The following is a 115,343-nucleotide window of genomic DNA, read 5'->3' as shown; positions in this document are numbered from 1 at the left end:
TTACAATGCCTTTTACCATCCCAGCAACATGCTGTTGTTCGTTGTAGGAGGCGTTCAGCCAGAGGATGTATTCGCCTTGGTTCGTCGTAATCAAGCTGAGAAGAAATATGAGCCGCAGGGTGCCATCGATCGTTTGTTCGATGATGAGCCTGGCGGAGTTTCGGAGAAACGCCGGGAATCACGTCTGCCGGTCTCACAACCTAAATGCTTGTTCGGGTTCAAAGAGACTCGGTTAGGATTAAGTGGTGAGGAATTGTTACGCCGCGATTTGACGACCAAGCTGGCATTGGATTTATTGTTTGGAGCCAGTACAAAGCTGTATCAAAAGCTGTATGATCTGGACCTGATCTCCGATAGCTTCGGTCATGAATACAACAGCAATCCGAATTATGCGTTCTCCGCTATTGGTGGGGATACAAAGGACCCGGACCAATTACTTGCCGTCATTCGTGAGGAGGCAGATGCCTTGTTATCGTCGGGCTTTAAGCAAGAGGACTTCGAGCGGGCGCGCAAGAAGAAGATTGGTGGTTACTTGCGTATGTTAAACTCCCCAGAGAACATTGCCCATGAATTTACCCGCTATCGGTTCAGAGGTGGGGACTTGTTCGCCATATTGCCACTGTATGAATCGTTGACGCTGGGTGAGGTGAACGCTCGGCTGCGCGAGCACATGGATTGGGAGCAATTAGCGGTGTCCATCGTGGTGAGTCCTTAAATGGAGCAGTTGCATGGGGGAGGAAAAAAGTTTAGCGATATGACCGTGCTGATTACTGGTGCAAGCCGGGGAATTGGAGCTGAGGTGGCTCTAAGGTTTGCTTCGGTCGGCATGAATGTGGTCATTCATTACATGAATTCTCACGAGGCGGCCAATGAGGTCGCCCGTAAATGTCTGGAGCTTGGGGCCAAGGCTTACACCATGGCGGCGGACCTGAGAAGCAAGGAAGAGATCGTCAGAATGAAGGAACGACTGGATCATTATGGGCTATATCCTGATATTCTGGTCAATAATGCCGGGATATCCCATTATGGCATGCTCTCGGATGTAACCGAAGAGGAATGGGACGATATAATGAACGTAAATCTAAAGAGCGTCTTCCTCTGCACGCAATTATTCATGCCATATATGATCGGTCAACGTTTTGGTCGAGTTGTTAATGTCTCCTCCATTTGGGGAATCTCGGGCGGATCTTGCGAGGTGGCCTATTCGGCGGCCAAAGGTGGGGTTAATGCCTTCACGAAAGCGTTGGCCAAGGAACTTGCACCTTCGGGTGTCACCGTCAATGCTATTGCCCCAGGTGCGGTAAAAACCGATATGATGGGACGATTTGACCCAGACGAACTGAGACAACTGGAGGAAGAAATTCCAGCCGGACGCCTGGGGTCGCCGGAAGAGATATCGTCGCTCGTTTATTTCCTGGCCTTGCCGGAATCGGGTTATATTACGGGGCAGATCATAAGCCCCAACGGCGGTTGGCTCACTTAAAGAGGTAATTCAAAAAGTCGTCTTCCCGAACTAAAATTTTGAGAAGTCCGCACGAGACTTAATAATATGGTGGTTTTGGTAATTCTTCATCGCATAAAACCACCGGCATTTTCGCATATTACAACTGTTGATCTTAAATCGTCAACCAAAGGAGGATTTATCATGTCAACAGTACTCAAAAATTTTGATAACTGGAAGAAATTCCTTGGAGAGCGTGTGGAGGATGCCGAGAAGGTGGGCTTTAGCGATGAGACCATCACTAATTTGGCCTACGAGATCGGTAGCTTCTTGGATCACAAGGTGGATCCACAGAATGAATCCAACCGCGCCATCAAGGAAATTTGGGATGTGGGTACCGAAGAAGAGCGGAAAACCATTGCTCGTCTGATGGTCAAGCTGGCTAAGAAAAACGCATAGTTGGACCCTTGAAAAGCTCCCGAACTGGGAGCTTTTCACCCATTTATCCCATTGGCTTGCCTTTCATTTTCATTTTATATATCATAAAACACATATGCACATGTCCGTTAAGTACACCTGTTAAAAATCAATTCTCCAACTTTTGGAGATTTTTTGACAAACAAGCAGGAATTAAGACCTAATTTGTCGAATGGTGCATGAGGAACTGAAGAAGGTGTTTGTCTATGGCGCAGAAACAATGGTATCTGGAGTATACAATACATAAAAATCGCCCGGGACTTTTGGGGGATATTGCTTCTATGCTGGGGATGCTGGAAATCAATATTTTGACGATCAACGGGGTAGAAGGCAAAACGCGGGGTCTGTTATTGGAAAGTGATGATGATGGAAAAATCGAGCAAGTCAGCAAAATTCTGAGCAAGGTGGACAGCATTACGGTGACTGCCCTTCGCAATCCGCGGCTCGTTGATTTGCTGGCCGTTCGGCATGGCCGCTATATCGACCGTGATTCCGATGACCGCAAAACGTTTCGCTTTACAAGGGACGAGCTTGGTATTCTAGTCGATTTTCTTGGGGAATTGTTCAAGAGGGAAGGACATCAGGTAATCGGGCTTCGGGGAATGCCGCGCGTCGGCAAGACGGAATCGATCATAGCCGGTAGTGTTTGCGCCATGAAGCGATGGACCTTTGTATCCTCGACATTGCTACGGCAAACGGTGCGAAGTCAGCTATCCGAGGATGAGGTTAATCCGCATAACGTATTTATCATCGATGGGATTATCAGTACCTTGCGGTCCAACGAGAAGCACTATCAACTGCTTCAGGATTTAATGGCTATGCCATCCACCAAAGTGATTGAACATCCTGATGTTTTTGTGAAAGAATCGGAGTACAGTTATGACAACTTTGATATAATTATTGAATTGCGTAACAATCCGGAGGAGCAAATCGTATACGATACGTTTACGACAATTTATACAGACGATGTGTAATGACTAACAAACATAACTATGATTGCAGGAGGTGATGGCCGTGTCGGATTTGGGACAACAGTTGCGGGAAGCCCGTCTTGCCCGGGGTTTGTCGCTTGATGATGTACAGGAAATGACGAAAATTCGCAAACGCTATTTGGAAGCCATCGAATCGGGTGATTATAAAGTGCTGCCGGGGAGCTTCTATGTCCGGGCCTTTATTAAAACATATGCGGAAACGGTTGGAGTAGATGCGGATGAGCTGCTGGCCGAACACCGTCAGCATGTCCCCGCTGCGACTCCCGAGGCGACCATGGAGCCGGTGATGCAGAAGCGCCGGAGCCGTCAGCATTCGGAGCGCAATTCGAAGTGGCTGTCTACGACGCTGATGTGGTCGTTCGCCATTTTAATTCTTGTCGTTATTTATATGTATTTTACCGTATGGGGCAATCCGAGCCGGAATGCGGACGGACATGAGCCGGACCCTACGCCAGTAACGCAAGATAGCAATATTGATGGCAATAAGGGGAATACAGGCAATTCGCAGGCCGACGGGGATGCCGTGGGTGGCAACAACGGTACGGACAACGGAAGCGGGAACGATTCGGATACGAATGCCGGAAATAATCAGGGCAATCAAGGGACCGAAACGGGCGAGCCTGGGGATGAAGCAACAGGTGAGTTGACGCTTGTGCCGGATGGTAAGCAGGGAAGTACAACTAAATATAAGGTGCAAAATGCCGGGAATACGCCCGTCATGGTAACTATAACGGCAAGCGGCGAAAGCTGGGTAGAAGTGAGAAAAGGCAGCCGGAATGGCGATAAGCTGTATTTTGGAGGAACCAAGGACGGTGATGTGCTGACCTACGAAATTGGTCCAGAGGGCTTGTTTGTCATCTCCGGGGCTTCCAAGAATACGACGATTACGGTGGCAGGAGAAACACTGGAGGATGGTAAAGCGACCTCAAGATTCTTGCTTAATCTCGATAACGGCGAGTCTGCTGGCGGCGACTCCGCAACCGGGGAAGAAGAAAGCACAAATAGCGGCGGCGAATAGTCAACGGCATGAACAGAAATATGCCGCTGGGATGCAATTAGAAAAGGATGTGTGAATGATGGCTTCAGAGAGTGCTTTTGATATTGTCTCTAAAATGGATATGCAAGAATTAACTAACGCTATTGATCAAACGGAACGGGAAATTGCTACCCGCTTCGATTTTAAGGGAAGTAAGAGTGAACTTAAGGTGGAAAAGGATGTGCTTGTTGTTGTCTCGGATGACGATTACAAGCGGAGCGCCGTCATTGATATTTTGCAATCAAAGATGATTAAGCGAGGACTGCCTATCAAGAACTTGGACTACGGCAAGGTAGAGCCTGCCTCTCTTGGCACCGTGCGTCAGCGTATCAACTTGAAGCAAGGTATCGATCAGGAGAATGCCAAGAAGATTAACATTTTGATCCGCGACTCCAAGCTGAAGGTGAAGAGCCAAATCCAGGGCGATCAAATTCGTGTGACAGGCAAGAGTAAGGATGATTTGCAGCAAGTCATGCAAATGTTGCGCAAGGCGGATTTGACGGTGGATTTACAATTTACAAACTTCAAATAATCAATATGAATGGTCTCTTGCAGGTCCCTGACGGGCTGCGTGAGGCCCTTTTCATATTTTTGACAGCCTATGCAGTGGAATATTATACTTGTATAGGTTGTTTAAATCCTTGCTAGAGTAGGATGAATGGGGTTAGAAATATGATGGAGGATAGGACGGATGACTGAAAAAGTAAAAATTTGCAAGGCTTCAATTGGCGAGTTGACTAGAATGCGAATTACACATGCTTATGATTATGCTTTGTCCGGGGAGGCCGTTTTGTGAATTTGCCCAATCGTATTACATTAACACGTATTTTTATGATTCCAGTGATGCTGGTGTTTCTGCTGGTGGATGTTGGCTGGCTCTCTTACGAGCTTGTGCTGGGCAGCTATTCGTTGCCGGTACACCAGTTGATTGCAGCTATCTTGTTCATTATAGCCGCCAGTACCGATGGCATCGATGGCTATATCGCCCGTAAATATAATCTGGTGACCAATCTGGGCAAGCTGCTTGATCCGTTAGCGGATAAGTTGCTGGTAGCTACGGTATTGATTGGACTTGTTGCCATGGGCAAATGTGATGCCTGGATTGCGGCCATCATTATCAGCCGTGAATTTGCTGTTACCGGACTACGCGAGGTTGCGCTTCTGGCTGGTTCGGTCATTGCGGCAAGCAAATGGGGGAAGGCAAAGACCGTTACGCAGATTATTGCTATCTCCGCGTTGTTGTTGAACAACTTCCCGTTCGAGTGGTTATCCATTCCGTTTGCTGACATTGCGATGTGGTTGGCGGCTGTCATTACGCTCTATTCGGGCATTGACTACTTTGTGAAGAACAAAAGCGTGCTTTCTTTTTCCAAAGTGTAATCCGGGTATAAGCCGGAAGCTATTAGAGGGGGCTTATTGAAAATGAAAGCAGAAATTATTGCAGTGGGTACAGAACTGCTGCTGGGTCAGATTCTTAATTCCAATGCGCAGTATCTATCACAGGAACTGGCCGCTCTAGGTATTGATGTGTATTTTCAAACTGTGGTAGGCGATAATATGAGCCGGCTTGCTCATGCCGTAGAGACGGCAGCGGACCGGGCGGATATATTAATATTTACCGGAGGAATCGGACCTACCCAGGATGATCTGACCAAGGAAGCGTTAGCGGGCGTACTTGGGCGTTCATTATATGAGGATGCCGAGGCCATGGAGAACGTGGATCGTTTCTTTCAAGGACGGGGTGTCCCGATGACGGAAAATAACCGGCGTCAAGCCCTCGCGATTGAAGGGGGCACGCCGCTACCTAATGAGACAGGCCTCGCCGTAGGGAATGCTATTGAACAGGATGGCAAGTTCTACATTGTGCTCCCGGGTCCGCCGAAGGAAATGAAGCCGATGTTCGAGCGTCAGGCCAAGCCCTGGATTTTGGAGCGGGCATTGAGTGGAGAGCAGCCCATCTATTCAAAGATGCTGAAATTTGCCGGGATTGGTGAATCAGCCCTGGAGACCAAACTACTTGACTTAATTCAGGCGCAAAGCGATCCAACGGTGGCCCCCTATGCCAAAGAAGGCGAGGTTACAATTCGCGTATCGACAAAAGCGCCGGATGAACGGGCGGCCATGCTGAAGCTGGATACGGTAGAACGAGAAATTGCTTCGCGTTTGCCGGAGTATTTGTATGCTAACGTTGATGTGCCTATTGAGCAGGTAATTCTAGACATCATGAAGGAGCGTGGCTTGAGCTTGAGTGCAGCAGAGAGCTGCACCGGGGGCCTGCTTATGGAAATGTTCACGGCCTTGCCTGGTAGCTCTGCTGTCTTCCAGGGGGGCATCGTCTGCTACTCCAATGCGCTCAAGGAGAAGTTGCTGAACGTTCCTCATGAGCTGCTGGAGGGAGAAAATGCGCCCGGCGCAGTAAGTGCGGAAACGGCCAAAGTGCTGGCAGAGCAGGTTCGTCTGACAACAGGCACCGACTTGGGGCTATCCATTACGGGTGTGGCTGGTCCAGGTCAATCGGAGCGCAAGCCTGCTGGCCTTGTCTATATTGCCATTGCAAGAGAAGATGCTGACACCGCCGTATTCGAGCTTAATATTAAAGGAAACCGTGATACGGTGCGTATACGTTCCGCAAAGACGCTCTTATATCGGTTGTGGCGTGCTCTTCAAGACTAGGAGCATTCCAAGTCCTTGACGTTATTACGGATACTCACATATAATCAGGGTACGGAAGAACCGTGGCAAACTGACTCAGTTGTGCTGCGGTTCTTTTTTTGTTGTCTGACAAAAAGTAAATGACCATCAATGCTAATGAAGAAAGGGGGAAGGGAGGGATTAGGGTGCAACTAAAAAATGCGAATATATGTTCGAAAAAAGTGCTTGGCAAACCTACCAAAACAAGGTACAATTATAAACGAAAAGATGAAATAAGCGGTTATTAATCATGTATTTTATATAAGGATGTGAGCTGATTGTCAGATCGTAAAGCAGCGCTGGAGATGGCGCTTCGCCAGATAGAAAAGCAATTCGGTAAAGGATCGATTATGAAGCTGGGCGAATCGACACATATGCAAGTAGAGATCGTTCCGAGCGGTTCAATTGCTCTTGATATTGCGCTGGGCACAGGTGGACTTCCACGTGGACGGATTATTGAGGTCTACGGACCGGAATCGTCTGGTAAGACGACAGTAGCGTTACATGCGATCGCAGAAGTACAGAAGATTGGTGGACAAGCTGCCTTTATCGATGCCGAACATGCGCTGGACCCGTCCTATGCAAGTAAGTTGGGCGTTAATATTGATGAATTGCTCTTATCCCAGCCAGATACGGGAGAACAGGCGCTGGAAATTGCGGAAGCACTCGTACGCAGTGGTGCAGTGGATGTTATCGTCATCGACTCTGTAGCTGCTCTCGTCCCTAAGGCTGAAATTGAGGGAGAAATGGGCGATTCTCACGTGGGCTTGCAAGCACGTTTGATGTCGCAGGCTTTGCGGAAGCTTTCCGGGGCAATCAGCAAATCCAAGACGATTGCGATCTTTATTAACCAATTGCGCGAGAAGGTTGGCGTTATGTTTGGTAATCCGGAGACAACGCCGGGTGGCCGGGCCTTGAAGTTCTATTCGACAGTGCGTTTGGATGTGCGTCGAATTGAGACAATCAAGATGGGCAACGATATGGTCGGGAACCGTACGAGAATCAAGGTAGTCAAGAACAAGGTGGCTCCGCCATTTAAGCAAGCTGAAATTGATATTATGTATGGTGAAGGGATTTCCAAGGAAGGCAGCATCATTGATATCGGGGTAGAACTGGATATTGTCGACAAGAGCGGCGCGTGGTATTCCTATGCCGGTGAGCGTTTGGGTCAAGGCCGTGAGAATGCCAAGCAATATTTGAAGGAGCATAGCGATATTGCTGATGTAATTGAACAACAGATTCGGCAGGCCAGCAATCTGACCACCTCGGTAGCTCCTGCTTCTCCGGAAGATGTGGAAGCTGAGCTTCAGGAAGAACAAGCGCTTCTTGAAGATAAATAGTCTCTTAGAGTAGACGCTAATGAGCGCTCTGATCCTTGGCTGTTGCCAGGGCAGAGCGCTTTTTATTGAAATCAATCGGCGGGAGGTATCTGGTTTGGATAACGGGATGAATAATCACGGTAGCTCGCGGCATGGTGCAGACAAGGCCAGTCGTAGAGGGCAGGGAGAGGAACGGGAAATTGTTGATATCTCGGATGAATCCTTTTGGCAACCTCTCCCCAAATCAGCGGACCAGAGGCGGCCTCAGGAGATTGAAGAGGATGTTCAAGGATTCGACTCTCTCCCGGAAGACATGGAGTTGACGATTACCTCTGTACTGATGCTGAAACGCCCCAAGCATAGGTATCAAATTCGTTTTGGTAGCTACAGCCTGGAGGTTCATGAAGATGTAATGATTAAATACCGGATGATCAAAGGCGCGGTATTTACCAAAGCTGAACTGGAAGACATTGTGGCTGCGGATGAGCGTCAGCAGAGCTATGCGGATGCCCTGAAATATTTGAGCTTGAAGCCGAGAACCGCCTATGAAATTTTCCAACGTTTAGGAGAAAAAGGATGGGGTCAAACCACGATAGAGGATGTTTTGGCACGTTTGCAGAGCGAGGGGTATATCGACGATGCTGTATACGCTCAGGAATGGGTCTCCCAGCGAGTGAGAAACCGTGGCAAGGGGAAGTTATGGGTAAGACATGAACTTCGCCAGAAGGGCGTCTCTAAGCCTCACATCGAGGAGGCGCTGGGCCGCTTAAGCGAAGATGATGAATATGATAGTGCCCTGCAGCTCGGAAGCAAGAAGTGGAGAAGTATATCTGGGGAGATGTCTGACAAGAAGCGGAAGACAGGAGCATTCTTGCAACGACGAGGATTTAGCGGTAGTGTTGTCTCCCGGGTGATGCGCGAGCTAAGCGGGCGGGACGATATGAATGGAATGGACGATTGGGAAGAAGAATAGGAAAAGGGAGGTAACTCCTGTCATGGCTTGACAATATCTTTTGTCAAATAATAAAATGAAATATGAACCTATATCGCATCATCCCTTTTTTCCTTCCAAAATAACGGGTGGCGATGGATTCTGTTCTTCAATCATGAAGGCAAGGCACGGCCTTAAGCGGTGCGTTGCTACATGAAACCGCCGAACTAAATGGGCAAGTCATGTACGTTTTTAAATGATGATGAACTAAGAAACGAAAGTAACTAAAAACTGCAAACATCCCAAGGAATGCCTTGGAGGAAACAACGGGGAGGTGAACAGATGAATTCTGTAACCTGGAGCATTCTCGTTGCAGCCGCATTATTCTTTGGGTTCGTGATCGGATATTTTATTCGCAAGTCTCTTGCAGAAGCTAAAATTTCCAGTGCCGAGCAAGCTGCCATTCAGATTGTAGAAAATAGCAAGAAAGAGGCAGAAGCACTGAAAAAGGAAACGGTTCTGGAAGCTAAGGATGAAGTCCATAAGCTAAGAGCCGAAGCTGATAAAGACATTCGTGAACGTCGGAATGAAATACAACGACAAGAAAGACGATTGTTGCAAAAAGAAGAGTCGCTGGATAAAAAATTGGATTCGCTAGAACGTAAAGAAGAACAAGTGGTCAGCAAAGAGAAACGCATTGAAGAGACACAACAGCAGATTGACTTGATTTACAAAAATCAAGTGCAGGAGCTTGAACGTATTTCCAATCTCTCGATGGAAGATGCTCGTACGATCATCTTGAACAACGTGGAGCAGGAAGTTCGCCATGAGACTGCACAGATGATTAAAGACATTGAACAGCAGGCAAAAGAAGAAGCGGATAAGAAATCCCGCGAAATTATTACGCTCGCTATTCAACGTTGCGCAGCAGATCATGTTGCGGAGACTACGGTATCCGTTGTAACGCTGCCTAACGAGGAAATGAAAGGCCGGATTATCGGTCGGGAAGGCCGGAATATTCGGGCTCTCGAGACGCTTACCGGGATTGATCTTATTATCGATGATACGCCGGAAGCGGTTATCCTGTCAGGCTTTGACCCGATTCGCCGCGAAATTGCCCGTACGGCACTGGAGAAACTGGTCGCAGACGGACGAATTCACCCGGCAAGAATCGAAGAGATGGTCGAGAAATCGCGTCGGGAAGTGGACGAACGTATCCGCGAATACGGCGAGCAGGCAACCTTCGAGGTGGGCGTGCACGCACTGCATCCTGATTTGATCAAAATTTTGGGACGTCTCAAGTTCCGGACAAGCTACGGTCAAAATGTATTGAAGCACTCGATGGAGGTTGCTTACCTGGCGGGCTTGATGGCCGGGGAGCTTGGCGAAGACATTACACTCGCCAAACGCGCAGGCTTGCTGCATGATATCGGTAAAGCGCTGGATCATGAAGTGGAAGGATCTCATGTCGAAATCGGCGTAGAGCTGGCTAAGAAATACAAAGAGCATCCGGTAGTCATCAACAGTATTGCCTCGCACCATGGCGATTGTGAAGCAACATCTGTCATTGCCATGCTGGTCGGCGCAGCCGATGCATTGTCGGCGGCAAGACCAGGAGCACGTCGTGAAACGCTGGAAACGTATATTCGTCGTCTTGAGAAGCTCGAAGAAATTTCCGAGTCTTTCGAAGGAGTCGAGAAGTCGTTTGCCATTCAGGCGGGCCGTGAAGTTCGCGTAATGGTACAACCGGACAAGATTGATGACGCAGAAGCGTTCCGGTTAGCCAGAGATATTACGAAGACCATTGAAAGTGAACTGGATTATCCGGGTCATATCAAAGTTACCGTGATCCGCGAGACGCGGGCGGTTGAATACGCCAAGTAAAGGTAATGCTGAAGAAGTGGCCCCTCGCGGGCCGCTTTTTCATTGCCCGGCAGGGCCAAGCAATCTGCTGTGTCTAAGCGGCTGGTTGGTAAGTGAAGGAGGTAACATCATCAAAGTTCTATTTATCGGAGACATTGTCGGGAATACAGGACGTAAGGCACTTAAGGCAACATTACCCCATTTGAAGTCCAAATATAATCCTCACATTATTGTAGCCAACGGGGAGAATGCAGCGGCAGGCCGGGGAATCAACGCCAATATCGCCAAGGAGTTCTTTGAGCAGGGCATTCATGGCTTGACGATGGGCAATCATACCTGGGACAATAAAGAAATTTTTGATTTCATTGACGATGAGCCTCGTATGGTTCGTCCGGCGAACTTTCCACCAGGTACTCCCGGTCTGGGTTTTACCGTGGTCAAAGGAAATGGAAAAGAGCTGGCGATTGTCAACCTGATGGGTCGGACCTTCTTGCCGGCAATCGATGATCCTTTTCGAGCAGCGGATGAAATCGTGGCTAAATTGGCCAAGAAGCATAAATGCATTTTAGTGGATTTCCACGCCGAAGCGACCTCGGAGAAAATTGCTATGGGCTGGCATTTGGATGGCAGAGCCTCTATGGTAGTAGGTACGCATACTCATGTGCAAAGCAATGATGACACGATCCTTCCGCAAGGAACGGCCTACTTGACGGACACTGGCATGGTAGGCTCACGTGAAGGGATTCTCGGCATGGAGCGTACGGCGGTGTTGCGCAAATTTACGACTCAGCTTCCGGTTCGCTTCCAGGTCTGTGAAGGCAAATGGCATTTTCATGCGGTCCTTGTTGATATCGATGAAGCAACAGGCAAAGCGCAGAAAATTCAAAAGATTCGTCTGTTAGAAGACGAATGGTTGATGGACTAAGAAGGCGAGATAGGGAGGCCACCCCGGGAAAAAGAAGGAATTATTTGAGTTCTCACGAATATCTTCTAAGTAGTGGAATTCAACCAATTTCCCAGGGAGGTACGAACGATGGAAGTATTAAAGGTTTCAGCAAAATCCAACCCCAATTCCGTTGCTGGCGCGCTTGCTGGAGTTCTTAGAGAACGCGGCAATGCTGAGTTGCAAGCCATTGGGGCAGGTGCTCTCAACCAAGCCATTAAAGCTGTAGCGATCGCCCGGGGATTTGTTGCTCCAAGCGGTGTGGACCTGATTTGTATTCCGGCGTTCACGGATATCGTCATTGACGGTGAGGATCGTACGGCCATTAAATTGATTGTAGAACCACGATAATTATTTGAATAGAAAGACTGCCTGTTTACAACCGTAAACAGGTTTTTTTGTGTTTATTTTTCATAACCTAAGGTATAAGCGCGTGTTTTGAAGGAGGAAGTCCTATGAGGCTAACGGTAAGTGATTTTCACTGTGATGCTTTATCCAAGCTGCAATTGAACCCCAAGTTGAATTTTGCCAGCTCCCGGAAGCTGGATGTGAACTTGCGAAGGATGAAGCAGGGTGGCGTTAGGCTGCAATGTTTTGCTATTTATTTATCTGAAAAGCTAGGTACGCCCCGTTATGGATACGTCCAGGAACAAATAGACCTGTTCTATAATCATATTATTCGCTTGGGAGTTCGTCCTATAGGCTTCATTGAGGATTTGGAGGAATTGGAACAGTCTCAGGGAACGGGCGGATTATTATCGATTGAAGGAGCGGATGGCCTGGAAGGAAATCTCGATAATGTTCGCGAGTGTTATGAACGGGGCGTGCGCATCCTCGGACTAACCTGGAATTATGCCAACTGGGCGGCTGATGGTATTCTTGAGCCGAGAAATGGAGGGCTGACACCGGCAGGGAGAAATCTTGTGAAATTGTGTCATGAGCTTGGCATGATTCTCGATGTGTCGCATTTGTCGGTAAAGGGCTTCTGGGAGTTGCAGGAATTGGCGGCTGCGGCGCGCCGTCCATTTATAGCTTCGCACTCCAATGCTTTCAGTGTATGCGATCACACCCGCAACTTGCGGGATGATCAGATTGAAGCCTTGATCAGTCTAGGTGGACGCATCGGCTTGACCTTTGTTCCATGGTTTGTGAAGAAGGGGCGAAACCCATCGAGCGAGGATCTTCTACCTCATATTGAACATGTATGCGCACTCGGCGGCGCTGATCATATCATGTTTGGCTCTGATTTTGATGGAATTGAGTCACATCTTAGGCATCTAAGGCATGCAGGCGATTATGCCAAGTTCCAAGAAATGCTGCTCAAGCACTATCCAGAGGGGCTTGTTCGCGGGTGGTTGTCCGGCCATGCAGCCGCATTCCTACGCGATTGGTTACCCTTTCGAAAGAAAGCGCTTTAATTGATCCAATTACGAGATAGGAATGATCGAAAACTACTATATGAAAAAAGGCGCGAAAACGCTTGCTTTTTACGTAGATGCGACATAAAATTGACATGAATCCGAAACACAATGTTCACAAATGTTCATGTTTATATTATATTTTTCCATTGCGATACGATTAAAGGGGTGGGCGATCTTGATTAATCAATTGTCTTGGAAGATCGGTGGTCAGCAAGGTGAAGGAGTTGAAAGTACGGATCGTATTTTCTCGACAGCCTTAAACCGGTTAGGGTACTATCTGTATGGATATCGGCATTTCTCCTCTCGGATCAAAGGGGGGCATACCAACAATAAAATACGGATCAGTACTCAGCCGATTCGTGCGATTTCCGACGATTTGGACATCTTAGTCGCTTTTGACCAGGAAAGTATCGATTTGAATGCGCACGAGCTTCGTAGTGGTGGGGTGATCGTGGCGGACGCCAAGTTCAACCCGACGGTTCCGGAAGGCCAGAAGGCCCGTTTGTTCCCGGTTCCAATTACGCAACTAGCTGAAGAACTGGGTACATCATTAATGAAGAACATGGTTGCTTCTGGAGCCTCTTGGGCTTTGCTCGGACTTCCACTGGAAGTGTTCAATCAAGCCGTGGAAGAAGAGTTCGGCCGCAAAGGTCAAGCTATCGTGGATAAAAATATTGAAGCGGTAAAGCAAGGTGCAGAGTATGTGCTTGAGCTGGCAGGAGGGCCACTGGAGGAATTCCGGCTTGGGCCTGCGGACGGCAAGCAGAAGTTGTTCATGATCGGTAATGACGCGATTGGCTTGGGGGCCGTTGCGGCAGGCTGCCGAATTATGAGTGCTTATCCTATCACGCCAGCTTCGGAAATTATGGAATACCTGATTAAGAAGCTGCCTAAATATGGCGGAACTGTGGTACAGACGGAGGATGAGATTGCGGCCATCACGATGGCCATCGGCTCCAGCTATGCAGGTGTGAGAACCATGACCGCCTCGGCTGGCCCGGGTCTATCTCTGATGATGGAGGCTATTGGTCTGGCTGGTATGACGGAGACTCCGGTTGTCATTGTGGATACGCAACGTGGGGGACCAAGTACAGGCCTTCCAACCAAGCAGGAGCAAAGTGACATTAATGCACTGATCTACGGGACTCACGGGGAAATTCCGAAAATCGTCATTGCACCAAGTTCCATTGAGGAATGCTTCTACGATACGGTGCAGGCATTTAACCTGGCAGACAAATATCAGGTACCAGTCATTGTGGCTACGGACCTGCAATTGTCCCTCGGTAAGCAATCCTGTGAACCGTTGGATTACAATCAAGTCACAATCGATCGGGGTTATTTGGTGAAGGATATTCCGGACCGCGACGATTCCAGCATATTCAATCGTTATGCGTTTACTGAAAACGGTATATCACCGCGAGTCTTGCCAGGTGAGAAGAATGGTATTCATCATGTCACCGGGGTAGAGCATGATGAGTCGGGGCGTCCGTCGGAGAGTCCGGTCAACCGGAAGAAAATGATGGATAAACGCTTGCGGAAGTTGGCTCAACTGGAAGTGAATGATCCCACTCATTTGCAGGCCCCTCATAGTGAGCCGGATTTGCTCATCATCGGTATGGGCTCAACAGGAGGAACCATCGATCAGGCGCGTTTGCGTTTGGCGGAGGCTGGAGTCGCTACGAACCATATGACGGTACGGTTGATGCATCCATTCCCGACCGAGCAGGTGCTACCGCAAATCCTCAAGGCGAAGAAGGTCGCGATTCTGGAGAATAACGCCACCGGCCAGTTAGCCAATCTGATTAAGCAAAATGTTGGGTATCATGATAAATTAGTTAATATCCTTAAGTATGATGGGAATCCCTTCCTTCCTTCGGAAGTTTATGAAGAGTGCCTGAAGGCCGTCTCGGATCAAGCCAAAACGCAGGAGGAGCTGGTGAGAAATGGCAACCTTTAAAGAGTTCCGCAATAATGTAAAACCGAACTGGTGCCCAGGCTGCGGCGATTTCTCCATCCAGGCTGCTATCCAGCGGGGAGCGGCAAATGTTGGCCTGGAGCCAACAAATTTAGCCGTCATTTCCGGGATTGGTTGTTCCGGCCGAATATCCGGTTATATTAATGCTTACGGTCTGCATGGTATTCATGGACGTGCGCTTCCCATTGCTCAAGGGGTGAAGCTGGCTAACCGGGACCTGACCGTCATTGCCTCCGGGGGCGATGGAGATGGCTTCGCCATTGGAATGGGGCATACTATCCATGCTATACGCCGTAATATTAACATCACTTATATCGTGATGGATAATCAGATCTATGGACTAACCAAAGGGCAAACTTCTCCGCGTAGCGGAGAGGGGTTCAAGACCAAAAGTACGCCGGAAGGCTCGATAGAATCTACGTTGTCACCGCTGGAAATTGCGCTGGCTTCGGGCGCAACGTTTGTAGCCCAGTCGTTCTCCAGTGACATTAAGCAATTAACCTCATTAATTGAACAAGGCATTCAACATGAGGGCTTCTCCTTGATCAACGTATTCAGCCCATGTGTCACATTCAACAAGGTGAACACCTATGATTGGTTCAAGGAGAATATCGTTAATCTGGATACGATCCCGGATTATGACGCCAGTAACCGTACGTTGGCAATGACGAAGCTGATGGAGACGGGGAGCATGATTACCGGCCTGATCTATCAGAATAAGCAGAGAAAGAGCTACGAGGATTTGGTACATGGCTTTAAGAAGGAGCCGCTTGCTCATCAATCCTTGGCTTTGCCTGAAGAGGAGTTTGACAATCTTGTAGCAGAATTCAGATAATCGGTCAAAAAGGCGTCCATTTCTCATGGACGTCTTTTCCTTTTTTGCGGCAATAGGTGTATAATGAAGGACGATGTCAGTTGTTAACGATATAGAGAATATACGAGGAGTGTTAGTAGACATGAGCAAAAATGTACCTGTCGGCGTATCTGCACGTCATATCCATCTGACCCAGGAGCATATCGAAATTTTGTTTGGACAAGGATATCAGCTTACTGAATTCAAGCCTTTGTCGCAACCTGGCCAATTTGCTGCCAATGAGCAAGTAGCCGTCATCGGAACGAAAGGGCAATTTGATAAGGTTCGTATTTTGGGCCCGGCTCGCCCGGCTTCCCAATTGGAAATTTCCCGTACAGATTCCTTCGCGATCGGTGTGAAAGCTCCGGTTCGTGAATCCGGGAACATTGATGGAACACCTGGAATTACGGTTAAAGGTCCAGCAGGTGAAATTGAATTGAAGGAAGGCGTCATCGTTGCTGCCCGTCACATTCACTTCCACACCTCGGATGCCGAGAAGTGGGGTATTAAGGACAAGCAAATGTTGAAAGTTCGTTTGGGCGGAGAACGTGGTCTCGTATTGGAGAATGTCGTTGCTCGCGTGTCGGACAACTTTGCCTTGGATATGCACATTGATACGGATGAAGCGAATGCTTCGGGTGCCAAAACGGGCGATACGGCTGAAATCATCGACTAATCCAGCCGAGCATTACTTTAAAATAAACATAGGGCTAGCCTTGGCGTAAAATTCGCCGAAGCCAGCCCTTTTTCATTTATCCATCTGAGGGTATTCGGGTTTAACTTTAATGTTGTGGCATTTGCTTGGCCAATCCCTTCATCTGATCAATCACTTGTTCCAGCGTGGATGAGCAATTCCCGTAAAGCTGCTTGGTCTTATCATCGGCGGCTGAGTGGGCCAGTGATTGCAGCACCTCTTCGCATTTCTTGAGTTGGGCTAACAGAACGGCTTCCTCTTGCGGCTGTGGAATATGGATCCGGTCATCGTACAGGTCGACGTAAAATTGACCGTAAGCGTCAACTTGGCCCAGATTGACCTGTTCGAGCGTCACACCCAGCTTGTTGAGTTCGTTATGCAACCAGCGGTGGCTAAGCCCTAGATTGGCCAGTGGCTCGTTTATGATGCTACCATCGAGAATAATGGTCTGCGGCTCAGACTCCGGGGCAACCTCAAGTCCAAGCTGCGCGGGGGTGAGGGGCTGGTGCTCTGTTTTCAACAAGGCATTGATTTGACCATCTGGCTCCATCACAGCAAATTCCACCTCGGCTGTCTTGAAGATACTCTTCTTTCTTAGTTGCTCCAGCAGTTCCTCATTGGTGAGTCGCTCTTTTTTTAGATTACCCTCCAAAATCTTTCCGTCCTTGATCAACACGGTACTTGTGCTGTCAATCCAGCTTCGAAATCGTTTGCTCTTAAGTTGCACATATTCTACGCCAATGGAAATGAGAAACCAGACGCCTACCGCCACCAGCCCAATGTACCACTTGACATCCACATCCAGTGAGATGTAGGCAGCAAGACTGCCTATGGTGATGCCGGTTGTGTATTCAAAGAAGCTAAGCTGGGAGATTTGCCTTTTGCCGAGCAAACGGGTGATGATAAACAGCACCACCGCGGCTACCAGCGTACGCAGAATGACTTCCACCCATGTAGGCATAAATAAGCTCCTTTCAGCAGAGAAGAGATTGGAAATATATGCTGATTATTTGCAAAAAAAGGAGTTTTTAATAAATCCAATATATGGATATTATTCATTCTCGCATTCCAGGAACGATGGATGCAGCGCCCATAACCCCGGCTTGTTCACCTAATCCAGCAGGATAGAGGTGAATTCCATCGCCTTGGTAAACAGGCATGACCATCCGGTGTAACGGCTCCCGAATGTTTTTCAGCAGAAACTCGCCTTGCCCAGTAATCGCTCCGGCGAGCAGAAAATGGCGGGAATTAAGCGTATGTGTCAGGTTAGCCAGGCCTATGGCGATCCGCTCCCCGTACTGGGCTACGATCTGTTGAGCTAGTGGGTCGCTACTTCGAGCCTTGACGAACAGTTCTCTCGGATTTTCGATCCAGAGTCCGGGAGCGCCTTGCTCACGCATCAGAAGCTTCAGTCCACTCACAGAAGCATAATTCTCCCAGCAGCCGCGATTGCCGCAACTGCAAGGGAGTCCACCCATGGCGACAATATGGTGTCCGAAACCACCGGCATAACCGTCGTCTCCAGCAAATATGGTGCCATTTCGGATGATACAGCCACCGATTCCGGTTCCGAGAGCAACACAGATTAAATGAGCCATGCCTCGGGCCGCACCTTGCCATTGCTCGCCGAGCGCAATCGCGTGGACATCGTTCACAACGACGCAAGGCAGCCCGAATTCCTGATCCAGCAGCTTGCGCAGAGGGGTACCAGTCCACCCGGGCAGATGCTCGGTCGCGTAGGCTACGGTTCCGGACGAATCCACCGTTCCTGCGGTTCCTACACCTATGCCTAGCAACGGCAAGCCTTCTTGTTCAGCAGTCCGGCGATGATCTGCAATTAGCCGGAACAGCTTGGACAGCAAGGCCTCCCGGCCTTGACCCGCTTCTGTGGGTACGGTGTGAAAGTGTTCTACACTGCCATCTGCACTTACCAGCGCTGATTTGATGCCGGTGCCGCCCAGATCGATGGCGATAGCGTAGCGTTGGCGGCTCATCGGCCTTCCTCGATTTTACTAGCTACAGCATGCAGAGCTTGAGCAAATTCCCCAGTAATCGTATGCGGACGAGTGATGACTGTCCCAACGACCACAGCGTATGCTCCGGCCTGAAGTGCCGCTGCTGCTTGCTCCGGCGTGCGGATTCGACCTTCGGCAATGACCGGAACCTGTACGGAGCTGGACAGCTCCTCCAACAGCTTGAAGTCCGGGTCCTTACTTTGTCTACTGTAAGGAGTGTATCCGGACAAGGTGGTAGAGATGAGGTCAAAGCCAAGTTCTGCTGCTGCCAATCCTTCTTCCAAGGTAGACACATCAGCCATCAGCAAACGTCCCGGCTGCCGTTTGACACCGGCTACCAAGGCTTCCAAGCTTTCACCCCCAGGCCTTACCCGTGCTGTCGCATCCACAGCTACAATGTCGGCACCAGCGTCGAAGAGCAGTTCTATATCAGATAGGCAGGGCGTAATATATACCTCCGAATCAGCATAACTTTTCTTCCAGATTCCGATGACAGGAAGCCCGCAGCCTTCTTTAATAGCAGCAACATCCTGCGGGGAATTGGCGCGAATAGCGGCGGCTCCGCCATCTTTCGCGGCATTCGCCATGGCGGTCATGATATGGCTACCGTATAATGACTCTCCTGCGTAAGCCTGACAGGATACGATAAGTTGCCCCTTTAATTGCTCCAATACTTGCTTCATACTTGATTCCAACTCCTTAGACTCTATAAATTTTGTAAAATAAAACGCATACATTAATCTATTACACAGTATAAAAATTAGAGATCAATAAGTAAAGAAAATAATTTTCTAAATAAACGGAAATAAAGAAAAAAATAAACATAATCATTTACAAAGCCGATTTGATCTGTTAATTTAATACTCATGAAACAGCTAAACCGCAAATAAGGAGGAGTTAAACAGATGGAAGCATTGGACGTCATTGTGGTAGGAGGCGGCATATCCGGCGTGATGGCTGCTGTAGCCGCCGCCAAGTCGGGAGCGAAGACACTGATCGTAGAATCTCAGGGCTACCTGGGAGGGACGCTGACCGCTAACGGCGTAGGTCCCATGATGACCTTTCACGCTGGAGAGAAGCTGGCTATTCAAGGCTTGACCAACGAACTGATTGAGAGATTGAAAGGAATAGGCAAATCACCAGGACATATTTTCGACACCGTAGGGTTCACGTATTCGGTCACCCCGTTTGATGCTGAAGCGCTCAAAGTGGAACTGGAATCAATGATTCTGGAAAATGGGGGACAAATTCTGTATCACACTATGCTGGCCGAGGTGCATACCGAAGACCAGCGAATCACAGAGATTACCGTATGCAACAAGTCTGGCTTAAGCAAGCTCGCAGCCAAAGTCTTTATTGATGCGACTGGCGACGGAGATCTGTCCGTCCGTGCAGGTGCAGCCTTCACCAAAGGACGCGAAAGCGATGGAGCTATGCAGCCGATGACGTTGAAAATGAAGATGATCAATGTGGATATCGCCAAGGTAAAGGCCTATATCCATGCGCATCCCGAGGATTTCCCGCTGTACAAGGGGGATACCTCCATTATTGAGGATGCTCCAAGATTGTCAACCGCTGGCTTCGTCAGCCTGTTCAAGCAAGCCAAAGAGCGCGGCGAAATCTCCATTCCGCGTGAGGATATTCTTTTCTTTGAGACCAATACCCCCGGCGAGGTGATCCTGAATACAACGCGGATTCTTGGACATGACGGGACAGATGCCTGGAGCTTGAGCCGCGCAGAGACCGTGGGACGGAAGCAGTGCAGAGAATTGGAGCTGTTCGTCAAAAAGTATATACCGGGTTTTGAAAACGCTATCGTAGAATCAACCGGTCCTTCGATCGGTGTACGAGGTTCCCGTCAAATCGTTGGCCTATACACGCTGACTGCGGCGGATATCCTCTCCCAGACCCCATTTGAGGATACGATTGCCCATTCGGGATATCCCATTGACATTCATAACCCTGACGGAGAAGGGACGAAGCATGAGAAGCTGGAATGGGGCGGGATGTATAGCATTCCGTACCGTTGTCTTGTGACCCCCTCCCTTAATAACGTCATCGTGATTGGACGTTGTCTATCTGCTACCTTTGAAGCACAGGCTGCGGTGAGAACGACGCCAACCACCGGGGCAATTGGACATGCGGGCGGGGTGGCTGCTGCCCAGGCCGCTTTGCAGGGCTTGAACGTTCAGGAGGTGGACGTTACCAAGGTGCAGCAAGTATTGAAGGAACAGGGAGCTTATCTGGAGGTATAAGAGGCTGATGGAGAACTCCAATTTGAACATTAAAAGGAGATTTGAACGATGAGTTCGATAATGTGGATACAGGCGATTGGCATATTACTCGTATTTATTCTGTTTGCAGCATTAATGATGACCCGGAAGCTGCCTACCATCCTGGCGCTGCCAAGTATGGCGATATTGTTTGCACTGATTGCGGGCGTGCCATGGTCTTCAGGTACTCCTGATACAGCTACGATTAGCGGGACGATCCTGGCTCAAGGCTCTATGCGATTGTCAACTGCGATAGCAGGCTTGATCTTTGGTGCCTGGTTCGGTCAAATTCTGAACAAAGTAGGCGTAACTAAAGCGATCATTCGTAAGGCTGCAGAATTGGCGGGGGATAAGCCGATTCTGATTGCGCTGCTGTTCTTTGTAACCGCTTCGGTCATTTTCTCCGCCGCAAGCGGTCTGGGAATGGTTATCCTCGTAGGTACCATTATTATCCCGATTATGCTGACCGCAGGAATTAGCCAATTCTTGTCCTCGGTTGTATTACTGACCTCCGTTGGCGTTGGTGTCCTGTTTAATGTATCGAACTGGGCGGTGTATGTAGATGTGATGGGACTACCGGTAGCTACTATCGCGAACTACACGCTCATTGCAGCTCTTCCGCTGATTGTGATTAGCATGATTATGATCGTATTTTATGCCCGCCGGGATGGTAAGGGCCGCAAAGCATGGGCGATGCCGGCGAACTCCCCGTCTTCCGATGGTCGCAAGGTGCCTACGATCGCGCTGATCAGTCCGGTAGTTCCTGTAATTATGGTCTTCGTATTTAAAATGGATATCGTGCCTGCTGTTATTATTGGCGCGGTGGCTACGTTGTTATTGTCCTGGCCGAAGCGTCCTGTGCACGTGCTGTCCAGTTCGCTGGTCGAAGGTATTCAGGATGTAGCCGGGGCTTTGGGATTGATGATCGGCATCGGTATTCTGGTAAATGCCGTTATGGCACCACAGGTGACGGCTATCATTTCGCCACTGATCGAGGCAGTTCTGCCGGGAAGTCCACTCATGTACATCCTGTTCTTTACCATCTTGTCGCCGCTGGCTATCTACCGTGGTCCGTTGAACGTATGGGGACTAGGGAGCGGCATTGCAGCCTTATTTGTTGGCGCAGGGATGACTCCGATTGCAGCCATGCTGGCACTTCGGGTAGTCAGTAATGTGCAGGCGGTATCCGACCCGACCAACTCCCATAACGTTTGGGTAGCTGACTTCACCAAGAGCGATATTAATGACATTCTGAAGCGGACTTTACCCTGGATGGTGACCGCTGTACTGATCTCGATGATCTGGGGTGCGTTTGTTGTTTTTTAAGGGTACGAGAGTACTTGTGGGAGCCTGGTGAACAAGTTGCCGAGCTTATAGAGAGATAGGAGGGAGCAATGAAATGGGTAGAAAAGTAAGGGTGGGTATCGATGTCGGCGGGACATTTACAGACGCGGTCGTGCTGGACAATGAAACATTCGAAATTATTGAAAAGATGAAAATTCCGACCACCCATCATGATGAAGATGGTGTGGCCAAGGGGATCGTCCAGATCTTGCAGACCATTCTGCAAAGCAAGGGTATTGCCCCGGAGGACGTAGCTTTTATCGCTCACGGAACCACGCAGGCAACGAATGCGCTTTTGGAGGGGGATGTAGCAAAGGTAGGCATCCTCGGCATGGGGGCAGGCCTTGACGGCCTCAGTGCGCGTAGTGAATCCAATCCGGGGCAAATTGAACTGGCGCCGGGTAAGTATCTACACAGCTACCATACGTATCTGGATTCCAAGCATCTGAAGGATGAAGCGGTGGAGCAAGCTCTGGACGAATTGCTGAGCCAAGGGGCGGAAGTCATTGTGGCATCGGAAGCCTATAGTGTGGATGACCCGGCCAATGAGCTGGCTATCGCCCAGGCGGCTGCGAGTCGCAATGTGTTTGCAACAGGTGGACATGAAATTTCGCAATTATATGGTCTGCGCACAAGAACAAGAACGGCGGTCATTAATGCCAGCTTGATTCCGAAAATGATGGAAACTGCGAATATGACCGAAAAATCCGTCATTAATGCCAACATCACTTCTCAATTAATGATCATGCGTTGTGATGGGGGGGTGATGAGCATTGAGGAGGTGCGGAAGCGCCCTATCCTGACGATGCTCTCCGGACTTGCGGCAGGCGTTGCAGGCGCGTTGATGTACGAGAAAATATCCGATGGTATTTTCTTTGAGGTCGGCGGCACCAGCGTAGATATTTCCGTCATCAAGAACGGGAAAGTCATGATTCAAAATGCGCAAGTCGGCGGACACCGGACATACCTGCAATCGCTGGATGTTCGTACTCTGGGGATTGCGGGTGGCAGCATGATCCGCGTTGCCGGTGGCCGAATTGCCGATGTAGGTCCACGAAGCGCCCATATTGCCGGGAAGGCTTATGAGTGCTTCGCTTCCCCGGAGCAACTGCAGGACGCTAGCGTTGTGTTTATCAGCCCGCGTGAAGGAGACGCCCAGGAATATGCTATTATCCGAAGCGGCTCCGGCGAGGAATTCTCGCTGACATTGGCGGGAGCGGCCAATCTGCTTGGCTACGTTCCTGAGGGGGACTATGCTTATGCCGGGAAAGAAAGTGCCCGCTTGGCCTGGGATGCGCTCGGGGCACACCTTGGCATTTCCGGCGAGGCGGCGGCGCGGCAGGCTCTGGATCTCGCCATCGAGAAAACGATGAAGACCGTGAATGAGATGATCGCAGATTATGAACTGGACCGCTCCTTCGTCACTTTGGTTGGCGGAGGTGGCAGCGGAGCCGTCTTGATCCCGGCCATGGCTGAGAAGGAGAACATGAAGTGGCAAATCGCCAAGAATGCTCCTTACATTTCTACGATTGGCGTAGCACTAGCAATGGTGAAGGAACAGATCGAACGCACGGTTATCAACCCCACCGAGGGGGATATCAAGCGAATTCGCAGTGATATTATGGAGAAGATTGTGCAGTCCGGAGCAAGTGAGGATACGGTAGAAGTCACGATTGAAATTGATAATCAGAAGAATATCTTGCGTGCCATCGCTACCGGATCAACGGAACTTCGGTCCAAGGATTTAGGGCAAGCCGCTATGACGGAGGCGGAGATGCGTGCCATCGCTGCAAGCTCTGTAGATGCCGCGGTCGAGGCTATGTTCCTGGCGGCTCAAACGGGTCGTTGGCATCTGTTTGTCAGTGAAGAGGTGCGCAAAGCGTTCTTTGGCTTGATCAAGAAGAAGCGGACCGCGGTCAGTGTGGTGGACAGGGAAGGGGTTGTTCGCTTTAAGCAGGCCGGGGTACATTACGGGGAATTCAGCAAGAAGCAGCGGGATGAGGGGTTTGTTGGTTTTCTTGATGAGCATACGATATATTCAGACGCCAACGCGACGATTCCGAAGGTTTTCTTGTTCTTCCGTGAGAAGATGCTGGATCTGACGGGTATGCAGACCAAGGAGCAATTGTTATCGATTGTGGATATGGAGACGGAAATGCTGAGTGAAGAGGAAGCGTGGCTGGCGGTAGCCTATCAGTAGACGGGGTAAAGGTTAAGCAAAGAGAGGTGAGGTAGAGATGGCGGGCGGGCAAAATGAAGTGCAGGCGTTCGATCTTTGCGCCTTGGGGCTTGATGATGACATATTGGCTTTGGCCGAATTGGAGCGAGACCCGGTATTCCATAAGCTGAACTCTGGTAGCTATGGTTATTATCTTGAGCAGTCTTTGGGGGCGGGGAGACGGGCTGCCCGGCCGCTTCAGGGTCAGGATATCCGGGTGCTTCTGGAGGAAGCGGGTATTGAGTTCAGGCTGGCTGAGTCTGCCGGAACGGGCACGATGAAGGTGGCGCTGCGGGCTCAATTGGATTGGAGCGGGAAGGTGCCGCATATTACGGTATATCGTGAGTCGCTGCGTCAACTGCAGATTGCGGCTGAGACTAGAGGTGCCCTCGGTCCGGTTACCTTTGATAGAATTGTGGACATTCATTTGGCTCATGAATATTATCACTGGCTGGAGTATCGCAGCGGACAATTTACTAATGAGCTTCTGGAGCCGGTAGAGTGCTTCAGAATCGGCCCGTTCCGCAGGAAGGCAACAGTCTTGCAGACCAGCGAGATTGCGGCGCACGCCTTCTGTAAGGAAATGCTCGGACTTCCCTATTTGCCAAGCCTGCTGGACCATATGTACCTGATACAAACGGGTGAAACAAAGATGGAGCAATTCGCAGAAAATGTGAAAAAGTGGAAGGTAATTTTAGCTAGTATGGACTCCGTATGCTATAATAGGTAAATCGTTATTGCGCGAGACCGTATTCGAAAGAATCGGTACTCGCACAAGCAGGAGGACATGTCATGGCTTCGCAAGTACCCGCGGTAATTGCAAAAATTATTTCGCTGAACAAGAAGTTCACTTATGGTGAAAATCAGATTGCCCAGTTCGTCATTCATCAACCCGAATTCATTACCCAACATACGATTACGGCGCTGGCCAATGAGATTGGCGTCTCGGAGACCAGTATTAACCGTTTTTGCAAAAAAATTGGCTTCAAAGGCTTTAACGACTTCAAGATTGCCATCGCTCAGGATACCTTCTACCGGGAAATGCAAACACGGAAGAAGGAACGTCGGGAGATCACCCCGATCGATGGGCTGGCACTTGATTACAATGAGCTTGTAATTAATACCTCCGCGATGATCACCGAGGATGCGCTGCGTTATGTAGCGGAGGCGCTCAAGCAGGCCAGACGCATCCATATCTTCGGCATCTTTGATTCCTTTCTCTCGGCTATGGCTCTTAAGAATCGACTGTCCTTGATCGGAATTAGTGCGGAAGCCAGCAGTGACAGCCGCGCGATGAAGATTGCTGCGTCGCAGGCTACCCCGGAGGACGTAGTGATTGCCTTTTCCCGTTCGGGGGCAACGCAGGAGATCATTGCTGCGGTGTCAACGGCCCAGATGAATCAGGCCAAGACGGTGGCGATTACCTGTTATGACTCCTCTCCCATCACGGAAGCAGCGGAGATGAACATCATCGTACCGGACAAGATGTCCGTCAACAACAGCGCGATGATGTCGAACCATATTACCTTTTTATTCGTCGTGGATGCGGTCATGAGTCTGCTGATTTCTTCGGACAAATCTTATTTGAAGAAGAAGCTGGACAGTGAGGGAATTATCTCTAGCCGTCCCTCGGTCACAGAATACTATTAACTCTATTTAAATGAAGCGGTTTGCCGTCATGGCGGGCCGCTTCTTTGTTATAAGCAGAAACAGGAGTTGCATACGGGTGCTCGAACAATTTTAACACCAGGAGTTGTGGAATCGCCAATAAGCCTATGGTATAATTTTTTATTGATGCTTATAGAAGTTTTGAAGCGCACGCATGAATAGCAAACTCAAGAATTAATGATGGTTTGATATGAAATATAGAGCGATATCGAAACGAGGAAGTGAAGCAAACGATGAAGGACCCCAAACCGCAAAACAAACCTCTTGATAAGGACTATTCCCAATATTTCAACTTCAGCGATGCCAAGCTCATCAGTGAAGAAGAGGGGAAGACGACTTACCGTATCCGTGGGCGCAATATTCAGATTAATTCCAACCCTGACTATAAGGAAGGCAAACGCCGGGGCAAGGAAGACGTCCAGGTGCATTATGACTTCAGTATTCCCGATGAGATGAAGAGCTTCGGGGAAGGCAAGCTTTACAATATTACGACCTATGGTTGTCAAATGAACGAGCATGATACGGAAACCATCAAGGGCTTGCTGGAGCAGATGGGCTACCGCTCCACCGAGGATCGCAAGCAGGCTGATATTATCCTGCTCAATACGTGCGCTATTCGTGAGAACGCCGAGGATAAGGTGTTTGGCGAACTAGGGCATCTGAAGGGGCTGAAGACAGAGAAGCCTAACCTATTGCTGGGCGTCTGCGGCTGCATGTCGCAGGAAGAAGGTGTGGTCAAGCGGATCATGCAGAGACATGGATTTGTCGATATGATCTTCGGAACCCATAATATCCATCGGCTGCCGCATCTGATTCAGGAAGCGATCTTCAGCAAGGAGATGGTCGTCGAGGTCTGGTCCAAGGAAGGCGACATTATCGAGAACCTGCCGAAGAAGCGGGAAGGGATGCGGGCCTGGGTCAACATTATGTACGGCTGCGATAAGTTCTGTACGTATTGCATCGTACCGTTTACGCGGGGGAAGGAACGCAGTCGGCGTCCTGATGATGTCATTGCCGAGGTTCGGGAGCTGGCTAGGCAGGGCTATAAGGAAGTTACCTTGCTGGGACAGAACGTGAACGCTTACGGCAAGGATTTTACCGATATCAGTTACACTTTTGCTAATTTAATGGATGATATTCGTCAAATTGATATTCCGCGAGTGCGGTTTACTACTTCGCATCCACGAGATTTTGATGATGCGCTTATTGAGGTGTTGGCTAAGGGTGGCAACCTGGTGGAGCACATCCATCTACCCGTGCAATCGGGTAGCAGCGAGGTACTGAAGAAAATGAGCCGCAAGTATACGCGCGAGCACTACGTGGAACTGGCGCGAAAGATCAAAGCGAATATTCCCGGCGCCGTCCTGACAACGGATATTATTGTAGGATTCCCCGGGGAAACGGAAGCCCAATTTGAGGAAACTCTATCATTAGTCCGTGAGATCGGCTATGATTCGGCATATACCTTTGTTTACTCTCCACGGGAGGGAACGCCGGCAGCGGTCATGGAAGACAACGTTCCGTTAGAAGAGAAGAAGGCTCGGCTAGCTCGCTTGAACGATGCGATCATGGAGTATAGCCGGCGCAGCAATGACGGGACAAAGGGCCAGGTCGTGGAAGTGCTGGTTGAAGGGGAGAGCAAGAACAACGCCCAGGTGCTGGCGGGACGTACCCGCAGCAACAAACTGGTTCATTTCGAGGGAGACAAGGATTTAATTGGCACCTTTGTACATGTGGAAATAACGGACCCGATGACTTGGTACATTAAAGGCAATTTAGTGAAAGAGACTGCCAATTTAGCATAGTCCCAAGGAGGTTATAATGTTGGAACATAAAGACCAAAGCGATTGTGGGATTCCCAAGTTTGATTCACGGGATTTGGTGATTCGCGACGATATTATGTCTAAGGCCAGAGAACTGGCCGAACTGATCGGCACAAGCGAGGAAGTACAGCAGTTTCAGAAGGCGGAGAAGCTGATTCAGCAGCACGAACGGGTGCAAGGGCTGATCAGTATGATCAAGAAGAAGCAGAAAGAAATTGTCGCCTTTGAAAGCTTCCAGAACCAGACGATGGTCCAGAAGATCGAACGGGAAATCGAGGAACTGCAAGACGAATTGGATGGCATTCCAGTGGTTACCGAGTTCCAGCAAAGCCAAAGCGATATCAATTATTTGCTGCAACTGGTCGTTTCGGTGATTCGGGATACCGTGTCGAACAAGGTTAATGTAGAATCCGGCAGCGAACCGGCGGTGACGTCCGGTTACGGGGAATAAGCTGAATTCGTCGGTGCGAAAGGCATGTTCAGGCATGTTCTTCCGCACCTTTTTGAATAGAGATTACCTAGAGACAGAGATAGGACAGGATAGGAGGACCATGCATGGACTGGAATGAAGAAGTGAGCCGCCGTAATGAGCAGTCCTTCTGGGGATTGCTGGGGCTCAGAATGATTTCCGCTGATTCAAGCCGGGTAGAGCTAGGACTTACGGCGGGGGATTCACACTTAAATGCGATGGGCATAGTTCATGGGGGTGTATTGTCGTCCATGATGGATCAAGCCATGGGAACGATGGTGGCTACGCTGAAGGGCAAGTTTGGGGTGACTACGCATCTTAACGTCAACTTCCTGAGCCCGATGCGAGCTGGAGAGCTAGTGGCTACGGCCTTCCCTCTACACGAGACATATCGTACCCTCACGCTTCGCTCGGAGGTGCGGGATGGAGAGGGAACGCTGGGCTGTATTTCCACTGCCACTTTCCGGCTTCTGAAACAAGAGTAAACCCGAAATGCCAGACCGGGCTATGTAATTAGTTCAACTTACATAAGACATGGTCGGCGTTATCATATGACTGATGTGGTGATACGTGATGAACAATGAACAAGAGCATGGCGAGTCAATTAATGAGGTTAAGAAATATCGCACTCCTGACGGGATACCGGCAGATATTGTGATGTTTACGTTAACCCGGCAGGAGCGCAAAGCCTCTACCAAGTCTTTGCCTCACTTCGACTTGAAGGTCATGCTGATCCGCCGACGCAGTTGGCCGTTTGCCGGGGCTTGGGCCCTGCCCGGAGGTTTCTCTCAAGAGGATGAATCCCTGTATGAAACAGCTCGCCGGGAGCTCAAGGAGGAGACGGGGGTTGACGGCTCCCATCTGGAGTATCTGGGGGTATACAGCACACCGGGGCGTGATCCACGCGGCTGGATCATTTCTCATGCCTTCTTTGCGCTAGTGGAAGAATGGGTACTGGAGAAACGTCAATTTGCGGATGATGCACAGGAAGTAGGCTTGTTTACCGTGCGCGAAGCCCTGGAGGAACTACAGCTTGCCTTCGATCACCGGGAGATTCTTCAGGATGCTTATAAGCGTATTCAGCAGCAAATGCTTCATACCACGATTGCCAAGCAATTCTTGCCACCACATTTCACATTGGGTGAATTGTATCAAGTGATTCAAACCGTTGTTCCAGATTTTGCCGAACTTAATTTTATTCGAAAAATAACGTCCACACGCAGCCGCCAAGGCATACTGGAAGAGGTGCGCGACGAGAATGACAAGCCGATGCTGTCCAATCAGTATTCGCAGCGGCCGGCACAATTGTACCGGTTTACCGACTTTACTCCTCAGTTATCGATCTATACATAGCAGGGTACAGAAAGGGATGAACTTCCATGCCAGCCACAGGGTTAGCATTGCATACCGATAAATATCAGATCAACATGATTTATGCCCATTGGGTGAATGGCACGCATCAGCGGGAGACGGTGTTCGAAGCCTACTTCCGTAAGCTTCCGTTTGGTAATGGCTATGCCGTATTTGCAGGCCTTGAACGAATCGTCAACTATATTCGCGGACTGCGCTTCACGGAAGAGGACTTGGACTATCTGGCCAGGCAGGAAGAGAATTACAAGCCTGAATTTCTTGAGCTCCTGCGTGGTTTCAAGTTTCAGGGAACGTTGTCTTCGCTGCAAGAGGGGGATATTTGCTTCCCCAATGAGCCGTTAATTCGGGTACAGGGCACCATCATGGAGACTCAATTGATCGAAACGGCAATGCTGAACTTTATGAACTTTCAAACCTTGATCGCGACCAAGGCTTCTCGCGTCAAGCAAGTGGCTGAACACGATGTGCTGCTGGAATTTGGTACACGCCGCGCCCAAGAAGCCGATGCCGCGATTTGGGGAGCGAGGGCCGCCTATATCTCGGGCTTCGATGCCACGTCCAATCTACTCGCAGGAGAGCGTTTTGGTATTCCTACCAAGGGCACGCACGCCCATTCCTGGGTACAGATCTTCGATTCGGAGCAGGAGGCCTTTGAACTTTACGCCAAGGCATTGCCTGATCAGGTATCGCTGTTAGTGGATACATTTGATACGTTAAAGAGTGGAGTACCCAATGCGATACGGACGGCACGGATCCTGGAGGCGGCGGGCAAGCGACTCAGCAGCATCCGTCTGGACAGCGGCGACTTGGCTTACCTGTCGATTCAGGCTCGTAAAATGCTGGATGAGGCGGGTTTGAGTTACGTTAAAATCGTGGCCTCCAATGATTTGGACGAGAATACGATCTTCAACTTGAAGGCACAGGGAGCACGAATTGACATTTGGGGTGTGGGCACCCAATTAATCACTGCTGCCGACCAGCCGGCGCTGGGCGGGGTCTACAAGCTGGTGGAAAGGGAGAACAATGGTCAGATGGAGCCGACCATCAAGATCTCCGGCAATCCTGAGAAGGTGACGACACCGGGCAGGAAGGACGTTTGGCGCATTGTGAACAAGGAGAGCAGTCGGGCGATTGCCGATTACGTCTGCTTCCCGCATGAGGAGCAAGCCCGTACCGGGAATAACCTTCGCTTGTTTGATCCGGTGCATCCTTATATTAAGAAGACGGTCAAGAATTTCGAAGCGGTAGCTATGCTCCAGACGATATTCGAGAACGGTGAACTGGTCTATGAGCTTCCAAGCCTGGAGCAAATTCGGCAACATCATCGCGAGCAATTAAACTTGTTCTGGCCCGAGTATCTGCGCAAGATGAACCCGGAAATCTACCGGATTAGTCTAAGCCAGGAGGCCTGGGAGCTGAAACAGAAAATGATCGAGGAATATGTCCAACAGCACGACGAATAGTAAACCATATAGCATAATCCAAGTACAGCAGCAACAACTAAGGACTTGCCTGACCGCCAGAGCGGAGGCAGTCCTTTTTTTGCTTATCAATTATTTCTCGGGAAAGCGCAAAAAACGCTATAAATCGGCTGTCCGCAGGTTCATTCGACAAAGCGCTTAACTGGTGATCATGGCTCCGCCGTTGACATGGATGACTTGGCCGGTGACATAGCTGGAATCATGGGAGGCGAGGAAGACGTATACAGGGGCCAGTTCGAACGGCTGACCAGCCCGTCTCATCGGCGTATCCAGTCCAAACGTCGAGACGTATTCAGCGGAGTAACTGGAAGGGATGAGCGGTGTCCAAATGGGTCCCGGTGCGACAGCATTCACCCGAATGCCCCGATCTACAAGTGACAACGAGAGGGAGCGGGTAAAAGAAACGACGGCCCCTTTGGTAGACGAATAGTCGATCAGCAGCGGGGCTCCCTGGTAAGCTGTCACGGAAGCGGTGCTAATAATGGTGCTGCCAGGCTTCAGGCAGGGCAGGGCGGCTTGAGTGAGATAGAACATCGGATAAATATTGGTAGCATAGGTCTGATGGAGTTGTTCGGCGGAAATATGCTCAATGCTATGCTGTGGATATTGCACGGCCTGATTCAGCACCAGGATATCAATTGTGCCGAAATAGTGAAGCGTGTGTTCCACAATCGACTTCGAGAAGGTCTCTTGCCGCAGGTCTCCGCAGATCAGCAGGCAGCGTTGACCTAGCTCCTCCACCCGGTCTTTAGTTGCCTTGGCGTCCTCATGTTCGTACAAATACACGATGACGAGATCTGCGCCTTCCTTGGCAAAAGCAATGGCTACCGCCCGGCCGATACCGCTGTCGCCTCCCGTAAGAATGGCCACCTTACCCTTGAGCTTACCGCTGCCCACATAATCAGGATTCTCTGAGATGGGACGGGGAACCATCAGCGTTTCCAGTCCAGGCTGCTGTGGCTGATGCTGTGGCGGAAATGAAATCGGCTGGACGTGGCACTTCACTTGTGAGCCGTAGTAGGGATACATCGGGATCATCAATTTTTTCCTCCTAAAATATCGGTATTAACCTATCTTATTCCTATAGCCCAGGGGCTGTGCATTCGCCTAAGACGAGAATGTCTTTATGACATTAGTTACATAAGTCACAACACATTTATGATAAATTTTAAAATTAAGAAAGAAATATTTTTCTGCATTTATTTGACACTTATAAAAACGTCGTTATGAACTCGCCATGTGCGAAGAAGGGAGTCAAACGCGTGGTACAACTACCCAAATTAAATGATCTAGGTTTTTTTGAAATCCGTTTGGAATCCATTGGTGGGCTAGGTGCAAACCTGGCGGGGAAAATGCTGGCTGAGGCCGGAGTAGAAGGGGCTGGGCTGAATGGAGTAAGCTTCTCTTCCTACGGCTCGGAGAAGAAAGGTTCGCCGGTCAAGGCGCATATTCGCTTCTGTGATCTGAACACGCCAATTCGTGATACATCACCGGTGGAACGCCCGCATATCGTAGGTATTTTTCAGGAGGCGCTAGCCAAGACGGTGAACGTCATCAGCGGCATTTATGAAGACAGCACGGTGCTCGTAAACTCACGCAACACGCCGGAAGAACTAAAGGAACGGATGAAGTTAGTGGGTGGAACCATTGCGGTTATCGACGCTACAGGTATTGCTTTGGAAGAGAAGAACCGTGTCAATATGGCGATGCTGGGCGCGATGTTCCGTCTGTGTTCATTCCTGGACCCGGAGACGATGAAGGATGTTATCCGCAAATCGCTGGAGAAGAAATATCCGCAGACTGTGGCACCGGCTTTGGCTACGTTTGATCGGGGCTACAACGAGGTCGTATTTGAGACGTTTGCCTTGCCGGAAGGGGTTAGCATGCCTGCCTTTGTCCGTGCCGATACACCGGTGTTGGGTTATGAAACCCAGCCAATCGGCGGGATTGTGGTTAATCCGGGCAACAGCATCCTGAAGGACCTCAGTATCTCGCGTTCCGGGATGATGCCTCACTTCAAGGAAGAGACCTGTATTAACTGTGCCCAGTGCGATAACGTATGTCCGGATAATTGCTTTGTGTGGGAGGAACGTCCCGACAAGAAAGGTCGCCCGCAAATGTTCCTCAAGGGGATTGACTATCAATATTGCAAGGGTTGCCTGAAATGTATCCATGCCTGTCCAACCGATGCTTTGTCTGGAGAACGGGAAGAGGAAGGATACTCGGCTGAGCACAGGGTTCCACATTTATTCGATTTAGCGGCTCGCTGATAGAGGTAGTTCAAAAAGTCGTTCCCAGAACGAAGCTGTTCGAGGAGTGAATTCGACTTTTTGAACTTGTATTAATAAAGTAGAAAGGTGGCAGAACAATGGCGATCGATTTAGAACAAGAACGCCGCGCGGGTACTGTGGAGCAACGCGTGGTTTATGAGTCAGGCAATGAAATGGCAGCCTACGCGGCTAGCCAAATCAATTATCATATAATGGGGTATTTTCCGATCTCCCCATCTACTGAGGTAGCCCAATACCTCGATCTGATGAAAGCAAGCGGCCAACATGACATCAAGTTGATTCCATCGGATGGTGAGCATAGCTCTGCAGGGATTTGCTATGGTGCATCCACAGGCGGGGGCCGGGTATTCAATGCAACCAGTGCGCAGGGATACCTTTATATGCTGGAGCAGATGCCGGTTCAATCGGGTACACGGTTCCCGATGGTCATGAACCTGGTTTGTCGTTCGATTTCAGGACCGCTGAATATTCACGGTGACCACTCTGATTTGTACTTCTCGCTCAATACAGGATGGCCGATTCTGATGTGTCGCGATCCACAAGCCGTTTATGACATGAACCTGATTGCGCTGAAGCTGGCGGAAGATCCTGAAGTCAGACTTCCCGTGCTGGTGGCATCGGACGGTTATTTCACCTCTCACCAGAAGCGCCGGGTACACACCTTCGCCAAGCAGGAGGATGTGTGGAAGTTCGTAGGCAAACACGCACCAGAGGGCTTCGCACATACCTTGGATCGCAATAATCCGATCACCGTTGGACCATACATGAACGAACCGGATTATATCAACAACTGCTATCAACAGTCGGAAGCCATGTATAATGCGGAGCATGTATTCGAACGGATTTCCGATGAATATGCGATGCTGACCGGACGCGAATACAAGATGCTGGACCTGTACCGGATGGAAGATGCAGAAGTGGCTGTCTTCCTGATGAACTCGGCCTCCGAGATTATCAAGGACGTTGTTGATGATCTGCGTCGTCAAGGGATCAAGGCCGGATCGATTGCGCCGAACATGATTCGCCCGTTCCCGCAGAAGCAAATTGCTGAGGCATTGAAGAACGTCAAGGCGATTACGGTAGGTGACCGTGGCGATTCCTATGGCGCTTACGGTGGCAATATGGTTAACGAGATTAAAGCGGCGTTGTTCACACATGGTAATCATACTACTCAAGTCATTAGCCGGATTTATGGATTGGGCGGCAAGGAATTCTATGCCGAGGATGGACATCATTTGTTCGAGCTGGCTATTGATGCCGTGAAGAAGAACCGTGTTGAGGTTCCATTTGACTACTATGGTCATACTGCTGGCGATAAGGAAAAGCTACCCAAGCGTGTTCTGAATCCATTGAAATTTGAGGATTTGAAGACCGGACTTATTACAGTCACCAGAAATGAAGAAACGGGTAAGCTGGGCGTACGTATTCCACCGCTGCGTTCTTTGACGAAGAAGCCGAAGCGGATTGCTCCAGGACATGGTGCATGTCCTGGTTGTGGCATATTCTCGGGACTGGAACTATTCTTCAAGGGGATTGAGGGGGATATAGTCGCTCTGTTCCATACGGGCTGCGCGATGGTGGTAACCACGGGTTATCCATATTCCAGTCATAAAGCGACGTACATTCACAACCTGTTCCAAAATGGTGCAGCTACCTTGTCTGGCGTGGTCGAAATGTTCTGGGAACGCAAACGCAGAGGCGAACTAGATGATTTGGGCTTGCAGGATGACTTTACCTTTGTCATGGTAACCGGCGACGGCGGAATGGATATCGGTATGGGACCAGCTATTGGTGCTGCACTACGTAATCATAAGATGATTATCATCGAGTATGATAATGAAGGTTATATGAATACAGGGGCGCAATTGTCCTATTCCACACCGCTAGGACACCGCACTTCTACGTCCAATATCGGCAAGGTACAGAAGGGGAAGACATTCCAGCATAAGGATACAGCGCAAATTATGGCCGCAACGAACATTCCGTATGTCTTTACCGGTAGTGAAGCTTATCCGCAGGACTTGGTGAAGAAGGCGGCGAAGGCCCAATGGTATGCACAAAATGAAGGCCTGGTTTACGGTAAAATTCTGATTGCCTGTCCGCTCAACTGGATCTCTCCGGATGATCAAGGGACGAACATCGTAGATGCTGCGGTTAACTCGTGTTTCTTCCCGCTTTACGAAGTGGAGAAAGGGCAAACCGCGATTACGTACAATCCGGAAGAGAAGAGCAAGCGTGTACCTCTTACGGACTGGTTGAAGACCATGGGCAAGACGCGCCATTTAACGAAGCCGGAAAATGCCGAGGCTTTGGCAGAATTCGAGCAAGAGGTCGAGCGGCGCTGGAAAGTGCTGCAAGCCAAACACGAAAATCCTTATTTGTAAGGTGGTTTTTGGAGATGGACCAACAATTTCGCGCTTTCCGTATACATCAGGATCCGGAAGGATTTCAATCAGGCGTAGAACTCGTGGATGCTTCTGTGCTTCCCGATGCCGATGTCACCATCGCAGTGCGTTATTCCAGCGTGAACTATAAGGACGGCTTGGCCAGTCTGGAGGATGGCAAGATTGTTCAGCGCTATCCCTTCATCCCCGGCATTGATTTGGCCGGAGAGGTCATAGCTTCCCGCGACGAACGGTTCCGCCCCGGAGACGCGGTGCTCTGTACTGGCTACGGACTGGGCGTAGCCCATGAGGGTGGCTTTGCAGAGGTGGCTCGGGTGCCCGGTGATTGGCTGCTGCCGCTGCCTCAAGGTCTGACGAATCTGGAAGCGATGGCGATAGGAACCGCTGGTTTTACCGCGGCAATGTCCATAGAAAGGTTGCTTCATAATGGCCTGGCGGCTGAGCAAGGACCTGTTCTGGTCACAGGGGCCACGGGCGGTGTCGGCAGCATGGCTGTCTCGATACTAGCCAAACTGGGCTTTGAAGTGGTGGCCTCCACGGGGAAAGTGGAAGCCGGCGACCGGCTCAAGGCCTTGGGTGCTTCGGCAGTCATTAGTAGAGAAGAAGCCTCGCAGAGCAAACGCGGCGTATTGTCCAAAGAACTGTGGGCAGGAGTCGTTGATCCGGTGGGCGGGGCAGCTACTGGAGAGATTGCCAAATCGGTCAAATACGGCGGGAGTATTGCGTTATCGGGATTGACCGGAGGCGGTAGATTTGAAACATCGGTGCATCCTTATATTTTGCGTGGGGTAAGCTTGCTGGGCATTGATTCGGTGTATTGTCCCGCAGAAATGCGGGCTGATCTCTGGACCAAGCTTGGCGGAGTATGGAAGCCGGAGACGGCGCTGGAGCATTTGATTACCACGATCTCTCTTGAGGATTTGCCTAAAGCTTTAGCTACGATTTTGCAAGGTCAGATGCTTGGCCGACAGGTTGTAGCCTTATCCATATAAATCAGATAGCTATAAACATTGGGTGGCACTCATGAAATCATATGAGATGTCGCCTTTTTTATTTCCCCTCTTTTTATTCCTATGAATGTTTAATTTCTACAAAGACGAGAGCAAAAAAATATGCCATACTATCCATAAACAAGGACTTATTCAGCAGATAACCTGATGATTATGACGGAAAAAGAGGGTGAAGCCGTGTTTAGAAATTTAAAGTATCTGTTTAACGAGGGGTGGGAATTTGCCAAGAGTGATTTGGATAACGTAGCGTGGTCGAAGTTAACCTTTGAGCCCGTTGACCTTCCGCATGATTGGTTAATTTATAATACGTCTGACTTATATGAGCCTAGTATTGGCTGGTATCGAAAGCGTTTCCAATACGAACTTGACCAGCGAGAGGTCCTGCTGGCTTTTGATGGTGTATATATGGACTCTACCGTGTATGTCAACGGGCAGTACGTCGGAGAGTGGAAATATGGTTATTCTTCCTTTGAGCATGACTTCACCTCGTTACTTGTCCATGGAGAAAATGAAATTGTGGTCAAGGTGGTCCATCAAAGCCCTAACAGCCGGTGGTACTCAGGAGCGGGCATCTACCGCAATGTATGGCTCAAGCTGAGAGATCGCAGCCACCTGACCACCGATGGAATTTATGTATCGATAAAGAAAGAGGCACAAGGAGTGTGGAGGCTGGAGGTGGAGACGGAGGTAATCGCATATGAGCCACTCAAGCTGACCCATGAGCTGTATGATGGCGAGGACCGCCTTAGTGCCACCCTGAGCGAAAGGCTGGAACCAGGCTTGAGTTCTGTTCTGCTTAGCCAACTGGATGCTCAGGTGTCATCGCCTCACTTATGGAGCGTAGACCACCCGTATCTATATACCTTGATTACCCGTCTTGAGTCGATGACCTCCGGGGAAGTGGTGCTGGAGGAAAGAAAGCAGTGTCTAGGTTTTCGACATATTGAGATGGACCCGAAACAGGGGCTTCAACTTAATGGACAGAAGCTCAAGCTGAACGGTGTGTGTGAGCATCATGATTTAGGTTCGTTGGGTGCTGCGTTTAACATCACAGCCTTGCGAAGAAGGATGATTCTCCTCCAGGAGATGGGCGTCAATGCCATCCGGACTGCCCATAACATGCCTGCCCCGGAGCTGATGGATTTGGCCGATGAGCTCGGGTTCCTGGTCGTTTCAGAAGCCTTTGATATGTGGGAGCGCCCGAAAACGCCTTATGATTACGCGAGATTCTTCCCAGAGTGGATGCCTCGGGACGTAAGAAGCTGGATAAGAAGAGATCGTAATCATCCCAGCTTGCTGATGTGGAGTATTGGTAATGAAATCTACGATACGCATGCTGATGAGCGAGGTCAGGAACTGACAAGGTTGCTTATAGATGAGGTGAAGAAGCATGATCCCAAGGGAAATGCCAGAGTTACGATCGGCTCTAACTTTATGCCTTGGGAGAATGCCCGGAAATGCGCTGATATCGTGAAGCTGGCTGGCTATAACTACGGAGAGAAGTATTATGATGAGCAGCATGAAGCGCACCCGGACTGGATTATTTATGGCAGTGAGACGGGCTCGGTGGTGCAAAGCCGGGGTGTCTACCATTTCCCGTTCTCCAAATCGATATTGGCCGATGACGATGAGCAATGTTCTTCACTGGGGAACAGCACGACGAGTTGGGGAGCCAAATCACCGGAATTTTGCATTATAACGGAGCGCGACAAGACGTATTCCCTGGGGCAGTTCATCTGGACCGGGTTTGATTATTTGGGTGAACCCACGCCTTATCATACTAAGAATGCCTATTTTGGCCAGTTAGACACGGCCACCTTCAAGAAGGACGCTTATTACATCTATCAGTCGGCCTGGACGGATTATCGGACTTCCCCTATGGTCCATCTATTTCCCTATTGGGACTTTAATGAAGGACAGTTGATCGATGTTCGGGTAGCCTCGAACGCGCCACGTGTAGAGTTGCTTCTTAATGGGGAATCGTTGGGTTCCCACGTGTCCCAGCATAAGCAGGGCACGCAGCTATTGGGCTGGTGGCAAGTTCCATACCGTGAAGGCGAACTGAAGGCGGTGGCTTACGACGAAGAGGGCCGGGTGATCGCTACGGATATTCAGAAATCCTTCGGTGATGCCAGCCGAATTCGGCTTGAGGCGGATAAGCTTACAGTGTTGGCTGACGGTACGGACCTTATTTTTGTGGAAATTCAGATGGAGGATGAGGCGGGACAGATCGTTGAGAATGCCAATAACCGGGTGCAAGTTGAGGTGGAGGGAGCCGGGCGACTTATCGGACTCGATAACGGAGATAGCACGGACTACGACCCTTACAAAGGATTGAGTCGCAGATTGTTCAGCGGCAAGCTCATGGCGATTATTGGAGCTACGTTTTTTTCGGGAGATATTACTATTAATGTATCCTCTATAGGGTTGCCAACAACTAGCTTGAATCTGAAGGCCTTGCCCATAGCTCCTGAAGAAATTCAGGGCAAGTCGGCCCACACCTCCAATCAAGAAATGCCCTGCCTGACAGGTAAGCTGGATGAAATACCGGTCCGCAAGCTGGCCATTTCGAGCCCTCAGGGACAAAGCTTCCATGCCGAGCGGCAAACGATGACGCTGGAGGTACAACTGTATCCGCCAACTACGTCTTATACGGAGGTGGAGTGGAGTGCTGTGGATGATGCCGGGATTGAGTCTAATCTGGCCAAGGTACAAGCGCAAGGGCATCGGGCAATCGTGACGGCCTTGGGTGATGGAACGTTTCGCATTCGCTGCACCAGCCGCAATGGAACCGATAGAACCAAGCTCATCTCTCAACTGGAATTTGTAGCTTCGGGTCTGGGGACAGCTTATTTGGACCCTTATTGTTTGGTTTCGGCGGGGTTGTATCATGACAGCAAGGGTGAAGTCGGAAATGGTAATGAACGTGGTATTGCGACCAGCCGGGATGGAGAAACACAAGTTAGCTACCGCAACCTGGACTTTGGGGACGACGGCTCCGATCTGATTACGATTCCTATCTTTGCCCTTAGCGACCAGCCGCATGCCCTGCAGATTTGGGAAGGGATGCCGGGGGAGGAAGGCAGCGTTCTGCTGATGGACGGTGTATACCAGAAGCCCAGCAGATGGAATGTCTACCAAGAAGAGACGTATAAGCTATCCAAGCGGTTGAAGGGTATCACTTCAATTTGCTTCGTATTGTGGGAGAAGGTTCATATCAAGGGCTTTTATTTTATTCCAATGAGCAGAGCTTTTACGCAAAATGCTGCCGCTGAATGCGACCGGATCTATGGAGACAGCTACCAGCGTGTTGATAGCCGCATTGAGGGTATTGGGAATAACGTCTCTCTCGTGTTTGATCGTATGGATTTTGGTTATCCGGGGGCTGCCCAACTCACGGTGTTTGGTAACTCTCCCATTGACCGGAATACCCTGCATATTCAGTTTGAGGGTAACGATGGGGAAAGCAGACAACTTGTCGAGTTTACACAAACGGCTGGTTATGAGGAACGCATCTTCCAGCTTGAGCCGGTGGAAGGCGTGCAGAAGGTGACATTTCTGTTTTTGCCGGGGTCTCAATTTGATTTTGGCTGGTTCAAATTCAGCTAAATGTTTCATGGGGAGGAAGAAGAGAATGAACGAGGCTCCTAAGGCGCCAAAAGATCCTACCTTCCGGCGCAGCAGCTTTTACGTTATGTATGAGAATAGGGTGGAGGGTACGGCCAGGCCAGATGGGACATTCTCTCATGAGATTTATCTGGATGGGAGATTAGTAGATAAAGCGAGATATATGGGTGGGGTCATGGACGAGGATATCCTCCGCCTGCTTCAAGACTGTAAGGGTGTGCGCCGCTTGGTGCATAGTATTGGGGTTACGGTGAAAGCGGACCAGGCTCAGGCCAGCCCGGTACAATTCGTGTATCAGAATTTGGGTCATACAAGCAAATATGATTCAGGCACCCGAATACAGCTAAGCTGTCCCGTAGACGGATCTGAGACGCTGATCAGGATGGAAGAGGTGGAGTGGAGCGCAGATGATGACGTTCCTGGCAGCTTTGCCTTTCTATTCGATCAGCCAGGGGAAAGGGCTACGGTCAGCGTTATTTTTTATCTAAATGAAGGCTTTCATATTCCTGACGCTTTTCCGGAGGGGGCGGTCGCTTTCGACTCAGAGGCTTATCGTCAAATGATCGGCAACTCTCTTCTCAACCCTGGGCACAACCGACGACTCAAGGCCGCCATTGAAAAAGCAAAACGAGGCGAAAAGGTCACGATGGCGTTCATTGGCGGTTCCATTACACAAGGAGCGGGTGCTGTACCGATTCACGAACAATGTTACGCGTATCAAGCCTGCGAGCGATTCAAGCAAAGATTCAGCCCCGGTGGGGAGACCGGAATTAAACTCATTAAGGCAGGGGTAGGCGGGACGTCTTCGGAACTGGGTGTGGTTCGTTACGAACGGGATGTACTCCGAGACGGGCAAGTAGCCCCGGATATTGTAGTCATTGAATTTGCCGTCAACGATGCGGGGGATGAGACGGAGGGCAATTGCTTCGAGAGCCTGGCGTTAAAAGCATGGCAGGGTCCGGGCAAGCCGGCGGTCCTATTATTGTTCAGTGTGTTTGCCGATGATTGGAATTTGCAGGAGCGCCTGGCGCCTGTGGGTTGGCATTATGATTTTCCAATGGTAAGTGTTAAGGATGCCCTCGTCCCGCAGTTTTGGCTCACCAAAGCAGAAGGGAATATTATCTCCAAACGGCAATTTTTCTATGATATCTACCATCCGACCAATGACGGTCATCGTGTAATGGCGGATTGCCTGGATGAATTGTTTCGCGCAACGGACGCTGCACCGTGGGATGAGAGGGAGGCAGTTATGAGCAAGCTGCCGATGATTGGTCATGACTTTGTTCATATCAAGCTGCTGGACCGTCATGAGGCCAACCAAGTTGCCGTTGTTGAACCGGGTGGTTTTACACGGGTGGATACAGATCTGCAGATGGTAGAAATGGATGCTCACCCATACCGCAGCGCTCAATTCCCGGATAATTGGATGTATGAACCGACGCTAGGAAGGCCAGAATTTTGTCTCAACATCTCTAGCAAGCGTCTTATCCTGATCTTTAAGGATTCGGCTTCGGCCGAGTTTGGTTGTGCGGAGTTATGGGTGGATGGGCAATATGTCAGAAGGCTGGACCCCCACGCAAATGGCTGGACCCACTGCAATCCCGTGTTATTGTACAACGAACAGGAGAGCCGGGAGCATACGGTGATGATCCGTATGGTCAAGGGGGAAGAGCATAAGCATTTTACTGTGTTGGGCTTCGGGTATGAGTGAGCTATATAAGTTGAACTTATGTTTAACGCAAAGAAGCAGACGAGAAAATGTTCTTACGATCGCTGTTGCTCATGGATTTCTTTTATTCAATAAATTCTTATAAGGTAGAAATCCATTCACAAAGGCGAACGCTCCGCTTCTTCAGAATCATTTTTCTCTCTTGCTTGTTATGCCTTTTCTTTAGTTCAACTGATATAGCTTGGATTTAGTATATATGGGCTGAGGAAGGGGAATAGCCTTTCATTTTCTTAAAGAGGTTGCTGAAGTAGGAGATATCATGGAAGCCGCAGCGTTCTGCGGTCTCGGAAACATTAAAATCACCGGAGGATAACATCATTTCGGCGTTGTTGATGCGGATGCGATTCAGATACTCCTTACAGGTGGAGCCGGTTGTTGCCTTGAACAGCTTGCCGAAATACACCGGGTTCAGGTTGGCTTGCCTTGCTAACGCTTGAACGGTGATATCCTCGGCATAATGTTCTGTAATGTAGTAGGTGGCTCTCTGAATTCTTGGATCGATTGGGCTAGCTGACAGCTTGTGAGTATTGGACAGCAGGCGATGCAAAATCAATTCAAATAAAGCACGGGACTGAAAAGCGTAATAAGGCTGACGGTTCATCCATACCTGCTGAAATTCGCGAATATGGTCCAACACTTCTTTGGTGATCATCTTCTTCATGACGGTAGGAAACGGAAGATGGACATGGTTGTACGGACCCGCCCAATGGAAGTTGAAGGGATAGCAATGCATAGGCGATTCTTCGTAGGTATGAGCTTCTCGGGTACAGCCTTCCGGGATGTATAGTAAATCTCCGGCTTCGACGATGGTTTTTACGCCATTAATGTAATAACAGGCTTTGCCGCTGATGACGAAGGTAAGGTCGTGAAAGTCAATCTTCGCAAGGCCAATCGACCAGTCTGCAAAGCATTTACGATCGACAAACAGGAAGACCTGTGGGATTAGACGGTCATCATATTCCAGATTCAAGGCATGGCCTCCTTTATTCAAATTGAAAGCGCTATCTAAAAAGAATTGAAAAATATAAAATTTATATCATGAACCACAAAGGAGCAATGAGGATGAACAATGTTACTACGAATATGGCAAAAGCTGTTGTCCTTGTTCAGCAAGGTCAGGCGGTCCCTATTTATATGGATGAGCAGGGTCAGGATTATGCCGGAATCAGGCGTGTTTCCTCCTCACTGGCACAAGATATTCAGCTTGTTACGGAGGTCTTGCCGCAGCTTATTACCGACAGAGTACACCTGAGCAAGACCGCGGTCATAGCAGGAACCATCGGACATAATGATATCATTGATTCCTTGATCGCGGAAGGTCGGCTTGAAGTAACTGCATTACGAAGCCGCCGGGAAAGCTTCATCATCTCCGTTGTAGAGAAGCCATGCCCCGAGCTTGATCAGGGAATTGTGATTGCAGGCAGTGAGAAGCGGGGAACACTGTATGGCTTGTATCATATCTCCAGACTGATCGGCGTCAGCCCCTGGGTTTATTGGGCAGATGTATACCCGAAGAAGCAGTCTGAGCTGATCTTTACGAAGGAACAACTGGAATTTGTCTCGAAGGAGCCTTCGATTCGTTACAGAGGTTTCTTCCTGAATGATGAATGGCCATCGTTAGGCTCCTGGTCCAGAGACCATTGCGGCGGATTTAGTGAGCGGATGTATGAACAGGTATTTGAGCTGCTGCTGCGACTGAAGGGCAATTATTTATGGCCAGCCATGTGGAGTGCGGTATTTAGTGAAGACGGTTTGAGTCATCCGCTAGCTAACGCCGAACTGGCCGAGGAATATGGGATTATCATGGGGACCTCGCATCATGAGCCCATGTGCAGGGCAGGAGAGGAATGGAAGAAGACGCATCATTTATATGGTGAACAGGGCTTATGGGATTATTGGGACAACCAAGAAGCCATAACAAATTTCTGGGAGGATGGCGTGGTTCGTAATAAGCCCTTCGCCAATGTCATTACGCTGGGCATGCGTGGGGAGCAGGACTCCGCTCTGGGAGGTACTTTAGAGGAGAATATTCAACGCTTGAAGGAAATTATCCTGACACAGAAGGAATTGCTGCGGAGGCATGGGCTGGAGTGTGCGCCACAGGCGTTGACGATCTATAAGGAAGTAGAGGCGTTCTGGTACGGAACAGAAGAGGTGCAGGGGTTACAGGATTGGGACGTGCTGGATGATGTCACCATCATCATGTCAGATGATAATTTCGGAAATATGAGGAAGCTGCCTGAGGAAGTCCAGCGAAATCGCAAGGCTGGCTGGGGGATTTATTATCATTTTGACTATCATGGGGCTCCGAATTCCTATGAATGGGTGAACACGGTTCCTCTTGAGAAGGTATGGGAGCAGATGTCGCTAGCTTATGATTATGGCGTCAGAGATCTTTGGATCGTCAATGTGGGTGATCTGAAGCCGATGGAGCTGCCGCTCTCCTATTTTATGGAGTTAGCCTATGATTTTGAAGCATGGGGAACGACCAGGCCCAATCGTACGGGTGAATTCCTTCGGGGATGGGTGGAGCAGCAGTTCAGTCATACTGTGGCAGCGGAAGCGTTAGGCGGCATTGCGCAGGTGCTGGAGAAGTATACTAGAATGAACGGTCAGCGCAAGCCGGAGGTTACTTACCCAGACACCTATAGCGTGTCTCACTATGATGAGGGACAGCAAGTGCTTGCTGAGGCATTGGAGTTGGAGCAACAGGCCGGGGCCTACTATAACATGATGAGCGAACCTCACAGGGATGCCTATTATCAGTTGGTGTACTATCCTGCGGTGGCTAGCGCCAATGTCAAAAAAATGCAAATTTATGCCGGACTTCATCAGAAATACAGCAGCTTCACGCCGCCCAGCCTACTATCCAATCACTATGCTGACTTGGTAGAGGCAGCGATATTCCGAGATCAGCAGCTCCAGCAGCAATACAACCATGAGTTATCTGCTGGAAAATGGAGTGGAATGATGTCCTCCGCTCATATCGGCTATGTACATTGGAACGATGAAGGCTGGCAGTATCCGGCTTACAGCTATGTTGAGCCCCGGGAGGAAGCGTGGATGATCGTTGACGTGGAAGGAACGAATGGTGGATTCAGCTCGGGAACGCTGGCGCTACCTTCCTTCACTAATGTACAGAAGGAACGATATCGTGTGACGATTAGCCATACGGGGAGACAGGTGCTGGATTACCACGTCAAGCCAAGCGCAGATTGGATCAGGCTGGAGAGAGCACAGGGAAGCCCCATGCAGGGAGAGGACCTCTATGTGTCCCTGGATTGGGAGCAGGTGAAGGCTCCATTGGCTGGAGAGATCGTGATTACTTATGGTCAGCAGTCCAAGTCCAACCCTCAGACGGTAACTATTACCGTTGAAGCCGAGATTATATCTACTGATGCGCTTCCTTCTATGACCTTTGTTGAGACGAACGGTGTGGTTGTCATGGAAGCTGAGCATACCTGTGATCGGAAGGGCAGGCAAGGTGCTCATTTTGAAGTGATTGAGAAATATGGGCGTTCCTTATCTGCTGTGAAGCTGTTTCCGACAACGTTACGATATGAGCGGTATCAGGAGGCTCCTTATTTGGAATATCGCCTGTGGGTGGCGGAAGAGGGCATGCATACAGTGATTGTTCATACCGCTCCTACAAACCCGCTAACGAAGCAGGAGCAGCTTCCCTATGCCGTAGGAATGGATGATAACGAGCCGGTCGTCGCCCAACTGCTGCCTGCGGAATTTGCCGCTGGTGAATCGTATCATTGGGAGCAAGCAGTACTAAACAATGTTCATACCCATGGAACGCAGCATGTGCTTACGTCTGGATTGCATACCCTGCGCGTTTATGTACTGGATGCGGGAATGGTGCTGCAGAAGCTGATAGTATCAAGAGATTCTCTTCCCTCCTCCTATTTTGGCCCGCCGGAAAGCTACTATATTATTGAACAACCTCTATAAGTGAAGGAGGGATCACCATGATGAACGTATTGCTTGTGGACGATGAACCATGGGTTCTGGAAGGATTGCGCACCATTGTTAACTGGAGCAAGCATGGGTTCCAGGTTTGCGGGGAGGCATCTAATGGCCATTTGGCCTGGTCACTGATGGAGCGCTTGCAGCCTGATTTAGTATTCACCGATCTCCATATGCCCTCTATCGGGGGGCTTGAATTGATTGATCGCTCCCATCAGGAGCTGAGCAAGCCGCCCCGGTTTGTCATCCTGAGCGGCTACGATAATTTTGAATATGCGAAGACAGCACTTGAGCAACGGGTAGAGGATTATCTCCTCAAACCGATTGACGAAGATGAGATTGAACGGGTATTAGAGCAAGTGAAAAGAACAATTCTTGATGAGCAGGTTGCTACGGAACGTTTAGTTCTAGAACGCTCCTTGTATGGAAAGGGACTCATCCACCGCTTGCTGCAAGGAGAAAACCACCAGGAGCTCGCTTCTGAAGCCGCAAGGTGGTTCCAGATCGGGAGCCAAGAGAAGGTTGCTTGCCTGCTGATAGATACCAAGATTGAAGAGAGACGCTGGCATCGTCTGGTTAAGGAGCAAATGAGGTCATTTTTACCGCAGAGATGTACTCACTTTGAAGGAAGAGCAGTTCTGATCGCCGGCGAGAATTCTTATGCGCTGAATCAGCTTGAAGCCTTAGGCAGACGTATGGTTAAGGAGGGCTCTGAAGACCCTGCTATGATGATGGCAGTGGGGTATGCAGAGGGAGGTGTGCTCGCCTTGAGGAATGCTTATCAACAAGCACTATTCACGCTGGAACAGAAATTTGACGGGAAGCGTGAAGGTAAGGCGAAGCGGGATGTTGCCAGGGAGAATGACGAGGTGAGAAGCGTAAATAAGCGCGCTTTGACTAGCTTGATGAACATTCTGTGTTCGGATGACCATACCGGTCTTGAACTGGCCATGGATGCCTTGCTGGCGGAGCCATCTTCCAGACGACCTGCCAGGGACATGGAGTATATCCGCATTCAACTGCTTGCACTGGAGATGGAGATTCTTAAGCAACTGAAGGTATGGGGAGGGAATGCTGATCATTTTGCTGAAAGTCTGCAGACAGAGCCTGGCGTGCTTACTGAAGGGCTTGGATATAAAGAAATACGCAGGTATGCTTCCGCATTATGTATGAAGAGCATGGAACTCCTTGGAGAACAACGCAAACGTAGTGAGGCAAACACCATCTTCCAAGTGGTACGGTATGTGGACCAGGAGTTTCGCACAAGGCTTCAGTTGCAAGATCTGGCTCGTAAATTCCATATGAACCCTAATTATATGGGGCAGGCCTTCAAGCAGCAGACAGGTCGAACCTTCCGCGAATATTTAAATGACAAGCGAGTGGAAGAAGCCAAGAGATTGCTGCGGCAGACCCGTATGAGCATCTCCGAGGTTGCCGCTCATTCCGGTTATCCTAATGCCGACTATTTTGTGAGTCAGTTCAAACGGATGACAGGTGCGGCTCCTTCTGTTTACAGGAAGCAGGAGTGACCGTGAACAAGGCTTAATCACAACTAGACATGAACTGCAGGGAAGGGTGGGGGAGCGACATGAGAAGAATCCGGTTCCGCAGTATCGTTAATGATATTCCACTCAACTACAAGCTGATGTTGATTTATATCATCGGCATTTTGCTGCCTCTAATGGTCATCAGTTATCTGTTCATGGACCGGATGTCCGAATTAATTCGGGAGCGGGAGGAACAGAATCTGCAAATTTCACTAGAGCGGGCAAGAAAGGATATCCATAGCATGATTGATGGAGGAATGTCAGTCAGCCATGCCCTGATTACCGATAAATTGTTGTCCGAAGCGATGGACCGTGTGTATGAAAGCCCGTTAGATTTCTATAATACCTTCGACGAGCAATTACGGCACCGGGTAACCTCCTATATCCCCGTGAACAATCAAATTCAGCGGATTGGCATTTATACCGACAATCCCAGCATCGTGTCAGGCGGAGATTATTATCTATTAGATGGATCCGTACGATCGAGTAGCTGGTATCAGCAGTGGCAAGCCTTCAAAGGCTCTGTGAAAGTGTCTGCTTACCGGGCCAGGTCCGTGAACAATTCAGCAGCTACCTCCTCTTACCTTAGCATTATTGAGCGAATGGATGATTATCAAGGAGATCATTCCTTTCAGAAGCTGGTGCGGATCGATTTCTACTTAAGTCGCTTCTATGATGTCATTGCGAGGGAGCGTCACTATCTTGATCTATATCTAGTAAATGAGTTGGGACAGGTTATTGTATCCACGGATGATCGCTATCAAGGAGAAGGCGATGCGGATTATGCCTTGTTTGATAGTACCGGGGCAGCGGATAAGGATTTACATATGGTTCCTATCGGCAATGCCAGCTATGTGAAGGGCTGGAAGCTCATCGGCGTACCGCAAGGAACACGAGTGAAGCAAGCGATGCTGGATATGCGCCTTTATTTCGGTATGCTGGCCGGCATCATCACCTTGTTGACCTCTCTGTTTATGTATGTGATGCTGCGCTCCTACAATGATAGGGTGAAGCGTCTGTCCAGACAGATGCAGAAGGTAAGGAACGAGAAGTTTGATCTGCTTGAAATGGATGGAGGCCGCGATGAGATTGGTCAGTTGATTGGCAACTTCAATATGATGACAACGCAAATTCATTCGTTGATCAACAACGTCTATAAGCTGGAAATTCAGCAGAGAAGTCAGGAAACGGAGCGTATTCGGGCGGAGCTTAATTTGCTACAAAGCCAAATGAATCCGCATTTCTTGTTCAATACACTGAACGCCCTGCTAGTAGTGAGTACCAAGAAGAATTATGTCGACGTCAAGGACATTATTAAGGATTTGTCCAAGTTGCTGCGTCGTTTGCTCAATTGGAAGGACGATTTGGTTCCGCTAGAGGAAGAGATGAGTTTTACTGTGATGTATCTGGGGATTGAGAAGTTTCGTTTCCGGGACAAATTTGAATATCACATCAACATCGGCGAGGAAGCTCGCCATTATAAAATACCAAAGCTGAGCATTCAGCAACTTGCTGAAAATGCCTGCAAGCATGGTATACAAGCGATTGAAGGTTTGGGGATCGTGACCATCCGTGCCGAAGTGATCGGCGAATATTTGAGCGTAGCTATTGCGGATAACGGTAAGGGGATGGAGAAGGAGCAGTTACAAGAGGTGTTATACCATATGCGTAGTACAGAGGACCCTGGTGGAAGCAGTATTGGCATCCGTAATGTCTACCGCCGTCTGGAGCTGTATTATGACGACAAGGTTCAATTTGATGTAGCAAGTCAGGCGGGGCAAGGGACACAGATATCATTTAAAATTCCTCTACATCTGCTTGAACGGCAGGGGACGGAAGGAGGGCATGACCATGGCGTTTAAGGTGCTGTTGATTGACGATGAGCCATGGGCACTGGAGGGGCTACAGTTGTGGATTGACTGGGAAGGCCTTGGCTTTGATGTATGTGGCACCTGTGGCAATGGGATGCAGGGCTTGAAGCTGATGGAGGAGTTGGGGCCTGATCTTGTCATGGTGGACATTCATATGCCGGTTATGGACGGTCTGGAGATGATTCAAGCCTGGCGGAAGGCCGGAAGGCAAGATACCAAATTTGTTATTCTGACAGGGTATAGTGACTTTGAATATGCACGCAAAGCGCTGAAGTGCAAAGTGTCCCGATACTTGTTAAAGCCACTTGATGAAGAGCAGACCTACCTGGAGATTCGAGCCATTCAGCAGGAGCTAAAGGAGGAGCAGGCGCAGCTCCACATCTCCAAGGCGGCTCAGCGGGAAAAGCAAACATGGCTAATAAAGGAATTGCTAACAACAAGCGTATTGTCCCAGCCTGACAGAGAGGAGCTGGACTCCTTATCATGGCTCGCTACGTATTGGAATGTGTGTCTGGCTCAGGGGCAGGAAAGGGAACTTATCCGCTTCAGATCGATGGCTGCGGAATTTGCAAGTGAAGGTGAACATACACCCATGTATCTGATTCAACTGCACCCCCATATTTTTTGCCTTGTATTCGGCGGCTACGAACACCAGCAAGGGCAGGCAGAGGAGAGGATTGAAGCTGTGGCCCGCCGTCTGGCGGGTTATCGTGCATGGATATCCATAGGAATAGGCCAACCGGTAACTTCACTAATGGAGATCGAAAGCTCCTACAGAACGGCAGCAGATGCTTTGATGCATACCTTCTATGAGTCTGGAGGGAACAAAATCATCTATTATGCTGATGTGAAGAAACGTGAATTTCAAAGCTTTTACCAGCAAGCAGACCTTCTGGAGCGTGTGCTCGAGTCACTTCAGGTGCTTGATGCTGCCGATTATGAGCAAGTTGTGGACTCTATTGATTATTCATTTCGTGAAGCAAGCATTGATCCAGGTGAGGCTCGAAAAATTGTAATTTATCTCCTTCATGAGATCAGCATGTATATGAGTGGGCAAATGGAACAGGGCGCAGGACCTTCACAACGCTTATTTGATATACCGAATTTGAATGAGGGATTGAATTTCGACGAATTGATCGGATTGCTGCACTCCTGCGGCCGTGTCTGCTTCGATTGGTTGCTGCAAGAGACGGCAGCGGGGACACAAGGTATCATTCAGGACATTAACGAATATATTGAAGCGCATTTCCACGAGAGGCTGACGATTAAAATGCTGGCAGAGCGATTTTTCCTTCATCCGGCCTACCTTGGGCAGTTACTGATGAGGAAGAACGGAGTGAACTTCCACGAGTTCCTTCATAATTTGCGAATAGAAGAGGCTAGTCGTCTGCTTCGGAGCCATCGGTATAAAAATAGTGAGATTGCGGAGTTGGTCGGCTACACCAGCTATCAATATTTTTTGCAGCAATTTGAGAAGCGTCTGGGTATGTCGCCTAACGAATACAAGAAAACCTAAGATTTGCAAGGATATAGCTATAATTCGCATGTAGTTCCTGCCCCTATAACAATCTTATAATGAAATCAGCTTAATGAAAGGGCTTTCATTTTTAGAAAATAATTATTCTGGAGGTGCTTTATGGGGGACAGAAAAAGAGTGCTGCTTCGGTTCGGAGCTGTGCTGTTGCTGGCCTTGAGCGTTACTGTTGCTGGCTGCTCGGGCGGCAATACGAAGGGGACAGATGCGGGTACGACCAACAATGCTGGAGGCAGCGAGGTTGGACCGGAACAACCGTTTGAAATCTCTGTGTTTTTGGGAGAAGCGGGGCAACAGCCGACCGCAGATAACAAAATTTACAAGAAAATCAAGGATGAGCTTGGCGTTACTTTCAAATTTGAATTTCTCGCAGGGGACAAGAACCAGAAGCTTGGCGTCATGATTGCTGGTGCGGATTATCCGGATATGATTACCGCAGATACAAAGCTGACAGCAGCCGGAGCGGTAATTCCATTAGAGGATATTATTGAACAACATGCTCCCAATCTCAAGAAGCATTTCGAGAAATACTGGAACCAGATGAAGGACCCTAATGATGGGCATATCTACTACTTGCCAAACTATGGCGCTTATAACAGTGAGGTGTCCGACACTTACTACAGCGGCCCGGCATTCTGGATTCAGAAGGCGGTGCTTAAGGAATTTAACTACCCAACGCCAAAGACGTTGGATGAATATTTCGAGCTGATTGCCAAGTACAAGGAGAAGTATCCGACCATTGACGGGCAGCCAACGATCGGATTTGAGATATTGAACTATGATTGGAAGAACTGGGGATTGCTGAATCCTCCGCAGCATTTAATTGGTCATCCGAATGATGGCGGTGTAGTGGTGAATGATGGCGTAGGCGAAATTTTTGCCGACAAGGATTATGCCAAGGACTATTACCAGAAGTTGAATGAAGTCAACGCTCAGGGCCTCTTGGATAAGGAAGCGTTCACTCAGAACTATGACCAGTACATGGCGAAGCTCTCAAGTGGTGCGGTCCTGGGGATGTTCGACCAACATTGGAACTTTGGCAGTGCAGTAGACTCGCTGAAGACACAGGATAAGCTGGAGCGGACTTATGTAGGCTTACCACTGGTGTATGATCTGAGCACCAAGGATTATTACCGGGATCGTCCATCCCTCAACCTCAATAACGGGTTTGGCATCACGGTAAATGCCAAGGACCCGGTCAAAATTATCAAGGTACTTGATAAGCTGATTGAGGAAGACTGGCAGAAGCTGTTGACTTGGGGAGTTGAAGGAGAAGATTACCAGGTCAATGAAGAAGGCCGATTCATCAAAACGCAAGAACAACGCGACAATGCTTCCGATGCGACATGGAAGCTGGCTAATAAAGCCGATGCTTATTATGGAACCGCTCCTAAAATTGAAGGGTATTTCAGTGACGGCAATGCCACGGCAGCGAGCAACCAGCCTGAGGAATATCAAGCCAGCCTGAAACCTTTTGATAAGGAAGTGTTGGACGCCTACGGATTCAATAGCTATGTTGATTTCTTCAGTCCTCCACCAGAGAACCCGATTTACTATCCTGCCTGGTCTGTCGATTTGGTCGAAGGCTCTCCAGCCAAGATAGCCAACACCAAGTTAAATGAACTATCTACAAAATACTTGCCTAAAGCGATATTGGCCACACCAGCAGAGTTTGAAGCGACATGGAAGGAATATGTTACGGAAATTCAGAAGCTGGATATCAAAGCCTATGAGGACCGGATTAATGAAGTATTGAAGTGGAGAATCGACAACTGGACCGTGAAATAAAAAGCGCTTGGCCGGGGGAAGGGAGAAGGAAACTCCCTTCCCCTCAATCTAAGGATGGATAGGGAGATCGATATCATGGAGGAGATTGTGACAGAAGCAAGGCCCCTGAAGCCGCCGGTCAAGCGCCAGAGACGACGGTGGTCCTGGAATACCGTGAAGGAGCAGAGACAGCTTATCTATATGTCCGTGCCGCTGCTCGCTTATATTATTCTGTTTGCCTATGTACCGGTCTGGGGCTGGACCATGGCTTTTCAGGATTACAAGCCTGCAAGAAGCTTCGGTGAGCAGACCTGGGTGGGATTCAAGCATTTTCAATTTCTCTTTACAGACGATAATTTTATGCGGGTGCTACGTAATACGCTGGCTATGAGCATCATTAATCTGGTCTTGGGTTTTGCCACGGCCATTATTTTGGCTTTGCTGCTTAATGAAATCAAGAAAACGTTCTGGAAGAGAACCGTCCAGACAATCTCTTATCTGCCGCATTTTCTGTCATGGATTATTGTCACAGGCATTGTGGCTACTTCACTTGCTTCCGACGGCATTATTAATGATTTGTTAATGAAGCTGAACCTGATTGATAAGCCGATTATATGGCTGAGCGAAGGCAAGTATTTCTGGGGGGTGGTGGGGGCCTCTCATGTATGGAAAGAGGTCGGTTGGAATACGATTATTTACCTGGCCGCGATGTCCTCCATTGACCCCGCCTTATACGAAGCTGCTGATATTGACGGGGCGAACCGCTATCACAAAATGTGGAGCATCACGTTACCTGGAATTCGGCCGACGATTGTTATTCTATTAATCATGTCCATTGGTCATATTCTGGAAGCCGGCTTTGAAGTTCAGTACTTACTGGGCAACGGATTGATTGTCGACTGGTCAGAAACAATTGATATTTTTGTCCTCAAATATGGTATTGCGCAGGGTAACTATTCTCTGGCTACCGCAGGGGGCATCTTCAAAACCTTTGTCAGTATCACCATGCTGCTGCTCGCCAACTGGACCGCCAAGCGGTTAGGGGAGGAGAGGTTGTTATGAGGAGAAGACAAGGAGGCGTGGAGCCGCTCGTTTTTCACACATTTAATACGGTATTCATGATTATGCTGGTCATTGTGACCCTGTATCCTTTTCTTAATACGATTGTCGTTTCGTTTAATGCTGGAAATGACACCATCCGCGGTGGACTATATTTATGGCCAAGGCAGTTCACGCTACAAAATTATAAAGCGGTATTTGCCTCCGGCACAATTTATGATGCCTTTCTAATCTCTGTGGCCCGTACGGTGCTGTCAACGATATTAAATATCTTCCTCACGACCATGTTGGCTTATGCGATTAGCCGCAGGGAATACATCTTCCGCAAGCCAATTACAGCGATATTCGTGCTTACCATGTATTTTAATGCGGGACTGATTCCGGGCTACTTCTTGATGAAAGACCTGCATTTGCTTAATAATTTTCTGGTTTATGTATTGCCATCTATGATCAGTGCCTTTAACCTGATAGTAATTCGGACCTATATCGGCACGATTTCCGAAAGCTTGGTGGAGTCGGCGAGAATTGATGGGGCAGGGGATTTTAAAATTTTCTGGAGACTTATTTTCCCGCTCTGCAAGCCTGTACTCGCTACGATTGCTTTATTTGTGGCCGTAGGTGCATGGAACTCCTGGTTTGATGCCTTTCTCTATACCTCCTCCAGACAGGAACTGAGCACGCTGCAATATGAATTAATGAAGCTGCTGTCGTCAAGCATGAATGCGAATAGCAATCCAGCGGTAGCTAACGGTGTAGGAATGGAGCATATGACCCAGGTAACGCCGATTTCCATTCGAGCGGCCATTACGATTGTTGCTTCTGTTCCGATTCTGATGGTGTATCCGTTCATGCAAAAATATTTTGTTGTTGGACTAAATGTAGGGAGTGTCAAAGAATAAATGAACGAGCCGAGAGTGCCTGAAATGATTCATTACTCCAATCCCATTCTCCCGGGGTTCTATCCTGATCCCAGTGTGACCAGGGCGGGAGAAGATTTCTATCTGGTGTGCAGTTCTTTTGAATATTTCCCTGCAGTGCCGACATTTCGGAGCAGGGATCTGATTCATTGGGAGCAAATCGGGCATGTGCTTGATCGGGTCGGCCAGCTTGATTTAACCTCCAGAAGAAGCTCAGCGGGCATTTATGCGCCTACGTTGCGTTATTATGACGGTATATTTTATATGATTACAACCGATGTGGGGGGAATCGGGAATTTCTATGTGACAGCCACAGATCCAGCGGGGCCTTGGTCGGACCCCATTCTCGTACCCTATGGGGGGATTGATCCTTCACTTTTTTTTGATGATGACGGCACCGCTTACGTAACGGTTCAGCAAGGAGCTGATTTAGAATCTCACATTATCCAATATGAGATTGACATCGTTACCGGAGAGGCGAAATGCGAACCACAGGTGGTGTGGAGGGGAGATGGAGGTCCTTGGATTGAAGGACCACATTTATATCATATCAACGGCATGTATTACATGATGTCTGCCTCTGGAGGGACGGGGAAGGAGCATCGCGAAATTATTGGACGCAGTCATTCTCCATACGGCCCCTTTGAGCTGAATCCGAGTCCGATATTAACACATAATCGCCTTGAGCACCCCATGCAATGTTTGGGGCACGCCGATTTAATTGAAGACCTGGACGGTATATGGTGGGCTGTGTTTCTTGGAGTGCGGTGGCTAGAGGGTAACTATAGCGTGCTGGGCAGGGAGACTTTTCTGTCCCCTGTCATCTGGCAGGACGGGTGGCCCCAGATCGATAATAATGAGGGAACGGCAACCCTGAATATGGCTGTGTCACACAAGCGGGTGGAACCGTTTTATCGTACCTTGCCGCATGAGGCCATCGGTCGAGACCACTTCAATGAGGAGCGCCTCGGTCCAGCGTGGACATTCCTGCGTAATCCTCCTGCCGGCAGTTATTCCCTCCATGCAGAGCAGAAGGGATTGACGCTCTACGGACAGGCTGGCACGCTTGGGAATTTGGGACCCATCATCTTTGCAGGTCGTAGACAACAGCATGTAAAGGCAAGCTTTACTACATCCATGTCCTTCATGCCAGTTACAGAAGGGGAGGAGGCCGGATTATGTATACGCAGGGATGAGGATGCTCATTATGAGATTGGAATTCTCCATTCCGGAAGCCGTCGCTTGCTTATAGCTCGACTTACCGTGCGTGGTCAATCACAGATCGTGTATGAAGCGGAACTGCAATCTACATCGCTTCTCCTGCGAATTGAGGCGTGTGGGCAAGAATACGCCTTGCTGTATTCGGAGGGGCAGGAGGATAGCTGGAACCGCATAGCGACTGGTGAAGCAAGAGCTTTGTCCCCTGAGGACTTTGTGCGGCATATGTGCTTCACAGGCGTAGTCGTTGGATTATATGCAACGGGAAATGGTCGTTCAAGCCGTTCGCCGGCATGCTTCGATTGGTTTGATTATCAGATGAAGTGAAGAGGAGGTACTATTAAATGTCAAATCAACCCAAGCCCCATCAGCCTTTAGTAACTCATATCTATACCGCCGATCCTTCGGCTCATGTGTTTGAGAATCGGATTTATATTTATCCTTCACATGATTTGGATCATGAGGGGGAGACGAACGACAACGGAGATCAATATAAGATGGAGGATTATCATGTATTGTCCCTGTCTGATTTCGACTCCCCGGTCTTTGATCACGGCGAGGTATTGCACGTCAGGGACGTAGCCTGGGCATCCCGCCAAATGTGGGCACCGGATGCGGCGTATAAGGATGGACAATATTATCTGTTCTTCCCGGCAAGAGATCATGATGGGATTTTTCGAATCGGGGTGGCTACTTCAAAGTCGCCGGCGGGTCCCTTCAAGGCGGAGGAGAGCTATATGGAGGGTACCTTCAGTATCGATCCGGCTGTCTTCATCGATGATGATGAGCAAGCCTACATGGTGTTCGGTGGACTGTGGGGAGGGCAGTTGGAGAAATGGCAGACTGGCCATTTTGTTGAAGATGCAGAAGGCCCGCTACCAGATAAGCCCGCTCTTGGACCCAGAATAGCCAAGCTAAGCGAGGATATGCTTACCTTAAATTCACCGGCTCATGAGATTGTTATTTTAGATGAGGCAGGCAATCCGCTGACAGCGGGCGATGAGGAACGGCGATATTTTGAAGGACCCTGGATTCATAAATATGAGGGTAAGTACTATTTGTCTTACTCGACCGGAACGACCCACAAACTGGTGTATGCGATTGGAGATCGGCCGGAGGGACCGTATACCTTTCAAGGAACGTTATTACCACCTGTGCTCGGGTGGACAACGCATCATTCGATCGTCGAATTTCGTGGTAGTTGGTATTTGTTCTATCATGATTGCTCCTTATCCGGTGGCGTTGATTACAAACGTTGTATTAAATATGCCGAATTAACCTACCGTTCCGACGGGACTCTTCATACAGTTAATCCGACTCCTGAGCGTTAAGGGCTGATGACGGTTAAGAGGACTTCTGGAGCAGAGGAGGTCAAACGGAGCTAACGAAGCGAACTAGGGTTGCGCGCCTTGTCCACTTGGTGTAAACTCGCATTCATATGCTATTTCCATGAAGGGGATGAGACAGGATGAGCGTGACACCCGTTTACATATTATCCGGATTTCTAGGCAGCGGCAAAACCACGCTGTTACAGCGTCTAATTACGCATTGGCAGGGGCAAGGTTTACGCCCGGCTATCGTCATGAACGAGATTGGGGATGTGAACCTGGATGGATTGTTGGTATCCACCGAGGTGCCTATGGCTGAAATGCTGGGAGGCTGCATCTGCTGCACGATTCGTGGAGACTTAAGCGTACAACTCTCCGAATTGATTGAACAAGAGCATCCGGACTTAATCGTGATTGAAGCGACTGGCGCGGGTAATCCATTGGAGATCTTCGATGCGGTGACCGAGGTATCCTTATATATGAAGCTCGATCTTAAACCGATGATTACGGTGGTTGATGCCTTGCATTTAGCTGATCTTCATGCTTCCCAGCAAGGTAAGACTTATCGGCTAATGATAGAGCAAATTCGCTGTGGCTCGGTATTGGTCATGAACAAGGTGGATCTAATCGAGGCAGAGCGGCAGCAGGAAATGACAGAATTTCTACAGCATACGAATCCTTTTGCCCGCATCATTCCCGCGGTAAAGTGCGAGGTTGATGTGGCAGATTTGCTTGAAGCAGACAAAGCGGAACCGTCTTTGATAGGGGAAACAGCAGGGGAGCCTCATGTTTGCAACTCTGATTGCCACAATCATGAACATCATCACCATCATAGCGGTGGGCATCATGAGCATAGCCATAGTCATGATCACGCTCATACTTCGCATGAGCATGTGACAGTGTATACTCATTATTTTCATGGCCCGATAGACAGCACTGAGTTCGAACGTTTTATCGCTGAATTGCCACGTGAGGTCTATCGTGGAAAGGGTATTTTACGCTTCTCTGATACCAGCAGTCGATTCCTCTTCCAATATGCTTACCGGGAATCGGATTTTCTCAAGGTTACACCACAGAAGGACGTGCCTGATGTAGCTGTATTCATCGGTGAACATTTTGATCGGAACTGGATCGCCCAGCGTCTGGAGGAAATGGAGCAGAAGCAACGCGATTTGGTCTAACCAAGTAACAAAGGCCGCTCTCGGGAATCTTCCCGGAGCGGCTTTTGCATACCTGTAGGTCGTTAAATTAGCTTGGGTTAACAGCGACCGAAGCCGTTGAAGGAGCTTGAATGGCTGGTGCATCAACAGCACCGGCTTGCAGCTTATACATTTGATAATAACGTCCACCTAGGGCGAGCAGTTCCTCGTGGCTGCCACGCTCCACAATTTCCCCACGATGCAAGACCAGAATTTGATCGGCGTTACGAATGGTGGAGAGACGGTGAGCAATGATAAATGTGGTCCGTCCCCGTTTTAACACTTCAAGTGCCGACTGAATCAAGCTCTCCGTCTCCGTATCAATATTGGCGGTCGCCTCGTCCAGAATAAGGATGGCAGGGTCGAAGGCCAGTGCCCGGGCGAAAGAGATAAGCTGACGTTCGCCAGCAGATAAGGTACTGCCTTTCTCCACCACGGGTTCATCAACACCCTTTGGCAAGTGAGCCAGAATCCGGTCAGCGCCAACATCAATCAATGCTTGCTTGGCAGTCTCCCTTGAGATTCGCTCATCACCCAAGGTCACGTTGGATAGGATTGTGCCGGTGAACAGGTAAGGGTCTTGAAGCACGATGCCCATATGTTCACGAATCCATTGCTTCGGCAAGTCCCTGACAGGTTGACCATCAATGGTAATTGAGCCTTCTTGTGGATCATAGAAGCGGAACAGCAGGTTAATGATCGAACTCTTGCCCGAGCCGGTATGCCCGACCAGGGCAACGGTCTGTCCCTGCTTGGCCTCGAAGGAGATATTCTTGAGTACATAATCTCTTTTGTAGGCGAAGGATACGTCCTTAAACTCTACATCTCCCTTATAGCGCGGCATTGAGCCGTCTACCACAGGTTCTCCAGGCTCATCCATAAGCTTGAATACCCGTCCGGCAGATACCATGGATGAATCGAGCGCTGCCAACTGATTGACCATTCCCGTAATCGGCTGGAATAACCGTCCCAATACGTCGACGAAGGCATAAAGCACACCAAGCGAGATAATGCCGGTACCACTAAGCTGAGCGGAGCCAAAATACCATAGTACCGTGGCAAAGGCCAGATTACGGATTACGTTCACCAGGTTATGCGAGGTGAAGGCGTTGAGGTTGAGCATCTTGTTCTGATGCTTCATATAATCCTGATTCAAATTCTCGAACTCTTCCTTGGTTTGCGCTTCGCGGCGGAAGATGCGGATAATCGACATGCCCTGGATGGATTCGTTGATGATGGCATTAATCTCACTGAGGCGCGAGCGAATGATCGTATTGTATTTTGTGGCGAATTTGCGGTAAAGCACGACCCACAAATAAATCACGGGTACAACGAACAAGCAGATCAGGCCTAATCGAAAATCTAAAATAAACAAAGCGACATAAACGCCCAGCATATTGATGATGCCGGAGAAGAAGTTGGCGAGCACGGCGATGAACAAATCCTTGACCGCTTCGGTATCATTTGTGACACGAGAGACGACCTTACCCGCTGGCAGGTTATCAAAGAAATGCACCGGCAGACGCTGAATATGGGCATAGACGTCCATGCGCAGCTTCTGAATAACTTTGTTGGCCGAGGATTGCAGCCAATAGGTTTTACCAAATTCCATCACGATCGAGATGGCCAGGAACACCAAATACCATACGACCAACGAAATAATTCCGGGGATCTCCGGCTTGTAAAAGGAAAACAGCTCAGTGGACCCCAGCTTTTGCGCTGGATAGTCGATACTTGTGCCGTCTTGCTTCGTCAGGGTGAGAACGCCGTCCTGGTAGCTTCGGTTCCCGGAGACATCCGGTACAGCAGTCCCCACAAAGACAAAGCTCTTGCCAACCTGGAGCACGCGTGCCTCGCTGCCCTTGGCTTCATTCTCTGCAAAACGGTCGCCCCTCTTGAAGGTTCTTCCGTCATAATTCACTGTGCTGGCATCTTGGGCGGACGTTTCGAAGAACGGCCGTTCAATCGCCAGCATATGGTCATCAATCATGGCGCGGGCCAGGAAGGGACCAGCTAGCTCTGCGGCTACGCCGATCGCTAGCATGACGAGGGCCAGAATAAATGTGTTTTTTGCCGTTAAGGCATATTTGAATAATGCTTTTCCCGTATGGGCGTGCATAGCTTATGACACCTCCCCGTCCGTCAGGTGGGATTCCACCTGCTGACGTTCGTATTGTTCCCGATACCAGCCGCCTTGTGCCAGCAGCGCCTCATGGATACCTTGCTCGATAATACGGCCTTGCTCAAGCACGATAATCCAGTCGGCGTGCTCGATGGCAGACAGCCGGTGGGTGGAGATCAGCGTGGTTTTGCCTGAACGCTGGTCTCGAATATTCTGAATGATTCTGGCCTCGGTGCGGGCGTCAACTGCGGACAGTGCATCGTCGAGGATCAGAATGTCTGGATCGGCGATAAAAGCGCGGGCCAAGGATACACGTTGCTTCTGTCCACCAGAAAGGGCGACGCCTTTCTCACCGACGAGCGTATCAAGTCCATCCGATAGCGTACCGAGATCCTGATCAAAGGCCGCCGTGCGTATCGCTTCAAGGATGACCTCGTCCGAAGCATCCTTGAGGCCAAACTGAATGTTCTGGCGTACCGTCTTGGAGAACAAGATTTGCTCTTGTGGCACGTAGCCCACCCAGCTATGCAATCGTTCCAGCGAAATCTTCTGAATCGGCACACCGGAGATGGATAGCTTACCGCTGCCAAGAGGATATTCATGTAGCAGTTGCTTAAGCAGCGTAGACTTTCCGCTTCCTGTTCGGCCAACAATACCTAGTGTTTGACCGCGATGAATTGTCAGGTCGATATGCTCCAGATTGTTGATGGTCGATGTCGGGTAGCGGAACGTCACGTCGGAGAAGGTGATGGACTCCGGTATGGAGACAGCTACGGGGTGAGCATCGTCCGCGACGTCTGGCTTGACGTTCAGCGTCTCGTTCACCCGGTCCAACGAAGCGCCACCACGCTGCATGATATTGATTAGCTCACCGATGGCGAACATCGGCCAGATCATCATCCCCAGGTACATATTAAAAGATACGAGATCACCCAAGGTTAATTCATTATGGAAGACGAGATAGATACCGTAGGTTAATCCAATGGCATAACTCATACCCACGCAAAGCCGAATGGTGGGCTCAAAGTAGGCATCCACCTTGGCTACCGCCAGGTTCTTCTGATAGACATCATCGGTAATATCTCCGAAGCGGCGTTCATCATGGCGTTCTTGTACATAGGCGCGGATGACGCGGATTCCGGCCACGGATTCAAGAACCTGATCGTTCATATCTCCAAAGGCATCCTGGGCCAAAGTATAACGCTCGTGGATAATCTTCCCGTAGATCTTCATCGCCAGTGCGATAAAGGGAAGGGGGATGATGGCAGCCAGTGTCAGCTTCCAACTGATCAGCGTGCTCATCGCAATGAAGATGACGGACAGATAAGCGGTGGAGTCGGTCAGCGTCAGCATCCCGAAGCCAGCCGTCTGGGCTACGGAACGCAGATCGTTTGTCGCCCGGGCCATCAGGTCACCCGTCCGGCTTCGTTCGAAGAACGGTGGCGTCATCCGTAGCAAATGGCTCATAAAGCGGGTGCGAAGCAGCCGCTCGACCAGATTAGACCCTCCAAATAAGGAATGCATCCATATGTACGTAATGTAGTAAATAAACATCAGTACGATGATAATGAGTAGAATATAACGGGTCAACGAAGCCCAGGTTACCGTGCCGGCGACGATCTCGTCAATCGCGCTGCCCAGCAGTCGTGGTGGAGCCAGTTCAGCAACGCCAGCGACGATGAGTAGAAACAGGCCGATGACGTAGCGCCTTTTCTCTTGCCGGAAAAACCAGCCTAAATTTTTTAGTACCGAGAACATGGAGTCCCCTCCTTTGAATCCTTCAATTAGGTTACCGAAAAAACCGCTGTAGCTTACATAACCGAACAAAAAGTCGCAAAAAAGGCATATCGTTTCGAAAACGATATGCCTTAAAGCCTTCACATAGATCGCGTCCGTTACTTACTAAAGAAGCAACGCCGCAAATTGTTATTCCCCAAGCCTGATGAACACGCAAGGGAGGGCTAGCGCTAAATGCGATTCAAGCCTACAGGGGTTGCTCCGGTATTTAGTTGTGTGTTTTGCTTACGATTTCGATTAGCAATCAACTTAAAATTAAACACCTTTGCTCACCCTTTCTTGGAATTTTAGATTCTGGTAATTACTTGAAATGAAATCTCGTATGCTCCCGATTTTAGCACCGCTCTGCGGAAGGTGTCAACGGTATTTTTTAGAATTAGGCGAGTTTTGAATGCTGGAGCACATAATCATTTGGCAATCGCTGCCGGTTTGGTCTACAATAGAGGGTAAACGAGGAGGTGGAGAATCTGATGATCAATGTGACACATGAAGCTGCCGAATGGTTTAAGCAGGAACTCAGTCTTCAAGCAGGGCAAGCAGTACGTTTCTTTGCACGCTATAGTGCAGGAGGCAAGCTGCATCCGGGATTCTCACTGGGGATCGACGTAGATCAGCCGATATCGCCAGGCATCGCTTCTAAGGTGGAAGGAATTACCTTCTACATGGAAGATCAGGATATGTGGTATCTGGATGGCTACCATTTGAACGTTTTGTATGACCAAGGTCTGGGCGATATTGAATACCAATATGAGGCAGCGAATTCTCCTCAAGCATAACTAGAGCAGGATGAAGTGCAACGAAGAAAAGAACCTGAGCCCCCACTTTTTTCTAGTGGAACCCAGGTTCTTTTCTTTGCGTTTAGTTTATTAGATAATACTGTCTTCCATGGCATATTCAAAATCAGCGATATCAAATACCTGTACCGGTACTTCCGCTTCAATAATCCGCCGAATGAGTTCAAGCTGGTCAGTCAGAATCGGTACGTGTTCCCGCTGAGCGGTCAATACGACTTCAGTCTCGATGGGATCAAGAAATTCCCCGTATTGCTCAGTATCTACGGAATTAATGACAGTCCAGGATATGAGATCACCAAACAGGATAGAAGGGCTCTTGGACCAAGGCACCGCTAAAGACCGCTCAAGCTTCTTGCGATTCAGCGGCTCTTCCAGGTAGGCGATCAGTTCGGAAATCTTCTGCTTCACATGCATATCGTCGACAGGGTCGCTCATCAGCGGCTCTGGACTATTCTTGAATTCATAAAGCTCCATCACGGTGGTGTAGGGGACAATATATTCAACCGGCACCTGGGGCACCAGTAATTCTCCATATATCGCTACCATCACCGCTTCAATAACAAATCGGCGTGACATGGCCATCCTCCTAAACGACGTGCAACTCGGGCTGTCCATGGGACAGCGACAATTGATTTACTAAGGAGTATAACACAACTGGAGGTTGAATTCAGCCAGAAGCCACGAAAATCCGCGTTTATGCAGAAATCAGCTATAGCTTCCCCACCATGAGGGACAGGATTCCCGCAGCAATGAGCGGTCCGACCGGAACGCCGCGGAAGAAGGCCACTCCCAGCACGGTTCCAATCAAGAGTCCGGCCACGATGGTCGGTTGATTACTCATTAAAGTAGCCCCGCGTCCACCCAGCCAAGCCACCAGCATGCCGACGGCAATAGCTGCCAGTGACTGCCAATGGAAAAAGGAGCCCCACAGCGTTTGAAGGGAAATGCGTCCGCTGGCAACCGGCGTCATGACGCCGATGGTCAGAATGATGATCCCCAGGGTGAGACCGTATTTCTCCAGCCAGGGGAAGGCATAGTTCAGATGCAGCACTCTCAGTAGCAACAATACAATCATGGCGATGGTAATAGGCATATTGCTGCTGAATATACCAAGTGCCGCAAGAAGTAGCAGCAATAACGATGTAACATCAACTTGATTCATGAATTTCTACCTCCCGTGCCAACTTGGGCACTAACTCTTGGATGGGAATGCCGTGGTTAAATGTTCGGCAATCAAACGTCCATGGCCCCGGCCAGTCTCAATAAATACTTCGTTGGCATTGCGGCCTGAGGCGATAACTCCGGCAACGTACAATCCAGGTACATTGGTCTCCATCGTGTCCGGGTTAAATACGGGCTTCTCCATATCGCCCGCCATCTCGACACCCGCCGAGAAGAGCAGCTTGCGATCGGGACGGAACCCGGTTAATGCCAGAACAAAATCATTGGCGTGCTCAGTAAGCTCACCGTCTATACCAGACTCCACTACGACGTGGCCCGGATGAATCTCGATGACCCGTGCATTGAGGCGCAAAGCAATTTTCCCTTTACTTACGGCGCTTTCAAACAGTGGACGCACCCAGGGCTTGATATTAGCCGAAAGGTCATCCCCGCGATAAACGACGGTTACCTTGGCATCTACGCGAATTAGCTCCAGCGCAGCGTCCACTGCGGAGTTGCTGCCTCCGATAATCGTGACCTTCATTCCCGTATAAGGGTGAGCCTCCTGGAAATAATGCGAAACCTTATCTGTATCTTCTCCCGGAATGCCTAAAATATTGGGATGATCAAAGTATCCTGTTGAGAGAATAACATGGCGTCCGGCATATTCTGCTTGCTCGCCGTTGCGCTTGAGCGAATGAACGATGAAGCTTCCATCTGGTTGCTGGTCAATGGTGGTTGCTTCCTCGTAAGCAGATATAGGCAACTGATAATGTTCGCTTACTCTCCGGTAATAAGACAAAGCTTCATGACGGAAAGGCTTGTCATTAGGTGAGGCAAAGGGAACATCACCAATCTCGAGCAGTTCAGCGGTACTGAAAAATTGCATATAAGTAGGGTAAGAGTAGATGGAGTGAACAAGGCAATGCTTCTCCAGTACGAGCACTTCCAGTCCGCGTCTGCGGCATTCAATCGCCGCTGATAATCCGCAGGGACCGGCACCAATAACAATAACATCCAGCATAGGGACCTCCTGATTTACATAGGTTTCAAACCTTTTTCAAAACAATTACATCCTACCGCAAATGCCTTGGAATAGCCAGATGTCGAGCTGAATTGCCTAGATGTGAAAGTTGTGTCAATCCTATGACATCTATGCTTTTCAGGGTTCAAATTCAGATTTTTTGAGTAAACTATACTGTAAGCGTATACTTTAAAATTGAAGTAACTGATTTAGGAGGTGCCGAACATGTTGTCATGGTTTAAAAGACAAAAACCTGCTCGTGCGAGGGTCCCTGTTGCGATTGAAGTATCCTTGGATGAAGTCAGACGGGCTGTGCTTCGTTATGAAACAGAGATGCCCGAAGGCATAAACCGGTTATCCTTGCTGCTTCCGGACGGTAGTCTGGACATGAAGCGGCTGTCACGATATTTAGGCGGGATAACAGATCAAAGCTTTTATTTGTCGAGAGAAACCTATGAAATCTTTACGGAAGAGGAACGGGAAATTCCTTATTATCTGGATATGGTTCAGGAAGCCGTGGACAGTTATGTCGAAGAGAAAGGCAAGCTACCTGTGCTGGAGCAGTCCCCCGACTATGAAGTGGATGTCAAGATGCTCATGAGAGAACATTATCTAAAAGAGCTTCCGCCATTCGCCTTGTATGTTACGGAACAGGAATTAATGCTCACCCATCGTCCCAAGCAAGTGATATAAAGCCAGGCGCAAACCGAAGAACCTTCGCGTTTGCGCTTTTTTATTTGACAGGCTGATTTACAATAGAGAGAGACATCTTGGGAAAGTGGGGAAGAAGGTTGCAGTTGAAAGCTGTTTTATTTGATCTTGATAATACGTTGATGGACCGGGATAATACGTTCCTTAGTTTCACCTGGCAATTGGTGCGGGAATGTCTGGTACCTATGGAGAAGGCCGATGCGGACAAGCTTGTTGCGGAGATTATCGTACGTGACGCGGATGGCTATAGAGTGAAGGAAGAATTTTTCCTTGAACTAATTGATTTTTTACCCTGGCGTCAAAAGCCTTCCTTGGAGCAGCTCCAGTCTTATTATGACCAGCATTATATGACACATGCCATCGATACTCTGCAAGCCTGCCGTAATATGGGGCTGCGACTGGGGATTATTACGAATGGGCACAGCCATTTGCAACATCGCAAGATTGATCTGCTTGGCTTAAGAGAATATTTTGATACGATCGTAATCTCGGGAGAAGTTGGCTTGAGTAAGCCTGATCCCCAAATCTACAGATTGGCTTTGGAACGCCTTGGCGTCGCGACGGATCAATGTGTCCTCGTTGGGGATCATCCCCGTAACGACATTTGGGGAGCGGCCCAGGTAGGATTGCAAGCGATCTGGCTGAGGAGGAAGCATGAATGGAATGAGGAGCTCACCGTGGGGAAGCCCTGGAGAACCGTCATGGAATTAGACGAGGTTCCGGGATTGCTTCCCCAGTTTGAGCCAGGGAGTATCAATAAGGCCTAAGTGGAAGCCATTTCAATACATCCTGGATGCGTGCATCCCAGTAACTCCATTCGTGGGCCCCAGGTCCTTCCTCGTAAGTTAGCGGAATATTCAGGCGGTTACAGGCCGCTCGGAACGTCTGGTTATCCTCGTACAGAAAATCTTCTGTGCCGCAGCATTGATAAAGGGCGGGGAGGGGTAGACCATGGTGTGCTTTTTCAGCAAAGGGTTCAAGTAACGTCATCAGGTCGTTGTCGGTACCTCTGGGCCCGGATTCGCCAAACACGCTGATCAATAGGGAAGACAGCTCTTGGGAGTGCTCGGCTCTGCTCACAATATCTAGTGCGCCGGATAAGCTGGCTGCGGCGGCAAACATCTCTGGCTTACGCAAAGCTAGCTTGAAGGCACCATAGCCGCCCATGGACAGCCCGGCGACAAACGTATCTTCGCGTCTAGGAGACAGCGGGAAGAAGGAGCGGCACAATCGCGGGAGCTCCTCGCTAATAAACGTCCAGTAACGGTTACCATAAGCCATATCGGTGTAGAAGCTGCGATCTACCTGTGGCATCACGACAGCCAGCCCAAGTTCTGCCACGTAACGTTCAATAGAGGTGCGACGCAACCAAATCGAGTCATCGTCCGACAGGCCATGCAGTAAATATAAGGTAGGGTAAGGACCGGGAATTTCCGGGGTTGCCATGCCGATTTGCGATTTGGCTGGCTGCGGAAGGATGACCGTCATGGATGTGCTGAGTCCTAGGGATTCTGAGAAAAAACGAGTTTGAAATAATGCCATGTTTTATACTCCTCTTCAATGTATTCGCTTTCAATATTGTCATAGCTTAATTATACCTCGGGATAGTTGGAAATTCTAAATATTTCAGATCGTTCCGCGGTAATTCGTGCTAGAATTAGGGTATCGGGTTTATTCCAGGGTATCGAAGTGACAACGCTGGGGGTGGATCGAATGGATGATTTCCCCTGGAAAAGAAATCTGTACGTGCTTTGGGTTGGTGTCTTTTTTTGCAGCACCGCGTATTCCATGGTTATACCGTTCATGTCTTTATTTATTGCTCATGATCTTGGGGTTACAGAGCATTTGACTCTGTTGTCGGGCTTTGCTTTCGGCATTACTTTTTTGGCAGGAGCTTTAATCTCTCCGTATTGGGGTTCGCTTTCGGACAAGTACGGCCGCAAACCGATGCTGCTGCGCTCTGGCTTTGCCTTATGCGGGGTGTATATTCTGAATTCCTTTGTACAGGACCCTTACCAGTTGATTGCTGTGCGTATCCTATCAGGATTGCTGGCGGGATACGTTCCCTCGGCAATTGCACTCGTGGCGACGAATACACCGGAGAAGCATGTTGGCTACTCACTTGGAATTATGTCCACTGCAGGTGCGGCTGGAGGTATTATCGGACCCCTGATCGGCGGATCACTCACCAAATTCATCGGTTTTCGCGAGTCATTTCTGGTAGCGGGAGGGGTGGTGCTGTTTTCAGCGCTCATCGCTCTGTTGTTTGTGAAGGAACAGAATTTTGACCGCAATCGCGAACGCTCACATGTGCTTGATGATCTCAAGGAAGCCAAGGCTAATCGTCCTTTGATGGGCAACCTATCGATCGTACTACTTGTCACGGCCTCCGTAATGGTGCTGGAACCGTTGCTCTCGCTGTATGTACTGGATCTTGGTTCTACGGTCGCGGATGCTTCCTTCAGCTCGGGGATTATCTTCTCGGCCGTTGGTATTTCCACCGTCATTGCGGCTCCATTCTGGGGCAAAATTGGTCAGCGCATCGGCTATCGCAATACGCTCATGATCGGTCTTATAGGAGGCGGAGTGGGCAATATTATGCAGCATTTTATCCATGACCTGGTGGCATTCGGGGTGCTGCGATTTGTATATGGCTTATTCTTTGCCGCTGTTTTTCCAGCGCTTAACGCACTCATCGTCCAGTCGACTCGTTCCGAGTTTCGGGGTCGGGCATTTAGCTTGAACCAATCCGCCAGTCAGCTTGGCAACATGGTTGGTCCCATTGCTGGGGGGACGCTGGGAGGTTGGATTTCCATTCCTGTTGTGTTCGTATTAAACGGCATGTTGCTTGTAATTACGGCCTTAACCATGAAGTTCAAACCTATGGTTGGAGCGGGTAACGAGAGCAAGCAGCAGGATCGGGGACAAACCGTAAACGGTCCTAAAGCTTAAAAGGAAATAGAAGGCTCCCTTCCTGAACATAGCCGGGAAGGGAGCCTTCTATATGTTTACCTCGGGACCAGCAAATTAATAGAGTGAGAGAGCCACGGAGTCAAATTCGCTCTTGCTATGCAAGATTGCCTCGGAGCCTTCAATTTCGATACTGATCAGCGAATTCAAGCATCTTTTTAAGGCTTGTTTGCCGTTGTAATACTTGTATTCGAGCGCGCTGGTCAGCAATCTCAAAGTGCGCTGTACAGGTTGCTTGCTGTCAACATCAAAATAAACGGGAACCATATTGTCTTGAAAGTTAATTAGAATTCTCATAAATAATCACCTCTATACAGTGGTTTCATAGTACTGATCATAAAATAGAAATCTTAAAAAAAGCTTAAGAAAACCTTATGTTTAGATAAATGTTTGTGTCATGAATGACAGGAATAGAAGCCTACCTATCATTGTTTAGACTTATTACGATCCATAGAATTAAAAAGTTTCAACTCTATTAAAATTTGTGCTTCGAAGACTATATTTATGGGTAATATGTAATGGTTTGGAATATATTTCCGAGTATTGACAGCTAGAAAATGATATAATTCTCACATTAGTGCTGTGACATTATACCCGGAAATAGGTTAATAGTACATAGATAAAGCTTGATTGCTGAATAGTCACTAGTCGTTCTGAAGGAGTTGGACAGATGTTTATTACAAATTCTGCTCGCAAGCGGACTCTGAGCCTGGAAGGCAAGGAATTGGCATTTCTGGTTCAGCGTCTGGGATTGAAGTCTTGGCCGGAAGCGGATCATCCTTTTGCGGCTTTTCTAGGACAAGAGGAGTTATCGGGGAAGACTTTGGAAGAGGGCGGGGATTTGCTTAGGTCAAAAGGTTACCTGGTGTCCAGGCCTTCAGGCGAAGAACTGGAACTTCCGCCGGGAATGAAGAAGGAATTAAATGCGGTGCTACCGGCAGTCAAGGGGTGTCGGCTTACTTATCATAGCGGTCAGCAAAGCTATGACGAGTACTGTTACTCTGCAGGTGATTATGTGGTGCGCATGGAACGTTTACCTCGGAAGAACTCTGACAAGTACAGTCTCAAACGTGGTGGAGCAAGACAGATATGCGCAAGACTGGCGAATAGAATGAAATGGAGCACACGAACCTCCGGCGAACTACCCGCTTTACTAATGTCGAGGAACCAATTTGAAGCTGTGTTGAACGAAGCTCCCAAGCTTGACCTGATAACACTAACCGACAGGCTTGCCAGAATTACGGATGATGCGGAAGGCAGTATTGCACTGGCCCGATGTATTTGGATGCGTATCGCCTACGGAGATATCCAGTGCTTCACCCGTCAGCAGGGAGGATGGGAGCGCCAGCATATTCAGTTTATGAATAGTGAACATACAAGCTGGCTGATTCGTTCCAGCACAAAACATGATGAGGATTGGATGATCGCGACTCCTACACCAAGTCAGGCATTCCAAGAGATGCTGCAGCTATGGCTGTGCCAGCCGGTGGATTGAACAGCCGTTATGGTTAAACTACATTCAAAAATGGGTATTCTGAAAGAAATGGACCCTATGAATAGAATGGAGTGTGACGTATGACGGGAAAACAGGAAGAACGCCGTGGTCGCTTTGAAGGCAAGGTAGCCATTGTTACGGGGGCAGGTTCCGGCATCGGCAAAGCGACAGCTATGAAATTGGCAAGCGAAGGCGCCAAGGTCGCGTTGTTTGATCTATTGGACGAGCGAACAGGGCAGGTTGCCGGGGAGATTAATGCCTTGTACGAAGGGGCTGCTCGTGCTTTTGATGTAGATGTCTCCAATTCGCAGCGGGTAGAACAAGCAGTTACTGAGGCGGTCAAGGAATTTGGCAGAATCGATATTGTATTTGCCAATGCTGGTATTAACGGCAAACTGGCGCCGGTGGATGAATTGAGTGTTGAAGAATGGGAAAAGACGTTGAACATTAACTTGACGGGTACATTCCTAACGGTGAAATATACGGTTCCTTATTTGAAAAAGCAGGGCGGCAGCATCATTATTACAAGTTCAATTAATGGTAACGACAAGTTCTCAGGCTTTGGCATGTCGGCATACAGTGCGACCAAGGCTGGTCAAGTCGCTTTCGCCAAGATGATTGCTCTCGAACTGGCCCGTTACCGAATTCGTGTTAATGCAATTAGTCCGGGAGCTATTGCTACCAATATTGACAAGTCTACGGAGAAGAGCAAGGAACTGGAGGAGATTATTATTCCTGTGGAATATCCCGAGGGCTCTCAGCCGCTGGCTCATGGTCCGGGGCAGCCGGAGCAGGTTGCCGATCTAGTTACCTTTCTCGCCTCCGATGAATCCATTCATATCACTGGGGCTCGTGTTGTGATAGACGGTGCAGAATCCCTGCTTTAAGAGGAGTTCAAAAAGTCGCTTTAAGGCTATGAACAAATAAATCCGGTTCAATTCGTACCCTCCGCTGATGCGGGGGGTGTTTGTTTTGGTCAGAGAAGGGGCCGTGCTATGATAGATATATATGATTGATGGAGGCGATGGGGATGTTGTCCTGGCTGGCCGAACAGAAGATTACAGAAGCGATGCGGCAGGGAGAGTTCGACAACTTGCCCGGAGAAGGCAAGCCGCTGAAAATAGAAGATTTGTCGGGGGTGCCTGAAGAACTGCGGATGGCGTATAAGGTCATGAAAAATGCGGGATATGTTCCCGAAGAAATTCAATTAAGCCAAGACTTGGTACGCCTTGACGATTTGATTGCCGCTTGCGGAGATGGGCCGGAACGGTGGGCCCTCCAGCGCAAACGCTCGGAGCAGCAATTACGCTTGAATATGTTGGCGGATCAGCGGGGATTACAGCATAATGCGGCATTTCGGCAATATGAAGGAGCGATTCGCCGAAGATTAGAATATGTAAGGAGAGAAACATGACTATTGTACCGATGCCAATCGATGAAGTTATTCCTGATGTAAAGGTAGCCTTGCGTGGAGCCGGAGTGGCGGTGCTGCTTGCGGAGCCGGGAGCGGGGAAGACGACATGCACTCCCCTCGCTTTGCTAAGCGAGCCGTGGATGGACGGACAGCAGATGTTGCTGCTGGAGCCCCGGCGACTTGCCGCGCGTTCGGCTGCTATATATATGGCGGCACAGCTTGGTGAGCCTGTAGGAGTGACTGTGGGCTACCGGATGCGCGGAGACAGTCGTGTATCGGAGCGAACTCGGATCACCGTTGTGACCGAGGGGATCTTGACCCGCTTGTTGCAGCAAGATCCGGCTTTGCTGGGCACGGGGCTCGTTATTTTTGACGAGTTCCATGAGCGTAGTCTGCATGCCGATCTGGGTCTGGCTCTGGCATGGCAAAGCCGTCAATTGCTGCGCGAGGATTTACGGCTACTGGTGATGTCAGCCACCCTAGACCCGGCGCCGATTGCCCGGCTGCTGGATGAAGCGCCGATCGTGCAAAGCTCGGGCCGGATGTACCCCGTCGAGACGATCCATGCGGGGGGACCGGCCAAGGAACCGTTAGAGCAGACGGTGGAGCGGACGGTTCGCCGGGCACTGGCGGAGCATGAGGGCAGCTTGCTTGTCTTTCTGCCGGGGGCGCGGGAAATTCGCCGGGTTGGTGATGCTTTACGGGCAAGAGGACTGCCGGATGGCGTTCTGCTGACACCGCTATATGGGGCGCTGCCGCCAGCAGAGCAGCGGCGGGCCATCGAGGCGCCACCCGCAGGCCAGCGCAAGATTGTGCTGGCTACCTCCATCGCCGAGTCCAGCTTGACAGTGAACGGTGTGACGGTGGTGATCGACAGTGGGCTGCGCCGCACGTCGCTCTTCTCGCCTCGCACCGGCATGAGTCGGTTGGTCACCGTGAGAGCCGCACGGGACTCCGTCGATCAGCGGCGTGGGCGGGCCGGGCGTACGGCACCAGGCGTATGCTACCGCCTCTGGAGTGAGGAGGCGGATCGCCAGCTTGAGGCGCGCACGCCGCCGGAGATGCTGGAGGCGGACCTGGCGCCACTGGCGCTGGAGCTGGCCGCGTGGGGAGCAGCCACGCCAGAGGAACTGGCGTGGCTGGACGCTCCGCCGTCGGCGCCGTATGCCCGCGCCGTGCAGCTCCTGCGCGAGCTGGCGGCGCTGGACGAGAACGGCCGTGTCACGGCACACGGCCGCCGTATGGCCGCGCTCGGGCTGCACCCGCGCCTGGCGCATATGCTGCTGCGCGCCCGCGAGCTCGGGCTTGGCGCGGAAGCGTGCGCTCTGGCCGCGCTGCTGGAGGAGCGTGGCCTGCTGCGCGGGCCAGCCGGCGAAGGCGCGGACCTGCGCAGCAAGCTGGCGCTGGTGCTGGCCGCCACTGGGCTGGCGGCTAGCGGGCCTCGCCCCGCAGCAAGCGGCGCCTATGCGCCGGCGGACCGCGACGCCTTGCAGCGCATCGCGGACCTGGCGCGCCAGTGGGCGCAGCGGCTCGCGGAGCTTGAGCCCGCGGATACCGCCGCGCTGGCTCCCGGCACAGCCGCCACGGTGGCCAGCGCTAGTGCACCCGCAGCGGCGGCCTTGGACGCAGACCGCTGGTGCGGCCTGCTGGTGGCCTTTGCTTACCCGGACCGCATCGCCGCACGCCGTCCGGATGGCCGCTATCTGCTACAGGGTGGGCGCGGTGCCCACTTAACAACAAAGGATTTGCTAGGCACGGCATCCTTCCTGGCTATCGCTGATATCGACGATGAAGGAGTAGAGGGCCGCATTTGGCTAGCTGCTCCCTTGAACGAAGAGGATCTGTACCATTACTGCTCAGGGGACATTCGCGAGGAACGGAGTGCTATTTGGGACGAGGCCTCAGGCATGGTTCGCGCCCGGATTCGTCGTACGCTAGGCGCGATTGTGCTAAGAGAACAGCCCGATCCTGAACCAGGCGCAGAGCAATTGCTTCAAGCGTGGCTAGCTGCCGTTGTCACGAAGGGGGTTGGATTCCTTCCGTGGACGGATAAGGCCCGCAAGTTGCAAGCACGGCTACTGTTCCTGCATCGGCTAGACAGCAAATGGCCAGATGTGTCCGATGAGACCTTGGCAGCAACGGCCGAAGAATGGTTGGCTCCCTATTTATCCGGAGTTCGTAAGCGTTCTGACTTGCAGGCCTTGTCCCTGTACAATATTCTGGAGCATCGGCTTACTTGGTCACAGCAGCAAGCGCTGAATGATGAAGCTCCCAGCCATCTGCTAGTGCCGAGTGGCTCGAAAATTCAGGTGCATTATGAAGGATCACAGGCTCCGTATGCCGCTGTACGGCTTCAGGAGGTATTTGGTCTGATGGAGACGCCCCGTGTGGGATTCGGTCAAGTGCCCATCACGCTGCATCTGCTATCTCCGGCAAGTCGCCCTGTTCAGGTGACAGCCGATTTACGCAGCTTCTGGGCTAATACCTATTTTGAGGTCAAAAAGGACCTGAAAGGCCGCTATCCCAAGCATTATTGGCCTGATAACCCGCTTGAGGCCACCGCAACGCGCAGGGTACGTCCGCCGGAGGGCAAACGATAGGCGAGGGAAAATGACGATAGAGTCACACGGATTTAACAGTATAGGTCAGACGGCTTGGCTTACAGTCGCAGCGTTCCTTTTGGGGCGCTGTTTTTTTGCGCCCGTTTCTGTCTATTCTTTGTCTCATTTTGTCCGTTTTTCTCTGAAAATTCGAGAAAATAATAGAAATTTATCCTTTAATCGCCATTTTATTTGTGATTTAATAGATTTGTAAACTCTTACAATATGGTAGAGGAGGGCGGTTTGCTTACTTTATTCCATTCTATTTCATCACATTAATTACGAGAGAGAGGGATCTAAGTTATGCATTCAAAAAGGCATGCACGTTTCGCCAGAAAGTGGAAGCTGTTCACAATGACCTGTTTGGCCTTGTCACTGCTTCTTCCGGGAGGTCTATTCCAGCCTGAACCCGCGAAGGCCGCGGACGATTATAAGATTGTGGCCTATTATCCTTCATGGGGAGCCTACGCACGTAATTTTAACGTTTATGATATCGATGCTTCCAAGGTTACGCACATCAACTATGCCTTTGCCGATATCGCTTGGGATGGACGGCATGGTAATCCTGACCCTACAGGGCCTAATCCAATCACATGGCCTACTCAGGACGAGAAGGGACTAGCGATCAATGTGCCTAATGGCACAATTGTACTGGGAGATCCGTGGATTGATACCGGCAAGCAATTTCCGGGAGATGTTTGGGATCAGCCTTATGCGGGCAACATTCATCAGTTGAATAAGCTGAAACAGGCCAATCATCATCTGAAGACGATCATTTCGGTAGGGGGCTGGACCTGGTCCAATCGCTTCAGTGATGTGGCAGCAAGCCAAGTCACTCGCGAGACCTTTGCAAATTCAGCCGTAGACTTCCTGCGCAAATTCAATTTTGACGGGGTTGACCTGGACTGGGAATACCCGGTTTCGGGTGGTCTTCCAGGCAACAGCTACCGGGCGGAAGATAAGCAAAATTATACGAAACTGCTGCAAGAAATTCGTAACAAGCTCGATGCGGCAGGCGCGGCTGACGGCAAGCACTATTTGCTGACGATTGCTTCCGGTGCGTCACCGGCTTTCGTGAACAATTCAGAGCTTGGTAATATCGCTTCGATTGTCGATTGGATTAATATTATGACTTATGATTTTAACGGAGGATGGCAGCAGGTTACCGGCCATAATGCTCCGTTGTACTTTGATCCGGCTGCTGAAGCTGCTGGTGTGCCAAGCGCCTCAACCTTCAATGGGGATGTGGCAGTTCAAGGCCATTTGAGCGCAGGGGTTCCAGCAAGCAAGCTGGTGCTCGGTGTACCGTTCTATGGACGGGGCTGGGATGGAGTGACTAGTGGCAACGGACAATACCAAAGTGCAAGTGGAGCTTCCTCTGCAGGAACATGGGAACCGGGCGTGTTCGACTTCAGTGACTTGGAATCCAATTATATCAACAAGAACGGTTACACCCGTTACTGGAACGACACGGCCAAGGTACCTTATTTGCACAATCCGTCCACCGGCCGGTTTATCACTTACGATGATACCCAATCTATCGGCTACAAGACCGATTACATCAAGAATCGTGGCTTGGCGGGAGCGATGTTCTGGGAGCTTAGTAGTGACCGTAACAAGACACTGCTAACTAAGCTGCGCAATGATCTTGGCGGTACAGTTACGCCGCCGGGAGATACGACTCCACCGACTGCTCCAACGGGAGTAACGGTTACCGGCAAGACAAGCAACTCGGTTACGTTAACGTGGCAGGCTTCCAGTGATAATGTTGGCGTAGCGGGTTATGTAGTCTACCGTGACGGGGCACAGGCTGCAGCCGTGAACGGCACGACGGCCACGATTAGCGGTCTGACCCCATCGACGACCTACAGCTTTACTGTTGTGGCCCGAGATGCTGCGGGCAACACATCTCCCGCCAGCGGAGCGGTAAGCGCAACAACGGAAGCGGGAACGATTCCGGGAGATACGGTTCCACCTACCGCACCGGGCAATGTGAGCGTTACTGGCAAAACTTCAACAACTGTATCCTTAAGCTGGGGAGCTTCCACAGATAATGTGGGTGTTACTGTTTATGAGGTTTACAATGGAAGTCAACTGGCTGCGTCCGTAAGCAACCTGACGGCGACGATTAGCGGCCTGGCACCAGCGACATCGTATACTTTTACGGTGGTGGCGAAGGATGCTGCGGGGAATAGCTCACCAGCCAGCAATGCGGTAACGGCTGTGACAGATTCCGGGGATACGGGAGTAGAGGCTTGGGCGCCTTATACGGCTTATACTGTTAACCAACTCGTTTCCCACAACGGCATTATTTATAAGGTGATCCAATCACACACCTCGTTACCTGGGTGGGAACCCAATGTAGTACCAGCCTTATTCCAAGCGCAATAAAGGCGGTGGCTATAGAAAATATTATCCCGCTTTTTAGAAGGATTTCTCCTTGAAATTCGGGTATCAAGGACTAGTAAAAATATGAAGTGAACGCTTTCAATTTTATGGTTGACGCTGGACAATGGTTGAACTATTATAATCACATAACCGAAAACGAAATGACTTTTGGCGTGTTACCATAAACGAATGGGCATGAGCCGAGAAGAGTACACCAGCAACTTTGGGGTTCTTTTCTTGGCTCTTTTTTATGGCCTCATAAGCTGGGTAATATTTCATCAAAAGGCAGAAACAGTTCGGGATGAAGCGTTGTATAGAAAGAGATAAATAGAATTCGTTTGGGGAGGACATCATCTTGTTTTCAAAATGGAAAAAGAAAAATACGGAGAAGCAAGCTGTAGAAATTGCATCACCACTTACCGGGGAGGCCGTAGCCTTGACCCAGGTTCCTGACGAAGCATTTGCCGGAGGGCATATGGGCCCAGGGTTAGCCATTGAACCTAGCGAGGGAAGATTGGTTGCCCCGTTTGACGGAAAGGTTGTACATGTCATTAAAAGTAGCCATGCGCTAATGATCGAGAGCACCACGGGTTTGCAATTTCTGTTTCATTTGGGTATCAACACAGTTTCGCTTAAAGGAGAGGGTTTTGTCACCCATGTTGCGGCAGGCGATCAAGTTAAGGCAGGTCAATTGTTGATTGAATTTGACATCGCTAAAATCCGGGCAGCCGGTTATCCGGTGATCTCACCAATCATAGTAACAAACGCTGAAGAAGCAGCAAGCAGTGTAGAAATAGTCACCGGTCCTGTGACGGCAGGCGGAAATGTTGTTTTGAAGGCGGTTTTACAATAAAACCAGAGTTAGGAAAGGATGATTCAAAGATGCTAGCTTTTCTGCAGAAGATCGGTAAGTCGTTAATGCTACCGGTTGCAACACTGCCTGCTGCAGCTATTCTGCTCAGGTTCGGAAGCATCGACTACATCAACGAGTTTCACTTGGGGCAGTCGGTTGGGGGATTCCTGAACACTTATATCGCTCCATTCCTGGCGGCAGGCGGGGGAACGATATTTGATAATCTTCCACTCATTTTTGCCGTTGGTGTAGCCATCGGTTTGGCTGGAGATGCTGTAGCTGCTTTGTCAGCAGTCATCGGCCAGTTGATCCTGTTGAACGTATTGGACCGGGTACCGGGAATATTCCCGGAGCTCATGCAATCCGCTGATACGAAGCTCAACATGGGGGTTCTGGGCGGGATTATCGTCGGTTGTATCTCGGCCTACCTTTACAAGCGATACCACAACATCAAGCTACCGGATTGGCTAGGCTTCTTCGGAGGCAAACGTTTTGTACCCATGATCACAGCTTTAACCATGGTTGTAGTGGGCTTGATTCTCGGCTTGATCTGGGGGCCGGTTCAGAATGTGCTCGATACGTTCGGCAACTGGGTCACCAGTCTCGGCGGGTTCGGCTCGGCTATTCATATCGTGGCCAACCGCTTGTTGATTCCGTTCGGCCTGCATCACATTCTTAATTCCATCGTATGGTTCCAAATTGGTGATTTCACCAATGCTGCCGGAGATGTCATTCATGGCGACTTGCACCGCTTCTTTGCTGGTGATCCAACGGCAGGGATGTTTATGACAGGGTTCTTCCCGATCATGATGTTTGGTCTGCCGGCTGCTGCTTTTGCTATCATTCATACAGCTAGACCAGAGAGACGTAAACTGGTTAGCTCCATCTTCCTGGGTGCTGCGCTGGCCTCTTTCTTGACCGGGATTACTGAACCGCTTGAATTTGCGTTCATGTTTGTGGCTCCTGTGTTGTATGGGGTACATGCCTTGTTGTCCGGGGTTGCCGCGTATGTTACTTATGCGCTAGGCATGAAGCTGGGCTTTGGATTCTCGGCAGGTTTCATTGACTATGCGATTAACTATCAAATCTCGACAAAACCTTTGTTATTGATCCCAGTAGGGTTGGTTACGGCCGCTGTCTATTATGTGATCTTCCGCTTCATGATCGTCAAGTTTAACTTGAAGACACCAGGGCGCGAAGTGGCAGGGGATATTGGTGAAGTGACTGAAGCAGATACATTAACTGCTACTTCTGCTACAGGATCAGCTTCGTCAGCCGATAGCAGATCCGCCAAAATCTTGGCGAACATCGGCGGAGCGGAGAATGTGGAATCTGTGGATGCGTGCATTACCCGCCTTCGCCTGATCGTCAAAGACGACAAGGTTGTCAATGATGCCGGATTGAAGCAGCTTGGTGCAGCAGGCGTCATGAGATTAGGCAAAGGCGCAGTCCAGGTCGTTTTCGGACCACAATCCGAAGCGATCAAGGATGATATCAAGAAATTGCTGTAGGACAATGGCACACTGTTGAGTAATAGCAATATGACCTTTATCAACAATCTCATGGTAATACACGGATAACTTTAGCAGGGCGGAACGGCAATTCCGCTCTGCTTTTTCTATTACGGTTCAAAGGGGCAATTGGATTCACTTTTGCTGTTTTTCTTCTGGACTTGCCAGCTTAGTGCGTGGTTAGGTAAAGTTAAGTCGGGTAATGGTTGAAGTGGATGGGGAGGTAGATGCAGAGTTGTCTTACAAATTTACGAAGTGGATGATTTTGATTGTTCCTACGTTAATTGTTGGTTTATGGGAATATGTACGCCATCAATTTTTAATGCCGTTCATATCTATGGATTTGGGCAATGTATTGACACCGGTTATTCTCTTTGCGGTTAGCATAACGCTCCTGAATCGTTGGTTTTCTTATTTGGAACAGATGCAGGAAGAACTGCAACGCGAGCGGGCATTGAAGGCCAAGCTGGAGCAGCGGGAGCAACTTGCCCGTGAGCTTCATGATGGCATAGCCCAGTCGTTGTTTATGTTATCGGTGAAGGTGGACCGGGCACAGCGGCAACGAGGTGCGGACAGTGGAGATGAGGAGTGGCATGAACTGCGGAAGGCCATTCACAAGGTCAATCGTTATGTTCGTGAGGCGATCTCCGATTTGCGAGTTCCTGCGGATGTTAAGGAGGAGGGGGCGGCTAGCACATCCATGTCAGCACGGATTCGCCAGATGGCAGCCGAGCAGCAATTGGTTCTGCATATAGATTGGCAGCTCAATGAGGATGAGTGGTCGACGAAAGCCAGGATGGAGTTGTTATCGTGCATTCGTGAAGCTTTTATTAATGTAGGAAAACATGCTGGCGTCTCGGAGGTCTCAATCGCGGCCACGGGTAATGCAGAATCCTTTAATACCGTCATAACGGATTACGGAAGCGGCTTTGTTGTGCAGGAAGCGGCCGAACCAGGACGTTACGGCTTGCAAATTATGCGGGAGCGAGCTAGCGGAATGGGCTGGACACTCCAGGTGACCTCCCGTCCGGGAGCTACTACGCTACAAATTACGGGAGGGGTGGAGGTATGAAGGTACGGGTACTCGTTGTTGATGATCATCCTCATGCGCGAGAAGCCATCGGAGATATTCTGGCAGAAGATCCGAGTTTTGAAATCATAGCCTATGCCGAGAACGGTGACGAAGCCATCTCGCAAACGGAGCTATGGATGCCGGATTTAATATTGATGGATATTCATATGCCGGGTAAAGATGGACTAGAAGCAACGCGGGAAATCAAGCTGCGTTATCCCTATGTCAAAATTGTGCTGATTACCGTATCGGATGATGCTGCTCATTTATTCGAAGCGTTGAAGCAAGGGGCGCAGGGTTACCTGTTGAAGAATTTGGAGCCCGGTACCTGGCTGGAATACTTGCGGGCCATCGCCAGCGACGAGGCGCCGTTATCCAGCGAATTGGCCCTGCGTATCTTGCAGGAATTCTCTCTAATGAAGAAAGAGGCCGGGGAGACATCACCGTTAACGGCGCGTGAACGAGAAATCCTGGGCTGGGTGGCCCAGGGGATGACCAATCGGGAGATCGGCGCAGTGCTGCATATTTCCGATCAAACGGTCAAAAATCATCTCAAGAACATTTTGCAGAAGCTGCATTTGGAGAACCGGGTTCAATTAACAAGATACGCCCTGGAGCAGGGGTGGGTGGACCGCCGCCGTAGTTGATATCGCTCAGAAGAGGACTATGATACATAGAAGGAAACTTATTTCGTTGTGACAGAAATCACAATTGCAGTGCTTCTCTCATTCTACACTTGTAGTAATAGGGCAAGTGAAGGAGGGAACGTGAATGGGCTATCGTTGGTTAGTGATGACAGGTCTGTTAGCCGGAATACTTCTGTTGGCGGCGTGTGCGGATGGACCGGGGCGTTATATTGGAGAAGAGCCGTCTGCACTGAAGGGATCGGCTAAGGAGTTTACTATACATGCCGAGCCTTCCGGTTATGACACGAAGGAGATTAGAGTTAAGCGCGGAGACACCGTACGTATTAAGCTGGTGAACACCCAGGGGATGCATTCCTTGAAAATTGCTGGCTACAAGCAGGAAGTGCGAGGTGGGAAGACAATTACCTTTGTTGCAGATCAAGCGGGGGAGTTCGAATTCTCATGTAACATCTCCTGCGGCAAGGATCACAAGCAAATGAAGGGGACCTTCATCGTCAAATAAAGCAAGCAGGCGGGGCTTGTTTTATTTGCGGATATGATCTATACTCATTGACTTTCGATATTGCTGAGGAGTTATCCCGATTTTCCTTTTGAATAGGCTATGAAAAAATTTAAGATCCGTATAACCTACTGCGGAGGCAATTTCACTGACATGACTTCGACCCGTCGTGAGCAAATGACAGGCCGCCTCCAAGCGAATACTTTGCACGTAGTTCATGAAGCTCATCCCGGTCTGCGCCTGAAAGAGACGGCTGAAGTGTCTTTCACTAAGATTGGCCTTCGCGGCCAGTTCATTTAGTGTCAGAGGATTGGCATAATGAAAGTGGATATAGGCGATGATCTCGTCGACGGCAATCCATTGCGGCTTATCTCCAGCGGGGGCGTCAATCTGCATTTGATGTCTATACATTCCCGTCAATATTTGGACGATAATTGCAGATAGTACAGCCAAGAACCCTGGTGGCTTGGCCGAGAACTCCCGATATAATTCTTTAAACATGGTATTATAGGTCCCGACTGCATCCTTCATAGAGAACCAGTCTGGGCTACCCTCCGAAAAAAAGCTGAATATCTCTGAAGCTTGGGGGAAAGCGCTAGCAAGCTCACGTATAAAACTCACAGGAAATAAGCAGTTGTAAACAATCAGCGGAGTATCTTTCTTCGGAGTTTTTGGACGAAAGACATGACTGTATCCTACCGGTATGAAGAACAAGGTACCATGCTCCACAGGAACCGCTGCATCGGCAATGTAGTGGACCCCGGAACCCTCGCTTACATAAGTAATTTCCAGAAATTCATGGGAATGATACTCCATTTCAAATGTTTCCTGAGCCCGGTTTACATAAACGGGCACATCAGGTTCGAAGAAACTTTCCCCCGTCATAACATACGTAGTGCGTATTTTATTCACTTTGAATTCCCTCTTTTTTTGAACATCTGTGTCATTTTATCTTATGTTATCACATTATGAATGTCTAGATTGACCTATGAATTTGTCGGTAAAGCCCCCCAACGATTTGAATATTGCCTTTTACAATAGAGGTAATGATGCATGCTTACTACTACAGCATCCGTATAGGAGGATCCGATATCATGGCCAATTTTGAAGTATCCAATCTGCAGGTGAATTACAGAGTAAATCCTTTGGGAATTGATGATCTTCATCCCCGTCTAAGTTGGCAAATCAAATCGGCAACCAGAAATTTCATCCAAGTTGCCTACCAAATTCAGGTCTCTCATAGCCTAGACTTCACTGTAGAACATGTGTGGGACTCTGAAAAGGTGGACTCGGAGGTCAATATACATGTCGAGTATCAAGGGCCTGCTCTGCAATCCCGTACTCGTTACTATTTCAGAGTTCGCGTGTGGGACCGCGCGGGGAATGCTTCAGGATGGAGTGAACCCGGATACTGGGAGACGGCTTTGCTGGCGACGGAGGAATGGCAAGCCAACTGGATTGAAGCCCCTCAAAGTCTCAACAAAGACGGAGAATCCGCCTGTGATTATTTCCGTGTTGACTTTACGGTTCCCGCTGATGTCGTGTCCGCGCGAGTGTATGCAACTTCGCTGGGGGTCTATCGGCTACACGTAAATGGGGATGTGGCGGATGATACCTTGTTTAACCCGGGATGGACCAGCTATCATCAACGGCTGCAATACCAGACCTATGATGTGACATCCTTCATCTCCCCCGGCCAGAATACGCTGGGATGTATTGTAGGGAATGGCTGGTATAAAGGTTATTTAACTTGGGACACAGACAAAAAAGATGTGTATGGTAAATCCCGCAAGCTCCTGATCCAAATGCATATTACGCTTTCGGACGGGTCCGAGCAAGTCCTTGTGTCCGATGCAAGCTGGCGCACTTCATCTGGGCCCGTATTAATGTCTGATTTGTATCATGGAGAAACCTATGATGCCCGGCTCGAATTAGATGGGTGGTCTTCTCCAGGTTATGAAGATCAGGCGTGGTCCGGAGTTAACGTTGTTGGTTCATCAACCTCTACACTGGTCGCCCAGGAGAATGAACCGGCAAGAATTATAGAGACAATCAAGCCGATCGCAGTCCTGAACACGCCTAAAGGTGAGATCGTATTGGACATGGGCCAGAATATGGTAGGTTGGATTAAATTTGCGATTCGCGCCAAAGCTGGAACAAAGATAACGTTACAGCATGCTGAGGTGCTTGATCGAGAGGGGAATTTCTATACGGGAAACTTGCGTTCAGCCAAGCAGACCGTGACCTATATCTGCCGTGGTGGCGATCCAGAAATTTATGAGCCTCATTTTACTTTCCAAGGGTTTCGTTACGTGAAGGTGGAAGGTTTGCCACAAGATCAACTGCTTGAGCAGTTTGCAGGCTGCGTCATTCATTCCGATTTGCAGCATACCGGGCATTTCCGCTGTTCGGATGATTTAATCAATCAGTTGCAGCATAACATTCTTTGGGGGCAAAAAGGGAACTTCCTCGATGTGCCGACAGATTGCCCGCAACGTGATGAACGATTGGGTTGGACGGGAGATGCACAGGTATTTATTCGTACCGCGGCGTATAACATGAACGTGGTACCTTTCTTTGAAAAATGGCTAAAAGATCTGGCAGTTGATCAAGGAAGCGATGGAAGAATCCCACATGTTATTCCTGATGTTCTAGATGTCAGTGACGGTTCGTCTGCATGGGGAGATGCGGCCGTGATTTGTCCCTGGACCCTTTACCAATGTTATGGGGATGTCCGTGTTCTACAAACCCAATATCCCAGCATGAAAGCCTGGGTTGAATATATTCGATCGCAGGGAGAAGATGAATTTCTGTGGAATACAGGGTTTCATTTCGGCGATTGGCTGGGTCTCGATGCCAAAGAGAATAGTGTAGAGGGCGCAACGCCCAAGGATTTGATTGCTACCGCTTATTACGCTTATTCAACGGAGCTGCTGGCCAAAACGGCTGCAGTGCTTGGGCAGACGGAGGATGCGGAACACTATCAGGTATTGCATGAGCATATCATTCAGGCTTTCCGCCAGGAATTTGTGACTCCAAGTGGCCGGGTTGCTTCCCCGACGCAAACAGCTTATGCCTTGGCCCTGATGTTTGATCTGCTGGATGAGAAGGACCGCAGCCGGACAGCGAGAATGCTGGCTGAGCATATCGAAGGCAACGGAAAACATCTGACAACCGGCTTTGTCGGAACCCCTTATCTATGTCATGTGCTTTCCCGGTATGGTTATACAGACTTGGCTTATGAACTGGTGCTGCAGAAGGAATATCCGTCCTGGCTGTACTCTGTACTCCAGGGAGCAACCACAATTTGGGAGCATTGGGATGGAATCAAGGCAGATGGCTCATTCTGGAGCGATAATATGAATTCCTTTAATCATTACGCTTATGGCGCCATTGGAGATTGGCTCTACCAGGTTGCTGGCGGTATTCAGTTAATGGAGCCGGGTTATAAGAAAATCCGGATTCAACCCGAGCTTGGAGAACATCTGACCTCAGCAGAGGCTGAGTTGCAATCCATGTATGGCACCATCCAAACCGCCTGGAGAAAACAACCTGACGGTTCCACCGAGATAGATGTAATGATCCCGGCGAATACAACAGCAGAAATCATTCTTCCTACAAATCTGTCAAGCCGTATTTTAGAGCAAGGACAATCTTTGGAGCACGTGGGTGGAGTGTCTGATGTAGAGACAACTGCACAAGGAACAAAGGTAACGGTGGGGTCAGGAGAATATCACTTTATGATTGCTAAGTGATTTTGTACTGCAAAAGCCCATGAGGTAGGTTGAAATCGGAGATGGATTGAATTCAATGCGATTAGCATAGACAAAAGTAAGTGTCAAAGATATTCATTCTTTGGCACTTACTTTTTTATCATTATCATATTTCGGACTTAGAAATGCCCAAGTTCCTCCTTGGCGGCTTCGGACATATTGGCAGGGGACCAGCGAGGCTCCCAGACGATATCGACCTCCGGATCGGTGATGCCTAACTGGTCATTCAATGCAAAGCGGACACCACCTACAATGGTGTCATGCATGGGACAGCCCGGCGTGGTCAAGGTCATTTGAATATAAACCTGATCTTCGTCCTCCCGAATATCGTATACCAGTCCAAGATCAACAATGTTGACACCAAGCTCCGGATCATAGACCTGACGTAAGGCTTCACGAATTTGTTCGATTCTGTTCATGGATCATTCCTCCAGCTTGAATTTAGTGGGCAAATACCAAAGCGATAATTGTGATATAGGCGAGGGAGACAACCGAAAGCACAGCTCCTCCCAGCGCAACGACTAGCGAAAGCCCAAGAACCAGTCCGATCAGAACCGTCAAATTGGCACATAAGATAAGGGTTAAGCCAAGATTGACCTTGCGATCATCCAGCAGATCTGCGAGTACCGGTGTTCCTGGCTTCCCGGCTTGTTTGCCATATTTGTGAGTCCACCATAGGAACGGTACGATCTTCGATACATAACCAAGTACAGTAAAGGACACCCAGCAGCTAAGATACACCCAACCTGCAACTAACACGGTAGACGTATCCAGCAAGTTCTCCGGCAGCAAGATGGCTCGAATGAAGAACAAGGTGGTAAATAAGGCCAGCAATTGGCTCCCTGTAACAGCCCATTCAATGCCAGCACCGGGGCTGCGCTTGTGCCGTTTCTTACGAATTTGCAGCAAATGTATATTGTAGACAATCAGCGCGATAGCCATAAGCCCTAATGCGGTAATCTTAAATCCGATGGGGGACCCCAGCAGGAAGGAGCCTGCTCCCAGTAACACACCGGCATTCCACAAACCAAGCACGACATACTCCAACCGGAGAGGATAGTCATGGGATAGATAGAACATGGGCAGTAGCTTGTAGCTGAATCCGGTGATTAAAAGACCAAACCATCCCAATGTACCTAGCCAGATATGGGCGCCGAACAGGTTCTCATGCCAATCGCTCCATAAGCCGGTAGCAAAGCCGATACCCATCGTCATCCCGGTTAAGCCGGTTAATAGCAGAAAGACTACAGCGCAAGCGGTGCTGAGAGTGATAGCATTCCAAAGCTGCGCGCGCAGCAGGGTTGCGGCCATATTCCAGACGAATAGTACGATGCCGGAGAAGGCAACGGTAGCAAAACCGCCAATCCAATACGTATCTCCTTGGACAAAGCCGAACAGCAAACCAAACAATCCAACGGTAAACAAGACGTAATGGATATAACCAAGTCGCTCACTGTAGAGGGTGGCTTGCAGGATAACGTTGATCAACTGGTAAACGGCACCCATCGCCAGCATAGTAGCCCACCCTAATACAAACAGATGAACCTGGAACCAGCCGGCCGGGCCACGAATATCCTCGCCGAGCCAGCCTGTAAGTGACATGAGGGAGGTAGCATGGAAAAGAACAAATCCGAAAATCCCTGTAACGATAAATAAAAAGGGCAGACGGGACATTGCCGGCATAGGTGGTCACCTCCTTAGGGCTTGCGTATCTTCACCTTGGCTGATCCATCGGGTTGTTCCTCGACAGTATAGGTACAGCCTAAGTTGTTCAATTCCTCAATTAAAAAAACAGGAACGCGATCGTTGTGGATATGCACCTCTCCACCCGGCTTGCTCCGGCCAACGGCTGCAAGGGTACGGACCATGGGTTGAGGGGGTTCCAGTCCACGATTATCCAGTTCGATGATGGACTGCTTCTCTTCCGTAGAACAGTCCTGTGCATTGAGGGAAGCATTCGAATGAGCCTCTGTCGATTTCCCTTCCTCAGCACCCTCGGGCTGCTGTTCCAGCCAAGTCTTATTCTTTTTGTGGACAAAGGTGGTCACCCAATGCTCTTTCTCCAGCATCTCCGCTTTACCAGCGAATCCTCTCATCTTCAGCAAGCCAATCAGTGGTGTGGGCTTGAAGGTGGCATGGAGGACGAAGATGTCGTCCTGCTCGACCGTCTTGAGGGTATCCATAATAAGCTGGAATGGTTCCAGCTTGTTTCTGAGTTGTTCGCGTACATCCAGTTCAATGACTTTGGCATCTGCTTGATTCATGTTCAATCACCTCTATAATTATTTATTTTTACAGGGTTGGCCAATTAATGGCTCATCGTAGCCTCTCCATGATCCTGTCCGTCATGGGTGGCTCGCAGAATGGCGATAGCTCCCTTGAAAGCATCGTTCAACTGATGAGTCAGAACGGGGTAATCACCATCTTCTGTTACCGTAAACTCAACAACGGCTCCACCCCCAGCCGGGATAAGGACAGTCTGCATGCCGTAAAGGACGTTCTGCGGATTCCCATCCAGGTAAACGCGGTCAAAGGTAGTGCCTACCACATGGAACGAGGATACGTGATTAGGTCCTGTGTTCATCACATACAGACGGACCTTGTCTCCGACCTTGGCTAGCAAGGGCTTCTCCTTGAGGGAAAAATCATCTCCATTAAACACAACATATTCCGGATCGCCGTGCTGGAAATCGTCCAGATCGTTCTCTGCATACCATTCGCTCTGAACCAGGGTGTAGCTTTGGTCAATCTCATGATCGGTCTCATAGCCGCCTTCAGGTTCAACGATGATGGTTCCGTACATACCATTAGCGACATGAAGCAATACCGGGCTCGCTCCACAATGATACATGAATACTCCAGGTGTATCTGCCGGATATTCGAAGGTGCCTTGCTCGTCAGGCATAATTTCGATGAATTTGCGGCTCGGTGCAGCATGGACCGCATGGAAATCCATCGAATGTGGCATCTCCGGGTCCATATTGACAAGTGTGAACTGAAGCAAATCGCCTTGCTTGACGCGCAAGACCGGTCCAGGAACTGTGCCATTAAAGGTCCAGGCATTGTAAATTACGCCGTCCGAAATTTCGATATCCGTTCGCTGGGCCGTCATTTCGATGCGAACCACCTTGCCCTCCCGCTCAATGATGGGAGCTACAGGTGCCTGATTGATTCGCTCGGCTTCCTGTGAGGTCGTGATATCCTCCTCAGCTTCATCCGGGCCAGGAGGGAAGGCAAGCCAGGCGGCAGCGATCATAATAAGAGCAGAGAGCCCTAGGATAAAACCTCTCAGCAAGTGGGGCTGCTTCATTTCCATTTTCCTTTCTATAGAGGAGGTAGTTCAAAAAGTTAACCGATTGTCGGTAATATTTCAGGTAAGCCATTTAAGCGTACGTGGAGAGGAAGGGTTGGATTGTGATATAAATCACTTAAATAGTGTCGAAATTGCATAATAACCGCTGCCCTATAGCACAAGATAAAGTACAGCGAATTTAAATTACACAAATTGAGCTAGCTAGAATTGACAAAGTGATAGTTAGGCCTTATTATAATTATTGTTTGAAAGTAACGCTTTAAAAAATAGATACTATAAAAAATATAGTAAAATTATTGGTTGGAGGGAACCTACATGTCTCAAGTATTATTCGTAAAAGCTAACGGCCGCCCTGCGGATCAATCTGCAACGGTTAAATTGTATGAAAGCTTTGTACAAGCTTACAAGGAAACACATCCTCAGGATTCCGTAACCGAATTGGATTTGTTCGAATTGGATCTGCCGTACTACGATGTTGATATGATTAATGGATTATTCAAAGCAGGGAAGGATATCCCAGCAACGCCTGAAGAGCAAAAAGCAGCTACTCTGGCAAACGGCTATCTGGAGCAATTTCTGCAAGCGGACAAAGTCGTATTTGCCTTCCCATTGTGGAACTTTACGATTCCTGCTCAATTGCTGACTTACTTGTTCTACCTGAACCAAGCAGGCAAAACATTTAAATACACAGAACAAGGTCCTGTAGGCTTGATCGGTGAGAAGAAGATTGCCTTGCTTCACGCTCGTGGTGGTGTTTATTCCGAAGGTCCAATGACTGCGCTGGAAATGTCCCTGAACTACGTGAAGAACGCCTTGGCATTCTGGGGAATTACCAATCCGGAAGTGGTCTTTGTGGAAGGGCATAACCAATTCCCAGATCGTGCTGAAGCGATCATTCAAGATGGTGTACAACGTGCGGCTGCCCTTGCAGCACAATTTTAATAGCATGAATTCATGAGTTTGACATAAAGCCGTTTTCCCCGGAAAATCTCGGGGAAAACGGCTTTTTTGTTTGGGCTGACGATAGGGGGAGAGACTTGGCCCAAATCAGCAGTTCTGCTATAATACGGCTATTATATGTAGTGGGGACGGGGAAATCAGAATGATCATCATGAATGAGAAGATAAAGGCTTCCGAAGTTTGGGTGACGGGTGTGGATGGTGAGGATCTGGGTATTATGAATACGAAGGATGCGCTGAAGCTGGCGAAGTCCTTGAAGGTGGACCTGGTCTGTACTTCACTATTCTCCAGTCCGCCTCCTTGTCAGTTGGTGAGCGGGTCAGCGCATCAGGCCAAGCAGCGGCAAGCTAAGGGGCAGGAGCGTAAGCAGGCTGCAGGCGGTAAGCTGAAGGAAATTCGTCTCACCGCACAAATTGAGGAGCATGATTATGACACCAAGAAGCGTCAGGCTGAGCGGCTGCTGTCCTCAGGGCATGATGTGCAACTCACTGTCCTTGTGGATCGTAAGCAATCAGAGCCTGCACGAAAGCTGGCGGAGGAACTGGTCCGCGATTTGAAGCATTGCAGCCAGCAAGAGCGGGGAATTCAGGTCAGCGGCAAGCAGGTTGTGGTCATTCTTAGAGCGGCTAGAGAATAGAGTAATAAGATGAAAATCATCTGAATAGATACTACCAAGCCCTGCTGATTTATCCTCAGCAGGGCAGTCTTCTGTCAGTTGGAAAGAAATATAGAAGGAGCGGTAATTGATGATGTTCTTAGATTGGGATTGGGAGACGGTAATAAAGCTTTGCCTTGCCTTATTATTTGGCTTGTTCATCGGGATTGACCGTCAACTCAAGCAGAAGCCACTCGGTATCAAGACGAGTATGGTTATTTGTATTGCCAGTTGTTTGGTAACCATTGTATCTATAGAAGCCTTTGCCAAATTTGCCGGCCCGGATCACCCGAATATGGACCCGATGCGACTGGCGGCTCAGGTCGTCAGCGGTATTGGTTTTCTCGGGGCAGGTGCTATTCTGCGACGGAGCAATGAAGGAATCTCGGGCCTGACCTCGGCGGCGATGATTTGGGCTGCATCCGGCATTGGAATTGCTATCGGTACAGGCTTTTACGTAGAAGCGGCTTTAACCGTTATCTTATTAATTATTTCTGTTAATTTCGTACCTTATGTTATAAAGTGGCTTGGCCCTTACAAGCTGAATCAACGGGATGTTTCCATAAAAATTGTCATGGAAGACCACGGTAATGTAGCCGAGTTAATTCAGATTATTGAACGCAATGATGAGCAAGGTCCTGGACTTCGCGCCAATCCACATCGGATTCGTCGATTAAAAATCAAGGATCTTGAAGAGGGAAGACAACGTATAGATATGGTGATTACCGCCTCTGAGCGAGAATATACGACAGAAATTTATCATTTTCTCCGTAAAATTAATCATGTAATCAGTGTAGAAGTGGAAAATTTGTAATTTATTATGAATGTATTTTGTAACCTTTTATTTGTTATTGGAAGCAAAAGACATGGTATGATGTTACTGTGTTTAATGTATACCCAGCTCAAATAAAGGATGATTAGGTTTATGAGTAAACGGATTCTGATCGTTGATGATGATGATAAAATCGCAAAGCTGATCGAAATATATTTGGTTAATGAAGGATATACCGTGGTGAAAGCCGTCAATGGTTTGCGAGCGCTGGAGATTACCGATAACGATGAGATTGATTTGGTGATACTTGACGTGATGCTTCCTGGCTTGGACGGTATCTTGGTATGTATGAAGATTAGGGAGACTAGGACTACCCCGATCCTGATGCTTAGTGCCAAGGATGGCGATATGGACAAGATTACCGGACTTATGACCGGAGCCGACGATTATATGGTGAAGCCCTTTAATCCGTTAGAACTCGTAGCACGGGTCAAATCGTTGCTACGCCGCTCCTCATATGCGGCCCAGCCCCAGTCGTCTCAAGGGAATCAAGAAAATATTATCAAGCTGGCTTCCCTGCAAATTCATAAGGAAACGCATACAGCGACCGTAGATGGAAATCCATTGAAGTTGACGCCCATCGAGTTTGGCATTCTGCATCTTCTGGCCAGCCATCCCGGGCGGGTATTTGGCTCGGAGGAAATCTTCGAGTTAATCTGGAAGGACAAATACCTGGACAGTGGAAATTCCGTCACGGTCCATATCAGCCGCTTGCGGGACAAGCTGGAGAAGGAAATGGAAGGGGAGAAGTTGATTCGTACCGTATGGGGGGTCGGCTACAAACTTGAAAGCTAGCTTGCGTTTTTTGGCCTGGTTGTTCTGGACGGTTATCGCTTCTTTGGTATCGTTGTTTTTACTTATTTTGCTGGCACGGCTGTTCTATGTCGTGTTTCCCAGTATAAGCTTCTACACCATCGTATTGTGGATTAATCGAAACATTGGATTTCCGTTAGCTTACTACTTGATGGGTGTGCCCATAATTCTGCTGTTCTCCTTGTATTTCTATCGCCGGGGCATACGTCGTCACGAGAAGAAATATCTGGAGCTGTTGATTGAAGAAGTGCACAAGATTGAGGATGGCTCGGTACGTAAAATACCGGTGGAGAATGTGGGGCAATTAGGCCAGCTTGCCACCGATATCAATCGGATGGTAGAACGTCTTCGTACTTCCATGGAAGAAGAGCGGAGGGCCGAACAGACCAAAAATGAACTGATTACGAACGTCTCCCACGACTTGCGCACTCCGTTGACGTCCATCACAGGATACTTGGGTCTTATTGAACAGGACCGTTACCGGGATGAGGTCGAATTGCGCTATTACGTCAATATGGCGTATGAGGAGTCGCTTCGGTTGAAGCAATTGCTCCAGGACTTGTTCGAGTATACACGGATGCAGAACAAGGAGATGAAACTCGACAAAGCGCGTATCAACCTGGCTGAAATGCTGCATCAAATCTCCGCTCACTTCGGTTGGCAGATGCAGGAGAGTGGCATGGAGTTCCGCATTTATCTGCAAGGCCCGCTCCTTGTGCAAGCCGATGGAGACAAGCTTAGACGAGTCTACGAGAATCTGATTACAAATGCAATTCGTTATGGTCAGGAAGGCAGATACGTTGATATTCGTGGCTGGCAGGAAGGCAATGAAGTTGTCACCGAGGTTGTCAATTACGGAGAACCGATCCCGGCGGCAGACCAGCCTCATCTCTTTGACCGCTTCTACCGGGTTGAGAAATCCCGTGCTGTTGATACCGGGGGCTCCGGAATTGGACTTGCGATTGCCAAGCATGTTGTTGAACTTCATCAAGGGGTCATTGGCGTCGAGAGCAATGAATTCCGTACGGCCTTTATCGTCCGGTTGCATAGAGATGTGACCTGAATCAGCCTAGATATTATCAACAAAAGATGGTTACAACCTCAATGTAGACGCCGCAAGGCGTCTCTTTTGTTTAAGAATTTGCAGGGATTTCTTAAGGAAAACTTAATAATTTCTTAGCCGGGACGCAAACTCTGTTCGTCATAATGAATTCAAGACAGACACAGATAACTTGGCTATGAGGTTGGAGAAAGTGAGGTATGAATCATGAATACACGATCATTAGACCTGCTTTACCGTGAATATAAAAATGACGTATTTCGATATTTATACAGTATGTGCCGCAATTTGCATACGGCTGAGGATTTGATGCAAGAAACCTTTTGCCGGGCTCTGAAGCATTTGGAAGAGGCGGAGGGGAAGCGGGCCAAGGCTTGGTTGCTGCGTGTTGCTCATAATGCTTACATAGATACATTGCGCAAGGAGAGCCGTTCTTCGTCTTACGAGAATGAGTTCTTCTACCGCTATGCCAGCGAGGACACGCCAGAGAAGTCCATCCTGGGTCAGGAAAGTGAACGGGAATTATATGCTATGTTATCCCAGCTTCAGCCAAAGCAGCAACATGCTGTACTGCTCTACAACGTGCATGGCTTTTCTTATCAGGAGTCGGCAGATCTGATGGGCATTTCTTTGTCCCACTTCAAAATCTTACTCTATCGAGCACGTCAAAAGCTGCGCCGCTCCAAAGAAACGGCTTAATCTGAATGATCAAGCTCTCCTAGCAGGCTGCCTCCGGGCAGCCTTTTTGGCATGAACTGTTCTTTTTAACCTATTTGATGTAGGATGTAGGGGAAGAATACCGGAATCCAGAAAAAGTAAATCGGATCGAAGGAGGAATAGGGAATATGACAAACACATTGCAAGCTACAGTTACTTTGAATAATGGTATCCAAATGCCTTGGTTTGGGCTTGGAGTCTACTTGGCGAAGGAAGGTCAAGAAGTGGTGGACGCGGTTAAATCAGCGATTCGGACGGGATATCGCAGTATCGACACGGCCGCGGCTTATCGTAACGAAGAAGGCGTAGGACAGGCTGTTCGGGAAGCGCTTCAAGAGAATGACCTGCGTCGGGAAGACCTGTTCATTACCTCCAAGGTTTGGAATTCTCATCAGGGATATGAGACAGCGCTAGCTTCTTTTCACGAGAGCCTGGAGCGTTTGCAATTGGATTACTTGGATTTGTTCCTGATCCACTGGCCAGTCAAGGAGAAGTACAAGGATACATGGCGGGCACTGGAAAAGGTATACTCTGAGGGGAAGGTACGGGCTATCGGAGTAAGTAATTTTCAGGTGCATCATTTGGACGATTTACTGGCAGAAGCCAAGGTAGTACCTGCTGTGAATCAAATCGAGCTGCATCCTTATCTGACCCAGAAGGAATTGCGGACCTATTGTCAGTCCAAGGGTATTCAGGTAGAAGCCTGGTCTCCGCTTGGACAGGGCAACTTGTTGACCCATGATACGATAAAGACTATAGCCGAGAAATACGGGAAGACGGCGGCTCAAGTCATTTTACGCTGGGATTTGCAGTCGCAAATTGTGACAATTCCCAAATCGGTCCATGAAGCCCGTATTGCCGAGAATGCCGATATCTTCGACTTCTCGCTATCAGCGGAGGACGTGGAAGCCATTGAGGGTCTTAACCGGAACCAGCGATTCGGATCGGACCCGGATAATTTTAATTTCTAGGATATAGCATAAGCATCCGAAAAGAGAGGTACAGATGAACCAGTCAACCGCCGTTAAACCGGCTCATTCCGCTTTAACGGTATATCCGATATTGTTTGCTATCAGTTTGGTGCATTTACTTAATGATACGATGCAGTCAGCCATTCCGGCTTTATTTCCGGTGCTCCGTGAATCTCTAATGTTAACCTACGGGCAAATTGGCTGGATATCCTTCGCCATGAATATGACGGCGTCCATGTTTCAACCCTTGGTCGGTTTGTACGCTGATATTCGGCCACGGCCTTACATATTGCCTGTCGGTGTATTCTTTACCCTGGTTGGTGTTGTGCTGTTGGCCTTCGCACCCGGTTATGCCTTCATTCTGTTGGCAGTAACCGCCATTGGATTAGGCTCCTCGGTATTTCATCCAGAATCCTCTCGAGTAGCTTATCTGGCCGCTGGATCAAGACGTGGTTTGGCCCAATCCATCTTCCAGGTAGGAGGAAATATCGGGACTTCATTAGGTCCGCTGATGTCGGCCTTAATCTTCATTCCATTCGGACAGGCCAGCGTGGCGTGGTTTGCACTTGCGGCGGTCGCGGCTATCGTGGTTCAATTCTATGTAGCCAAATGGTATAGCCGGCAGGATTTGAAGCCACGCAAACGGCGCGCAGAAGTCAACTTATCCGGGGAGACTGGCGACCTCCCTCGCAGTGGGCTAAGTCGAAATAGAGTCGTGTTGGCGATCACGGTGCTAGTACTGTTGTTGTTCTCCAAGAATGTCTATTCGATCAGTATTTCTACCTTTTACTCCTTCTTCCTGATGGATTATTACGGGGTAGCGAAGGAAACGGCCCAATGGTATATCTTTGCCTTTCTGGCTGCTGCGGCAGTAGGAACCTTCTTCGGGGGTCCCTTGGCTGACCGCTATGGCAGGCGGAACATCATCTGGATATCAATCCTGGGCACGGCACCGTTCTCGCTGTTGCTCCCGTATGCCAATCTGTTCTGGTCCGGGGTGCTCGTGGTGATGGCCGGATTGATTATGTCTTCTGCCTTCTCCATCATTGTAGTGTACGCTCAGGAATTGCTACCGGGGAAAGTAGGGCTGGTATCGGGCTTGTTCTTCGGCTTATCCTTTGGACTTGGGGGATTGGGTTCCGCCGTGCTAGGCAATTTCGCTGACCAATCCGGCATTCTGTTCATTATGCAACTATGCTCCTTGCTGCCTTTGATCGGCTTGCTAACCGTGCTGCTGCTGAAGGATGAGGCACTAAATGGCTAAGCTCGTTCCCTACACTTTGTGGTAAAATAAAGTGTCTTAGTCTACATATATAAACAGGGAGAGTTAAATGTATGAAGAGTTCAAAGGGTTATTTTTATTACTTTGTCTGGATGCTTGGGGCGCTGTTACTGTTGTATTACGGCGGCAAGTTCCTCGGCATGATGGAGCAAAAAACGCAAACCTTTTATCGAATAGATTACACCCTGATTGGGGAAATCGTTTATGCTTTTGTATTTGGTCTGTATTTAAGCTGCCTAAACGGGGTGCCTAATCGCAGGAAATTCCATAGACCCTTACTGGCCTTCGTATTTATACCCAGCTTTTTATTGGTCATCTATCCAATTATTACGATTTATGTGAAGCAAATTTACATCGTTGGCTATTATCAACTCATTCAGGAACCACAATTATTTTTCTTCGGTATGCTCAGTGGCCTCTCCTTGATTAAGAGCATGTTTACCACCCGGTAGTTATCATTCAGACGGGAAGGTATATAGCATATCACCCGCAGGCCTTGAAACTCCGGGATTTTCATTCCGTAATACATCTTAGCTATTGTTAACCGAAGACTTACATCGGCACAGTATAAGGAGGAGACGGGATGTTTGAGGATTTGAATGTACGGCTGGCAGAGATTAAGGAGCAGGGTCGGAATCAGGAGAAATGGGAAGGTCAGCTAAAGGCGCTCAGGGAAGAATTGGCTGATCTGCTGGAGGATCGTGACCGCTGGCAGCGTAGACTAGCCTCTGAGGAGGAGGATGTCCAGAGACTATCCTCCATGTCTTTGTCTAATTTAATGGCTACCTTATTGGGTAATAAAGCAGAGAAACTGGACCGTGAGCAACGTGAAGTGCTTGAGGTGAAGGTGAAGTTTGACACAGCCGATGCAGATGTTCGTCATATAGAGGAGCAGATATCCGGGCTGGAACAGAAGCTGCTGCAGATCAGCGGATGGAAAAATGATTACCAGCGTGTATTTCAGGCCAAGGAGAAGCAGATTCTGGAGCAAGATACAGAGCTTCGGGAGCTGGCCGAATACGAGGCCGTTCTAACCGTGCAATTGAAAGAGGTGCGGGAGGCGCTGCATGCCGGTCAATCCATACAACATGATTTGAGTTCAGCGGAGGACAGCCTGCATTCTGCCAAGAACTGGGGCACCTACGATATGCTTGGTGGAGGAATGTTGTCTACACATATCAAGCATAGCCATATTGATGAGGCAATGCATAGCATCAATGTAGCTCAGCACAGTCTGAAGCGCTTCGAACGGGAGCTTAACGATGTCGGATCTACCTTGCCTGAGGGGATGGTTATTTCGGGAATGCTTAAATTTTCGGACTATTTCTTTGATGGACTCATTGTGGATTGGCTGGTACAGGGACAAATTCAGGATTTGCTGACTCAGGTTCAGACTAACCATACGGCCGTAAGACAGGTGGTACAGGAACTGGAAACGGCGCAGCGCAAGCTGGAATCCGAATGGGCTCAAGTGAACCGGAAGTATGTGCAAACCGTGGAAATTTATCGTTAAACATGGAATGAATCAGGCGGCGGAGGTGCATGAAGCATGGATTTAGCGCCTTTCAGCCGAATGGAGGTATAGACATGCGTATAGGTGTAGTTTCGGATACCCATATGCCGCGCCGCGGTGCAGGGCTTCCGCCCAAGCTGCTCCAAAGCTTCAAGAACTGTGATCTCATTCTGCATCTCGGGGATTGGGTCACGCTTGAAGTATGGGAACAGCTTACAGCTTTGGCCCCGGTGGACGGGGTGGCAGGCAATAACGATCCAGCGGAAATTGTCAGACGCTTTGGGAACCACAAAATTCTGGAACTGGGCGGATATAGAATTGGCCTAAGTCACGGTCATCTGCCTGGCGGGGGTTACGGAGCCAGAGAGAACGCACAGCGCACCTTTGCTGGCCAATCGGTGGATGCTGTTCTGTTTGGTCACTCTCACCAACCGCATTTAAGTGAGAGTGGGGGTGTGCTCTGGTTTAACCCGGGTTCGCCAACAGATAAACGGCGTGAGGCCAAGTACAGCTTTGGTGTAATAGAGTTGAACGAGCAAGGCCTTCAGGCCAAGCATATTTATTTCAGCGGCAAGTGAGCCGTTCGTGTCATGTCCGCTGGAATTATTTTTAGTAGGAAACCCGCTTATGCGGGTTTCTTTTGTTATTGACGGATAATTGACCACCATTTAATATAGGAATAATACTTCCCGTCCGCGCGAAGCGTACGCGTGCCCATTTATGCTTTATTACTTTTATCTATGAAAGCGTTAATCGGATCTCGCTTTACAGCTTAAACCAAGCGGGGGTCACTATTTTAAGAAGAGAGAAGGGGAACAGAGATGAAGAAGAAATTGGGATGGCTTGTACTCTTATCGTTGATGGTGGTTAGCATTGTTGGTTGCGGTAATAATAGTGCCAATTCTGGAAGTGCTAATGCTGGAAGTACCGGGCAGGAGCAAAGCGATGGCTCGGGAGAAGGCACAAATGCAGCCAAGGACTCCTACAAAATTGCCATTTCGCAAATTGTGGAGCATCCTTCGTTGGATGCGACTCGTGAAGGGTTCCTTGCGGCATTGAAGGATGCAGGCATCGTGGAAGGCGAGAACCTGAAGCTGGATTACAACAATGCGCAGGGAGATGCGACCAACAATACGACCATTGCCCAGAAGATTGCTGGTGAATCGTATGATCTAGTGCTTGCCATTGCAACGCCTCCGGCGCAAGCTGTTGCCCAGCAGGTCAAGAATTCGCCGATTTTGTTCGCGGCTGTTACGGACCCGCTCGATGCGAAGCTGGTAGATAATCTGGATCAGCCGGGCGGCAATATTTCCGGTGCCTCCGATACGAATCCTGAGGCCATTGTGAAGCTGATGGATTTCATCGCGACTCACTTTACAGACGTGAAGTCGGTAGGCCTGGTGCTGAATCAAGGGGAGCCAAACGCGGTAATTATGGCTGATCATGCAGAGAAGGCGTTGGAAGCTCATGGGATCAAGCTGGTGAAGGCTTCTGTTACGAATACGTCGGAAGTGAAGCAGGCGGCTGAATCCCTGGTAGGACGCGTAGATGCACTGTATATCACGCTGGACAATACCGTGGTTGAAGCGGTCAGCACAGTCATTCAGGTGGCCAATAGTAATGATTTGCCGTTCTTCTCCAGTGATCGTGATACGGTAGAGCACGGGGCCTTTGCTACCGTAGGCTTTAAATACTACGATCATGGTTATCAAGTGGGAGAAATGGCTGTAGAGGTCCTGAAGAATGGTAAAAAGGTCGGCGATTTGAAAGTCACGGTTCCGGATAAGCTTGATCTGATTCTGAACCTCAAGGCTGCGGCTGAGCAAGGTATTGAAGTGACCGACGCCATGAAGGACGAAGTCATCGATAAGGAAAATAACGTACTCGAATAGACAGAAAATCTCCACATCTGGAGGAGGAACTATCATGATAAACTCGCTGCTCGGAGCTTTGGAATCCGGCCTGCTTTATGCGCTAATGGCGCTTGGCGTCTACATTACGTTTCGGATTCTGGATTTCCCGGACCTGACGGTAGATGGCAGCTTTACAACGGGTGGGGCTATCGCCGCAGTGATGATTACGGGGGGATTCTCCCCCTGGATCGCTACGGCCGCAGCTTTTTGCGGTGGACTGGTTGCGGGGAGCATAACCGGGATAATTCACACCAAGGGACGTATCAATGGCCTGCTATCAGGGATATTGATGATGATTGCCCTGTATTCTATTAATATGCGTATTATGGGCAAGCCTAATGTGGCCTTGCTGGGAGAAACGACCTTGTTCAGTTCGCTGTCTCCACTGTTATTTATGCCCTTTGTGGTCATTGCGATCAAGCTGTTGCTGGACTTGTTCTTCCGCACGGAGTGGGGCCTCGCTTTGCGAGCCACAGGGGATAACAAGCGGATGATTCGCAGTTTTGGAGCGAATACCGACTTCACAATTATTATCGGGCTTAGCCTCTCCAACGGGCTTGTCGCTTTGTCCGGCGCACTAATTGCACAGCAGTCCGGCTTTGCAGATATCTCTTCAGGCATCGGTATGATCGTCATCGGACTGGCTTCCGTTATTATCGGGGAAGCCATCTTCGGGGCCCGCACCGTATTCTGGGCCACCCTGGCTGCCGTTCTGGGCTCCATTGTTTACCGTCTGGTCGTTGCTATGGCCCTGCGCGTGGAATGGCTGGAGCAAACCGATTTGAAGCTCATTACAGCGGTCATCGTCATCGTGGCACTGGTGCTGCCTACCGTGCAGCGTTCCTTGAAGCAGAAGAAGCAAGCTAGGCGCCGTGCCGATGAAATTGCTCAGATCGCCGCCGAGCGCCAAACAGTGGGAGGTGGACTGTAATGTTGCAGCTATCTTCCGTATCCAAGCTATTTCATCCGGGGACACCGGATGAGAAAATTGCTCTGATTAATGTGAACTTGCATCTGGAGCCGGGCGATTTCGTCACGGTCATCGGGAGTAATGGAGCTGGTAAATCAACACTGATGAACATGATCTCCGGTGTAATCAAACCTGATGCCGGAGAGGTGCGAATCGGCGGAGAAGATATCGGTCATCTCCCGGAGCATCAGCGCAGTCGCTGGATTGGCCGCGTATTCCAGGACCCGATGGCTGGAACCGCTCCGCATATGACGATTGAAGAGAATCTGGCGATGGCTTATTCTCGTGGCAAGCGGCGTTCGCTGCGTATTGGCGTCTCCCACAAGCGACGGGCCTTGTTCCAGGAGGAACTCGGCAGGCTTGGTATTGGGCTGGAGAACAGGCTACGGGCGAAGGTTGGCAGCTTGTCCGGCGGAGAACGTCAGGCGCTTAGCCTGCTGATGGCTACGTTTACGCAGCCGCAGATACTGCTGCTTGACGAGCATACTGCGGCACTAGACCCGGCTCGGGCGGAGCTGGTGACCAAGCTGACCCAGGATATCGTCAATGAATTACATCTGACGACATTGATGGTCACCCATAACATGGAGCAGGCGATTCGCCTCGGCAACCGCTTGATCATGATGGATGGAGGACGCATTATTCTGGATGTAGATGCGACGCGCAAGCGCGACTTAACCATGGAGCAATTGCTTGGCGAGTTCGAGCGCATCAGCGGCCGGAAGCTGGCCGATGACCGCGTTGTGCTGGGCGTATAATCAGCACACAGGAAAGCGCAGGCTGAAGGGAAAGCACTTCCCTTGGCCCGCGCTTTTTTCTTGTCCTGTTGCGGCAGTTTTTGGATTCATAAAGCCCAAGGTCCATGCTATAATCAGTTGAACAGAAAGGGGAGGAGAGAATGATTCTTGAGGTTGCCCAATTACAGGTAAAGCCCGGCATGATCAATGAGTTCGAGAGCAGCTTCCGTCAGGCGTCGAAGATCATTAGCGGGATGAACGGGTATATCCATCACGAACTGCAAAAGTGCGTGGAGGTGGAGAACAAATATATCTTGTTAGTCAAGTGGGATTCGATTTCAGCCCATGAAGTTGGGTTCCGGCAGTCTCCGGAGTATCAGGAATGGAAGGCGCTACTGCATCATTTCTACGATCCTTTCCCCACCGTTGAGCATTACGTGCAAATCCGTCATGAGCTGCCGTAGGGATTCATTGTTGGTGCATGACATATTCCGTTAAATGAAGGGTCAGGTAGTGAATGACAAAGTTTGATTTTGACTATACGATTGAAGATGCTGACTTGGAGGATTTGGCGGCTATTGTGGATATCTACAACGAAACCATTTCCAGCCGTAGCGTCACTGCGGATTTAGAGCCAGTCACCGTAAATGACAGATTGAAGTGGTATGCTGATCATTCGCCAACTGCACGTCCCCTATGGGTAATGCGCTCGGAGGGCAGAATCATTGCCTGGCTTAGCCTTCAATCTTTCTATGGCCGCCCGGCTTATGCCGCCACTGCGGAAGTGAGTATTTATATCAGTCAATCCTGGCGTGGCAAGGGGCTGGGCAGTATATTGCTGAACCGGCTTTTTGTAGCCTGTCCCAGCATTGGAGTGAAGACCTTGCTCGGTTTTGTATTTGGTCATAATGATCCCAGCCTTGGCTTGCTGGCCAAGCATGGATTTGAACGGTGGGGGAATCTGCCGCAGGTAGCGAACCTGGACGGAATAGAAAGGGATCTTGTCATTTTGGGCAAACGGGTAGAAAGATAGACTATAACCGAATGGAGTACGGATATTTTGAATGAATGGATTAGTCAAATCGCAGATTGGTTTTTGGCAACGACTTCTCTAGGTGGTTATTCAGTTCTGCTGTTAACCATTCCACTGGCGGTCATTCAGGGACTGTTCGGCTTCTTTCCTTTTGCTACCCTGGTGCTGCTGCATATTTCCTTGCTTGGCATCGCGGAAGGGCTACTGGCTAGTTGGATTGCGGGCTCATCGGCAGGCTTGATCGTTTATTTATTATGCGGCTACTGGTTCACCGATTGGTTCAACCGCAAATGGATGCATAAGCTGAAGAAATATGAGAAATGGCAGAAGGGGTTGGACCGCTATGGCGTTTGGGCTGTTATCTTCCTGCGGACGATTCCGATCATGCCAAACAATATCATCTCCTTCATGTCGGCTATTTCAAGTCTCAAGCTTAGATCCTATGCGTGGTCCAATATGGTCGGTAATCTATCCAGTATTTGGCTGTTCGGGTTAATCAGTGCACCGATTGTATTTCCCGGCGTCAATTTGAGTAGGCTGGTCTTGTCCTACGTTCTGTTCCTGCTGACGCTTGGTGTTGTCTTTATCCTTAGACAGCGGACGATAACGAATAAAGAGCACAAGGCTTGACAAGATAAAGAGAATTGGATTGGACGGGAGGAATGAAGTTGAAAGCCAGTGAAAATAACAGCATGACTGCTCCGGCACCCAAACAGCGGAAGCTACTCTTCAGTGCGGGTCTTAGCTGGATGTTCGACGCCATGGATGTAGGTATCATTTCATTCATCGCAGCCGCCTTGGCGGTGGAGTGGAGCTTGACTCCGGAGCAAACCGGCTTCTTTACAGCCATTAATTCGGTCGGAATGGCCTTCGGAGCTGCGATTGCAGGCTATATGGCCGATAAATTTGGGCGCAAATCCGTTCTGCTCTGGACATTGCTTATCTTCTCGCTTGCGAGCGGTCTATCGGCAGCGGCCACCGGCTTCGCCGTGTTGTGCGTGCTGCGCTTTATTGCCGGCTTTGGCCTGGGAGGTGAGCTCCCTGTTGCTTCGACGCTGGTCTCGGAATCCGTGCCCGCCAAGGAGCGTGGAAGAGCCGTTGTCTTACTGGAGAGCTTCTGGGCGGCTGGCTGGATTGCCGCTGCATTGATATCCTATTTTGTAATTCCAAAGTACGGCTGGCAAGCCGCCTTTCTGATTGGAGCCACTCCGGCTTTGTATGCCTTGTATCTGCGTAAATCGATACAAGATCCCCCCCGCTTCAAGAAGCAAGCAGCCCGGGGAGAGGGGAAGGGCCTATCGTTCATAGAGCGTTTCCGCTCCGTCTGGACAGGCCCGTATCGACGTTCTACCCTCATGCTGTGGATTCTTTGGTTCACGGTTGTTTTTTCCTATTACGGTATGTTTCTTTGGTTGCCTTCCGTGATGATTATTAAAGGGTTCACCTTGGTGAAAAGCTTTGAATACGTGCTGATCATGACACTCGCGCAACTTCCCGGCTATTTCACTGCGGCTTATTTCATCGAGAAATTCGGGCGGAAGTTCGTGCTGGTGCTCTATCTTGTGCTTACAGCAGCAAGCGCCGCCTGGTTCGGAAATGCGGATACCGAAGGTATGCTGCTGGCTTCGGGGATCTGCCTGTCCTTCTTTAATTTGGGAGCCTGGGGCGGTATGTACGCCTATACGCCGGAATTGTACCCAACGAAGGTACGGTCCACAGGGGTTGGGCTGGCGGCTTCATTTGGCCGAATCGGTGGTATTATCGCCCCTTACCTGGTTGGGGTGCTCGTTGCCCGGGAAGTAGCTATTGGCGGCATTTTCTGGATGTTCTTTATTACGGTGCTGGTGGGTGCTGTGGCTGTCTTCTTCCTTGGAGTCGAGACGAAGGGGAAAGAGTTAGTCGACTGATACTATTGATACCTACAGCAAACAAGCCTTTGGCTCAATCTGAATCCATCAGATGACGCCAAAGGCTTGTTGTTTCGAAGTGCACTCACTTGAGTGGCTGTTAAGTCCACGTTTCGGTGTCTAGTTGCTCCCCCGGCTTCAAGGCATGACCCTGAATACCGAGATGATACAGCTTGTCTGTAAATTGGCTGCCGTCTTGGGCAATGGCATCAAAGGTATTGTAATGCACGGGAACGACATGCTTGGCCCCAATCCATTCGGCTGCCGTTAGTGCATCCTCCGGTCCCATCGTAAAGTGGTCCCCGATGGGGAGAAACGCCAAATCTACCGGACGACGAAGGCCCACCAGCTTCATGTCACTGAACAAAGCCGTATCCCCGGCATGGTACAGAACCAAATCGTTAATTTCAAGCAAAATACCGGCAGCGACCCCCATATACAGATTGATGCCATCTTGGTGGATGGAGGTGCTGTGCAGGGCAGGTACCCATTTGATTCTTCCGAAAGGGAATTCGCGGGAACCGCCCAGGTTCATGCCCACCGTCTTCAGTCCTGACGCGGCCAAATAGTCCGCTAACTCGACGATGGCAAGAATCGGAGCATTGTTGCGTCTTGCGATACTTCCGGCATCGCCGATATGATCGGAATGTCCGTGGGTAAGCAGAACAAAATCCGCTTTGATATCTTCTGCGGCGGCTCCCGCTTCAGGGTTACCCGTAAGGAACGGATCAATAATCAGTTGGAATTTGCCGGTGTCCACGTGAACGCAGGAATGTCCCAAATACGTGATCTTCATTCCATTCACCTCACCTTAATTTTGAATAGGATCCTTCACTATTATAGCTTTTCCACCGATTCAAGTCACATTTCAATTGCTTGGCAGGCGCATAATTGTGCGGGAATGCCATATGCTTTGGAGGTACGGTACTCTCTTGGCATGGTTGAAGCTATGGGGGAGGGGTAATGATAAAGAAGTATATAAAGCGGAAGTTGCTTCCAGGAAAAGGACGCGTTATTATGGAATTTGGGCCTCTTAATTTGACGGCTCATGGTTTAGGAGGAATGAAAGATGAAGATTGAAGTTTGGTCGGACTTTGCTTGTCCTTTCTGTTATATCGGCAAGCGTCGTTTGGAGAAGGCGTTGGATTTGTTCGAGCATCGTGATGAGGTAGAGGTGATTTACCGTAGCTTCGAGCTCGACCCCGGGGCTCCGCGAGATACGGAATCAAGTATTTACGAGCTGTTGGCCGTCAAATACGGCTTAAGCCTGCAGCAGGCTCAGGAATCCAATCAGAATGTGGCCCAGCAGGCCAAGGCAGATGGGTTGGACTATCATTTTGATACGTTGATTCCGACAAACACATTTGATGCTCACCGTTTATTGCATTACGCAGCCGGACATGGTAAAGCCAAGGAAATGAGCGAGCATTTATTTCGTGCTTATTTCACGGATTCATTACATATCGGGGATCATGAGGTGCTGCAGAAGTTAGCTGAGGAGACCGGGCTGGATGGTCGTGAGGCTAAAGTAGCTCTGGAGCAGGGTGACTATGCCGAAGATGTCCGTGAGGATGAAGGCGAAGCAAGAAAGCTAGGCATTCGCGGAGTACCTTTTGTCGTCATCAAGGGCAAGTTTGCCGTATCTGGCGCACAGCCGGTTGAAATTTTTCAGGCTGCTTTACAGCGGGCTTGGGAGGATCAGGCCTGATCAATGTAGAATACAAAAGAATAAGAGGACAAAAAAACGCTGATCCTCAAGGGTCAGCGTCTCATTCATGAATTCATTGTTCAAAACCTTGTATTATAACCTGTCCTGTGGTACAATGACGGATAGCCACTCACATAATGTAGCAATAATCTTCTCAATAATAGCATAATATCAATGATTTGTCAAATGTAACGACAGGTCTTAGAGATAAAGAAGCATTTCTTACAGTTTTCATTTTTTAGGGTGGGGGTCTGAAAGATGGCAGAGGACTTGAAGCAGGGTGAAGTGGAATATACCGATGACCTGACGTTGCCGCCAGGTATAAAGATCGATGATCCGGTACGGATGTATTTGAAGGAGATTGGACGGGTACCCTTGTTGTCCGCCGAGGAGGAAATCGATCTGGCCAGACGGATCGAGAAGGGGGACGAGGAAGCCAAGCGCCGTCTGGCTGAAGCCAATCTGCGCCTGGTTGTGAGTATCGCTCGGCGTTACGTGGGACGCGGTATGGTATTCCTCGATCTGATTCAGGAAGGCAACATGGGACTGATCAAGGCTGTGGAGAAGTTTGATTATTCCAAGGGCTTTAAATTCAGTACGTATGCAACCTGGTGGATTCGTCAAGCGATTACGCGGGCGATTGCTGATCAGGCTAGAACGATTCGTATCCCTGTTCACATGGTCGAGACGATTAATAAATTGATTCGTATTTCCAGACAATTGCTTCAGGAAATTGGACGCGAGCCTACGCCTGAGGAAATTGCCAAGGAGATGGATTTAACCCCGGAAAAAGTGCGTGAAATCATGAAGATTGCTCAAGAGCCAGTGTCGCTGGAGACCCCGATCGGGGAAGAGAACGACTCTAACCTGGGCGATTTTATTGAAGATCACGATGCCCCGGCACCTGCGGAAGCGGCAGCTTACGAGTTGCTGAAGGAGCAGCTTGAAGAGGTCCTCGATACGCTGACTGAGCGTGAGGAGAATGTGTTGCGTCTTCGCTTCGGTATGGATGACGGGCGTACGCGCACCCTGGAAGAGGTCGGTAAGGAATTTGGCGTAACCCGGGAACGGATTCGTCAGATTGAAGCCAAAGCTTTACGCAAGCTGAGACACCCTAGTCGCAGCAAGCGGCTGAAGGATTTTATGGAATAGGATGATGGATAAGACTCCCTGGGAATGGTTCCTGGGGAGTTTGTTTGTTCTTATGAAAGTCAGGCAGAAGCTTAAGTATAAAATTATTGAATATACGGCCGGTCTGATCGGAAAATGAAGGAGGGTTCCCCCCATGCGAACAGAAGAGGATATGATGGCGTTGATTTTGGACGTTGCCAGAAAGGACGAACAAATTCGTGCTGTGTATATGAATGGATCACGTACCAATCCGAATGTACCCAAGGACATATTTCAGGATTACGATATAGTGTATGTCGTGAAGGAAGTCACTTCCTTCATGCAACAGACAGGATGGATTGATGTGTTCGGTGATCGTATCATGATGCAAGAGCCTGACAAGAATGATCTGGAAAGCGGCAGGGCTCTAGACATCCAACAATCTTATATGTATTTAATGTTGTTCACAGATGGTAATCGAATCGATCTTAAGATTGAAACGAAAGAAGCCATGCTGGAGAGATATGGTAGTGATTTACTTACCATTCCTCTGTTGGACAAGGACGGCTGCCTGCCAAGCATTGCGGCTCCAACAGATCGGGATTATCAAGTCAAGAGGCCTTCGGAGCCGCTCTATGCAAGCTGTTGCAATGATTTCTGGTGGTGTTTGCAAAATGTAGCCAAAGGGATCTGGCGTGATGAATTGCCTTACGCAAAACAGATGTTTGAAGGCGTGATCAGACCAAGACTGGATGAGATGGTGTCATGGTGGGTGGGATCAGAACAAAATTATAGTGTCTCGATTGGGAAAATGGGAAAATATATGAAAACGTACTTGCCGGAATCCTATTGGCGGATGTACGAGCAGACCTATTCGGACAGCAATTATGAGAAGATGTGGGTGTCCGTCTTTGCGGCTTGTGCATTGTTCAGGCTACTTGCCAACGAAGTGGCCAGGGATTTAAGCTACACCTACCATGAAGCAGATGACATCCAAATGACAAAATATCTGGAGCATGTCCGTTATTTGCCCCGGGATGCCAAGGAGATCCATTGAGCGAGCCCCTCATTGTTGATAGGTTCCACAATGAGGGGCCGTTCACCCAGCGAGAAGTCGCCGATATAGATACGAGAATCAGCTTTTATGGGCGGCTGCGGATGGTTTTGTGGGGGAGGGCTTTAATAGGTCGCAACCGATTAAGCAGCTTGGGAGTGAGCGGGCGAATGCAGGCATATTTGCCAGTTGCCCCACGCCGGACTCTGTGCGCTCCCGGTTTGGCTACGCGGGTACCAAATACTCGCATGAACCAATCTACAGGATAAGCGATGGACAACAGCCCGTTATCCGAGCCGGCAAAATTGACCGCTGCTGCATAATTGCCTTTGCGGGTCAGCCATACCGAACCTGAGTCTCCTTCCAGGGAAACAGGGCGTCTGCCGCGTATAATACTTTGATCCTTGAAAGTAATAGTACCCAGATTACCATAACCACCGTAATCCACCTGGACATCGGTATGAATGGACTCTACTGTACCCGTGACTACGCCGGTAGTACGTCCTACCTTTTTGAAGCGATCCCCGATTTTGTAAGATTTCACGTAACCAGGCACCGTGCCAAAGACAGCATAAGCGGGTTTGAGCAAGGAACGGCGTAGTGGCTTGGATGTAGCGGCGTCCAGATAATTGGCTCTACGCTTGCTAAGCCGGACGAAGCGGTCAAGCTGACCGATCTGGTCACGGGGGACTGTGCCCCCATCAGCGCCTCCCGGTTGAATAGTAGGCGAGTAGCGCTGGGTGTTATTATCCACGAGTACGTGGTTATTGCTAAGAATCAAGCGGCTACGTCCACATCCATCGTTGCTTACGATCAGGCCGGCTGTGCCTGAACCTTCAGGGGTACCCACACTGTATCCCGCTATAACCGGGCGGACTCGGCGAGTGAAGGAGCTGCCGTTCGTCCCTTTTTTGCAAAATCGGGCAGAGCGAACTACACGAAATGGAACACCGGACCGTGATTTCAAGTATCTTGGTACCGGGGGCCGGCGGTTCTTCTTGTTCTTCCGGGTCTGTCCTGTCGTTGCCAATGCATCGGCATATACGATAATGGCGGCGCCTTTCTTGGGATGCTTGGGATCGTGTAGACCTACGCCGATTCCATGTATACCTTGTTGCTTCAGGATGCTACCGGCAATACGTTTCTTTAGCAAATAAGCTTGACGAAAACTGGCCAATGCTATCACCTTTTCTCGCATATCGCGGATTTGCTTTTATCGTATGCAGTTGCCGTGACAATGGATTACAAAGCGGGCGTTTGCCGGGGGTAGAGACCGAAGCCTATGCTTGGCCCGTGAACAATCTCTAAAAGATCTGCATTCCTGACCAGACGGCAACGAGCCCTAATCCCAGGGAGGACAGAACGTAGAGGGCTGCCTGTGTGCCGTGTCCGCTTTCGACGAGAGAAACGGCCTCATACCCGAAGGTAGAAAAGGTAGTGTATGCGCCGCAGAATCCTGTGCCCAGGATAAGCCAACTCCAGTCGGGTATTGTGCCACTTAGATGAAGTGAGGTTAATATGCCGAGCAGCCAGGAACCGCTAAGATTGATGATCCAGGTTCCCCACGGGAATCGTCGTCCTCTTTTGGCAGCACGGGCAGATACCCATCTCCCCAGATAAAAACGCAACAAAGTGCCTAAGACCCCTGCAAGGCCAATAAGTACAATCATACCGATTCCCCCGAGGGTTTATTCCCGATTGTTCGATAGCCTAACCATATTCCAAATCGGATCATGGCCAAGCCTCCTGCTATACTGCTGAGAACGTAAACACCAGCTATAAACAAATGACCTGTATGTAAAGCGCCCACCGTCTGGGCAGCAAAGGTTGAGAAGGTGGTGAAGGCACCCGTGAATCCCGTACCTATGCCGAGATACACATCTTGCCGTATTTTCTTGGGATTGGCGACGGTAAAGAACCAGCCCAGGAACAGGCAACCGAGTAAATTAATTAGTAAGGTAGGCAAAGGGAAACTGTTGATAACAGGTATCCACAGACCAATTGTATAGCGAAGCATTGTGCCCAAAAATCCGCCGATAATCAACGCCAGCACATTCATTATTCTCATCCTCCTCTTAAAAACAGATAGACTCCTACCAGTATTAACTGGTAGGAGTCATCAGCTCATCCGAGCGGTTAAGGCGAACTCCATCGCTCTATATTACTGCAATTATTGTAGAAGAAAGAAGACAGGTTCGTCAATACGCTTTTACGTGAGGATCGTAATTTCTGGTGCTGATATGGTCTGAGGTGTTGTAATTGCTGAAGTTACATCTCCAAAGCTACCGATCTCCAACTGGACAGGAATACCGGCGAACAATTCAGTAGTATCCAGCACAAGGCTGGCCGTTGACAGCGTGGACAATGAAGCTTGCTGGATAACGCCGTTGATATAGACATTGAAGTAGTCACTGCCAGTAAGCGTAGGCAGATCTGTCACCGGGCCGTCCGCATCATCAACAAAGCTGGCAGCAGGAATGGTGGTATCCGTTTCACTAATCATACCGGCTGTTAAGGTTGCGAAATAGCGTGTAACAGTAGGTGTAACCGTAGTAGTCACTTCACCTCCGGAAGCTACAGGAGCAGTAGATACAGCATTGAATACAGGTTTAACTACAGGCATGAAATTCACCTCCTAATCTCTGATCGTACCGAAAGATCCGATACATAATCATATAATGAAACAATCTCATTAATAGAAACGGCGTACTTCCCCTGTTCATCATGGATTTTTGCATTTTGGACTGGGGGGATATTCGTCTATCTCGCCGCCAAGCAAGCCAACATATGATATGGGAGCGAGTGAAGCTTGAGGAAAATCTCAGCGGGAGGTAGAGGGATGGCGACTACAAAGCGCACCACGAGATGCGTAATTGTCAAAGTTGAAAGGCGCTGTAATAAAAACGGCAGTGGGCGGAACAAACAAGCAAAGGGCAGAAAGGTCTCTCCCCTTAAAAGAAAAATCCGGCGTTGCGATACGAGACGGTGGAAAAAGGAGCCTGGTCGCAGGGGAGCTATATGTCAAAAGCGAACAGGTGGAACCAAGGGACCGTTCAAGCTTGGTGAGGCTCGTTGCGATCTCCCGGTGGCGGTGCCTTGCACATTAGATCCGCAGGACCCACCGACAGTGGCGGGACCAGCCGGGCCGCAAGGAGCAGCAGGACCGCAAGGAGCGCCGGGGGTGACTGGTGCGACAGGAGCAGCGGGACCAGCAGGAGCGCCTGGGGTGACTGGTGCGACAGGAGCAGCGGGACCAGCAGGATCGCCTGGGGTGACCGGGGCGACAGGAGCAGCGGGACCGCAAGGAGCGCCTGGGGTGACCGGGGCAACGGGAGCGGCTGGACCGGCAGGAGCGCCTGGGGTGACTGGGGCGACAGGAGCAGCGGGACCGGCAGGAGCGCCTGGGGTGACCGGGGCGACGGGAGCAGCGGGACCAGCAGGAGCGCCGGGAGTGACTGGTGCGACAGGAGCAGCAGGGCCGCAAGGAGCGCCTGGGGTGACTGGTGCGACAGGAGCAGCGGGACCGGCAGGAGCGCCTGGAGTGACTGGAGCGACAGGAGCAGCGGGACCGGCAGGAGCGCCTGGAGTGACTGGAGCGACAGGAGCAGCAGGACCGGCAGGAGCGCCTGGGGTGACTGGTGCGACAGGAGCAGCGGGACCAGCAGGAGCACCGGGACCGCAAGGAGCGCCTGGGGTGACCGGGTCAACGGGAGCGGCTGGACCGGCAGGAGCGCCGGGAGTAACCGGTGCGACAGGAGCAGCGGGACCAGCAGGAGCGCCGGGGGTGACTGGTGCGACAGGAGCAGCGGGACCGCAAGGAGTGCCTGGGGTGACCGGGGCGACAGGTCCCACTGGTGCTGAAGGGCCGCAGGGAGCGGTGGGGGCGACCGGAGCAACAGGAGCTGTTGGGCCTCCGGGTGGGGCGATCTTAGTCACGCCTACCGTGTTCCGATATTTCTATGCACCACCCACAGCGATTGGCGGTGGTAGCGTGGATATTGCAGCGAATGAATTTACCAATGATAATGGAAATAATCCGGCAATTTTTGACGGAGTTGGCCCAGATGCCTATACCAATTTATATATCAATGGCATGATGCAAGAGGGCAGATTGTTCACTTTGCAGCCGGATTTATTGACTCTGGATTTATCTCAGGACACTCTGTTTGCAGGGACGCCAATTATCATCGAGAATATCAGAATTACCGCACAGGCAATACCTTAAGAAAATGTAGCTACGGTAAGTATGGTGACTGATGTAGTAGTAGGGGCGATCTGGGTGACAGTTATATTTTTAGCACTGGGGTTTCCATGCAATTTGAGATAGAATAGAGAATATGACTATAACTTAACAAAGCAGGTTCCTATGAAAAAGTTTAAAAAATTTTACATCGAAACAACCAGTATCTGTAATCTTGCATGCAGCTTTTGTCCGCCGACGCAACGTAAATCTCAATTTATACAAGTCGACGATTTTCGGAAAATACTTGATGATATCAAACCGCATACGGACTATATCTATTTCCATGTCAAAGGGGAGCCGTTATTGCATCCGAAAATTGATCAACTGCTTGATATCAGCCATGAAAAAGGTTTTCACGTCAATATTACGACGAATGGTACGTTGCTACCGAAGGTGCGGCATAAGTTGCTGGGTAAGCCCGCGCTCAGGCAGATCAATTTTTCCTTGCACAGCTTTGACGGACATGAAGGTTCGACAGACCGAGAGGGATATGTCAGCCATATTTTGTCTTTTGTGCGAGAAGCGGTAGCCACGTCCGAGCTACTGGTATCGTTCCGGTTGTGGAATCTTACTCAAGACAATGAGACTAATCTGGAACGTAGCCGTAATCGGGCGACTCTGGAGCTCATTGAGCATGAATTTGGGCTGGATTACCATATTGAAGAGAGAATCGTTCCCGGTGGTGGAATTAAGCTGGCTGAACGGGTCTATTTGAATCAGGATTATGAATTTGCGTGGCCTGACCTCAGGGCCGAGGAAGATGATGGCAAAGGCTTTTGCCATGGCTTACGCAATCAGGCAGGAATTCTCGTGGATGGCACGGTTATTCCATGTTGCCTGGATGGGGAGGGCGTTATTAATCTGGGCAACATCAACGAGACTTCGTTCTCCGAAATCATTGAAGGGGAGCGGGCAAATCGGCTGTATGAGGGCTTCTCGCGGCGTGAGGCGGTTGAGGAACTGTGCCGAAAGTGCGGTTACCGCAAGCGTTTTGGCGGCGGAGCTTGAACCTCTTTCCCTATAATCCACATGAACATGAAGCAGCTATTCCCCAGAAAACGACAACTTCTATCCCTAAGGAAGTGGGATTGTGGCACGGAAGTTGCCGCTTCGTAGGAAATAGCTGCTTTTTGTACCCATTAGCTTAATGGACGATGACGCAGACTAGGTCAAGTCAGCTTCGGGATACTCAGACTTGTCTGGCATAGTTCGTTCCGCAATTTCGAAAAACCTGGTAGACAGACGGACGAATTCTCGAGCTTCGTCTACCCCCATTTCGGTCACCACTTTGGTCAGATGATCGCGTATCCGCTGGATGTTTATGCTTATACGCTCTCGTCCCGTGTCGGTCAAAGTAACCAGTATGTTCCTGCGATTATTAACATCGATTTCACGGTGAATTTGTCCCTTTTTCTCAAGAACTTTTAGAGCAGCAGAGATTCTGGAATTGCTGCTGTTGAGGGCTTCACCTAATTCGGACGGTAGTACAGGTGCGTTCTTGGTGAAAAGATATTTCAGAATAAAAAGCTCCCCTTTGCTAAAACGAGTGAACTCATCCATAACGTCTCCACACAACATTAGCACACCCAGCGCTTCAACGGCTTCTTCAATTTCGTTCATCATCTCACCTCCAATGTACCCAGCAGTTCTTTAGTCATGGAATAGAGCCTTTTTGCATTGGACTCGTCAAACGATTTTTTGCTAAGACTAAGCGGCTTGGTACGATTTTGAATCATTGCCGTCAACTGATCTTTTGGCACGTTTTTCAGCAAGCGTAGTGCCGGTTCGATTGCTTTCTCCGGCGACTTTCCAAACGCCAAGGTTATCAGTTTAAGTAAAAATTTTAAATTTGCCATGATATTAGTAGTTCTCACCATTCCCGGGTTGAACAAAACATACTTAACTTTTCCGGAAGAGCTGGTCAGAGCATAGCTAACACCTAACGGTTCATTAAGCTTACTGCTATTTATCAAGGCCTTTTGGCTAGAAAAATGGTGCTTAAATTGTATGTCTTCCCATTTGATATTCCCCGGAACTCCCACTCCACAGAAATTCAGAATAATAGGGTCTGTTGATTTTTCAAGCATCCCAGTTAAGCCGTAGCTCAAAACGAATCTGCTCAGGTAACTAAGAGCAAAGATGGCCTCAAACCCTTCCTTTGTGATCAAACGTTCTGCTCGCTGCGTAAAGTTTACGGCGCAGAACACCACTCCGTCAAGAACGTCAAATTTGGATGTCAACTCATGAATCAGGCGATGGTTCTCCTCTACAAGGCTCAAATCAGCCTGTAAAAAGGTCGCTCGCTCTTTTGCACCCATTCGTTCCGCATCGGCCAAGAACAATTCTCCCTTTTGAGGATTCCGCCCAGCCACAATGACTTGCTGGCCATCCCTTAGTAGTCGCAAGGCGAGTTGCTTGCCCATGCCATCGGTTCCGCCGGTTATAAAATATGTTTTGATCGTATTCTCCTCCTATATTCGCACTAATTAATGATACCATTAATAGTTAATACTATTCACAGTGTATACTATTTTTATGATTTCATCAATAGCATAAATGTTTTGGGTTTAGGAGGTATCGGCTCAGGATTGCGGCTAGCGATAAAAAGGAGAAATGTTTGCGAAGGAAAGAGGAGGGTTTACAGTTGGATGAAGGGTTGTATAGAGTAGGCTGTAACTAACGAGAAACCGCGAACATGATGAGAGGGGCGGGCTTGCTGTACAAAGCCAAGCCCAATTGCCCAAATCTCTTATCATATATAATCTCTACAAGCTCCAGTCTCCCCGGAGCTTGAGCGGATCAATCTTGGGCACAAGTCCTTCGGCGGCTGCGCGTTCCAGCAGGGCGCTGACTGCGGCATATCCGTCTTCACCCAAGTTTGCCGTATATTTGTTGACGTACAGCTCGATATGGGCTTGGGTTACATCGGGTGACATCTCCTGAGCGTGG

The 115,343-nt window shown here is 49.5% G+C and carries 105 protein-coding genes and 1 riboswitch (2 of these 106 only partly in view); of the genes, 80 read left to right on the top strand and 25 right to left on the bottom strand.

Going from position 1 to position 115,343, the window contains the following annotated elements; translation table 11 throughout:
- The 17 genes from yfmH to pduL all read left to right on the top strand — a co-directional run.
- Nucleotides 1–715 carry the 3' portion of an EF-P 5-aminopentanol modification-associated protein YfmH gene (gene yfmH / locus AC1VOR_RS01540; RefSeq protein WP_482615377.1) on the top strand. The gene continues 566 nt to the left of window position 1, outside the view, so the window shows 715 of its 1,281 coding nt (coding positions 567–1,281); its start codon lies beyond the left edge, outside the window; the stop codon is at nt 713–715.
- The gene (gene ymfI, locus AC1VOR_RS01535) at nt 716–1,483 is read left to right on the top strand and encodes an elongation factor P 5-aminopentanone reductase (protein WP_482615376.1); all 768 of its coding nucleotides are present in this window, start codon (nt 716–718) and stop codon (nt 1,481–1,483) included. It abuts the gene before it with no gap.
- A 162-nt stretch (nt 1,484–1,645) separates the two neighbouring features.
- Entirely contained in the window at nt 1,646–1,900 is a 255-nt protein-coding gene (locus AC1VOR_RS01530; RefSeq protein WP_059053426.1) for a DUF3243 domain-containing protein, read from the top strand.
- Nucleotides 1,901–2,124: 224 nt separating this feature from the next.
- A complete protein-coding gene (locus tag AC1VOR_RS01525) occupies nt 2,125–2,892 on the top strand; it encodes a DUF3388 domain-containing protein (RefSeq protein ID WP_482615374.1) in 768 nt (255 codons plus the stop codon).
- A gap of 40 nt (nt 2,893–2,932) precedes the next feature.
- Nucleotides 2,933–3,928, top strand: coding sequence for a RodZ domain-containing protein (locus AC1VOR_RS01520; protein ID WP_482615373.1), 996 nt, complete (start codon nt 2,933–2,935; stop codon nt 3,926–3,928).
- Nucleotides 3,929–3,986: 58 nt separating this feature from the next.
- Nucleotides 3,987–4,478 carry a YajQ family cyclic di-GMP-binding protein gene (locus tag AC1VOR_RS01515; RefSeq protein WP_482616375.1) on the top strand — a complete coding sequence of 164 codons (492 nt, stop codon included), beginning with the start codon at nt 3,987–3,989 and terminating at the stop codon, nt 4,476–4,478.
- A 260-nt stretch (nt 4,479–4,738) separates the two neighbouring features.
- Nucleotides 4,739–5,326 (top strand): CDP-diacylglycerol--glycerol-3-phosphate 3-phosphatidyltransferase, encoded by a 588-nt coding sequence (gene pgsA, locus AC1VOR_RS01510; protein WP_482615372.1) that lies wholly within the window; start codon nt 4,739–4,741, stop codon nt 5,324–5,326.
- A gap of 42 nt (nt 5,327–5,368) precedes the next feature.
- Nucleotides 5,369–6,619: a competence/damage-inducible protein A gene (locus AC1VOR_RS01505; RefSeq protein ID WP_482615370.1), complete on the top strand. Its 1,251-nt coding sequence runs from the start codon at nt 5,369–5,371 to the stop codon at nt 6,617–6,619.
- A 296-nt stretch (nt 6,620–6,915) separates the two neighbouring features.
- A complete protein-coding gene (recA, locus tag AC1VOR_RS01500) occupies nt 6,916–7,977 on the top strand; it encodes a recombinase RecA (protein WP_482615368.1) in 1,062 nt (353 codons plus the stop codon).
- A gap of 94 nt (nt 7,978–8,071) precedes the next feature.
- Nucleotides 8,072–8,929, top strand: coding sequence for a regulatory protein RecX (locus tag AC1VOR_RS01495; protein WP_482615366.1), 858 nt, complete (start codon nt 8,072–8,074; stop codon nt 8,927–8,929).
- Nucleotides 8,930–9,229: 300 nt separating this feature from the next.
- Nucleotides 9,230–10,771, top strand: coding sequence for a ribonuclease Y (rny, locus tag AC1VOR_RS01490; protein ID WP_482615364.1), 1,542 nt, complete (start codon nt 9,230–9,232; stop codon nt 10,769–10,771).
- Between the two features lie 109 nt (nt 10,772–10,880).
- Nucleotides 10,881–11,675 carry a TIGR00282 family metallophosphoesterase gene (locus AC1VOR_RS01485; RefSeq protein ID WP_482616374.1) on the top strand — a complete coding sequence of 265 codons (795 nt, stop codon included), beginning with the start codon at nt 10,881–10,883 and terminating at the stop codon, nt 11,673–11,675.
- Between the two features lie 108 nt (nt 11,676–11,783).
- The gene (locus tag AC1VOR_RS01480; protein ID WP_019005392.1) at nt 11,784–12,044 is read left to right on the top strand and encodes a stage V sporulation protein S; all 261 of its coding nucleotides are present in this window, start codon (nt 11,784–11,786) and stop codon (nt 12,042–12,044) included.
- 104 nt (nt 12,045–12,148) lie between these two features.
- Nucleotides 12,149–13,111: a dipeptidase gene (locus tag AC1VOR_RS01475; RefSeq protein WP_482615361.1), complete on the top strand. Its 963-nt coding sequence runs from the start codon at nt 12,149–12,151 to the stop codon at nt 13,109–13,111.
- Nucleotides 13,112–13,289: 178 nt separating this feature from the next.
- Complete coding sequence (locus tag AC1VOR_RS01470) at nt 13,290–15,071, top strand: 2-oxoacid:acceptor oxidoreductase subunit alpha (protein ID WP_482615359.1); 1,782 nt, start codon at nt 13,290–13,292, stop codon at nt 15,069–15,071.
- Nucleotides 15,058–15,924, top strand: a complete 867-nt coding sequence (locus AC1VOR_RS01465) for a 2-oxoacid:ferredoxin oxidoreductase subunit beta (protein ID WP_059053407.1) — start codon at nt 15,058–15,060, stop codon at nt 15,922–15,924. Before AC1VOR_RS01470 ends, AC1VOR_RS01465 begins: the two co-directional genes overlap by 14 nt.
- Before the next feature lie 121 nt (nt 15,925–16,045).
- Nucleotides 16,046–16,618, top strand: coding sequence for a phosphate propanoyltransferase (gene pduL, locus AC1VOR_RS01460; protein WP_059053405.1), 573 nt, complete (start codon nt 16,046–16,048; stop codon nt 16,616–16,618).
- 106 nt (nt 16,619–16,724) lie between these two features.
- On the opposite strand, the gene AC1VOR_RS01455 is transcribed toward pduL, so the two are convergent.
- The 3 genes from AC1VOR_RS01455 to AC1VOR_RS01445 all read right to left on the bottom strand — a co-directional run bounded on the left by AC1VOR_RS01455 (nt 16,725) and on the right by AC1VOR_RS01445 (nt 19,334).
- A complete protein-coding gene (locus AC1VOR_RS01455; RefSeq protein ID WP_482615356.1) occupies nt 16,725–17,597 on the bottom strand; it encodes a DUF421 domain-containing protein in 873 nt (290 codons plus the stop codon).
- Nucleotides 17,598–17,691: 94 nt separating this feature from the next.
- Nucleotides 17,692–18,630 carry an ROK family protein gene (locus AC1VOR_RS01450; RefSeq protein WP_482615355.1) on the bottom strand — a complete coding sequence of 313 codons (939 nt, stop codon included), beginning with the start codon at nt 18,628–18,630 and terminating at the stop codon, nt 17,692–17,694.
- A complete protein-coding gene (locus tag AC1VOR_RS01445; RefSeq protein WP_482615354.1) occupies nt 18,627–19,334 on the bottom strand; it encodes an N-acetylmannosamine-6-phosphate 2-epimerase in 708 nt (235 codons plus the stop codon). The genes AC1VOR_RS01450 and AC1VOR_RS01445 overlap by 4 nt, the downstream gene beginning before the upstream one ends.
- A gap of 222 nt (nt 19,335–19,556) precedes the next feature.
- Between AC1VOR_RS01445 and AC1VOR_RS01440 the strand changes: the two genes are divergently transcribed.
- The 10 genes from AC1VOR_RS01440 (at nt 19,557) to AC1VOR_RS01395 (ending at nt 31,280) form a co-directional block, all read left to right on the top strand.
- Nucleotides 19,557–20,906 carry an FAD-dependent oxidoreductase gene (locus tag AC1VOR_RS01440; RefSeq protein ID WP_482615353.1) on the top strand — a complete coding sequence of 450 codons (1,350 nt, stop codon included), beginning with the start codon at nt 19,557–19,559 and terminating at the stop codon, nt 20,904–20,906.
- 48 nt (nt 20,907–20,954) lie between these two features.
- Nucleotides 20,955–22,250 carry a transporter permease gene (locus AC1VOR_RS01435; protein ID WP_482615351.1) on the top strand — a complete coding sequence of 432 codons (1,296 nt, stop codon included), beginning with the start codon at nt 20,955–20,957 and terminating at the stop codon, nt 22,248–22,250.
- 73 nt (nt 22,251–22,323) lie between these two features.
- Entirely contained in the window at nt 22,324–24,468 is a 2,145-nt protein-coding gene (locus AC1VOR_RS01430; RefSeq protein ID WP_482615350.1) for a hydantoinase/oxoprolinase family protein, read from the top strand.
- 37 nt (nt 24,469–24,505) lie between these two features.
- On the top strand, nt 24,506–25,216 hold the full coding sequence (locus tag AC1VOR_RS01425; protein ID WP_482615348.1) for a hypothetical protein: 711 nt from the start codon (nt 24,506–24,508) through the stop codon (nt 25,214–25,216).
- A gap of 62 nt (nt 25,217–25,278) precedes the next feature.
- Complete coding sequence (locus tag AC1VOR_RS01420; protein WP_482615346.1) at nt 25,279–26,136, top strand: MurR/RpiR family transcriptional regulator; 858 nt, start codon at nt 25,279–25,281, stop codon at nt 26,134–26,136.
- 251 nt (nt 26,137–26,387) lie between these two features.
- Entirely contained in the window at nt 26,388–27,959 is a 1,572-nt protein-coding gene (gene miaB / locus AC1VOR_RS01415) for a tRNA (N6-isopentenyl adenosine(37)-C2)-methylthiotransferase MiaB (protein ID WP_482615344.1), read from the top strand.
- Nucleotides 27,960–27,975: 16 nt separating this feature from the next.
- Nucleotides 27,976–28,428 (top strand): YlbF/YmcA family competence regulator, encoded by a 453-nt coding sequence (locus AC1VOR_RS01410; protein ID WP_482615343.1) that lies wholly within the window; start codon nt 27,976–27,978, stop codon nt 28,426–28,428.
- 104 nt (nt 28,429–28,532) lie between these two features.
- Nucleotides 28,533–28,931, top strand: coding sequence for a PaaI family thioesterase (locus tag AC1VOR_RS01405; RefSeq protein WP_482615341.1), 399 nt, complete (start codon nt 28,533–28,535; stop codon nt 28,929–28,931).
- 88 nt (nt 28,932–29,019) lie between these two features.
- Nucleotides 29,020–29,799: an NUDIX domain-containing protein gene (locus tag AC1VOR_RS01400; protein WP_482615340.1), complete on the top strand. Its 780-nt coding sequence runs from the start codon at nt 29,020–29,022 to the stop codon at nt 29,797–29,799.
- A gap of 26 nt (nt 29,800–29,825) precedes the next feature.
- Complete coding sequence (locus AC1VOR_RS01395) at nt 29,826–31,280, top strand: nicotinate phosphoribosyltransferase (RefSeq protein ID WP_482615338.1); 1,455 nt, start codon at nt 29,826–29,828, stop codon at nt 31,278–31,280.
- Between the two features lie 156 nt (nt 31,281–31,436).
- Here AC1VOR_RS01395 and AC1VOR_RS01390 read toward each other — a convergent pair whose 3' ends face one another.
- Nucleotides 31,437–32,336, bottom strand: coding sequence for an SDR family oxidoreductase (locus AC1VOR_RS01390; RefSeq protein ID WP_482615336.1), 900 nt, complete (start codon nt 32,334–32,336; stop codon nt 31,437–31,439).
- Nucleotides 32,337–32,560: 224 nt separating this feature from the next.
- Here AC1VOR_RS01390 and AC1VOR_RS01385 point away from each other — a divergent pair, with 224 nt between their 5' ends.
- The 5 genes from AC1VOR_RS01385 (at nt 32,561) to AC1VOR_RS01365 (ending at nt 42,342) form a co-directional block, all read left to right on the top strand.
- A complete protein-coding gene (locus AC1VOR_RS01385; protein ID WP_482615334.1) occupies nt 32,561–33,568 on the top strand; it encodes a 2-oxoacid:acceptor oxidoreductase family protein in 1,008 nt (335 codons plus the stop codon).
- Nucleotides 33,569–33,666: 98 nt separating this feature from the next.
- Complete coding sequence (locus AC1VOR_RS01380) at nt 33,667–35,973, top strand: thiamine pyrophosphate-dependent enzyme (protein ID WP_482615333.1); 2,307 nt, start codon at nt 33,667–33,669, stop codon at nt 35,971–35,973.
- Between the two features lie 14 nt (nt 35,974–35,987).
- A complete protein-coding gene (locus AC1VOR_RS01375) occupies nt 35,988–36,986 on the top strand; it encodes an acrylyl-CoA reductase family protein (protein ID WP_482615331.1) in 999 nt (332 codons plus the stop codon).
- A gap of 195 nt (nt 36,987–37,181) precedes the next feature.
- Entirely contained in the window at nt 37,182–40,613 is a 3,432-nt protein-coding gene (locus AC1VOR_RS01370; protein WP_482615329.1) for a glycoside hydrolase family 2 TIM barrel-domain containing protein, read from the top strand.
- A 25-nt stretch (nt 40,614–40,638) separates the two neighbouring features.
- Nucleotides 40,639–42,342, top strand: a complete 1,704-nt coding sequence (locus tag AC1VOR_RS01365; RefSeq protein WP_482615328.1) for an SGNH/GDSL hydrolase family protein — start codon at nt 40,639–40,641, stop codon at nt 42,340–42,342.
- Between the two features lie 205 nt (nt 42,343–42,547).
- Here the strand turns inward: AC1VOR_RS01365 and AC1VOR_RS01360 are convergent, their stop codons facing one another.
- A complete protein-coding gene (locus tag AC1VOR_RS01360) occupies nt 42,548–43,330 on the bottom strand; it encodes a helix-turn-helix transcriptional regulator (protein WP_482615327.1) in 783 nt (260 codons plus the stop codon).
- 92 nt (nt 43,331–43,422) lie between these two features.
- Between AC1VOR_RS01360 and AC1VOR_RS01355 the strand changes: the two genes are divergently transcribed.
- The 10 genes from AC1VOR_RS01355 (at nt 43,423) to AC1VOR_RS01310 (ending at nt 58,754) form a co-directional block, all read left to right on the top strand.
- Nucleotides 43,423–46,317, top strand: coding sequence for a glycosyl hydrolase 115 family protein (locus tag AC1VOR_RS01355; RefSeq protein ID WP_482615326.1), 2,895 nt, complete (start codon nt 43,423–43,425; stop codon nt 46,315–46,317).
- A 17-nt stretch (nt 46,318–46,334) separates the two neighbouring features.
- A complete protein-coding gene (locus AC1VOR_RS01350; RefSeq protein WP_482615324.1) occupies nt 46,335–47,861 on the top strand; it encodes a response regulator transcription factor in 1,527 nt (508 codons plus the stop codon).
- A gap of 59 nt (nt 47,862–47,920) precedes the next feature.
- Entirely contained in the window at nt 47,921–49,741 is a 1,821-nt protein-coding gene (locus tag AC1VOR_RS01345; RefSeq protein WP_482615322.1) for a sensor histidine kinase, read from the top strand.
- Nucleotides 49,731–51,266, top strand: coding sequence for a response regulator (locus AC1VOR_RS01340; protein ID WP_482615321.1), 1,536 nt, complete (start codon nt 49,731–49,733; stop codon nt 51,264–51,266). Before AC1VOR_RS01345 ends, AC1VOR_RS01340 begins: the two co-directional genes overlap by 11 nt.
- A 120-nt stretch (nt 51,267–51,386) precedes the next feature.
- Entirely contained in the window at nt 51,387–53,072 is a 1,686-nt protein-coding gene (locus tag AC1VOR_RS01335; RefSeq protein ID WP_482615318.1) for a type 2 periplasmic-binding domain-containing protein, read from the top strand.
- A 75-nt stretch (nt 53,073–53,147) separates the two neighbouring features.
- Complete coding sequence (locus tag AC1VOR_RS01330; RefSeq protein ID WP_059053349.1) at nt 53,148–54,113, top strand: ABC transporter permease; 966 nt, start codon at nt 53,148–53,150, stop codon at nt 54,111–54,113.
- A complete protein-coding gene (locus AC1VOR_RS01325) occupies nt 54,110–55,009 on the top strand; it encodes a carbohydrate ABC transporter permease (RefSeq protein WP_482615316.1) in 900 nt (299 codons plus the stop codon). Before AC1VOR_RS01330 ends, AC1VOR_RS01325 begins: the two co-directional genes overlap by 4 nt.
- Nucleotides 55,010–56,572, top strand: a complete 1,563-nt coding sequence (locus tag AC1VOR_RS01320) for a glycoside hydrolase family 43 protein (protein ID WP_482615315.1) — start codon at nt 55,010–55,012, stop codon at nt 56,570–56,572. It abuts the gene before it with no gap.
- A 17-nt stretch (nt 56,573–56,589) separates the two neighbouring features.
- Nucleotides 56,590–57,576: a glycoside hydrolase family 43 protein gene (locus AC1VOR_RS01315; protein ID WP_482615314.1), complete on the top strand. Its 987-nt coding sequence runs from the start codon at nt 56,590–56,592 to the stop codon at nt 57,574–57,576.
- A 137-nt stretch (nt 57,577–57,713) separates the two neighbouring features.
- Nucleotides 57,714–58,754, top strand: coding sequence for a CobW family GTP-binding protein (locus AC1VOR_RS01310; RefSeq protein ID WP_482615312.1), 1,041 nt, complete (start codon nt 57,714–57,716; stop codon nt 58,752–58,754).
- 67 nt (nt 58,755–58,821) lie between these two features.
- Here AC1VOR_RS01310 and AC1VOR_RS01305 read toward each other — a convergent pair whose 3' ends face one another.
- Both AC1VOR_RS01305 and AC1VOR_RS01300 read right to left on the bottom strand, forming a co-directional pair.
- Complete coding sequence (locus AC1VOR_RS01305; protein ID WP_482615310.1) at nt 58,822–60,891, bottom strand: ABC transporter ATP-binding protein; 2,070 nt, start codon at nt 60,889–60,891, stop codon at nt 58,822–58,824.
- 3 nt (nt 60,892–60,894) lie between these two features.
- Nucleotides 60,895–62,652, bottom strand: a complete 1,758-nt coding sequence (locus AC1VOR_RS01300; protein WP_482615308.1) for an ABC transporter ATP-binding protein — start codon at nt 62,650–62,652, stop codon at nt 60,895–60,897.
- A 509-nt stretch (nt 62,653–63,161) separates the two neighbouring features.
- Between AC1VOR_RS01300 and AC1VOR_RS01295 the strand changes: the two genes are divergently transcribed.
- Entirely contained in the window at nt 63,162–63,467 is a 306-nt protein-coding gene (locus AC1VOR_RS01295; protein WP_482615306.1) for a HesB/YadR/YfhF family protein, read from the top strand.
- A gap of 90 nt (nt 63,468–63,557) precedes the next feature.
- On the opposite strand, the gene AC1VOR_RS01290 is transcribed toward AC1VOR_RS01295, so the two are convergent.
- The 3 genes from AC1VOR_RS01290 to AC1VOR_RS01280 all read right to left on the bottom strand — a co-directional run bounded on the left by AC1VOR_RS01290 (nt 63,558) and on the right by AC1VOR_RS01280 (nt 65,670).
- Nucleotides 63,558–64,061, bottom strand: coding sequence for an ADP-heptose synthase (locus tag AC1VOR_RS01290; RefSeq protein ID WP_482615304.1), 504 nt, complete (start codon nt 64,059–64,061; stop codon nt 63,558–63,560).
- A gap of 133 nt (nt 64,062–64,194) precedes the next feature.
- Nucleotides 64,195–64,647, bottom strand: a complete 453-nt coding sequence (locus AC1VOR_RS01285) for a DUF441 domain-containing protein (RefSeq protein WP_059053335.1) — start codon at nt 64,645–64,647, stop codon at nt 64,195–64,197.
- A 30-nt stretch (nt 64,648–64,677) separates the two neighbouring features.
- Entirely contained in the window at nt 64,678–65,670 is a 993-nt protein-coding gene (locus tag AC1VOR_RS01280) for a YpdA family putative bacillithiol disulfide reductase (RefSeq protein ID WP_482615302.1), read from the bottom strand.
- Between the two features lie 225 nt (nt 65,671–65,895).
- Between AC1VOR_RS01280 and AC1VOR_RS01275 the strand changes: the two genes are divergently transcribed.
- On the top strand, nt 65,896–66,363 hold the full coding sequence (locus tag AC1VOR_RS01275; protein WP_482615301.1) for a DUF3939 domain-containing protein: 468 nt from the start codon (nt 65,896–65,898) through the stop codon (nt 66,361–66,363).
- Between the two features lie 104 nt (nt 66,364–66,467).
- Nucleotides 66,468–67,148 carry an HAD family hydrolase gene (locus AC1VOR_RS01270; RefSeq protein WP_482615299.1) on the top strand — a complete coding sequence of 227 codons (681 nt, stop codon included), beginning with the start codon at nt 66,468–66,470 and terminating at the stop codon, nt 67,146–67,148.
- Here the strand turns inward: AC1VOR_RS01270 and AC1VOR_RS01265 are convergent.
- Complete coding sequence (locus AC1VOR_RS01265; RefSeq protein ID WP_482615297.1) at nt 67,135–67,923, bottom strand: alpha/beta hydrolase; 789 nt, start codon at nt 67,921–67,923, stop codon at nt 67,135–67,137. The two genes, AC1VOR_RS01270 and AC1VOR_RS01265, sit on opposite strands and share 14 nt — an antisense overlap.
- 171 nt (nt 67,924–68,094) lie before the next feature.
- On the opposite strand from AC1VOR_RS01265, the gene AC1VOR_RS01260 reads away from it, so the two are divergent.
- Nucleotides 68,095–69,333 (top strand): MFS transporter, encoded by a 1,239-nt coding sequence (locus AC1VOR_RS01260; RefSeq protein WP_482615295.1) that lies wholly within the window; start codon nt 68,095–68,097, stop codon nt 69,331–69,333.
- A 75-nt stretch (nt 69,334–69,408) separates the two neighbouring features.
- Here AC1VOR_RS01260 and AC1VOR_RS01255 read toward each other — a convergent pair whose 3' ends face one another.
- The gene (locus AC1VOR_RS01255) at nt 69,409–69,648 is read right to left on the bottom strand and encodes a hypothetical protein (RefSeq protein WP_482615294.1); all 240 of its coding nucleotides are present in this window, start codon (nt 69,646–69,648) and stop codon (nt 69,409–69,411) included.
- Nucleotides 69,649–70,021: 373 nt separating this feature from the next.
- On the opposite strand from AC1VOR_RS01255, the gene AC1VOR_RS01250 reads away from it, so the two are divergent.
- The 10 genes from AC1VOR_RS01250 (at nt 70,022) to AC1VOR_RS01205 (ending at nt 81,833) form a co-directional block, all read left to right on the top strand.
- Nucleotides 70,022–70,846, top strand: a complete 825-nt coding sequence (locus AC1VOR_RS01250) for a hypothetical protein (protein WP_482615292.1) — start codon at nt 70,022–70,024, stop codon at nt 70,844–70,846.
- 80 nt (nt 70,847–70,926) lie between these two features.
- The gene (locus tag AC1VOR_RS01245) at nt 70,927–71,733 is read left to right on the top strand and encodes an SDR family oxidoreductase (RefSeq protein ID WP_482615291.1); all 807 of its coding nucleotides are present in this window, start codon (nt 70,927–70,929) and stop codon (nt 71,731–71,733) included.
- Between the two features lie 137 nt (nt 71,734–71,870).
- Nucleotides 71,871–72,260 (top strand): DnaJ family domain-containing protein, encoded by a 390-nt coding sequence (locus AC1VOR_RS01240; RefSeq protein WP_482615290.1) that lies wholly within the window; start codon nt 71,871–71,873, stop codon nt 72,258–72,260.
- Nucleotides 72,257–74,860 (top strand): ATP-dependent helicase HrpB, encoded by a 2,604-nt coding sequence (gene hrpB, locus AC1VOR_RS01235; protein WP_482615289.1) that lies wholly within the window; start codon nt 72,257–72,259, stop codon nt 74,858–74,860. The genes AC1VOR_RS01240 and hrpB overlap by 4 nt, the downstream gene beginning before the upstream one ends.
- Before the next feature lie 303 nt (nt 74,861–75,163).
- Nucleotides 75,164–77,251, top strand: coding sequence for a glycosyl hydrolase family 18 protein (locus AC1VOR_RS01230; RefSeq protein ID WP_482615287.1), 2,088 nt, complete (start codon nt 75,164–75,166; stop codon nt 77,249–77,251).
- A 352-nt stretch (nt 77,252–77,603) separates the two neighbouring features.
- Nucleotides 77,604–78,101, top strand: a complete 498-nt coding sequence (locus AC1VOR_RS01225; protein ID WP_482615285.1) for a PTS sugar transporter subunit IIA — start codon at nt 77,604–77,606, stop codon at nt 78,099–78,101.
- 29 nt (nt 78,102–78,130) lie between these two features.
- Nucleotides 78,131–79,612 (top strand): N-acetylglucosamine-specific PTS transporter subunit IIBC, encoded by a 1,482-nt coding sequence (nagE, locus tag AC1VOR_RS01220; RefSeq protein WP_482615284.1) that lies wholly within the window; start codon nt 78,131–78,133, stop codon nt 79,610–79,612.
- A gap of 235 nt (nt 79,613–79,847) precedes the next feature.
- On the top strand, nt 79,848–80,684 hold the full coding sequence (locus AC1VOR_RS01215) for a sensor histidine kinase (RefSeq protein ID WP_482615282.1): 837 nt from the start codon (nt 79,848–79,850) through the stop codon (nt 80,682–80,684).
- A complete protein-coding gene (locus AC1VOR_RS01210) occupies nt 80,681–81,331 on the top strand; it encodes a response regulator (protein WP_482615280.1) in 651 nt (216 codons plus the stop codon). The genes AC1VOR_RS01215 and AC1VOR_RS01210 overlap by 4 nt, the downstream gene beginning before the upstream one ends.
- A gap of 124 nt (nt 81,332–81,455) precedes the next feature.
- On the top strand, nt 81,456–81,833 hold the full coding sequence (locus AC1VOR_RS01205) for a cupredoxin domain-containing protein (RefSeq protein ID WP_482615277.1): 378 nt from the start codon (nt 81,456–81,458) through the stop codon (nt 81,831–81,833).
- Nucleotides 81,834–81,854: 21 nt separating this feature from the next.
- Here AC1VOR_RS01205 and AC1VOR_RS01200 read toward each other — a convergent pair whose 3' ends face one another.
- A complete protein-coding gene (locus tag AC1VOR_RS01200; RefSeq protein WP_482615276.1) occupies nt 81,855–82,742 on the bottom strand; it encodes a helix-turn-helix domain-containing protein in 888 nt (295 codons plus the stop codon).
- A 182-nt stretch (nt 82,743–82,924) separates the two neighbouring features.
- Between AC1VOR_RS01200 and AC1VOR_RS01195 the strand changes: the two genes are divergently transcribed.
- Nucleotides 82,925–85,585, top strand: a complete 2,661-nt coding sequence (locus AC1VOR_RS01195) for a family 78 glycoside hydrolase catalytic domain (RefSeq protein ID WP_482615274.1) — start codon at nt 82,925–82,927, stop codon at nt 85,583–85,585.
- 137 nt (nt 85,586–85,722) lie between these two features.
- On the opposite strand, the gene AC1VOR_RS01190 is transcribed toward AC1VOR_RS01195, so the two are convergent.
- Genes AC1VOR_RS01190 through AC1VOR_RS01175 form a run of 4 tightly spaced genes read right to left on the bottom strand, consistent with a single transcriptional unit; the run spans nt 85,723 to nt 88,913 of the window.
- Entirely contained in the window at nt 85,723–86,022 is a 300-nt protein-coding gene (locus AC1VOR_RS01190) for a metal-sulfur cluster assembly factor (RefSeq protein ID WP_482615272.1), read from the bottom strand.
- A gap of 22 nt (nt 86,023–86,044) precedes the next feature.
- Nucleotides 86,045–87,286, bottom strand: a complete 1,242-nt coding sequence (locus AC1VOR_RS01185; protein WP_482615270.1) for a hypothetical protein — start codon at nt 87,284–87,286, stop codon at nt 86,045–86,047.
- 14 nt (nt 87,287–87,300) lie between these two features.
- Nucleotides 87,301–87,867, bottom strand: coding sequence for a DUF2249 domain-containing protein (locus tag AC1VOR_RS01180; RefSeq protein WP_482615269.1), 567 nt, complete (start codon nt 87,865–87,867; stop codon nt 87,301–87,303).
- Between the two features lie 44 nt (nt 87,868–87,911).
- Complete coding sequence (locus AC1VOR_RS01175) at nt 87,912–88,913, bottom strand: multicopper oxidase domain-containing protein (protein WP_482615267.1); 1,002 nt, start codon at nt 88,911–88,913, stop codon at nt 87,912–87,914.
- A gap of 318 nt (nt 88,914–89,231) precedes the next feature.
- On the opposite strand from AC1VOR_RS01175, the gene AC1VOR_RS01170 reads away from it, so the two are divergent.
- From AC1VOR_RS01170 to AC1VOR_RS01085, 18 genes are all read left to right on the top strand, one after another.
- Nucleotides 89,232–89,858, top strand: a complete 627-nt coding sequence (locus tag AC1VOR_RS01170) for an FMN-dependent NADH-azoreductase (protein ID WP_482615266.1) — start codon at nt 89,232–89,234, stop codon at nt 89,856–89,858.
- Nucleotides 89,859–90,018: 160 nt separating this feature from the next.
- On the top strand, nt 90,019–90,513 hold the full coding sequence (gene infC / locus AC1VOR_RS01165) for a translation initiation factor IF-3 (protein WP_482615265.1): 495 nt from the start codon (nt 90,019–90,021) through the stop codon (nt 90,511–90,513).
- A gap of 112 nt (nt 90,514–90,625) precedes the next feature.
- Nucleotides 90,626–91,345, top strand: a complete 720-nt coding sequence (locus AC1VOR_RS01160; protein WP_482616373.1) for an MgtC/SapB family protein — start codon at nt 90,626–90,628, stop codon at nt 91,343–91,345.
- A 111-nt stretch (nt 91,346–91,456) separates the two neighbouring features.
- The gene (locus AC1VOR_RS01155; RefSeq protein ID WP_482615264.1) at nt 91,457–92,158 is read left to right on the top strand and encodes a response regulator transcription factor; all 702 of its coding nucleotides are present in this window, start codon (nt 91,457–91,459) and stop codon (nt 92,156–92,158) included.
- Entirely contained in the window at nt 92,148–93,239 is a 1,092-nt protein-coding gene (locus AC1VOR_RS01150) for a sensor histidine kinase (protein ID WP_482615263.1), read from the top strand. Before AC1VOR_RS01155 ends, AC1VOR_RS01150 begins: the two co-directional genes overlap by 11 nt.
- 204 nt (nt 93,240–93,443) lie before the next feature.
- Nucleotides 93,444–93,935 carry an RNA polymerase sigma factor gene (locus tag AC1VOR_RS01145; protein ID WP_482615261.1) on the top strand — a complete coding sequence of 164 codons (492 nt, stop codon included), beginning with the start codon at nt 93,444–93,446 and terminating at the stop codon, nt 93,933–93,935.
- A 146-nt stretch (nt 93,936–94,081) separates the two neighbouring features.
- Entirely contained in the window at nt 94,082–94,924 is an 843-nt protein-coding gene (locus tag AC1VOR_RS01140; protein WP_482615259.1) for an aldo/keto reductase, read from the top strand.
- A 34-nt stretch (nt 94,925–94,958) separates the two neighbouring features.
- Nucleotides 94,959–96,188, top strand: coding sequence for an MFS transporter (locus AC1VOR_RS01135; RefSeq protein ID WP_482615257.1), 1,230 nt, complete (start codon nt 94,959–94,961; stop codon nt 96,186–96,188).
- A gap of 71 nt (nt 96,189–96,259) precedes the next feature.
- Nucleotides 96,260–96,658 (top strand): hypothetical protein, encoded by a 399-nt coding sequence (locus AC1VOR_RS01130; protein ID WP_482615256.1) that lies wholly within the window; start codon nt 96,260–96,262, stop codon nt 96,656–96,658.
- Nucleotides 96,659–96,789: 131 nt separating this feature from the next.
- On the top strand, nt 96,790–97,719 hold the full coding sequence (locus AC1VOR_RS01125) for a hypothetical protein (RefSeq protein ID WP_482615254.1): 930 nt from the start codon (nt 96,790–96,792) through the stop codon (nt 97,717–97,719).
- Nucleotides 97,720–97,793: 74 nt separating this feature from the next.
- Nucleotides 97,794–98,297, top strand: coding sequence for a metallophosphoesterase family protein (locus AC1VOR_RS01120; protein ID WP_482615252.1), 504 nt, complete (start codon nt 97,794–97,796; stop codon nt 98,295–98,297).
- A 243-nt stretch (nt 98,298–98,540) separates the two neighbouring features.
- Nucleotides 98,541–99,611 (top strand): ABC transporter substrate-binding protein, encoded by a 1,071-nt coding sequence (locus AC1VOR_RS01115; RefSeq protein WP_482615250.1) that lies wholly within the window; start codon nt 98,541–98,543, stop codon nt 99,609–99,611.
- Nucleotides 99,612–99,645: 34 nt separating this feature from the next.
- Nucleotides 99,646–100,563 (top strand): ABC transporter permease, encoded by a 918-nt coding sequence (locus AC1VOR_RS01110; RefSeq protein ID WP_482615248.1) that lies wholly within the window; start codon nt 99,646–99,648, stop codon nt 100,561–100,563.
- Entirely contained in the window at nt 100,563–101,360 is a 798-nt protein-coding gene (locus AC1VOR_RS01105; RefSeq protein WP_482615246.1) for an ABC transporter ATP-binding protein, read from the top strand. The genes AC1VOR_RS01110 and AC1VOR_RS01105 overlap by 1 nt, the downstream gene beginning before the upstream one ends.
- 140 nt (nt 101,361–101,500) lie before the next feature.
- Nucleotides 101,501–101,803, top strand: coding sequence for an antibiotic biosynthesis monooxygenase family protein (locus AC1VOR_RS01100; RefSeq protein ID WP_482615244.1), 303 nt, complete (start codon nt 101,501–101,503; stop codon nt 101,801–101,803).
- 53 nt (nt 101,804–101,856) lie between these two features.
- On the top strand, nt 101,857–102,372 hold the full coding sequence (locus AC1VOR_RS01095) for a GNAT family N-acetyltransferase (RefSeq protein ID WP_482615242.1): 516 nt from the start codon (nt 101,857–101,859) through the stop codon (nt 102,370–102,372).
- 27 nt (nt 102,373–102,399) lie between these two features.
- Nucleotides 102,400–103,002: a TVP38/TMEM64 family protein gene (locus AC1VOR_RS01090; protein ID WP_482615241.1), complete on the top strand. Its 603-nt coding sequence runs from the start codon at nt 102,400–102,402 to the stop codon at nt 103,000–103,002.
- Nucleotides 103,003–103,064: 62 nt separating this feature from the next.
- Nucleotides 103,065–104,279, top strand: coding sequence for an MFS transporter (locus AC1VOR_RS01085; protein WP_482616372.1), 1,215 nt, complete (start codon nt 103,065–103,067; stop codon nt 104,277–104,279).
- A gap of 100 nt (nt 104,280–104,379) precedes the next feature.
- Here the strand turns inward: AC1VOR_RS01085 and AC1VOR_RS01080 are convergent, their stop codons facing one another.
- Nucleotides 104,380–105,075 (bottom strand): metal-dependent hydrolase, encoded by a 696-nt coding sequence (locus AC1VOR_RS01080; protein WP_482615240.1) that lies wholly within the window; start codon nt 105,073–105,075, stop codon nt 104,380–104,382.
- Nucleotides 105,076–105,348: 273 nt separating this feature from the next.
- Between AC1VOR_RS01080 and AC1VOR_RS01075 the strand changes: the two genes are divergently transcribed.
- The 3 genes from AC1VOR_RS01075 (at nt 105,349) to AC1VOR_RS01065 (ending at nt 108,154) form a co-directional block, all read left to right on the top strand.
- Nucleotides 105,349–105,987 carry a DsbA family oxidoreductase gene (locus AC1VOR_RS01075; protein WP_482615238.1) on the top strand — a complete coding sequence of 213 codons (639 nt, stop codon included), beginning with the start codon at nt 105,349–105,351 and terminating at the stop codon, nt 105,985–105,987.
- Nucleotides 105,988–106,245: 258 nt separating this feature from the next.
- Nucleotides 106,246–107,139 (top strand): RNA polymerase sigma factor RpoD, encoded by an 894-nt coding sequence (gene rpoD / locus AC1VOR_RS01070; RefSeq protein ID WP_482615236.1) that lies wholly within the window; start codon nt 106,246–106,248, stop codon nt 107,137–107,139.
- A 133-nt stretch (nt 107,140–107,272) separates the two neighbouring features.
- On the top strand, nt 107,273–108,154 hold the full coding sequence (locus tag AC1VOR_RS01065) for an aminoglycoside 6-adenylyltransferase (protein ID WP_482615234.1): 882 nt from the start codon (nt 107,273–107,275) through the stop codon (nt 108,152–108,154).
- 85 nt (nt 108,155–108,239) lie between these two features.
- Here the strand turns inward: AC1VOR_RS01065 and AC1VOR_RS01060 are convergent, their stop codons facing one another.
- The 4 genes from AC1VOR_RS01060 to AC1VOR_RS01045 all read right to left on the bottom strand — a co-directional run bounded on the left by AC1VOR_RS01060 (nt 108,240) and on the right by AC1VOR_RS01045 (nt 110,774).
- Nucleotides 108,240–109,328 (bottom strand): hypothetical protein, encoded by a 1,089-nt coding sequence (locus tag AC1VOR_RS01060; protein WP_482615232.1) that lies wholly within the window; start codon nt 109,326–109,328, stop codon nt 108,240–108,242.
- A gap of 127 nt (nt 109,329–109,455) precedes the next feature.
- Nucleotides 109,456–109,821 (bottom strand): fluoride efflux transporter CrcB, encoded by a 366-nt coding sequence (gene crcB / locus AC1VOR_RS01055; protein ID WP_482615230.1) that lies wholly within the window; start codon nt 109,819–109,821, stop codon nt 109,456–109,458.
- On the bottom strand, nt 109,818–110,210 hold the full coding sequence (gene crcB / locus AC1VOR_RS01050) for a fluoride efflux transporter CrcB (protein WP_482615229.1): 393 nt from the start codon (nt 110,208–110,210) through the stop codon (nt 109,818–109,820). The genes crcB (AC1VOR_RS01055) and crcB (AC1VOR_RS01050) overlap by 4 nt, the downstream gene beginning before the upstream one ends.
- 44 nt (nt 110,211–110,254) lie before the next feature.
- Nucleotides 110,255–110,316: riboswitch (Fluoride riboswitch) on the bottom strand.
- 44 nt (nt 110,317–110,360) lie between these two features.
- A complete protein-coding gene (locus AC1VOR_RS01045; protein WP_482615227.1) occupies nt 110,361–110,774 on the bottom strand; it encodes a DUF4183 domain-containing protein in 414 nt (137 codons plus the stop codon).
- Nucleotides 110,775–110,990: 216 nt separating this feature from the next.
- On the opposite strand from AC1VOR_RS01045, the gene AC1VOR_RS01040 reads away from it, so the two are divergent.
- Together AC1VOR_RS01040 and AC1VOR_RS01035 are read left to right on the top strand one after the other, a co-directional pair.
- The gene (locus AC1VOR_RS01040) at nt 110,991–112,376 is read left to right on the top strand and encodes a DUF4183 domain-containing protein (protein WP_482615225.1); all 1,386 of its coding nucleotides are present in this window, start codon (nt 110,991–110,993) and stop codon (nt 112,374–112,376) included.
- Nucleotides 112,377–112,517: 141 nt separating this feature from the next.
- The gene (locus AC1VOR_RS01035; protein ID WP_482615222.1) at nt 112,518–113,402 is read left to right on the top strand and encodes a radical SAM/SPASM domain-containing protein; all 885 of its coding nucleotides are present in this window, start codon (nt 112,518–112,520) and stop codon (nt 113,400–113,402) included.
- Nucleotides 113,403–113,558: 156 nt separating this feature from the next.
- On the opposite strand, the gene AC1VOR_RS01030 is transcribed toward AC1VOR_RS01035, so the two are convergent.
- From AC1VOR_RS01030 to AC1VOR_RS01020, 3 genes are all read right to left on the bottom strand, one after another.
- The gene (locus AC1VOR_RS01030) at nt 113,559–114,017 is read right to left on the bottom strand and encodes a MarR family winged helix-turn-helix transcriptional regulator (protein ID WP_482615220.1); all 459 of its coding nucleotides are present in this window, start codon (nt 114,015–114,017) and stop codon (nt 113,559–113,561) included.
- On the bottom strand, nt 114,014–114,838 hold the full coding sequence (locus AC1VOR_RS01025; RefSeq protein WP_482616371.1) for an SDR family NAD(P)-dependent oxidoreductase: 825 nt from the start codon (nt 114,836–114,838) through the stop codon (nt 114,014–114,016). Before AC1VOR_RS01025 ends, AC1VOR_RS01030 begins: the two co-directional genes overlap by 4 nt.
- Before the next feature lie 321 nt (nt 114,839–115,159).
- Nucleotides 115,160–115,343: the final stretch of a 1,4-dihydroxy-6-naphtoate synthase gene (locus AC1VOR_RS01020; RefSeq protein WP_482615215.1), read on the bottom strand. Its footprint extends 671 nt past the window's final position; 184 of the gene's 855 nt are visible here — the last part of the coding sequence; its start codon lies off the right edge, out of view; its stop codon occupies nt 115,160–115,162.

Source organism: Paenibacillus sp. 1SOY10 (assembly GCF_056836745.1).
This window is presented reverse-complemented; position numbering and strand designations above follow the sequence as displayed.

Excerpts from the sequence above, each read along its gene's own strand:
- AC1VOR_RS01065 (WP_482615234.1), top strand. The coding sequence starts at position 107,273 with ATGCGAACAGAAGAGGATATGATGGCGTTGATTTTGGACGTTGCCAGA.
- AC1VOR_RS01335 (WP_482615318.1), top strand. The coding sequence starts at position 51,387 with ATGGGGGACAGAAAAAGAGTGCTGCTTCGGTTCGGAGCTGTGCTGTTG.
- AC1VOR_RS01395 (WP_482615338.1), top strand. The coding sequence starts at position 29,826 with ATGCCAGCCACAGGGTTAGCATTGCATACCGATAAATATCAGATCAAC.
- AC1VOR_RS01435 (WP_482615351.1), top strand. The coding sequence starts at position 20,955 with ATGAGTTCGATAATGTGGATACAGGCGATTGGCATATTACTCGTATTT.
- AC1VOR_RS01300 (WP_482615308.1), bottom strand. The coding sequence starts at position 62,652 with ATGTTCTCGGTACTAAAAAATTTAGGCTGGTTTTTCCGGCAAGAGAAA.
- AC1VOR_RS01035 (WP_482615222.1), top strand. The coding sequence starts at position 112,518 with ATGAAAAAGTTTAAAAAATTTTACATCGAAACAACCAGTATCTGTAAT.
- AC1VOR_RS01185 (WP_482615270.1), bottom strand. The coding sequence starts at position 87,286 with ATGCCGGCAATGTCCCGTCTGCCCTTTTTATTTATCGTTACAGGGATT.
- AC1VOR_RS01320 (WP_482615315.1), top strand. The coding sequence starts at position 55,010 with ATGAACGAGCCGAGAGTGCCTGAAATGATTCATTACTCCAATCCCATT.
- AC1VOR_RS01140 (WP_482615259.1), top strand. The coding sequence starts at position 94,082 with ATGACAAACACATTGCAAGCTACAGTTACTTTGAATAATGGTATCCAA.
- AC1VOR_RS01180 (WP_482615269.1), bottom strand. The coding sequence starts at position 87,867 with ATGAATCAAGCAGATGCCAAAGTCATTGAACTGGATGTACGCGAACAA.
- AC1VOR_RS01345 (WP_482615322.1), top strand. The coding sequence starts at position 47,921 with ATGAGAAGAATCCGGTTCCGCAGTATCGTTAATGATATTCCACTCAAC.
- AC1VOR_RS01455 (WP_482615356.1), bottom strand. The coding sequence starts at position 17,597 with ATGCCTACATGGGTGGAAGTCATTCTGCGTACGCTGGTAGCCGCGGTG.
- AC1VOR_RS01445 (WP_482615354.1), bottom strand. The coding sequence starts at position 19,334 with ATGAAGCAAGTATTGGAGCAATTAAAGGGGCAACTTATCGTATCCTGT.
- AC1VOR_RS01110 (WP_482615248.1), top strand. The coding sequence starts at position 99,646 with ATGATAAACTCGCTGCTCGGAGCTTTGGAATCCGGCCTGCTTTATGCG.
- AC1VOR_RS01105 (WP_482615246.1), top strand. The coding sequence starts at position 100,563 with ATGTTGCAGCTATCTTCCGTATCCAAGCTATTTCATCCGGGGACACCG.
- AC1VOR_RS01375 (WP_482615331.1), top strand. The coding sequence starts at position 35,988 with ATGGACCAACAATTTCGCGCTTTCCGTATACATCAGGATCCGGAAGGA.
- AC1VOR_RS01350 (WP_482615324.1), top strand. The coding sequence starts at position 46,335 with ATGATGAACGTATTGCTTGTGGACGATGAACCATGGGTTCTGGAAGGA.
- AC1VOR_RS01195 (WP_482615274.1), top strand. The coding sequence starts at position 82,925 with ATGGCCAATTTTGAAGTATCCAATCTGCAGGTGAATTACAGAGTAAAT.
- AC1VOR_RS01440 (WP_482615353.1), top strand. The coding sequence starts at position 19,557 with ATGGAAGCATTGGACGTCATTGTGGTAGGAGGCGGCATATCCGGCGTG.
- AC1VOR_RS01355 (WP_482615326.1), top strand. The coding sequence starts at position 43,423 with ATGAACAATGTTACTACGAATATGGCAAAAGCTGTTGTCCTTGTTCAG.
- AC1VOR_RS01260 (WP_482615295.1), top strand. The coding sequence starts at position 68,095 with ATGGATGATTTCCCCTGGAAAAGAAATCTGTACGTGCTTTGGGTTGGT.
- AC1VOR_RS01250 (WP_482615292.1), top strand. The coding sequence starts at position 70,022 with ATGTTTATTACAAATTCTGCTCGCAAGCGGACTCTGAGCCTGGAAGGC.
- AC1VOR_RS01255 (WP_482615294.1), bottom strand. The coding sequence starts at position 69,648 with ATGAGAATTCTAATTAACTTTCAAGACAATATGGTTCCCGTTTATTTT.
- AC1VOR_RS01130 (WP_482615256.1), top strand. The coding sequence starts at position 96,260 with ATGAAGAGTTCAAAGGGTTATTTTTATTACTTTGTCTGGATGCTTGGG.
- AC1VOR_RS01430 (WP_482615350.1), top strand. The coding sequence starts at position 22,324 with ATGGGTAGAAAAGTAAGGGTGGGTATCGATGTCGGCGGGACATTTACA.
- AC1VOR_RS01120 (WP_482615252.1), top strand. The coding sequence starts at position 97,794 with ATGCGTATAGGTGTAGTTTCGGATACCCATATGCCGCGCCGCGGTGCA.
- crcB (WP_482615229.1), bottom strand. The coding sequence starts at position 110,210 with ATGAATGTGCTGGCGTTGATTATCGGCGGATTTTTGGGCACAATGCTT.
- rny (WP_482615364.1), top strand. The coding sequence starts at position 9,230 with ATGAATTCTGTAACCTGGAGCATTCTCGTTGCAGCCGCATTATTCTTT.
- crcB (WP_482615230.1), bottom strand. The coding sequence starts at position 109,821 with ATGATTGTACTTATTGGCCTTGCAGGGGTCTTAGGCACTTTGTTGCGT.
- rpoD (WP_482615236.1), top strand. The coding sequence starts at position 106,246 with ATGGCAGAGGACTTGAAGCAGGGTGAAGTGGAATATACCGATGACCTG.
- AC1VOR_RS01175 (WP_482615267.1), bottom strand. The coding sequence starts at position 88,913 with ATGAAGCAGCCCCACTTGCTGAGAGGTTTTATCCTAGGGCTCTCTGCT.
- AC1VOR_RS01515 (WP_482616375.1), top strand. The coding sequence starts at position 3,987 with ATGGCTTCAGAGAGTGCTTTTGATATTGTCTCTAAAATGGATATGCAA.
- AC1VOR_RS01230 (WP_482615287.1), top strand. The coding sequence starts at position 75,164 with ATGCATTCAAAAAGGCATGCACGTTTCGCCAGAAAGTGGAAGCTGTTC.
- AC1VOR_RS01315 (WP_482615314.1), top strand. The coding sequence starts at position 56,590 with ATGTCAAATCAACCCAAGCCCCATCAGCCTTTAGTAACTCATATCTAT.
- AC1VOR_RS01295 (WP_482615306.1), top strand. The coding sequence starts at position 63,162 with ATGATCAATGTGACACATGAAGCTGCCGAATGGTTTAAGCAGGAACTC.
- infC (WP_482615265.1), top strand. The coding sequence starts at position 90,019 with ATGATCATCATGAATGAGAAGATAAAGGCTTCCGAAGTTTGGGTGACG.
- AC1VOR_RS01365 (WP_482615328.1), top strand. The coding sequence starts at position 40,639 with ATGAACGAGGCTCCTAAGGCGCCAAAAGATCCTACCTTCCGGCGCAGC.
- AC1VOR_RS01425 (WP_482615348.1), top strand. The coding sequence starts at position 24,506 with ATGGCGGGCGGGCAAAATGAAGTGCAGGCGTTCGATCTTTGCGCCTTG.
- AC1VOR_RS01410 (WP_482615343.1), top strand. The coding sequence starts at position 27,976 with ATGTTGGAACATAAAGACCAAAGCGATTGTGGGATTCCCAAGTTTGAT.
- AC1VOR_RS01155 (WP_482615264.1), top strand. The coding sequence starts at position 91,457 with ATGAGTAAACGGATTCTGATCGTTGATGATGATGATAAAATCGCAAAG.
- AC1VOR_RS01290 (WP_482615304.1), bottom strand. The coding sequence starts at position 64,061 with ATGTCACGCCGATTTGTTATTGAAGCGGTGATGGTAGCGATATATGGA.
- AC1VOR_RS01505 (WP_482615370.1), top strand. The coding sequence starts at position 5,369 with ATGAAAGCAGAAATTATTGCAGTGGGTACAGAACTGCTGCTGGGTCAG.
- AC1VOR_RS01530 (WP_059053426.1), top strand. The coding sequence starts at position 1,646 with ATGTCAACAGTACTCAAAAATTTTGATAACTGGAAGAAATTCCTTGGA.
- AC1VOR_RS01210 (WP_482615280.1), top strand. The coding sequence starts at position 80,681 with ATGAAGGTACGGGTACTCGTTGTTGATGATCATCCTCATGCGCGAGAA.
- hrpB (WP_482615289.1), top strand. The coding sequence starts at position 72,257 with ATGACTATTGTACCGATGCCAATCGATGAAGTTATTCCTGATGTAAAG.
- AC1VOR_RS01085 (WP_482616372.1), top strand. The coding sequence starts at position 103,065 with ATGACTGCTCCGGCACCCAAACAGCGGAAGCTACTCTTCAGTGCGGGT.
- AC1VOR_RS01405 (WP_482615341.1), top strand. The coding sequence starts at position 28,533 with ATGGACTGGAATGAAGAAGTGAGCCGCCGTAATGAGCAGTCCTTCTGG.
- AC1VOR_RS01095 (WP_482615242.1), top strand. The coding sequence starts at position 101,857 with ATGACAAAGTTTGATTTTGACTATACGATTGAAGATGCTGACTTGGAG.
- AC1VOR_RS01030 (WP_482615220.1), bottom strand. The coding sequence starts at position 114,017 with ATGATGAACGAAATTGAAGAAGCCGTTGAAGCGCTGGGTGTGCTAATG.
- AC1VOR_RS01125 (WP_482615254.1), top strand. The coding sequence starts at position 96,790 with ATGTTTGAGGATTTGAATGTACGGCTGGCAGAGATTAAGGAGCAGGGT.
- AC1VOR_RS01400 (WP_482615340.1), top strand. The coding sequence starts at position 29,020 with ATGAACAATGAACAAGAGCATGGCGAGTCAATTAATGAGGTTAAGAAA.
- AC1VOR_RS01145 (WP_482615261.1), top strand. The coding sequence starts at position 93,444 with ATGAATACACGATCATTAGACCTGCTTTACCGTGAATATAAAAATGAC.
- AC1VOR_RS01525 (WP_482615374.1), top strand. The coding sequence starts at position 2,125 with ATGGCGCAGAAACAATGGTATCTGGAGTATACAATACATAAAAATCGC.
- AC1VOR_RS01245 (WP_482615291.1), top strand. The coding sequence starts at position 70,927 with ATGACGGGAAAACAGGAAGAACGCCGTGGTCGCTTTGAAGGCAAGGTA.
- AC1VOR_RS01265 (WP_482615297.1), bottom strand. The coding sequence starts at position 67,923 with ATGGCATTATTTCAAACTCGTTTTTTCTCAGAATCCCTAGGACTCAGC.
- pduL (WP_059053405.1), top strand. The coding sequence starts at position 16,046 with ATGAGCAAAAATGTACCTGTCGGCGTATCTGCACGTCATATCCATCTG.
- AC1VOR_RS01285 (WP_059053335.1), bottom strand. The coding sequence starts at position 64,647 with ATGAATCAAGTTGATGTTACATCGTTATTGCTGCTACTTCTTGCGGCA.
- AC1VOR_RS01190 (WP_482615272.1), bottom strand. The coding sequence starts at position 86,022 with ATGAACAGAATCGAACAAATTCGTGAAGCCTTACGTCAGGTCTATGAT.
- AC1VOR_RS01305 (WP_482615310.1), bottom strand. The coding sequence starts at position 60,891 with ATGCACGCCCATACGGGAAAAGCATTATTCAAATATGCCTTAACGGCA.
- miaB (WP_482615344.1), top strand. The coding sequence starts at position 26,388 with ATGAAGGACCCCAAACCGCAAAACAAACCTCTTGATAAGGACTATTCC.
- AC1VOR_RS01240 (WP_482615290.1), top strand. The coding sequence starts at position 71,871 with ATGGGGATGTTGTCCTGGCTGGCCGAACAGAAGATTACAGAAGCGATG.
- AC1VOR_RS01420 (WP_482615346.1), top strand. The coding sequence starts at position 25,279 with ATGGCTTCGCAAGTACCCGCGGTAATTGCAAAAATTATTTCGCTGAAC.
- AC1VOR_RS01115 (WP_482615250.1), top strand. The coding sequence starts at position 98,541 with ATGAAGAAGAAATTGGGATGGCTTGTACTCTTATCGTTGATGGTGGTT.
- AC1VOR_RS01450 (WP_482615355.1), bottom strand. The coding sequence starts at position 18,630 with ATGAGCCGCCAACGCTACGCTATCGCCATCGATCTGGGCGGCACCGGC.
- AC1VOR_RS01040 (WP_482615225.1), top strand. The coding sequence starts at position 110,991 with ATGGCGACTACAAAGCGCACCACGAGATGCGTAATTGTCAAAGTTGAA.
- AC1VOR_RS01160 (WP_482616373.1), top strand. The coding sequence starts at position 90,626 with ATGTTCTTAGATTGGGATTGGGAGACGGTAATAAAGCTTTGCCTTGCC.
- AC1VOR_RS01170 (WP_482615266.1), top strand. The coding sequence starts at position 89,232 with ATGTCTCAAGTATTATTCGTAAAAGCTAACGGCCGCCCTGCGGATCAA.
- AC1VOR_RS01080 (WP_482615240.1), bottom strand. The coding sequence starts at position 105,075 with ATGAAGATCACGTATTTGGGACATTCCTGCGTTCACGTGGACACCGGC.
- AC1VOR_RS01275 (WP_482615301.1), top strand. The coding sequence starts at position 65,896 with ATGTTGTCATGGTTTAAAAGACAAAAACCTGCTCGTGCGAGGGTCCCT.
- AC1VOR_RS01075 (WP_482615238.1), top strand. The coding sequence starts at position 105,349 with ATGAAGATTGAAGTTTGGTCGGACTTTGCTTGTCCTTTCTGTTATATC.
- AC1VOR_RS01475 (WP_482615361.1), top strand. The coding sequence starts at position 12,149 with ATGAGGCTAACGGTAAGTGATTTTCACTGTGATGCTTTATCCAAGCTG.
- AC1VOR_RS01380 (WP_482615333.1), top strand. The coding sequence starts at position 33,667 with ATGGCGATCGATTTAGAACAAGAACGCCGCGCGGGTACTGTGGAGCAA.
- AC1VOR_RS01325 (WP_482615316.1), top strand. The coding sequence starts at position 54,110 with ATGAGGAGAAGACAAGGAGGCGTGGAGCCGCTCGTTTTTCACACATTT.
- AC1VOR_RS01205 (WP_482615277.1), top strand. The coding sequence starts at position 81,456 with ATGGGCTATCGTTGGTTAGTGATGACAGGTCTGTTAGCCGGAATACTT.
- AC1VOR_RS01480 (WP_019005392.1), top strand. The coding sequence starts at position 11,784 with ATGGAAGTATTAAAGGTTTCAGCAAAATCCAACCCCAATTCCGTTGCT.
- AC1VOR_RS01465 (WP_059053407.1), top strand. The coding sequence starts at position 15,058 with ATGGCAACCTTTAAAGAGTTCCGCAATAATGTAAAACCGAACTGGTGC.
- AC1VOR_RS01100 (WP_482615244.1), top strand. The coding sequence starts at position 101,501 with ATGATTCTTGAGGTTGCCCAATTACAGGTAAAGCCCGGCATGATCAAT.
- AC1VOR_RS01045 (WP_482615227.1), bottom strand. The coding sequence starts at position 110,774 with ATGCCTGTAGTTAAACCTGTATTCAATGCTGTATCTACTGCTCCTGTA.
- AC1VOR_RS01310 (WP_482615312.1), top strand. The coding sequence starts at position 57,714 with ATGAGCGTGACACCCGTTTACATATTATCCGGATTTCTAGGCAGCGGC.
- nagE (WP_482615284.1), top strand. The coding sequence starts at position 78,131 with ATGCTAGCTTTTCTGCAGAAGATCGGTAAGTCGTTAATGCTACCGGTT.
- AC1VOR_RS01340 (WP_482615321.1), top strand. The coding sequence starts at position 49,731 with ATGGCGTTTAAGGTGCTGTTGATTGACGATGAGCCATGGGCACTGGAG.
- AC1VOR_RS01280 (WP_482615302.1), bottom strand. The coding sequence starts at position 65,670 with ATGCTGGATGTTATTGTTATTGGTGCCGGTCCCTGCGGATTATCAGCG.
- AC1VOR_RS01135 (WP_482615257.1), top strand. The coding sequence starts at position 94,959 with ATGAACCAGTCAACCGCCGTTAAACCGGCTCATTCCGCTTTAACGGTA.
- AC1VOR_RS01330 (WP_059053349.1), top strand. The coding sequence starts at position 53,148 with ATGGAGGAGATTGTGACAGAAGCAAGGCCCCTGAAGCCGCCGGTCAAG.
- ymfI (WP_482615376.1), top strand. The coding sequence starts at position 716 with ATGGAGCAGTTGCATGGGGGAGGAAAAAAGTTTAGCGATATGACCGTG.
- AC1VOR_RS01390 (WP_482615336.1), bottom strand. The coding sequence starts at position 32,336 with ATGATCCCGATGTATCCCTACTACGGCTCACAAGTGAAGTGCCACGTC.